Source organism: Candidatus Ruminimicrobiellum ovillum (genome assembly GCF_002392975.1).
Classification (GTDB): Bacteria; Elusimicrobiota; Endomicrobiia; order Endomicrobiales; family Endomicrobiaceae; genus Ruminimicrobiellum; species Ruminimicrobiellum ovillum.
This window is the reverse complement of record NZ_DGIC01000002.1, coordinates 1-115,343: the sequence shown is the minus strand read 5'-3', so window position 1 is coordinate 115,343 and position 115,343 is coordinate 1. Positions and strand designations below refer to the sequence as shown.

At 31.3% G+C, this 115,343-nt stretch carries 99 protein-coding genes and 5 tRNA genes (1 of these 104 running past the window's edge); 18 read left to right on the top strand and 86 right to left on the bottom strand.

Annotation, left to right across the window (positions count from 1 at the left end):
- The 33 genes from B2Y85_RS00620 to B2Y85_RS00460 all read right to left on the bottom strand — a co-directional run.
- Positions 1 to 2,513: the 5' portion of a tetratricopeptide repeat protein gene (locus B2Y85_RS00620; protein ID WP_372518532.1), read on the bottom strand. It extends 2,050 nt beyond the left edge of the window; the window shows 2,513 of its 4,563 coding nt (coding positions 1-2,513); it begins with the start codon at positions 2,511 to 2,513; the stop codon falls past the left edge of the window.
- A gap of 17 nt (positions 2,514 to 2,530) precedes the next feature.
- Positions 2,531 to 2,755, bottom strand: coding sequence for a hypothetical protein (locus B2Y85_RS00615; RefSeq protein ID WP_372518531.1), 225 nt, complete (start codon positions 2,753 to 2,755; stop codon positions 2,531 to 2,533).
- 42 nt (positions 2,756 to 2,797) lie between these two features.
- Positions 2,798 to 4,150 carry a CCA tRNA nucleotidyltransferase gene (locus tag B2Y85_RS00610; RefSeq protein ID WP_372518530.1) on the bottom strand — a complete coding sequence of 451 codons (1,353 nt, stop codon included), beginning with the start codon at positions 4,148 to 4,150 and terminating at the stop codon, positions 2,798 to 2,800.
- Between the two features lie 121 nt (positions 4,151 to 4,271).
- Positions 4,272 to 4,358, bottom strand: a tRNA-Ser gene (locus tag B2Y85_RS00605).
- Positions 4,359 to 4,392: 34 nt separating this feature from the next.
- Complete coding sequence (locus tag B2Y85_RS00600; protein ID WP_372518529.1) at positions 4,393 to 4,797, bottom strand: type IV pilin protein; 405 nt, start codon at positions 4,795 to 4,797, stop codon at positions 4,393 to 4,395.
- Between the two features lie 93 nt (positions 4,798 to 4,890).
- Positions 4,891 to 6,408, bottom strand: coding sequence for an O-antigen ligase family protein (locus B2Y85_RS00595; protein WP_372518528.1), 1,518 nt, complete (start codon positions 6,406 to 6,408; stop codon positions 4,891 to 4,893).
- Positions 6,409 to 6,527: 119 nt separating this feature from the next.
- Entirely contained in the window at positions 6,528 to 7,292 is a 765-nt protein-coding gene (locus tag B2Y85_RS00590) for a dihydroorotate dehydrogenase electron transfer subunit (protein WP_372518527.1), read from the bottom strand.
- Positions 7,262 to 8,548, bottom strand: a complete 1,287-nt coding sequence (locus B2Y85_RS00585; protein ID WP_372518526.1) for a dihydroorotase — start codon at positions 8,546 to 8,548, stop codon at positions 7,262 to 7,264. Before B2Y85_RS00585 ends, B2Y85_RS00590 begins: the two co-directional genes overlap by 31 nt.
- Complete coding sequence (locus tag B2Y85_RS00580; protein WP_372518525.1) at positions 8,542 to 9,489, bottom strand: aspartate carbamoyltransferase catalytic subunit; 948 nt, start codon at positions 9,487 to 9,489, stop codon at positions 8,542 to 8,544. Before B2Y85_RS00580 ends, B2Y85_RS00585 begins: the two co-directional genes overlap by 7 nt.
- A 12-nt stretch (positions 9,490 to 9,501) precedes the next feature.
- Positions 9,502 to 10,452 (bottom strand): tetratricopeptide repeat protein, encoded by a 951-nt coding sequence (locus B2Y85_RS00575; protein ID WP_372518524.1) that lies wholly within the window; start codon positions 10,450 to 10,452, stop codon positions 9,502 to 9,504.
- 25 nt (positions 10,453 to 10,477) lie between these two features.
- The gene (gene pyrR / locus B2Y85_RS00570) at positions 10,478 to 11,002 is read right to left on the bottom strand and encodes a bifunctional pyr operon transcriptional regulator/uracil phosphoribosyltransferase PyrR (RefSeq protein WP_372518523.1); all 525 of its coding nucleotides are present in this window, start codon (positions 11,000 to 11,002) and stop codon (positions 10,478 to 10,480) included.
- A gap of 114 nt (positions 11,003 to 11,116) precedes the next feature.
- Positions 11,117 to 12,364: a DNA recombination protein RmuC gene (locus B2Y85_RS00565; RefSeq protein ID WP_372518522.1), complete on the bottom strand. Its 1,248-nt coding sequence runs from the start codon at positions 12,362 to 12,364 to the stop codon at positions 11,117 to 11,119.
- Between the two features lie 43 nt (positions 12,365 to 12,407).
- Entirely contained in the window at positions 12,408 to 12,755 is a 348-nt protein-coding gene (locus B2Y85_RS00560) for a DUF2493 domain-containing protein (RefSeq protein WP_372518521.1), read from the bottom strand.
- A gap of 79 nt (positions 12,756 to 12,834) precedes the next feature.
- Positions 12,835 to 12,905, bottom strand: a tRNA-Gly gene (locus B2Y85_RS00555).
- A gap of 355 nt (positions 12,906 to 13,260) precedes the next feature.
- Positions 13,261 to 14,715, bottom strand: a complete 1,455-nt coding sequence (locus tag B2Y85_RS00550) for a CCA tRNA nucleotidyltransferase (protein ID WP_372518520.1) — start codon at positions 14,713 to 14,715, stop codon at positions 13,261 to 13,263.
- A 6-nt stretch (positions 14,716 to 14,721) separates the two neighbouring features.
- Positions 14,722 to 15,480, bottom strand: a complete 759-nt coding sequence (locus B2Y85_RS00545; protein WP_372518519.1) for a dipeptide/oligopeptide/nickel ABC transporter ATP-binding protein — start codon at positions 15,478 to 15,480, stop codon at positions 14,722 to 14,724.
- 18 nt (positions 15,481 to 15,498) lie between these two features.
- On the bottom strand, positions 15,499 to 17,826 hold the full coding sequence (locus B2Y85_RS00540) for an autotransporter outer membrane beta-barrel domain-containing protein (protein WP_372518518.1): 2,328 nt from the start codon (positions 17,824 to 17,826) through the stop codon (positions 15,499 to 15,501).
- Between the two features lie 37 nt (positions 17,827 to 17,863).
- A complete protein-coding gene (locus B2Y85_RS00535; protein ID WP_372518517.1) occupies positions 17,864 to 18,637 on the bottom strand; it encodes an ABC transporter ATP-binding protein in 774 nt (257 codons plus the stop codon).
- Between the two features lie 99 nt (positions 18,638 to 18,736).
- The gene (locus B2Y85_RS00530; protein WP_372518516.1) at positions 18,737 to 19,573 is read right to left on the bottom strand and encodes an ABC transporter permease; all 837 of its coding nucleotides are present in this window, start codon (positions 19,571 to 19,573) and stop codon (positions 18,737 to 18,739) included.
- 30 nt (positions 19,574 to 19,603) lie between these two features.
- Positions 19,604 to 20,572 carry an ABC transporter permease gene (locus B2Y85_RS00525; protein ID WP_372518515.1) on the bottom strand — a complete coding sequence of 323 codons (969 nt, stop codon included), beginning with the start codon at positions 20,570 to 20,572 and terminating at the stop codon, positions 19,604 to 19,606.
- Between the two features lie 108 nt (positions 20,573 to 20,680).
- Entirely contained in the window at positions 20,681 to 29,269 is an 8,589-nt protein-coding gene (locus B2Y85_RS00520; protein ID WP_372518514.1) for an autotransporter domain-containing protein, read from the bottom strand.
- Positions 29,270 to 29,417: 148 nt separating this feature from the next.
- Positions 29,418 to 29,912: a peptide deformylase gene (gene def, locus B2Y85_RS00515; RefSeq protein WP_372518513.1), complete on the bottom strand. Its 495-nt coding sequence runs from the start codon at positions 29,910 to 29,912 to the stop codon at positions 29,418 to 29,420.
- Positions 29,913 to 30,014: 102 nt separating this feature from the next.
- Positions 30,015 to 30,548, bottom strand: coding sequence for a glycine cleavage system protein R (locus B2Y85_RS00510; RefSeq protein ID WP_372518512.1), 534 nt, complete (start codon positions 30,546 to 30,548; stop codon positions 30,015 to 30,017).
- The gene (gene alaS / locus B2Y85_RS00505; RefSeq protein WP_372518511.1) at positions 30,548 to 33,172 is read right to left on the bottom strand and encodes an alanine--tRNA ligase; all 2,625 of its coding nucleotides are present in this window, start codon (positions 33,170 to 33,172) and stop codon (positions 30,548 to 30,550) included. Before alaS ends, B2Y85_RS00510 begins: the two co-directional genes overlap by 1 nt.
- A 404-nt stretch (positions 33,173 to 33,576) precedes the next feature.
- Positions 33,577 to 34,365 (bottom strand): phosphatidate cytidylyltransferase, encoded by a 789-nt coding sequence (locus tag B2Y85_RS00500; protein ID WP_372518510.1) that lies wholly within the window; start codon positions 34,363 to 34,365, stop codon positions 33,577 to 33,579.
- A gap of 169 nt (positions 34,366 to 34,534) precedes the next feature.
- On the bottom strand, positions 34,535 to 35,242 hold the full coding sequence (locus B2Y85_RS00495) for an isoprenyl transferase (protein WP_372518509.1): 708 nt from the start codon (positions 35,240 to 35,242) through the stop codon (positions 34,535 to 34,537).
- Between the two features lie 21 nt (positions 35,243 to 35,263).
- A complete protein-coding gene (locus B2Y85_RS00490; RefSeq protein WP_372518508.1) occupies positions 35,264 to 35,437 on the bottom strand; it encodes a 4Fe-4S binding protein in 174 nt (57 codons plus the stop codon).
- A gap of 25 nt (positions 35,438 to 35,462) precedes the next feature.
- Positions 35,463 to 36,023, bottom strand: a complete 561-nt coding sequence (frr, locus tag B2Y85_RS00485) for a ribosome recycling factor (RefSeq protein ID WP_372518507.1) — start codon at positions 36,021 to 36,023, stop codon at positions 35,463 to 35,465.
- Positions 36,024 to 36,033: 10 nt separating this feature from the next.
- Positions 36,034 to 36,732 (bottom strand): UMP kinase, encoded by a 699-nt coding sequence (gene pyrH, locus B2Y85_RS00480; RefSeq protein ID WP_372518506.1) that lies wholly within the window; start codon positions 36,730 to 36,732, stop codon positions 36,034 to 36,036.
- Between the two features lie 4 nt (positions 36,733 to 36,736).
- Positions 36,737 to 37,579 (bottom strand): translation elongation factor Ts, encoded by an 843-nt coding sequence (tsf, locus tag B2Y85_RS00475; protein ID WP_372518505.1) that lies wholly within the window; start codon positions 37,577 to 37,579, stop codon positions 36,737 to 36,739.
- A 2-nt stretch (positions 37,580 to 37,581) separates the two neighbouring features.
- On the bottom strand, positions 37,582 to 38,373 hold the full coding sequence (gene rpsB / locus B2Y85_RS00470; RefSeq protein ID WP_372518504.1) for a 30S ribosomal protein S2: 792 nt from the start codon (positions 38,371 to 38,373) through the stop codon (positions 37,582 to 37,584).
- Positions 38,374 to 38,522: 149 nt separating this feature from the next.
- Complete coding sequence (gene folK / locus B2Y85_RS00465; RefSeq protein WP_372518503.1) at positions 38,523 to 39,008, bottom strand: 2-amino-4-hydroxy-6-hydroxymethyldihydropteridine diphosphokinase; 486 nt, start codon at positions 39,006 to 39,008, stop codon at positions 38,523 to 38,525.
- Positions 39,009 to 39,091: 83 nt separating this feature from the next.
- Positions 39,092 to 39,610 carry a ferritin gene (locus B2Y85_RS00460; RefSeq protein ID WP_372518502.1) on the bottom strand — a complete coding sequence of 173 codons (519 nt, stop codon included), beginning with the start codon at positions 39,608 to 39,610 and terminating at the stop codon, positions 39,092 to 39,094.
- A gap of 134 nt (positions 39,611 to 39,744) precedes the next feature.
- On the opposite strand from B2Y85_RS00460, the gene B2Y85_RS00455 reads away from it, so the two are divergent.
- Both B2Y85_RS00455 and B2Y85_RS00450 read left to right on the top strand, forming a co-directional pair.
- Entirely contained in the window at positions 39,745 to 40,422 is a 678-nt protein-coding gene (locus tag B2Y85_RS00455) for an MIP family channel protein (protein ID WP_372518501.1), read from the top strand.
- Between the two features lie 422 nt (positions 40,423 to 40,844).
- Entirely contained in the window at positions 40,845 to 41,405 is a 561-nt protein-coding gene (locus B2Y85_RS00450) for an ORF6N domain-containing protein (protein ID WP_372518500.1), read from the top strand.
- 225 nt (positions 41,406 to 41,630) lie between these two features.
- Here the strand turns inward: B2Y85_RS00450 and B2Y85_RS00445 are convergent, their stop codons facing one another.
- The 3 genes from B2Y85_RS00445 to rpsT form a co-directional block, all read right to left on the bottom strand.
- A complete protein-coding gene (locus B2Y85_RS00445) occupies positions 41,631 to 42,929 on the bottom strand; it encodes an excinuclease ABC subunit UvrC (RefSeq protein WP_372518499.1) in 1,299 nt (432 codons plus the stop codon).
- Complete coding sequence (gene murJ / locus B2Y85_RS00440) at positions 42,913 to 44,472, bottom strand: murein biosynthesis integral membrane protein MurJ (RefSeq protein ID WP_372518498.1); 1,560 nt, start codon at positions 44,470 to 44,472, stop codon at positions 42,913 to 42,915. The genes B2Y85_RS00445 and murJ overlap by 17 nt, the downstream gene beginning before the upstream one ends.
- Before the next feature lie 64 nt (positions 44,473 to 44,536).
- Positions 44,537 to 44,818 (bottom strand): 30S ribosomal protein S20, encoded by a 282-nt coding sequence (rpsT, locus tag B2Y85_RS00435; protein WP_372518497.1) that lies wholly within the window; start codon positions 44,816 to 44,818, stop codon positions 44,537 to 44,539.
- 264 nt (positions 44,819 to 45,082) lie between these two features.
- Here rpsT and B2Y85_RS00430 point away from each other — a divergent pair, with 264 nt between their 5' ends.
- The 3 genes from B2Y85_RS00430 (at position 45,083) to B2Y85_RS00420 (ending at position 47,840) form a co-directional block, all read left to right on the top strand.
- A complete protein-coding gene (locus tag B2Y85_RS00430) occupies positions 45,083 to 46,168 on the top strand; it encodes an acyltransferase family protein (RefSeq protein WP_372518496.1) in 1,086 nt (361 codons plus the stop codon).
- A gap of 385 nt (positions 46,169 to 46,553) precedes the next feature.
- Positions 46,554 to 46,958, top strand: a complete 405-nt coding sequence (locus B2Y85_RS00425) for a hypothetical protein (protein WP_372518495.1) — start codon at positions 46,554 to 46,556, stop codon at positions 46,956 to 46,958.
- Positions 46,959 to 47,297: 339 nt separating this feature from the next.
- A complete protein-coding gene (locus tag B2Y85_RS00420; RefSeq protein ID WP_372518494.1) occupies positions 47,298 to 47,840 on the top strand; it encodes a hypothetical protein in 543 nt (180 codons plus the stop codon).
- A gap of 566 nt (positions 47,841 to 48,406) precedes the next feature.
- Here B2Y85_RS00420 and B2Y85_RS00415 read toward each other — a convergent pair.
- From B2Y85_RS00415 to B2Y85_RS00360, 12 genes are all read right to left on the bottom strand, one after another.
- On the bottom strand, positions 48,407 to 49,318 hold the full coding sequence (locus B2Y85_RS00415) for a putative phage abortive infection protein (protein ID WP_372518493.1): 912 nt from the start codon (positions 49,316 to 49,318) through the stop codon (positions 48,407 to 48,409).
- A gap of 36 nt (positions 49,319 to 49,354) precedes the next feature.
- The gene (locus tag B2Y85_RS00410) at positions 49,355 to 50,473 is read right to left on the bottom strand and encodes an HNH endonuclease (protein WP_372518492.1); all 1,119 of its coding nucleotides are present in this window, start codon (positions 50,471 to 50,473) and stop codon (positions 49,355 to 49,357) included.
- Positions 50,470 to 51,138: a hypothetical protein gene (locus B2Y85_RS00405; protein ID WP_372518491.1), complete on the bottom strand. Its 669-nt coding sequence runs from the start codon at positions 51,136 to 51,138 to the stop codon at positions 50,470 to 50,472. Before B2Y85_RS00405 ends, B2Y85_RS00410 begins: the two co-directional genes overlap by 4 nt.
- A complete protein-coding gene (locus B2Y85_RS00400; protein WP_372518490.1) occupies positions 51,138 to 52,232 on the bottom strand; it encodes a nucleotidyltransferase domain-containing protein in 1,095 nt (364 codons plus the stop codon). The genes B2Y85_RS00405 and B2Y85_RS00400 overlap by 1 nt, the downstream gene beginning before the upstream one ends.
- A gap of 544 nt (positions 52,233 to 52,776) precedes the next feature.
- Positions 52,777 to 55,983, bottom strand: a complete 3,207-nt coding sequence (locus B2Y85_RS00395) for an SIR2 family protein (RefSeq protein WP_372518489.1) — start codon at positions 55,981 to 55,983, stop codon at positions 52,777 to 52,779.
- A 98-nt stretch (positions 55,984 to 56,081) separates the two neighbouring features.
- The gene (locus B2Y85_RS00390; RefSeq protein ID WP_372518488.1) at positions 56,082 to 57,620 is read right to left on the bottom strand and encodes an oligosaccharide flippase family protein; all 1,539 of its coding nucleotides are present in this window, start codon (positions 57,618 to 57,620) and stop codon (positions 56,082 to 56,084) included.
- Between the two features lie 20 nt (positions 57,621 to 57,640).
- Positions 57,641 to 58,408: a glycosyltransferase family 32 protein gene (locus tag B2Y85_RS00385; RefSeq protein ID WP_372518487.1), complete on the bottom strand. Its 768-nt coding sequence runs from the start codon at positions 58,406 to 58,408 to the stop codon at positions 57,641 to 57,643.
- Between the two features lie 30 nt (positions 58,409 to 58,438).
- Positions 58,439 to 59,530, bottom strand: a complete 1,092-nt coding sequence (locus B2Y85_RS00380) for an EpsG family protein (RefSeq protein ID WP_372518486.1) — start codon at positions 59,528 to 59,530, stop codon at positions 58,439 to 58,441.
- Between the two features lie 20 nt (positions 59,531 to 59,550).
- A complete protein-coding gene (locus tag B2Y85_RS00375; protein ID WP_372518485.1) occupies positions 59,551 to 60,660 on the bottom strand; it encodes a glycosyltransferase family 4 protein in 1,110 nt (369 codons plus the stop codon).
- Positions 60,657 to 61,841 (bottom strand): Coenzyme F420 hydrogenase/dehydrogenase, beta subunit C-terminal domain, encoded by a 1,185-nt coding sequence (locus tag B2Y85_RS00370; protein WP_372518484.1) that lies wholly within the window; start codon positions 61,839 to 61,841, stop codon positions 60,657 to 60,659. Before B2Y85_RS00370 ends, B2Y85_RS00375 begins: the two co-directional genes overlap by 4 nt.
- Positions 61,834 to 62,928: a polysaccharide pyruvyl transferase family protein gene (locus tag B2Y85_RS00365; protein WP_372518483.1), complete on the bottom strand. Its 1,095-nt coding sequence runs from the start codon at positions 62,926 to 62,928 to the stop codon at positions 61,834 to 61,836. The genes B2Y85_RS00370 and B2Y85_RS00365 overlap by 8 nt, the downstream gene beginning before the upstream one ends.
- The gene (locus B2Y85_RS00360; RefSeq protein WP_372518481.1) at positions 62,925 to 63,728 is read right to left on the bottom strand and encodes a glycosyltransferase; all 804 of its coding nucleotides are present in this window, start codon (positions 63,726 to 63,728) and stop codon (positions 62,925 to 62,927) included. Before B2Y85_RS00360 ends, B2Y85_RS00365 begins: the two co-directional genes overlap by 4 nt.
- 507 nt (positions 63,729 to 64,235) lie before the next feature.
- Between B2Y85_RS00360 and B2Y85_RS00355 the strand changes: the two genes are divergently transcribed.
- The gene (locus B2Y85_RS00355) at positions 64,236 to 65,576 is read left to right on the top strand and encodes a sugar transferase (protein WP_372518480.1); all 1,341 of its coding nucleotides are present in this window, start codon (positions 64,236 to 64,238) and stop codon (positions 65,574 to 65,576) included.
- A 279-nt stretch (positions 65,577 to 65,855) separates the two neighbouring features.
- Here the strand turns inward: B2Y85_RS00355 and B2Y85_RS00350 are convergent, their stop codons facing one another.
- From B2Y85_RS00350 to B2Y85_RS00295, 12 genes are all read right to left on the bottom strand, one after another.
- Positions 65,856 to 67,172, bottom strand: a complete 1,317-nt coding sequence (locus tag B2Y85_RS00350) for an ATP-binding protein (protein WP_372518479.1) — start codon at positions 67,170 to 67,172, stop codon at positions 65,856 to 65,858.
- A 282-nt stretch (positions 67,173 to 67,454) separates the two neighbouring features.
- Positions 67,455 to 68,051 carry a type IV pilin protein gene (locus B2Y85_RS00345; RefSeq protein WP_372518478.1) on the bottom strand — a complete coding sequence of 199 codons (597 nt, stop codon included), beginning with the start codon at positions 68,049 to 68,051 and terminating at the stop codon, positions 67,455 to 67,457.
- A 5-nt stretch (positions 68,052 to 68,056) separates the two neighbouring features.
- Complete coding sequence (locus tag B2Y85_RS00340) at positions 68,057 to 68,653, bottom strand: type IV pilin protein (RefSeq protein ID WP_372518477.1); 597 nt, start codon at positions 68,651 to 68,653, stop codon at positions 68,057 to 68,059.
- Positions 68,654 to 68,731: 78 nt separating this feature from the next.
- Positions 68,732 to 69,310: a type II secretion system protein gene (locus B2Y85_RS00335; RefSeq protein WP_372518476.1), complete on the bottom strand. Its 579-nt coding sequence runs from the start codon at positions 69,308 to 69,310 to the stop codon at positions 68,732 to 68,734.
- 166 nt (positions 69,311 to 69,476) lie between these two features.
- Positions 69,477 to 70,016 (bottom strand): hypothetical protein, encoded by a 540-nt coding sequence (locus tag B2Y85_RS00330; RefSeq protein ID WP_372518475.1) that lies wholly within the window; start codon positions 70,014 to 70,016, stop codon positions 69,477 to 69,479.
- A gap of 144 nt (positions 70,017 to 70,160) precedes the next feature.
- A complete protein-coding gene (locus B2Y85_RS00325) occupies positions 70,161 to 70,718 on the bottom strand; it encodes a type IV pilin protein (RefSeq protein WP_372518474.1) in 558 nt (185 codons plus the stop codon).
- Positions 70,719 to 70,732: 14 nt separating this feature from the next.
- Positions 70,733 to 71,314 carry a type IV pilin protein gene (locus tag B2Y85_RS00320; protein ID WP_372518473.1) on the bottom strand — a complete coding sequence of 194 codons (582 nt, stop codon included), beginning with the start codon at positions 71,312 to 71,314 and terminating at the stop codon, positions 70,733 to 70,735.
- Between the two features lie 75 nt (positions 71,315 to 71,389).
- Entirely contained in the window at positions 71,390 to 71,851 is a 462-nt protein-coding gene (gene ribE / locus B2Y85_RS00315) for a 6,7-dimethyl-8-ribityllumazine synthase (protein ID WP_372518472.1), read from the bottom strand.
- A 16-nt stretch (positions 71,852 to 71,867) separates the two neighbouring features.
- Positions 71,868 to 73,088, bottom strand: a complete 1,221-nt coding sequence (locus B2Y85_RS00310) for a bifunctional 3,4-dihydroxy-2-butanone-4-phosphate synthase/GTP cyclohydrolase II (protein ID WP_372518471.1) — start codon at positions 73,086 to 73,088, stop codon at positions 71,868 to 71,870.
- A 23-nt stretch (positions 73,089 to 73,111) separates the two neighbouring features.
- Positions 73,112 to 73,735, bottom strand: coding sequence for a riboflavin synthase (locus B2Y85_RS00305; protein WP_372518470.1), 624 nt, complete (start codon positions 73,733 to 73,735; stop codon positions 73,112 to 73,114).
- Positions 73,736 to 73,871: 136 nt separating this feature from the next.
- Positions 73,872 to 74,960 (bottom strand): bifunctional diaminohydroxyphosphoribosylaminopyrimidine deaminase/5-amino-6-(5-phosphoribosylamino)uracil reductase RibD, encoded by a 1,089-nt coding sequence (gene ribD, locus B2Y85_RS00300; protein WP_372518469.1) that lies wholly within the window; start codon positions 74,958 to 74,960, stop codon positions 73,872 to 73,874.
- A 520-nt stretch (positions 74,961 to 75,480) separates the two neighbouring features.
- Entirely contained in the window at positions 75,481 to 75,972 is a 492-nt protein-coding gene (locus tag B2Y85_RS00295) for a deoxycytidylate deaminase (RefSeq protein WP_372518468.1), read from the bottom strand.
- A gap of 385 nt (positions 75,973 to 76,357) precedes the next feature.
- On the opposite strand from B2Y85_RS00295, the gene B2Y85_RS00290 reads away from it, so the two are divergent.
- The 4 genes from B2Y85_RS00290 (at position 76,358) to rfbD (ending at position 81,266) form a co-directional block, all read left to right on the top strand.
- A complete protein-coding gene (locus B2Y85_RS00290) occupies positions 76,358 to 79,024 on the top strand; it encodes a GH36-type glycosyl hydrolase domain-containing protein (RefSeq protein ID WP_372518467.1) in 2,667 nt (888 codons plus the stop codon).
- Positions 79,025 to 79,027: 3 nt separating this feature from the next.
- Positions 79,028 to 79,543, top strand: a complete 516-nt coding sequence (locus tag B2Y85_RS00285) for a hypothetical protein (RefSeq protein WP_372518466.1) — start codon at positions 79,028 to 79,030, stop codon at positions 79,541 to 79,543.
- Positions 79,533 to 80,093 carry a dTDP-4-dehydrorhamnose 3,5-epimerase gene (gene rfbC, locus B2Y85_RS00280; protein WP_372518465.1) on the top strand — a complete coding sequence of 187 codons (561 nt, stop codon included), beginning with the start codon at positions 79,533 to 79,535 and terminating at the stop codon, positions 80,091 to 80,093. The genes B2Y85_RS00285 and rfbC overlap by 11 nt, the downstream gene beginning before the upstream one ends.
- Positions 80,094 to 80,417: 324 nt before the next feature.
- A complete protein-coding gene (rfbD, locus tag B2Y85_RS00275) occupies positions 80,418 to 81,266 on the top strand; it encodes a dTDP-4-dehydrorhamnose reductase (protein ID WP_372518464.1) in 849 nt (282 codons plus the stop codon).
- A gap of 138 nt (positions 81,267 to 81,404) precedes the next feature.
- On the opposite strand, the gene B2Y85_RS00270 is transcribed toward rfbD, so the two are convergent.
- Together B2Y85_RS00270 and B2Y85_RS00265 are read right to left on the bottom strand one after the other, a co-directional pair.
- On the bottom strand, positions 81,405 to 82,103 hold the full coding sequence (locus tag B2Y85_RS00270; protein WP_372518463.1) for a glycosyltransferase: 699 nt from the start codon (positions 82,101 to 82,103) through the stop codon (positions 81,405 to 81,407).
- An 8-nt stretch (positions 82,104 to 82,111) separates the two neighbouring features.
- Positions 82,112 to 83,245, bottom strand: coding sequence for a glycosyltransferase family 9 protein (locus B2Y85_RS00265; protein ID WP_372518462.1), 1,134 nt, complete (start codon positions 83,243 to 83,245; stop codon positions 82,112 to 82,114).
- 229 nt (positions 83,246 to 83,474) lie between these two features.
- On the opposite strand from B2Y85_RS00265, the gene B2Y85_RS00260 reads away from it, so the two are divergent.
- Positions 83,475 to 83,551, top strand: a tRNA-Met gene (locus B2Y85_RS00260).
- Between the two features lie 274 nt (positions 83,552 to 83,825).
- Here B2Y85_RS00260 and B2Y85_RS00255 read toward each other — a convergent pair.
- The 20 genes from B2Y85_RS00255 to secA all read right to left on the bottom strand — a co-directional run bounded on the left by B2Y85_RS00255 (position 83,826) and on the right by secA (position 105,195).
- A complete protein-coding gene (locus B2Y85_RS00255; protein WP_372518461.1) occupies positions 83,826 to 84,278 on the bottom strand; it encodes a C-GCAxxG-C-C family protein in 453 nt (150 codons plus the stop codon).
- A gap of 134 nt (positions 84,279 to 84,412) precedes the next feature.
- Positions 84,413 to 84,498 (bottom strand) — tRNA-Leu (locus B2Y85_RS00250).
- 51 nt (positions 84,499 to 84,549) lie between these two features.
- Entirely contained in the window at positions 84,550 to 85,299 is a 750-nt protein-coding gene (gpmA, locus tag B2Y85_RS00245; RefSeq protein ID WP_372518460.1) for a 2,3-diphosphoglycerate-dependent phosphoglycerate mutase, read from the bottom strand.
- 66 nt (positions 85,300 to 85,365) lie between these two features.
- Positions 85,366 to 86,172, bottom strand: a complete 807-nt coding sequence (locus tag B2Y85_RS00240) for a metal ABC transporter permease (protein ID WP_372518459.1) — start codon at positions 86,170 to 86,172, stop codon at positions 85,366 to 85,368.
- A gap of 313 nt (positions 86,173 to 86,485) precedes the next feature.
- A complete protein-coding gene (locus B2Y85_RS00235; RefSeq protein WP_372518458.1) occupies positions 86,486 to 87,160 on the bottom strand; it encodes a metal ABC transporter ATP-binding protein in 675 nt (224 codons plus the stop codon).
- Positions 87,157 to 87,975, bottom strand: a complete 819-nt coding sequence (locus B2Y85_RS00230; protein WP_372518457.1) for a metal ABC transporter solute-binding protein, Zn/Mn family — start codon at positions 87,973 to 87,975, stop codon at positions 87,157 to 87,159. The genes B2Y85_RS00235 and B2Y85_RS00230 overlap by 4 nt, the downstream gene beginning before the upstream one ends.
- Positions 87,972 to 88,310, bottom strand: coding sequence for a septum formation initiator family protein (locus tag B2Y85_RS00225; protein ID WP_372518456.1), 339 nt, complete (start codon positions 88,308 to 88,310; stop codon positions 87,972 to 87,974). Before B2Y85_RS00225 ends, B2Y85_RS00230 begins: the two co-directional genes overlap by 4 nt.
- 14 nt (positions 88,311 to 88,324) lie before the next feature.
- Positions 88,325 to 89,362, bottom strand: coding sequence for a tRNA 2-thiouridine(34) synthase MnmA (gene mnmA / locus B2Y85_RS00220; protein WP_372518455.1), 1,038 nt, complete (start codon positions 89,360 to 89,362; stop codon positions 88,325 to 88,327).
- Positions 89,363 to 89,420: 58 nt separating this feature from the next.
- On the bottom strand, positions 89,421 to 89,954 hold the full coding sequence (purE, locus tag B2Y85_RS00215) for a 5-(carboxyamino)imidazole ribonucleotide mutase (RefSeq protein ID WP_372518454.1): 534 nt from the start codon (positions 89,952 to 89,954) through the stop codon (positions 89,421 to 89,423).
- Entirely contained in the window at positions 89,939 to 91,228 is a 1,290-nt protein-coding gene (gene purD / locus B2Y85_RS00210; protein ID WP_372518453.1) for a phosphoribosylamine--glycine ligase, read from the bottom strand. Before purD ends, purE begins: the two co-directional genes overlap by 16 nt.
- 12 nt (positions 91,229 to 91,240) lie before the next feature.
- Entirely contained in the window at positions 91,241 to 91,543 is a 303-nt protein-coding gene (locus B2Y85_RS00205) for a hypothetical protein (protein WP_372518452.1), read from the bottom strand.
- A 22-nt stretch (positions 91,544 to 91,565) separates the two neighbouring features.
- Complete coding sequence (purQ, locus tag B2Y85_RS00200) at positions 91,566 to 92,348, bottom strand: phosphoribosylformylglycinamidine synthase I (protein WP_372518451.1); 783 nt, start codon at positions 92,346 to 92,348, stop codon at positions 91,566 to 91,568.
- 6 nt (positions 92,349 to 92,354) lie between these two features.
- On the bottom strand, positions 92,355 to 94,754 hold the full coding sequence (purL, locus tag B2Y85_RS00195) for a phosphoribosylformylglycinamidine synthase subunit PurL (RefSeq protein WP_372518450.1): 2,400 nt from the start codon (positions 94,752 to 94,754) through the stop codon (positions 92,355 to 92,357).
- Positions 94,751 to 95,218 carry a phosphoribosylformylglycinamidine synthase subunit PurS gene (locus tag B2Y85_RS00190; protein WP_372518449.1) on the bottom strand — a complete coding sequence of 156 codons (468 nt, stop codon included), beginning with the start codon at positions 95,216 to 95,218 and terminating at the stop codon, positions 94,751 to 94,753. Before B2Y85_RS00190 ends, purL begins: the two co-directional genes overlap by 4 nt.
- Before the next feature lies 1 nt (position 95,219).
- Entirely contained in the window at positions 95,220 to 96,101 is an 882-nt protein-coding gene (locus B2Y85_RS00185) for a phosphoribosylaminoimidazolesuccinocarboxamide synthase (protein WP_372518448.1), read from the bottom strand.
- A 69-nt stretch (positions 96,102 to 96,170) separates the two neighbouring features.
- Complete coding sequence (locus tag B2Y85_RS00180; RefSeq protein WP_372518447.1) at positions 96,171 to 98,366, bottom strand: ATP-binding protein; 2,196 nt, start codon at positions 98,364 to 98,366, stop codon at positions 96,171 to 96,173.
- Positions 98,367 to 98,369: 3 nt separating this feature from the next.
- Positions 98,370 to 99,941 carry an aldehyde dehydrogenase family protein gene (locus B2Y85_RS00175; RefSeq protein ID WP_372518446.1) on the bottom strand — a complete coding sequence of 524 codons (1,572 nt, stop codon included), beginning with the start codon at positions 99,939 to 99,941 and terminating at the stop codon, positions 98,370 to 98,372.
- Between the two features lie 18 nt (positions 99,942 to 99,959).
- Positions 99,960 to 101,049, bottom strand: a protein-coding gene (gene prfB / locus B2Y85_RS00170; RefSeq protein ID WP_372518445.1) for a peptide chain release factor 2 whose coding sequence is annotated in 2 segments (ribosomal slippage) — positions 99,960 to 101,000 and positions 101,002 to 101,049 — 1,089 coding nt in all. Because the reading frame shifts where the segments join, the coding sequence is not laid out codon by codon here.
- 10 nt (positions 101,050 to 101,059) lie between these two features.
- A complete protein-coding gene (lnt, locus tag B2Y85_RS00165; RefSeq protein ID WP_372518444.1) occupies positions 101,060 to 102,547 on the bottom strand; it encodes an apolipoprotein N-acyltransferase in 1,488 nt (495 codons plus the stop codon).
- A gap of 20 nt (positions 102,548 to 102,567) precedes the next feature.
- The gene (secA, locus tag B2Y85_RS00160) at positions 102,568 to 105,195 is read right to left on the bottom strand and encodes a preprotein translocase subunit SecA (protein ID WP_372518443.1); all 2,628 of its coding nucleotides are present in this window, start codon (positions 105,193 to 105,195) and stop codon (positions 102,568 to 102,570) included.
- Positions 105,196 to 105,319: 124 nt separating this feature from the next.
- Between secA and rimI the strand changes: the two genes are divergently transcribed.
- The 7 genes from rimI (at position 105,320) to B2Y85_RS00125 (ending at position 111,429) form a co-directional block, all read left to right on the top strand.
- Entirely contained in the window at positions 105,320 to 105,766 is a 447-nt protein-coding gene (rimI, locus tag B2Y85_RS00155; protein ID WP_372518442.1) for a ribosomal protein S18-alanine N-acetyltransferase, read from the top strand.
- A gap of 224 nt (positions 105,767 to 105,990) precedes the next feature.
- Positions 105,991 to 106,062: transfer RNA gene (locus tag B2Y85_RS00150), tRNA-Met, on the top strand.
- A 26-nt stretch (positions 106,063 to 106,088) separates the two neighbouring features.
- Positions 106,089 to 107,063 (top strand): NAD-dependent epimerase/dehydratase family protein, encoded by a 975-nt coding sequence (locus B2Y85_RS00145; protein ID WP_372518441.1) that lies wholly within the window; start codon positions 106,089 to 106,091, stop codon positions 107,061 to 107,063.
- Between the two features lie 25 nt (positions 107,064 to 107,088).
- The gene (locus B2Y85_RS00140; protein ID WP_372518440.1) at positions 107,089 to 108,420 is read left to right on the top strand and encodes an aminotransferase class I/II-fold pyridoxal phosphate-dependent enzyme; all 1,332 of its coding nucleotides are present in this window, start codon (positions 107,089 to 107,091) and stop codon (positions 108,418 to 108,420) included.
- Position 108,421: 1 nt separating this feature from the next.
- Positions 108,422 to 109,531, top strand: coding sequence for a hypothetical protein (locus B2Y85_RS00135; protein WP_372518439.1), 1,110 nt, complete (start codon positions 108,422 to 108,424; stop codon positions 109,529 to 109,531).
- 4 nt (positions 109,532 to 109,535) lie between these two features.
- Complete coding sequence (gene rfbB, locus B2Y85_RS00130) at positions 109,536 to 110,513, top strand: dTDP-glucose 4,6-dehydratase (RefSeq protein ID WP_372518438.1); 978 nt, start codon at positions 109,536 to 109,538, stop codon at positions 110,511 to 110,513.
- Positions 110,514 to 110,643: 130 nt separating this feature from the next.
- Positions 110,644 to 111,429: a prohibitin family protein gene (locus B2Y85_RS00125; RefSeq protein ID WP_372518437.1), complete on the top strand. Its 786-nt coding sequence runs from the start codon at positions 110,644 to 110,646 to the stop codon at positions 111,427 to 111,429.
- Here the strand turns inward: B2Y85_RS00125 and B2Y85_RS00120 are convergent.
- The 4 genes from B2Y85_RS00120 to B2Y85_RS00105 form a co-directional block, all read right to left on the bottom strand.
- Positions 111,426 to 112,481, bottom strand: coding sequence for a beta-1,6-galactofuranosyltransferase (locus B2Y85_RS00120; RefSeq protein WP_372518436.1), 1,056 nt, complete (start codon positions 112,479 to 112,481; stop codon positions 111,426 to 111,428). The two genes, B2Y85_RS00125 and B2Y85_RS00120, sit on opposite strands and share 4 nt — an antisense overlap.
- Positions 112,482 to 112,504: 23 nt before the next feature.
- Positions 112,505 to 113,530 (bottom strand): glycosyltransferase family 2 protein, encoded by a 1,026-nt coding sequence (locus B2Y85_RS00115; RefSeq protein ID WP_372518435.1) that lies wholly within the window; start codon positions 113,528 to 113,530, stop codon positions 112,505 to 112,507.
- Positions 113,527 to 114,537 carry a glycosyltransferase family 2 protein gene (locus B2Y85_RS00110; RefSeq protein WP_372518434.1) on the bottom strand — a complete coding sequence of 337 codons (1,011 nt, stop codon included), beginning with the start codon at positions 114,535 to 114,537 and terminating at the stop codon, positions 113,527 to 113,529. The genes B2Y85_RS00115 and B2Y85_RS00110 overlap by 4 nt, the downstream gene beginning before the upstream one ends.
- A 2-nt stretch (positions 114,538 to 114,539) precedes the next feature.
- The coding region (locus B2Y85_RS00105) for a glycosyltransferase family 2 protein (RefSeq protein WP_372518433.1) at positions 114,540 to 115,343 on the bottom strand (804 nt) is incomplete at its 5' end.

The following is a 115,343-nucleotide window of genomic DNA, read 5'->3' as shown; positions in this document are numbered from 1 at the left end:
TTATTATTAAAATTAATGCCATTATTAGCTTCTTCTTCTTTAATAGCAGCCGGTTCCTGCGGTTTTTCTTCGGGTATTACTTCTTCAACCGTTTTTTCTTCCGGCACAGACGGTTGTTTTTTAAAATTTTCCGTCTCTTTTCTTTCCGCGGTAAAATCTTGAACTATCGTTACTGTTTTTCCGATTTCTTCAATTTCTTTTTCAAGAATTTCTTTAGGTTCTTCGGTTTCAATATTTTCTTCAACGATTTTTGTACGTTTCGCGGAACCTTTTGCATTCTTTCTTCCTGCAGAAACGACAGATATCTTATTCTTTTTTTCTTTTGTTTTTTTCTTTTCTGAATAGAAATATCTTTTTGTATCCAATATTTCTCTGTCTAAATCCAAAACATTATTTTCACTCAGCATTTTCAACGCAATGTCATAATTTTTTATTGCGTCGATTATTTCACCTTTGTTTCTGTTTATTATTCCTTTATAAAAATAAACATTAGGATTAACATCTTCCGTATTCAATAAAAATTCTATATCCGCCAATGCTTCGGGATAAGCTTTCATCTTAATATATACTTTTATCCTTTTTAAATAAAATTCTTCTTTTTCGGGATTTAATGTTATTATTCTCGTATAATCCATAAGAGCTTTAGGATAATCACCGAGCTTAAAATAAGAATCCGCTCTTAAAATTAAAACGTGTATATTATCTTGCCTTTCATCTAAAAAGACTGTTGCAAAATTAATACAAGATTCATATTCTTCTTTTAAAAATTTAATTTGGATATTCAATAATTCGGCATCTTGATTTTTATTGTCGATTTCCAACACACTGACAATATCACTTTCGGCCTCATCATACATTTTTTTATTTACAAATATTTTTGCTCTTCGAATATAAGACTCAACATCGTTTTGGTTCTGTTCCAAAATTTTGTTTAAATCGTCCAAAGCTTCGTCGTCATAACCGGATTTCACCAAAGCAACCGCTCTTTTTTTATAAACCGCAACATCGGCATATCCCAAAGAAACGGCCTTATCGAAATATTCAAGTGCCGTGGTGTTTTCCATTGTATTAAGATAACATACACCCAAATAGAAATTAGTTTCCTTCAACAAATATTGTGCTTTAAGTGTTTGTTTAAAATCATCTATGGCAATTTTATAATCTCTGCTTTTAACATAAGAAATTCCTCTCCAATAATACGCTTCTATTATCGTAGGGTCTTTCTCTATTACATCCGTAAAATATTTTATTGCCGCATCATATTTTTCCAATTTGAACAATGTTAATGCATAAGCAAAAAGCATTTCCGACAAATCGTATGAAAGCTCTATCGCTTTGAAGAAATATTTTTCCGCGGCAAGATAATCTTCCGTAAAAAAGTAACACAAACCGCAACAATACAACAATTCAGGTGTTTTGCTTCCGTCGATTTCTATTGCCTTTTTGAAATTATCTATAGCACTATTATAATCTTCGTTTAAAACACTCATATATCCTAAAAAGGCAAAACTTATGAAATTTTTATCCATAAATTCTACAGCTTGCAAAATTTCTTCATATGCTTTCTGGGTTTTATCTTGCGATAAGAGAATGCTTGCTTTTTCAATATAAGCCGGACCGAAAGAATAATCCAAATCTATCGACTCGGAATAATCTTTCAAAGCTTTATCATCCAACCCTTGTTCTTTATGTAAATTTCCTAAATTGTAATATGCATAACAATCTTCAGGCATTTTTTCTATAGCTTCTTTGAAACATGCCTCTGCTTCATCTTCTTCCAATTTTTTTCTGTGGGCAAGCCCCTTATTATTCAAAATATAAACATCTTCCGGTTTTAATTTTAAAGCAACTTCAAAATCTTTTATTGCATCATCCAAAGATTCTATATTCGTGTAAGTTATACCTCTGTTACAAAAAGCATAAGCATCCGTAGGATTTAATTCTATAGCCTTAGTAAAATCTTTTATTGCTTCCTGATATTGAAACAAACCTCTGTGCGCCATTGCTCTGCCGTAAAATGCGGATTCTATGTAAGAATTTAATTCTATTGCCTTATCGAAATATTTTATGGCTTCATCAAATAAATTTTGAAATACTCTTATACTCCCCAATGTCGTATATACACTCGGATTTTGCGGATTAAGCTCTATTGCGGTTTTAAAATCTTGTTCCGAAAGATCAAACTCTTTCAAGAAAACATAAGTTTCTCCTCTTGCTATAAAAGCAAAAGTAAAGTTTTTATCCAATTCTATGGCTTTTGAAAAATCTTCTATGGCGTTTTTGTAATCCGTCTTCTTGTGATATGCTAAACCTCTGTTATAATATACTGAGGCATCTGTGGGATTGTAAGCTATTTTCGATGTGTATAAATGTATTTGGTTGTCCAAATCTTTTTTTTGTTGCGAAGTTAAAATTTTGTTAATACTGATTTTATATTTTTCAGGATAAAACTCCATATCTTCTATAAGCTTTTTTATAAAAGAATTTATACTTTTCTTATAATCAACCGTCATTCATATTCTCCCATAACTTATTTCTTTTTGATAAATGTGCCTACTACCAATCCTATAAACATTCCGGTAATAATACCCATCAAAATATCGGTAATACCTATTACGGCAATAAAAATTCCAAATACCGCACCGGCCAATAAACCGACAACATCATATGTCTTTTGTTTGGGCTCTGATTCAGCTTCCCGAATCAAATCATCATTACTCATTTCTTCTTGATTTATTTCTTCGTTATTTTCCATACTTTACACTCGTAAACTTTTCTTTATATTATACCATTATACCTATTGTATTTTCAACAAGTTTTTCACTTTTTCCAAAACTTCTTCTTTCGTTATTTTCGGATCTTCAAACTGTAAGTTTTTTATATATTTTTTTACATCATTTATCCACTTTCCGGCCGGTTTGTTAAAAATTTCAATTAATTCATTCCCGTTAAACAATTCTTCTTTGGGCAACAGCATATTTTTTTGTTCCAAAGTTTTAACCCTGTCAAAAAGTTCACCGTCGAAATTTTTTGTATCGGCAACGGTTAACAATCTTATGTTATCTATATCTTCTCCTAATTTATTGGCAAATCTTCTTACCGAAGAATCTTTCCAACTTGTATCATACATTTTAGGATACATGTGATTTTCTATCAGGAAACACACTTTTTTTATAAAATCCGCAGAATATTTTAATCTGGCTAAAATATCTTTTGCCAGCTTTGAGCTTATCGACTCATGATTTATAAATGAAATTTTGCCGTCCTTTTCGGATTTTGTTTTTACCTTTCCTATATCGTGAAGCAAAGCTGTCATTCTCAAAAGTAAATCGGGTTTTATATTATCCAAAACATCCATGGTATGCCCGTAAACATCCTTATCATGATAAGGTTTCGGCTGTTCAACATTTTGATTTTGTTTAAGTTCCGGGAATAAAATATTAAGTAAACCCGTATCGTCTAACATATTAAACGCTCTCGAAGGTTTTTCGAGCAATAATATTTTGTTTATTTCTTCCGCTATTCTTTCACCGGAAACAATTTTTATTCTTTCAACATTATTCTTCATACTTTGATATGTTTTGGGTTCTATTGTAAAATTCAACTGGAAGGATTGCCTTACGGCTCTTAATATTCTCAACGGATCCTGCTCGAAAATTATATCGGATGCCGTTTCATCGGTTACTCTTATAATTTTATCTTTTATATCTTCCAAACCTTTTTTTGTTAAATCCAGCAATTGAAAATCATTTAATCTTAAAAACAAAGCATTAACGGTAAAATCTCGCCTTAATGCATCTTGTTCCAATGTCCCTATTTCCGTTTTTGGATTTCTTGAATTTTTATCATAATACTCTTTTCTGGGCATTATAAACTCTATTTCTTTATTTTCTATAAGAAGCTTTGATGTTGCAAACTTTTCAAATGTAACAGGAGGATGTATTTTTAATTTTTCTGCAACCACTTTGGAAAATTCTATACCGGCATTTTCCCCTTCAACCATAATATCCAAATCGTTCGGTTGTCTGTTTAAAATAATATCCCTCACGAAACCACCCACAGCATAAATAATAAAATTGTTATCTTTTGCTATTTCGATAAGTTTTTCAACAACAGATTGATAGGTTTGAGGTATTCTCAAAGAGTTCATTTTTATATTCTGAATTTAACCGAAAAAAATATTTTTTTACACAAAAAAAAAAGAAACTAATTCCATAATTTCTAATCACAGGAAAAAGTAACTTCTTCAATTTAAACATATTGAAAGGATACGGAGAGAGAGGGATTCGAACCCTCGATAGAGTTCCCCCTATAGCAGTTTTCGAGACTACCGCCTTCAACCACTCGGCCATCTCTCCCCATAAGAGAGCTAAAAAATTTTCAAATAAACATTTATTCCTTGTTAGAAAAATTATCTATTATCTTCGGTTCGTCCGCAAGAGAACCGTTTAATGTCAAGCTCTTATCCGCTCCACCGCTTTCTATTACAGCCGTAAATTTATCATCATCGGCCGTAGTAATTTTATAAGCAGTAAAATATTTATTACTTCTTGCATCAATACCTAATACCGTGGTATTTCCTTCACCGTTAGCATTCGAGGTTGCATAAAAATGACCGTTTCTTGAATAATAAACTTGCTCTGCAGCATTAATTTCGGCTAATAATGCTTTACCTTCAGTTGCCATACTTTTTCTTACATATCCTCTGTAAACCGGAACTGCGGCCAAAGCTAAAATACCCACTATAGCTATTGTTATCACCACTTCCGGCAAAGTAAAACCTTTTATTTTTATCATATAACAACCTCTCTGCAAAACAAATATCACATTAAACTCACACAATATTATAATACAAACTACCTTTTTTTTCAATATCTTTTAACACAATACTCATGAGTTTAAATCGTTCATTTTTAAAAAGATTTTTGATATTTTTCTGTTATAAGGATAGTTCTCAATATACTTATAAACGATTGAATACAAATATCCGTTTTTTGCAAAAACATCTTGCTTATTTGTTTTGGCATTGTTATATACGGTTATTATATAATTTTCGATATATTTCGGATTACCTGACAGTTTGACGGCTTTATCCAAATATTCTATTTCCTGATCTTTAGGCATATTTTTAGAAAAAGTATAATATCTCCAAGCCATAACATTTCTGCAAGAAATAAATATTACACAAATTATCAATAAACAAAATACTATCTTAGATAATATCCCGTTTCTTAAATTAAAAGTTTTTTTATCCTTATAAAAAGAAACCGAACACAATGTTGCCAAACAAATAAGGAATAACATTGCATTTGCCGGAATATGAAAATGAAAATCGACAAAACTTCCGATACAAATTGAACAACAGGCCGAAAATGAACCTATAAACAAAATCTTTTTCTTATACGATAAAAATTTTATTCTCCTTAAGAAAATAAATATAAGAACAAAAATAAGTAATAAAAATATTGCATAAGCCGGATATCCGACATCCAACAACAATTCCAACCAATCATTATGTAAATATTCGGGATATGCTTTTAAATCTTCTTTCAAATATTTATCTATGAGTATAGGAAAAGAAGCAAAACCTATTCCGGTAACAGGATAATCTTTCAAAATATCAAAAGACATATCATAAAGTTTTAATCTTGTTGCTTCAGACATTCCCGTAGTTCTTTGACTGTAAGCATTGATTGCATCTATATTTTTGTATATGGCAAAAGAAGATACCGCCAATATAGCAAGCACAAATAAAATTTTATAAAGTTTCTGCTTAATGTTGCCCGAAAAATGATAAACATATAAAAGCATAAATATAAATACAGAAACAAATGTTGCTAACATCGCTCCTCTGGAGCGAGTCAAAATAACGCTTATTAACAGCATCAACGATACTGTTATCAGCACAATTTGTTTAATTACAAAATCATTTTTTTTATTTTCAATTAAATATTTTTGATATCTTAAGAAATTATAAATTAACAAAGCTAAGGATACAAAAAACGACATTGACAAAAATATTCCGGCATTGTTTCTGTTTGTAAACGGTCCGAAATTACCCAGGCTTTCCGTTCCTAAAAAGAATTTGATATATTCGCCCTTCGGGAAACAAAGCCCTATCATCATCACAACAGCCGAAACCGTTAATGTTAAATATAAAAGTTTTTTTATTTTTGCAGAATCATGAAAAATTTGATTAACAATTATAAAAAACATCATATAGGTAAATATGGAATTCAGTTCTTTAAGTGTGTGAAAAGGTGAAACCGTAAACGGTATAAAATCTTTTTGTTGTAATATTGTATGATGATTTAATATCTGAACAACTGCTAACAAAATAAATATTACAAAGATAATGTTTACCGATAATGCCGGAAAAGTAAAAGAAAGGTTTCTTTTAGTAAACAAAAGATATACGAATATAAAGGAAACTACCGATTGAAAAATAAAAAATGCCCAAGGTTCCGTTCCCGCAAAACTCAAAGGCACAAAAAAAATTAGTATTGAAAGAAGCAATTTAACAAACATTATTCAAATAAAATATCCGCTATTGAAAATACAGGTCCGTCTTTACAAGCCATTTTATAAGCATTTTTTATTTTAACGGCACACCCCTGACAATTACCGACACCGCAAGCCATTTTTTGTTCCAAAGATGCATATCCGGGAATATTTTTATCTTTTGCGATTTCCGCAACTTTTTTCATCATCGGGGTAGGTCCGCAAACGTAAATAGCACTGTTTTGTTGAACTTGTTTTGCCAACAAATCCGTAACAAAGCCTTTGTATCCGTAAGAGCCGTCCTCGGTGGAAATATTTATTTTCCAACCCATTTTTTCAAACTCGGTTAAACACATCAATTCTTCTTTTTTTCTTACACCGTAATACAAACTACCGGATTTATTTAAACAACTTGCCAAAAAGTGAATTGATGCCACTCCCGTTCCGCCGGCAACAAGTACGGGTTCGACATTATCTTTTATATCTAACGGATATCCCTGACCTAACGGTCCCAAAACATTTACCTTACTGCCTATAGGCAATTTTGCCAAAATATCGGTTCCTTTACCTACAACTTTATACAAGAAAGAAACCGTTCCCGTATTTTCATCAACGGAATATATACTCAACGGTCTTCTTAAAAAAACTTTTTCCAAGCCTATCATACAAAATTGTCCTGCACAAGCTGCAGATGCTATTTCTTTTGATACGATGGAAAATTTATAAAAATTCAAACAAATATTTTTATTCTCGGTTATTTCTAATTGATAATCCCATCTTTTAATGTCCAAACTATTTTTCCTCCTACTATAGTCATTACGGCACAACCTTTAAACTTTCTTCCGATAAAAGGAGAATTTTTGCTCTTAGACAAAATATCTTCTTTTTTAAATTCGTATTTTTGTTCCAAATCTATAATTGTTATATCGGCAACGGAACCCGGTTTCAAAGTTCCTCTTCCCGACAATGAAAATATTTTTGCGGGATTTGTTGTCATTTTTGCAATTGCCTGTTCAAATGTTAAAACTTTTTTATCTACAAGTTCATTTAAAACCAAACATAATGCAGTTTCAAAACCTATAATTCCGAACGGTGCATTATCGAATTCTCTGTTTTTTTCTTCTTGAGTATGCGGAGCATGATCGGTTGCAATACAATCGATAGTTCCGTCTTTTAATCCTTCTTTAATTGCTTCCACATCTTTGTGTGTTCTTAACGGAGGATTCATTTTAAAATTTGTGTCGTAATTTTGAACATAATCATCGGTTAACGAAAAATAATGCGGGCAAGTTTCGCAAGTAACATTTAAACCTTTTTTCTTTGCTTGTCTTACAAGTTCTACGGAACCTGCAGTTGAAACATGTGCTATATGAAGTTTTCCGCCGGTAAGTTCGCAAAGCATTATATCTCTTGAAACCATTATTTCTTCACTTTGGTTGGGAATACCTCTGAGTCCGAATATCATGGAATTTTTGCCTGCATTCATAACACCGTTTTTAGACAATTCTTTATCTTCACAATGAGATATTACAGCCAAATTAAACATCTTTGTATAATCCAATGCTCTTCTCATGACTTGAGAATTTGCAACGGGTACTCCGTCATCGCTTACGGCTACAATTCCGGCTTTTTTTAATATTCCTATTTCGGCTAACTCTTCACCCTGTGAACCTTTTGTAATACATCCTATCGGGAAAACATTTACTTTTCCTTCTTTTTGAGCTTTCATAAGAATATATTCTACCGACGGAGCATTATCGGTAACCGGCTTTGTGTTAGGCATACAAAATACGGTTGTAATACCGCCTTTTGCCGCTGCCATTGTTCCCGTTTTAATAGTTTCTTTTTCTTCTTGTCCCGGTTCTCTTAAATGAGAATGAACATCAATTAATCCGGGAACAGCAACTTTATTTTTACCGTCGATTACTTTTTCCGGTTTAGCGGAAAGTTTATCAACTATCTTGCCGTTTTCAATAAATATATCACCGACTTTATCAACTTTACAGGTAGGATCAACTATTCTTATATTTTTGATTTGAATTAACATGTATGTTTCCTCCCTTGTTTGTTTCTTGCCAGTGCCAACAAATGCAATACCGCCATTCTGATTGCAATACCGTTCGTTACCTGCTCGTTAATAACCGATGCCGGGCTGTCCGCAACTTCGTCATCAATTTCCGTTCCTCTGTTCATCGGTCCGGGATGCATAATCAAAACATCCGGTTTGGCATTTTTAAGTCTTTTTTCCGTAACCTGATAAAGTTCATTATATTCATGTTTGGACGGGAAAAAAGCGCCCTGTTGTCGTTCCATTTGTATTCTTAAAATATTTACGACATCAACATCTTTCATAGCTTCATCCAAATCGTAAAACACTTCCACACCTAAAGAGGATATACTTTTCGGTATCAATGTCGGCGGTCCGACAACTCTGACTTTTGCACCGAATTTTGTTAATGCCCAGATATTTGATCTTGCAACTCTGCTGTGTAAAATATCTCCTACCAACAAAACTTTTAAGCCTTCGATTTTTTTCTTTTTATCGTACATTGTATAAAGATCCAAAAGGCCTTGTGTCGGATGTTCATGAAAACCGTCTCCCGCATTTATAATCGAAGCATTTAAATTTTTCGCGAGAAGTTCTGGCGCTCCTGCACAAGTATGTCTTATTATTATAATATCGGCTTTCATTGCTTCGAGAGTTTTAGCGGTATCTACCAAACTTTCACCTTTAACAAAACTTGATGTTTTCGGTGCAATACTTATAACATCGGCAGATAATCTTTTTGCAGCAACCTCAAATGATGTTCTTGTTCTCGTAGAAGGTTCACAAAACAAAGTTACAACGGTTTTTCCGATAAGTGCCGGAGCCTTTTTGATTGACCTGGTAAACATATTTTTGAAAGGCTTTGCCGCATCAAGAATTGTTTGAATTTCTTTTTTGTCCAAATGTTCCAAACCGAGAAGATCTTTTCTGTTAAAAGACATTTTAGCCTCTTTTTATTCTTTATTATTAAGTTTATTTTCTAAAAATTTTATTTTATTTTGAAAAAAAGTTTTAAGTTCGGTCAATTTTTCCGCTGCCTTATACGATTCTAATGCTTTGGCATATTCTTCTTTTGTTTCCAAAAACTGTCCTTTAATTGTATGTGCCCAATATTTATTATTATCGTTATATTTTTCTTTTTCTATTACGGTATCTAAGTCTTTTACAGCTTCTTCTTCTTTTATTCCCAATTCAAGTCTTAATTCCGCTCTGGTCCTTATGTACAAATAGTAATTCAAAGTTTTATCTCCGAATTCAATCGCTTTTTCAATATCTTTTAAAGCCTCTTGTTTTTTCCCTACCTCTTTTTCATAAAATGCCTTGGTATAATAATATTCAGGTTTTTTGGTGATTTCCAAGGCTGCAGATACATCTTTAAGAGCATCATCATATTTCTTCATATAAAAATTGTATTGTGCTCTCTCATAAATATAGTCTGAATTTTTTGAATCTAACTTTATTGCTTCATCACAACATTTTACGGCATTATAAAAATCTCTGACAGAAGCAAAAACAGAAGCTTTTTGAGAATAGTATTTTGCTTGAGTATTATCTAAAGATATCGCCTTATCGATATCATCCTTTGCACCTTGCAAATCGAGACTCTCCGCATAAGATTTATACTCTCCCTTAAGAGGTGTATGTTGCTTTATTTGAGACATTAAAAAATAAAGTTCCGCTTTACTGGATTTTCTATTACATAAACTTATTGCTTTTTCCAAATAATCAAAACTTTCTTCTCTAAGCGGATTTTCTCTCACCTGCACCAATAATTGTCTGATTTTAATATATTCTTTTTCGGAAGGATCTATTCCGGCAGCATCTACATCTATAACAGCATATACTTGAGCAAACGCCATCAAAAAAAACATAAACACTAACAAACTTGTCATAAGTTTTTTCATATAATATTCCCCTTTTCTTGGTATATTATTTATCGTCCGCTACAACTTTATCATCAACAGATACCTCATCATCCATATCAACGCAAATCCTGTTTTTTGTATGATGCACAAGACCTACAAAGTCCGGCTGTATGGGAAGTTCTCTGTATCCTCTGTCAACCAAAACCGCCAACTTAATTGATTTCGGTCTTCCGAAATCTTTTAACACATCCAATGCGGAACGAATTGTTCTGCCGGTATATAAAACATCGTCAACTAAAATTATATTTTTATTATTTATGTCGCACGGGATATTCGTATCTTTTATTGTAGGAATATCCGCACCTGCTTCCTGTAAATCATCCCTGTAAAGAGTTATATCCAATATTCCGAAAGGTATTTGTTCTTTCATATTTTTTATATTTTCTATTTTTCTTGATAATCTCTTGGCAACGGTAACACCTTTTGTTTGAATACCTATAACGATAATATCGTCTATTTTCTGTTTTATAATTTCGTTAGCTAATTTTTCGATTGTAGAATCTATCTGTTTTGAATTTAAAATTTCCATGATAACTTTCCCTTAATATATATTGTCATATATTATATAAAAAAAATAATGATTTATAAATAACATTTTCGGCTACTTATAAATCATTATAATTTAATAAAAAAGATAAACAGTTTAAATATTTTCCAAAAGCTTTTCCGCTTGCTGTTCCGGTAAAGATTCCACATCTCTTAACTTTCTTTCTATTGCTCTTGTTCTGACACCTGCATTATCTATTTCTTTACTTGCACTTTCCAATTTTCTCTTGGTAGCATCCAAAACATCTCCGAACTTACCGAATTCGGTTCTAACGGCCCTTAAAATGTTCCAAACATTGTCTGTTTGTTCTTGTATAGCAAGTGTTCTGAAACCCATTTGCAAACTGTTTAAAAATGCTCCCAAAGTTGTAGGTCCTGAAATTGTTATTGAAAAATCGTTTTGAATTTGTTGTATAAGTCCCGGAATTCTTAATATTTCCAAATAAAGTCCTTCAAAAGGTAAAAACATTACGGCAAAATCTGTCGTATAAGGAACCGATATATATTTATCTTTAATATCTTTTGCAAAATTTCTTATATCCGTTACCAACTTTTTCTTATCGGACTCAATAGCATTTTTATCTGCCGACTCATAATCCTGCAACAATTTTTCGTATGCTGTCGTGGGAAATTTTGAGTCTATAGGTAAATATATAAACTTTTCTTCACTTTCTTTAGACGGAAGTTTCACCGCAAATTCTACCACTCCCGAAGGATTGGACGGATTAGGGTGAGCATTTTTTTCATATTGAGAGGCAGTTAAAATTTGTGAAAGTAATGCTTCAAGTTGAACTTCTCCCATAGTTCCTGCAACTTTTACGGAAGTTAATGCTCTTTTTAATCCTCCGACATCGTTTGCTATTGACTGCATTTCACCCAAACCTTTTTGAACTGATTCCAATTGTTTACTTACAAGTTCAAAAGAAGAGTTTAATCTTTTTTCCAATGTAGATTGCAATTTTTCATCAACGGTAAGTCTCATTTGTTCCAACTTCTTCTCGTTGCTGTCTTGAATATTTTTCAAACTTGTTTGAACAGTTTCTTTTTGTTTATCCAAAGATTCTTGCGTGTTTTTTGAAAGGGTATCGAACTTGGCATTTATGGAATTTTGAAAATTCATCAATGTATCCTGATTTTCTTTTCTTGATGCTCTTTCGTTTTCCGTTGATTCTCTTCTGCTTCTCTCAAACTCATCTTTAAAACCTTTCTCATAAGAATCTAACTTTTTTTCGTAATCGTCAAATTTTTTATTTATAACATCTTGATTTGAATTTTTATTTTTTAATAAGACTAATAAGATTAAAATTAAGTTTATTGAAACTAAAATAATCAATGCTGTTAACATATTTTACTCCTTGTCAGTATGTTTTTTATATTATAATAAATTTTTATATTTTATATTCAAAAAAATCTTTTTTGAACTTAATCAAATTTCTTATCATATTCATACTGCCCCTGCTGCCGTTATGTATAACAATTCCCATATCACAATATTTTGCCATTTCGTAGTTTCTTATAACTCCGGCCGAGTTTCCGTATTTATTCCAATCCGGTTTAAATACCGTTACGGGAATATTATTGTTCTTGGCATAAATTTCGGCTAATGTATCAACACCCTTGGCACCGCCGGAAACTATTTCGTCATCCTGTGTTATTTTATAACCGGATAACTTTATTGCTTCAAACAAAATATTTATATCGGTTATTGTTCTGCTGCCTGCAATTACTATTTTCATGATTATATTTTACAACCTCACAACGACAATAGTATGTCGCGATTTTTTTAGAAATTTATAAAAAAAAGACAAAAAAAACAGCGGGCAACGGGAATCGAACCCGCATCACGAGCTTGGGAAGCTCGGGTTTTACCACTAGACTATGCCCGCAATAACGACAATTTATAATTTACAATTTATAATTAATCACTAACTACGAGATCCCGCATCAAGTGCGGGATGACAGAACGACAATACGACAATTTATAATTTACAATTTACAATGTATAATTGACGACTAAAACTTTTAAATTTTTCATTTGAAAAGCATGATTAAAGCCGTCTATGAGTGCAGAAAAATTTAGAGCAAAAATTATAAATCTAAAAAATTTTTAAACCGCTGATGTTTGAGCTTTTTTCGTTTCATTAGTCTGTTAGAAAAAAGCGAGTTCTGCGGTTGGCTTTAAATTTTTCAAACGAATGGCTTTTGTGCTTGAAAATGAGAAATTTTAAAAGAACCTACTACTTATGTAATTTTATGTTTTTTCTTCAGTACTGTCAATTGAGATTTAGCATATTTCAATGCTTGTTTTTTATCTTTTATTCTGCCTTCTTCGTAAGCATTGTTTATATACTTTAACAACTCACCTATAATCTTGCCCGGTTTAAGATGAAATTCTTTCATTAAAACATTGCCGTCTAAAATTTTATCTTTGGGTTTCTTGTTAATAAAATCAAAATAACCGAATATCAATTTGGCAACGGATTTTTCCTGTTGCTGTAACACTTTTTTCGGATACACTTTTTTCTTTAATGTTTTATATGAATGCCAATCCGACATTGCCATTATTAAAAGGTCCGGAGTGTTTTCTTTTATATCTCTGAACAATCTCATCTGTGCTCTGTTTGTTATGACTTCCGATTTTGCCAAATTCGAAGGCCTCATATGTTCGGATATTATAGCTTTTGCAAAATCTATTTCTTTGTTGCTCATTTTCAATTCTTTCATTATTTGTGCGGTTTTTTTCGCGCCCAATTCTTCGTGACCCAAAAATCTCATTTTGTTGTCCATTCTTTTAGCACATTCGGGTTTTGCACAATCATGAAATATTGCAATAAACTTTAACAGATTTTTTTTATTTACATTCTCGGAAAACGGTTCGTTCAAATGTTTTTCCAAAACATCTTTTGATTTCGGAAAATATTTGTCTAATTTTATAAATATGTTTTCCAATGCTTCATATGTTTGGAAACAATGTTGAAAAAGACCTTTCGGATGATAATAAAAATTCTTTGCGGATTTTTTCATTTTGGTTATTACGGGAAACATCTTTTCCAAAAGTCCGCACTCATCCATCATAGCAATATATTGCGCGGATTTTTCATTGTTTAATATTCTGAACAACTCGTTCTTTATTCTTTCACCGGCAACCGTAGTAATTTTCGAAGAAGATTTTTTTATTAATGTTAAAGTTTCTTTTGAAATTTTAAATTTATATTCACCGGAAAATCTGAATGCTCTTAACATTCTTAAAGGATCATCATTAAAAACGGTTTTTGAAACTGCTTTTATTTCTTTCTTTTTTAAATCTTGTAATCCGCCGAAACAATCTGTTATATTTTTCTTAATATCGTCAAAATCTTCTATTTTTACGGCTAAAGCATTTATTGTAAAATCTCTTCTTGATAAATCTTCTTTAATATTTTTCCCCTGCATAACGGAAACATCTATATATTCCAAATCCGGATTATTAAATACCGCAACTCTGTATGTTTGTAAATCGTCATGCAATTTAAAACATTTACCGTTTATTTTTTTTGCCAACTTTTTTGCAAAGTTTTCAGATTTTTCCGAAACGGCCAAATCTATATCCAAAGATTTTTTCTTTAACAAAAAATCTCTTAAATATCCGCCGACAACATAAACATCGGTTTTAGTTTCTTGTGCAAGTTTTATAACTTCGTTTATTTCTTTAAGCACTTTAAATTACTCCATTAAGTATGTTGCATTGATAAGTTCGTTTATATAACTGTTAGTGTTATCACTTTTTATTTCTTCAATGTTTCCATATTTTACCATATTTCCATTTTGCAGTATCAAAATTTTATCCGATATTTTAAAAGCAGCGGAAATATCGTGTGTAATAAAAATAATATTTGTTTTTTGTTCCTTTTTTATTTTATAAAAAATATCCATTATTAAAGATTGGTTTATAACATCAAGCGAAGCAAAAGGTTCGTCGGCAATCAAAATTTTAGGATTTTTCAACAATGCTCTTGCAATTGCAATTCTTTGTCTTTGACCGCCGGAAAACTGGTGCGGATATTTATCGAATATATCATCTTCTTTCATATCAACAAGTGCAAGCTTTTCATTTATAAAATCTTTTTTATTTTTTATTTCTTCATCAACAGCTTCATATAAAGAATACCCTATCGTAAGTTTCGGATTAAACGAAGCATACGGATTTTGAAATATCATTTGAACGGTATTTGAAAGTTCCTGCTTTGTATAATCTGAAATATTTTTGCCGTCTATTTTTACCGTACCGCCGTCAAACGGCAACAAAGAACAAATTATTTTTGCAAGAGTTGTTTTTCCCGAACCGCTTTCACCGATAACAGAAAGAACTTTATCTTTTTCCAATTCAAAAGAAATATTGTTCAATGCAACAAAATCTTTCTCTTTCTGAAAAAGAGAAGAATTCTTTTTATAAATTTTAGTTACATTTTCTACTTTTAACATTTTTATATTTAAACCATATTAAAAAGCATATTTTACACCAAGGTTAAGTCCGGCACCTTGTCTTGATCCAAGTTTTCCGTTTACTTCGGCATAGAAACTCCATGGAGTTGATGAAAATTCCTTTCCTATACCTATTCCACATTCATAGTAAGGATCAATTGTCAATGCTTTTACTGATTTACCGTTTACTTCCGTTGCAGCTTCTCCGGTATTAAAACATGCACTTATTAAACCGTATGGTATCCAACCGTTGTTCAATTCCAAACTTGCTTTCACTCCGGGTTCTATATGCACATTATTTATATCTTCAGCACTTACTTTGTTTCCCTGTGCATTTGTAAATTCTTTTGTGTTTATTCCTACATATGCAACCATCAAGTTAGGTTCTATTATCCAATCACTCCCGACTTCAAAATTGTATCCCGCTTTTACGGCTGCAGCATAGCTTGTCATATCCGTATTGTCACTTCCGAAATCGGTATCCGTTGTTGCTTTTGCCAATTCCGCATTTATCGTTGCACCGATATAATAACTTTCTCTTATCAACATTCCGGTTGCTCCGATACAATAACCTGTATTATTAACTTTGATAGTATCCAGTTTTTGATTTGATCCGTTATATCCGAAATATACTGCCACCATCTTATTTTCATCTACCGGCAAATCTATTCCTGCTATCGTTCCGTATATTGTTGTGTCTATATCTTTATCAAGCCCCGCTAATTTCATTGTTTCATTTTCGGCATATGGTCTTACCCATGCACCTCTTTGTATTTTGTTATCACTTTCAAAAACTTGGTTTGTAGTCGATGCATATAATTTAGAAGTTTGAGCACTATTTTGTTTTTTACTTTTTGTTCTGGTATCCATACCGACAAAAGCTTGATTTATTGTTGCCATCTTCGAGAAAGAGCCGCCTACTAAACCTAAAATATCTGCTGCATGCGCCAACGGATTTCCTATTGATGTTTTTGTGAATGTTATATTTCCGGTAGATTCATCGTACTTAATATTGTACTTATACAAATCCGAAGATGCAGAACCTATCGTTTCTACCTCGTTTTTTATTTCATGTGTTTTAATGAACTCCAAGTCTACTTTATCCTTTTCTGTATCGGATATTATATTTATTGCATTTACTTTTATCCTTTTTTGATCATCATTATAATAGCCATCAGTTGATATTGTATCCATTTCTTCATTTTCTAAATCTGCATCTACGGAAATATTCATCTTTCCGTTTATTTGCAAATTTTTAAAAGCCATTTCTTCTACAACATTGTTTGCAATATTCATTGTTAAATTGTCTATTGTTGTTGAACCGGAAAACCATTTTCCGTTTTCTCCTATAATGATTGTTCCTGCATAAATATTTACATCCCCGGAAAAACCGGACATATCTTCATTTAATATTATCGTACCTGACGCATCCGACAATGTTCCTGACTTATTGACATTCAATTCGGAAGTTGCAAAAACAGATCTTATTTTATCGTTAAATGTTATCTTAGCATCCTTACTTGCAAATAAATTTATTTTTCCTGCCCCAATTCCATCATCGTCCGCACAAATTGCACAAGAACCGTTATCATCCGTGTTTCCGTCAAAAAGGATATCGTTTGTGCTTGCTATCAAATTAACTGTTCCTTTAGTATATATTGCTCCGCCACTTCTTGCCGAATTATTTTTAAACAGTGCTCCATCTTTTATTGTTAAGGTAGAATCGCTTCCGTTTGATATCGCCCCGCCATAAGCATTACTTACATTGCCTTCGAATATAACATTTGCTCCTATCTCAATATTCCCTTTTATCTCATGATTAAAGGCATCTCTTCTATTACTTATCGCCCCGCCATAATAATTGTCATCATTGGATACAATTTTGTTATATGTAAATTTTGCATTATCTCCTATCTTTAAAGTCCCGTAATTACATATTGCACCGCCGTCATTTTTTGCTGTATTAGAAGAGAATTCAACATTGTTACCTATTTCAATCGTAAGTTCAGAATCACCTGCCTCGGAATATATAGCACCACCGGCAGAACCGGATGTATTTGATATAAAACTCACGTTATCCCCAATAACTATTTTACCTTCTTCGTTGAACATTGCTCCACCTATTCCGGTAGCCGAATTGTTTTCAAATTTTGTTTCATTTATTGTGAGTGTACCTGAAGACAAAACGACAAAAACTCCACCATAACCGGATTGTTCATAATTTGAATAAATTTGTCCTGCTACGGTACTGCTTCCGTTTATTTCATAATGATCCGTCGCAAAAGCATAACCGTAAGCAAAACAAATCAATGTTAAAGCATAAAAAAATGATTTTAATTTAAACATAGAAAAATTCTCCTGTTTTTTCTAAAACTTCATTATATCAAATATTATCCAACAACTTTTTTGTGTATTCGTGCACGGGGTTTTCAAAAATCTCTTTTTTACTTTTTTGTTCTGCTATTTCCCCTTTATACATTACGGCAACATAATCGGAATATTTTTTTGCTATTAATATATTGTGAGTAATCATTATCATCGTTAAATTTAATTCTTTTTTAAGTTCGGCAAACAATTCCAAAATTTGTTTTTGAACCGTTAAATCAAGTCCGGATGTCGGCTCGTCCGCAATAAGAAGTTTAGGATTGTTTATTATTGCCATAGCAATTAAAACTCTTTGTTTTTGTCCGCCGGAAAGTTGGTGCGGATACGAATTATAAATTCTTTCAAAATCGTCGAGTTTTACTTTTTCGAAAACTTCTTTTACTCTTTTTATTTTTTCTTCTTTATTTAAATTTTTGTTATATACTTCCAAAGCTTCCAGAACCTGTTTTCCAACCGTTATTACAGGATTTAAGTAAGAGTGCGGATCCTGTAAAACTATTGAAATATCTTTTCCTCTTATTTTAGTTATATTTGAAATTAAATCATTACCGCAAAAAGATATATTTCCTTTTTCTATTTTACCGTTATCTATGGAAATAAGTCCCATTAAACCAAGGGCCAGTGTGCTTTTACCGGAACCTGATTGTCCGACTATGGCATAAGTTTTTCCCTCTTCAATATCAAGATTCACATTTTTCAAAACTTGTTGATATTTCGAATTTACATAATAACCTGCATATAGATTTTTAACAGATAAAATTATTTTATTCAAATTTTTTCCTTCTATTATTAAATATTTTTAAAATTTTTATTTACAAGCATGATTAAAGCCGTCTTGGAAATAAGAAATTTTAAAAAAACTAACAACAACTTATTTAACATTTTCTTCCTTAGGATCAAAAATATCTCTTATAGCTTCACCTACCAAATTAAATGCCAACACCGTTACAAGTATCGCAATACCGGGAAAGAGAGAAAGCCACCAAGCCATATAAATATAATCTTTACCGGATGTAAGAATCTGTCCCCACGACGGCATCGGAGGTTGAACGCCAAGCCCCAAAAACGAAAGTGCGGATTCGGTAAGTATCGCTCCGCCTATCGCAAGTGACGAATATACCATTAACGGTGAAATAATGTTCGGCAATATATGAACGAAAAATATTTTTATGTTGCTTATTGCCATCATTTTAGAAACCAAAATAAATTCCCTTTCTTTTAACGATAACACTTCAGCCCTTACAAGCCTTGCAAGTCCCGGCCAGGAAGTGACACCGATAACTATCATAACATTGTAAATGTTAGGTTCTATAAAAGCGATTACAAGTATAATAAGGAAAAACGTAGGAAAACATAAAACTATATCGGTAAATCTCATTATTATATAATCTATTTTGCCGCCGTAATATCCTGAAACTATTCCTAAAAAAGTTCCTATAACAAGAATTATAAATACCGAAATAAAACCTACTGCTAGTGAAATTCTTGCACCGAAAATCATTCTTGTAAAAACATCCCTGCCTAAATCGTCCGTTCCGAAAAAATGAGTTAATGACGGAGCCTGTAATCTTTCGAACACATTTTGTTCCGACGGAGTATACGGAGAAATAACGGGAGCAAATAAAGCAACAACTATTAACAAAGTTATTACTGTTAACCCCGTTAAAGCAAACTTGTTTTTTAATAATTTAATCAAAACTGTTTTCATTTTTATTATTCGTTAATTACTAATTGTCGTCTACTTGTACTTAATTCTCGGATCGGCATAAGTGTATAAAACATCCGCAATAATATTTCCGAGCAATGTAAGTATTGCCGTTAATGTTGCTATCCCCATAACTATCGGATAATCTCTTGCCATTACGGCTTCGTATCCCAATCTGCCTATACCGGGATAAGAAAATATCGTTTCAAAAATAAAACTTCCGCCGATAAGTCCCGGAATAGAAAGTCCTATTATCGTTATCATCGGTAAAAGTGTATTTTTTAATGCATGTTTAAATATTACTTGTTTTTCGGTTAGTCCTTTAGCATAAGCGGTTTTAATATAATCTTGCTTTAATACTTCGAGCATTCCCGACCTTGTATATCTTGAAAGTGTTGCAAGAGAAACAATGACGGAAACTGCCACCGGCAATATTAAATGTTTGGAGATATCAAAAACTTTTTCAAAAATATTCATCGTATCAAAATCAAAAGATACCAATCCCGATATCGGCAGCCACCCTAACTGAACCCCAAACAAAATCATAAACATTAATGCTAACCAAAACGACGGCACGGAATAAGATATGAACAGCAGAATAGTTATCGATTTATCCGCAAAAGAATCCTTTTTTATGGCACAATATATTCCTAAAGGTATAGAAAGAAGGCAAATAAAAAACAGCGACAAAACATTAAGTAAAATCGTTGCAGGTAATCTTTCGAAAATTTTATCTCTGGCAGGTCTTGAATCTTTAAAAGAATTACCGAAATCAAAAACTACCAATCTTTTAAGCCAATCTACATACTGAACATAAAAAGGTTTGTCTAACCCGTACAATTGCTGTAATCTTTCTTTAGCTTCGGCAGTAACCTTCATATTCATATCGGTTATCGAATCGGTAGGTTTGCCTGGAGTAATATGCATAATAAAGAAAGTTATTATGGTTATTCCTATAAGTATCGGTATTGATGATATTATTCTTTTAATAAAGTAGTACATATATGCTTGATATTATAAATAATTATTACCAAAATTTAAAATAAAAAAAATAAAGGAGATAATTTTCATTATCTCCTTTATTTATATTTGCTTTTCCGCAATTTCGAATTAGTCTGCAGTAGTAATAGTTATTTCTACTCTTCTGTTTTGAGCTCTTCCTTCTGCTGTATCATTTGAAGCTATAGGCTCATTTTTACCTTTACCGATTACGGCAATATTGTTTCTTACACCGTAATCTTTCTTCAATGATGTTGCAACGGAAGATGCTCTCTTTTCAGATATAACTTGGTTAACTTCATCGCTTCCTACGTTATCGGTATGTCCTTCAACCAAAACTTCCGCATCAGGATAATTTTCCAATTCTGTTGCTACTTGTTTCAAGCTTGTTTTTCCGTTATTGTTCAACTGATCGGTTCCGAATACGAATGTAGGTTTTTCGCCTAATTTAAATGTTTTAATTTTTTTGTTTTTCATTTTTTCCGCTTCTTGTTCGCTTACAACATTTGCTTCATATTTCTGTATTCTGTTCTGTAATTCTTTTTCTCTTTCTTTAGCATCATTCAATTCTTTATCTTTTTCATCTATCTCTTTTTTCAATGCTTCTTCTTCGGTTATCTTATCGTTCAACATTGCAGTTATCTTTTCTACATCTTCATCGGTAACTTTTTTATTGTTTATGCATCCGAATTTGTACATCAATCCGACATTTGCATAGTAGTTAGTTGCAACATTTGCAAAGTTTCCTAATCCGTTTGCAAATATGTTCCAGTTTTCGGATAAATCATAATCTACTCCGATTCCGCCGGTTATTGTTGTTTGTGCATTTTCAGCACTCCATATCTTCATCTTTGTTTCATCTTTGAAATCCAACAATGATGATTCTATTTCATTTTGTTTGTCGGTCAACAACTGTCTTGCTCCGGCTTTTGCATACCAACCGAATTTTTTTACTCTACCGTTTAATTCAAGTCCTGCTCTTGCTTCTGCTGTCATTGCGCTGTAATCTTCTATCTTCAAGTTCAATGAATCAGCATTCTTTTCTTCGTAACCTTCATTGTTAATATAGCTGCCGACTGCTCCGATAAACGGTTTCAAGTATATTTTATGTTTAGACTGACTGTCTTTCTTATTCAAGCTTATCTTGTATCCTACTTCCAAGTCTAATGCTGCACTGTAACCGTTATGTTCGCTGTTTGCCGTTCTGTCCATAAATGCGATTGTTCTGTCTATTGAGTATTGTTCATATCCGCCCAATAACAATCCTTTCAACAACCATTTATCTGTTTCATATCCGCCGTAGAAACCTAAGTTAATATCATTCATTCTGGCTTTATCGTTTGTTTGTTTCAATTCGCTTGTTCCGTAACCTGCCGTAACACCCAATGTTAAGTTCTTTGCGGATATCATATCGTATCCTACCAAGAATCCGTTAACCGAAGTTTCGTGTTTAGGTGAATTTTTGTCATTGTCTACACTGTAGTTGTTGTAATAATATTCTCCCCAAACTTTGCTGTGAGCTTTTTTGCAAGGTAATATATCTTGTGTTCTTTCTTTTACCTTATCATAAACATGTTCGGCTTTTGTATTGAAGAATGTTAAGTTAGTTGCATTTGAATGTATTACACCGCCGATATCATTCAATGCTGCTTTCAAACCATCTATATCGTATGTAGATTCATAATAGTATAATTGTTCCATTGCATCCAACGGATTTGTTATATCTCCTCCGTTTCCTGTCGATATAGCATCTATAGCATTTGCAACTTCCTGTTCGTTATGGCTTCTGTCAAATTCCGTTGCTTCGGAATATTCACTTTGTTTTCTTTGTAACTCTATCTTCAATGCATTACCTTCCGTGTATACTCTTGTCGATATTCTTGTTTCGTATCCTTCTCTTAAATCTCTTGCATCATTATCGTTAAATGTTACATTTGCTTCATCGTATTCAAATCCGTCTGCCAATGAACTTGCATTTATTAAATCTATTGTTTCGGCAACATAATATTTACCTTCCAAGTTATTCAATGTTATTTTTGCATTCGGATCGATTGTCGTTGTTCCGGACACTTGTGTATTATCATTGTAGTGACCTTCTGTATCCATATCGAATTGTCCGAATTCCACATCATATTCTCCGTCATTTTCAAATATCAAGTTACCGTTTACTTTAAATGTCGTTGTTGAATTTCCGGGTGCGAATGTTGCTCCGGTTCCGATTATTAAATCTCCTGCAGTTATATCTCCGTATCCTTGCAACGATGCATTTTCCACTCTCATTTCGTTTGTAACTTCAAATGTGTTTCCGCTTCCGCCCATTTCACTGTCATTATTTATTATAAATGTTCCTGCCGTTATATTTGCATCTAATGCTTTGAAGTTTTCCGTTACAGTCATTGTTGCTTCGCCGGTCTTGCTGAACGATCCCATATCGGCAATTTCGTTCAATGTAACTTCACCTTCCGCATCGTAGAACTCAACTGCTGAATCTTCCGCTCCGCTTCCGGTTACTTTTCCGTTAATATTTTTCGTTGTTCCTATTACCGTTCCGCTGCTTATTATGGTATCTCCGGCATATCCGTTTGTTTCCATCTGTAAATCTAATACACCTTCTCCCGTCTTTACCAAATCTTTGTTGCCGTATATTGTGCCGGTCAAGGTTGTTGTGCTTCCTGCTACTTCTATATTTACATCATTGTGATCTGTTCCCATTATCTCGTTTGCTAACTCTACTTCACCGTCACTGTTTATTATCAATTTTCCGCCGTCCATATAAACCGTATTTTCACTTATTCCGTTTGCTGCCGTTATTTCTATTGCTCCACCTGTTATTGTCGTTGTTCCGGTATATGCATTATCTCCGCTCAATGTTACTGTTCCTTCACCTTCTTTTACTATCTTTCCCGCACCGGTTATTGCTGCAGCTATTTCTGCCTCACTGTCATCTTTCAAGTTCAATACTGTTTCTTCACCTGTTATTGTTATACTGTCACTTATATTCAAATCTGCCGCATCTGTTATTAATGTTGAACCGTCTGCTACGGTTATTGCTTCTGCCGTTATTGAACTTGTTCTTACATTTTCAAAGTCGCCACCGGTTATATTTATCTCTTTCTGTTCAATGTTTGCTTGGTTAACTAAATCGTTTTCTACTACCAATATTCCTTCACCGTCTTCTGCCATTGTTATTTCGTTGTTATTTGTTCCGCCTATAAATGTCAATGTTCCGTTATTTTCTATTCCTTCCGTTGTCGTTATATCATCTGCTATTGTCTTAAATCCGCTACCGTTCGTTATAGCAATCGCATTTTGGCTTATTGCCGTTCCGGTCGAATTTTCTATCGTTCCGTCTATCGTTAATTTTCCTGTTCCATCTATTACATTCTTGTTTGTTCCTTCTCCTGTGTATATGAACAAACCTTCGTTTGTTATTCCGTCTGAAATGGTTAAGTTTGCAATATCCGTTTCAAATCCGGAATCTGAATCTTCTATCTTTAACGTTTTTTGTGATATTGTTCCGCCATCATTTGTATAAACTGTAGAGGATATTACTAAATCTCCTTTACCGATTATATTGTTTGAACTGGAAATTTCATCTGCTCCACCGCCATCTTCTGCAGGTTTCAATACATTTATCTTTAATGTTCCGTCATTGGTTATTTGCTCACTTGCAACTACTTGACTGTGAGTTATCAATGTTGCACCGGAACTTATAGTTATATTTGATGCGGTGATTGTTGCCATTTCATCGCCTTCACCAACATTATGTTCAACCGTTCCGCTCAATATATCTATATTTGTTTGGGTTATGTTCTGATCGTTCTCTAAATCACCGTCTATAGTCAAGTTTCCGGTTCCGGTAATTGTACTTGTATTTACCATATTGCTGCCAACAAATACTAAGTCGCCTGCATTTGCTATTCCGTTATCGGTTGTTAAGTCACTTGCATTTGCTTGTAAACTTGCACCGTCATTAATAGTTATTGATCCTTGATCTATTGTTGTTTCTTCTTCATTTATAACATTTCCGGATATTATTACGTTTCCGTTTCCAGGTACAGCACCATCGCCGCGGCCTATAATATTTTTGTTTGTTCCGCCGGTAATTTCCAAATCTCCGTTATTTTGTATTCCTTTAATATCTCCGTCAGTTGCCGTTTCTATATCATCTGCATTCATTACAAACTTAGCATCTTCTTTAACTTCTATAAATTGTTGTGATACTTTTGTTCCTGTTGAATTTGCAACTTCTCCGGAAATAAACAATATTCCGGTTTCTCCCTCTATTACATTTTTGTTTGTTCCGCCGGTAAATGTTATTTCACCTGCATTTGCTATTTTACCGTCGGTTGTTGTAATAATATTATCTGCGTTTGCCGTTAATGTTGCATCCGCATTAACTGTTATTGTTGATGCTTTTATGCTTGCTGAATCATTTATGGTTATTTCTGCCTGTTCGGAGATATTTATATTTTCTTGAGATATATTGCTTGCAACATCAATTTTGTTCGATAATGTTGTATCTCCTATACCTTTTATTTCACTATTTAATTCTGCAGCTTCATCTTCTCCGCCAACCAAAATTAATTCACCGTTATTCATAATTAATGTAACTTCGGTATTTGCAACACTTGCCGTTAAACTGCTACCTTCAACATCACTTATTTCTACTCTGGCTTGCTGTAATGTTGCTTCACCCATATCTATACCAACACCTTTAATGGTTGTTGTTCCTTCTCCTGAAATACCTTTATTAAATGTTGTGGCATTTCCTATTAATACAAGTTCACCGTTGTTTGCAACATCAATTGAAGCTTCATTTTGAGGATCTAAATCTTCACTGTCAAATTCTGCAAAAGTTACTCCGTTAAGTGTTGTTGTTCCGTTATTTGTTATTACTGCATCACCTGTATTATTTTTGAATGTAACACCTTTTACTCTGAGCTCACCGTCTTCATTGTCTACGGTTATTGCATTGTCGAATCCCGAGAATTCTGCCAATTCTTGTACCGTTAACATTTTTGACCTTGTTTCAAGTCCTTTTACGTTAGTGGTACTTGTTAAAATGTTGTTGTTACCGTTTATTGTTAAATCTTCTTTTAAATAGTTAACATCTTCACCATTATCATCTCCCAACCATTTTGTTACCTGATCCGTAACACCTTCCCCTACTATACTGTAAGATGCAGCTCCATCAAATACTGCATTAGGTAATCCGCCGTAACCTAAAGTTTTTATCTTTAACCAAGTGGAATCTTCTCTGTTGTCTACCGTAATTTCATATTCGTTATTCTGTGTAGCAAATATTGCACCTTCCGGTATTTCGGCTTTTATATTTCCTTCCGATATTTGAATGTCCGGTGTTTCATATGCATCATCGGACAACAATTTTATGTTCTTTATTACGGCTTTTCCGTTTGATTCTACATTAGTTAACTTATCTCCTGAAGCAGCAGATAAATCCAAATCTAAATTCCAATTCCATGTTATACCATCTTCTATGGTTACACCATCAACTAGAATATCGTCTGTTTTTTCGTTTTGGGTATCTAATGTTGCACCGTTTTTAATATTTAATACTGATGTTTTTAAGCTTGATTCTTCTTGTAAAATAAGTGTGGCATCTTCTTTTATATTTATTTCGTTTTGGCTTATGAAGTTTTCTGCTGATACGGTAACTACATCATTAATATTTACTACAGAACCTCCGGATGCCGCTCCGCTTACATTATAAGAAATGGTTCCGCCCATAACATCGTATACACCTGTTTCGGTGTTAGATACTAATGCTTTAACTCCGCTTGCATTGGATATTAATGTTCCGGAATTTGTTATTTCGGTTGCTTCTATCGTTCCGCCCTCGTAAGTTCCATCTTCCGTTTCTTCACCATAATTTTCTATTATTCCGTCTTCTTCATTAACTATATTGGTTGCCGTAATAGAACCCGAACTTGCAATCGTGCCGCCATTGGTTAATGTATCGCTTACAGATATTGTTCCTGTGCTGTTTATTGTACCGCCATAATAGTTGTAAACTATTTCAGCATCTATTGCAGCATCTTCTGCGTTTTCTATTAAACCGTTACTGATTATTTCTTTTGCAGTTATTGTTCCGGATGAATTTGTTATTGTGGCAACATTAGCATTAGCTAATGTTCTATATGCCGTAATAGAACCTGAACTTACTATCGTTCCGTTATTAACTAAACTTGTAGATACTATTACTCCGTATTCTCCATTGTATAAACTTGCGCCTTCATTGTTGTTGAAAATATTTGCACCTATTGTTCCTTGTTTTTCACCGGTACCATCATTTTTTACTTGTCCGTCATTTACCAAATACAATGCTTCAACAACTCCTGCATTTTCCAAGATAGCACTTTCTTGTACCGTTACGGAACTTTTTGCTATTACCGTTGCATCATTGTTTGTAAACTCTACATTCTCTTTTATTGTTATATCGTTCTGTTCTATATTTGCATTGTTTGCTAATTTAGATTCAATACTTAAGTTTCCGTAAGTTGTATTTTCTTCTTCATCTGTTAAACCTGTTATTTCATTATTGTTTGTCATATCGTCGGTTCCGATAAACACCAACTCACCTGCATTTGCTATTGTACTATCCGTAATGTCACTTGCATTTGCCGTAAATGTGCTCGTTTGTAAAACTTCTATATTTTGTTTTGAAATTCCAATTGCTTCATCATTTTTAACATTACCGTTTATTCTTAATGTACCTTCGTTGGAAGCTGTTATTGCATTTTTGTTTAATACATAATCAACGTCTCCGCCGTAAAATTCTACTATTCCGTCATTGGTTACAGAAGCTGTTAAATCTACCAAATTCTCGGGATTTACTGATAACAAGCCGTCTGCTTCAACTGTTATTGAAGAATTTGTAATCGAACCGTCTGCTACATCGTTTCCAACCATATTATTCATTATCAAACTTCCGCTTGATACTGTTATTGTTTGATAAGATATCGTTGTTGAAGAATTTACTACTGCAGCATTTTCTGCATCACCGATATTTAATATGTTTTCATCTATTGCCTGATTTTCGCTTGTTATTCCATTTTCAACTACAAAACCGCTTGAAACAATATTTAATGTTCCGCCGTTATTTATTATTTGTCCCGATACTGATGAATTCTCTTCAAAATATGCTACCGCATCGGTATTGTTTACAAAATCGCCTTCTTGTCTTACATCTTTCAAGTGAAGGCTGTCACCTTTCATATAGTTATATATGTCTGCTTCTATTGTTGTTTGAATTGCTGCACGAGTATTTGTGCTGCCGTCAAGTCTTAATGTTTTATCTCCATAGAATTCCAATCTGTCCTGCTGTATTGTTGCACCGAATATACCTATTGTTGTTTCATCTTGTGCATCAGCCGTTACTGTTATTGAAGATACACCCACACCTGTTAAACTGTCTAAACCGTAACCTGCTGCTTCAGACAAGTTCAAAACCAATTTTCCGTCATTTTGTAGTTTTGAGCCTGTAATGTAATTTGTTTCTATTGTGTTATCTTCCAAGTTTATATATGTTATCTTATTTCCTATAGTAATTGTAGATTGTTTTATATCTTGTCTTGAGGTTGCTGCCGCTTCTCCGGATACTCCATCACTTATTTCAAAAACCAAGACACCGTCTTTATCTTCATCGCTTACAATATTTAAATCAAAATATCTATCAGAATCGAGCACAAGCGTTATTGTTCCGTTATTTGTAATTGTACCTGCTGTTGTCGTAGGTGTTTCTCCGGAATTATCCGTACTTTGTATTTTTAAGTTTTGTATTTCTGCCGTTAAAGAAGAATCTTCGTCTACGATTAATTTGGATTGTTCTATTGAATTGCTGCCCATATTTACATTTGCACCTAAATTAATAGTTGTTGCACCTGTTCCTGTTATATTACTTGAAAATCTTTCTACTGTTCCGGTAGAAAGAGTTAATGATCCGTTGTTTTTTATTTCCGGATTTGTATCTTGTGCTGTAATACTAATACTTGAAACATTTATTGCAAAAGAAGAACCCTCACCTATTTCCAAATAAGATTGTTCTAATACTGCTTCTTCACCAAGTACTAATGTTCCGCCGTTGATTACAGTTCTTCCTGTTCCTGTTACACCGCCGTCCATCGTTGTTGTTCCGTTTAAGAAAGAAAGTTCCCCGTCGTTATAAACATCATTTGCTACTTCACTTGCCGTATTACCGCTGAATTCGGAATTGTTTATTGTCATTGTTCCCGTATTATATATTGCTCCGCCTTTACCGCTTGCACTGTTTGCCGTAAATTTGGAATTTTCTATCAACAATTTTCCATTGGTATTACTTATTACCGAACCATCTCCGGTTTTAGTAAACTTTTCGAATGTTGTATCAACTACGGTTGCAGATTGTCCTTCACCTATTTCAAAACCGGAAGCAGAACCTGCACCGGATACAGCTTTATTATCACCTTTAATAGTTAATTCCGCTGCACCTTGTGTACCTAATGTTGTATCTGTTGTTTCAGCCTCAATATTACTTTCAAGTCCTATAACTTGCGATGTTACCGCTCCATCAGAGATTAAAGCACCTAATTCCGCAAAAGTTGTCGGTGCTGCAGCATAACTCAAAGGAGTAAATGCCAATGTTGCAGTAAGCAACACAGCAAAAAACTTACTTGACTTCTTAACAAACTTGTTAAACATCTTTTTCTCCTAAACTAAAATTTTTTTATTTTTTTACTTATTTTAAAAACAAAAAAATCCGTTACATAAAATTAAATTTGGACTTTTATGTATTTATTTTTCAAGATTATACAAAAATTTTTTTTATTTTTTAAAGAGCCCTACAAAATTAAAATCTTTTAAAAACATCTGTTTTAAGTGACGATACCTTATCCAAGAAGATAAAACCGTCTAAATGATCTATTTCATGTTGAATTGTTATTGACTCAAAACCGTGAGTTTTTAATAATTGTTTTTTACCTTCTATATCCAAATACTCAACTTCTATTTTATTTTTTCTTACAACATTTCCGGTAAAATCCGGAACACTTAAACAACCTTCTCTCGATTTTAACTTTCCCGAACTGTAAGTTATTTTAGGATTTATCATTATTAAAAAACCGTTATTATGATGCGGTTTCGGATTTAAAGAAATATCTACCAATACTATTCTTAATAATACTCCTACTTGAACCGCAGCAATACCGACACAATGACTGGAAGAAAGCATGGTTTCTCTCATATTACCTATGAGAGTTTTTATTTTGTAATCTATTTTTTCTACCGGTAAACTAACTTGTTTTAGTATCGGATTTGGAATTGTTACTATATCTAATATCGGCACTTTTATTTCCTGTTTTATAAGCTTAATGCTTACAGTTTAAGACAACTACTTTTAACAACGAGATCCCGCATCAAGTGCGGGATGACATTTTTTTCTATTCTTCTAAATTTTCTGTGAATCCGCTTGATTTACAAAAATTTCAACATTAAGTTCTTGTGCCAAATGTTTTAAATGATGTTTAAAATCGTCCATCTTAACCGTTTTGGGAATATTTACTTCCAACAACATTATGTACACTTTATCTTTTTTACCCGAAATTTTTGTTTGAACATCGGTTATATTTATCTTTTTGTCGGCTAAGAATTTACTTACATTATAAACGATACCTACTCTGTCCGAACCGTAAACGGCAATAATGTAGTCACCGAAATTCTTTTTATTTGTTTTAGGTTTATCCACTTCCGTTACCGAATAAGATAATCCCAACTTTTTCATGGAAGAATTTAAACTTCTTTTTATTTTGGAAACATCCGAATTTTTAGGACAAGCGAGCAACAATATAACCGCAAACTGCCCCGATAACAATGTCATTGTGGAATCTTCAATGTTGCAACCTAACTTAAAAAGAATTTCCGATATTGAACTTACAATACCTGTTCTGTCTTTTCCTATTGCCGACAAAGATAACATTTTCATTATTTTAATATTTCCCCTATATTTTCTATAACAGATTTTAAATTATCTGTTTTTTTACCGCCGCCTTGTGCAAAGTCCGGTTTTCCGCCGCCCGAACCATCGATCTTTGAAGCAAATTGTTTTGCTATTTTTCCCGCAGCATAACCTTGTTTAACTATATCTTGGCTTACGGATATAACAAAAGATATTTTGTCTTGAAGTTTCGATGCTATAACTATAATTGCCGATGCTTTTTTTTCTTTAACTTTATCTACCATCTCTCTTAAAGTTTTAACATCAACACCTTCAACAGCAAATGCAATTACATTAATACCGTTTATATCTTTCGCGGATTTTATATATTCGTCTATCTCGCCCGCAATAACTTTACTTTTTAAAGAAGATATTTCGGTTTCAAGATTTTTGTTATCTTGCAACATTTTTTCAATTGCCGGAACAACCATAACTTTTGAAGTTTTTAATAATGCTGCAATTTCGTCTATCTTGTTTTCCAAACCGTCAACATATTTCTCGCATGCACTGCCGCAAACAGCTTCTATTCTTCTTATTCCGCTGCCTACCGAACTTTCGGAAACGATTTTAAACATTCCGATATCGCCGGTTTTTTGAACATGTGTTCCGCCGCAAAGTTCCATTGAATAATATTTGTCGTCGGTTTCTATAACTTTAACTGTTCTTACAACATCACCGTACTTTTCACCAAACAAAGCCATAGCACCTTCTTTTCTTGCTTGTTCTATAGGCATTTCGGTAATAGATACGGGATAATTCTGTCTTATGGCTTTATTTACATCTTTTTCTATTTTTTTAAGTTCTTCTTTTGTTACCGCTTTAAAGTGGTTAAAGTCAAACCTTAAATTGTCCGGACAAACCAAAGAACCCGCCTGAGCAACATGGTTACCTAAAACGGATCTCAACACTTTTTGTAACAAATGTGTTGCGGTATGATGTCTTGCGGTTTGATTTCTTTTATCGGTATTTATCGATGCAGTTAGAACATCACCTGCTTTTACTTTCCCTTTTTCAACTACAACTTTATGAACAAAAAGTTTTCCGATAGGTTTTGTTACGTCGGTAACTTCTATATTTACAGACTCGTTAAACATTATTCCGGTATCTGCAACTTGTCCTCCGGATTCGGCATAAAAAGGAGAATTAGATAAAATCATTTCGCCTTTCTCACCTTTAGATAACGATTCAACTTTTTTACCGTCTTTTACGAGTGCAATAACTTTTACGGAAGAACTGTTTTGTGTGTATCCTTCGAAAGTTGTATCTCCACACTCTTTATGTAATACCGAATAAAATGTTATATCTTGTTCTCCTGAACCGCTCCATGCTCCTCTGGATTTTTCCTGAGCAAGTTTCTTTTCCTGCTCAAAACCTTTTTCGTCTATTGTTAAACCCTGTTCAAGTGCAATTTCTTTTGTAAGTTCGTGAGGAAATCCGTAAGTATCGTAAAGTTTAAATACATCTTCACCTTTCAACACAGAAACATTTTTCGCTTTATATTGTGATATAAGATTATTCAATAAATCCGTTCCGGTATTTAATGTTTCAAGGAATTTTTCCTCTTCAACTTTCGCCATAGACTTTATGTTATCAAGTCTTGCGGTAAGTTCCGGATATGCGGGTTTCATAACATCATGAACAACATCTACGAGTTTGTACAAGAAAGGTTCGTTCATACCGAAAACTTTTCCTTGTCTAACGGCTCTTCTTAAAATTCTTCTTAAAACATAACCTCTGCCTTCATTTGAAGGATGAATACCGTCGGAAATTAAGAATGTTATTGCTCTTGCATGGTCTGCAATCATTCTTAATTTAGGTATATTATCGTTAAACGAAACTTTCAATAATTCCGATGCTGCATTCATCATAGGTAAAAACAAATCAGTATCAAAAACATTATTTTTACCGTTAGCCGCAGCAACTATTCTTTCAAGTCCCATACCGGTATCTATATTTTTTCTTCCCAACGGTTTTAACGAACCGTCTTCTTGTCTGTCGAACTGTGTGAAAACAAGATTCCATATTTCAAGATATCTGTTACAATCGCACCACGGACCGCATGTAGGTTTATGACAACCCATATCTTCGCCCAAATCTATCAATATTTCCGAGCACGGACCGCAAGGGCCTGTAGGTCCCATTGTCCAAAAGTTTGTTTCGTCGCCCATCTTTATAATTCTTGATTCGGGAACAAATTTTTTCCACATTTGTCCGGCTTCATCGTCGTCTTTATAAATTGTTGCATAAAGTTTTTCTTTGGGCAACTGCATATAGTTGGTAAGAAAATCCCATGCCCATGCAATAGCTTCTTCTTTAAAATAATCACCGAAAGAAAAGTTACCTAACATTTCAAAAAATGTTAAGTGTCTGTTAGTTACTCCCACTTGATCTATATCTGAAGTTCTAAAACATTTTTGCGAGGATGTTGCTCTTGTAAAAGTATCCTTACTTTGACCTAAAAAATGTTTCTTAAATTGAACCATTCCCGCGGAAGTAAACAATAATGTTTTATCTCCCGAAGGTACTAATGAATCCGACGGTACAACTTTGCAACCTTTTTCACTAAAAAAGTCCAAAAAAGTTTTCCTGATATACGCTGATTGTTTATTCATAATAGATAATTTTAGCAAACTAAAAAGGTATTGTAAACGGCAAGAAGGCAGAGGATTTGGAGGATTTGGAAAGGCAATGTACAATGTATAATATAAATTTCGGAGTGTCTATGGCACAAATTTTTATAGATTCTGAATCAAGTTCAGAATGACAACGACAAACGACGAGATCCCGCATCAAGTGCGGGATGACAGACTTAACGACAATGTATAATGTATAATTTACAATTTACAATGTATAATTAACTACAAACTACCAACTACAAACGACAAACTACTAACGACGGGATTCCGCATCAAGTGCTGGATGACAACCTAATTTCCTATTTTTCTGTCATTAAACTTTTCAACCTTTCACCAACGAATTGTAAAACAATTCGTGTTCACCCGTTCATCTGTCGTTATCAGTATTTCATCAATTGAATAAGATAGTAAAATATCGGAGCACAGAATAAATAAGAATCGAATCTGTCGAGCATTCCCCCGTGCCCCGGAAGAATGTTACCGGAATCTTTTATGTTGCAATCTCTCTTGAACAAAGATTCGGCAAGATCCGAAAATTGACCTACAAAAGAAATAACAAGAGCAAATATTATTGCTTCGTTATTTGTTATTATATTCTGCATAAAGAAATGTCTGTATACCAAAGAAACAAGCACTGCCGTAACAACACCTGCAATTGCTCCTTCTATTGTTTTTTTTGGACTTATAAGTGAAGCAAGTTTATGTTTACCGAACTTTTTACCGATAAAATATGCTCCCGTATCCAACATCCAAATATTAACAAACAAAAATATAATGTAATGAATACCGTATTTAGGAATATCTCTTATTAAAACCATATGAAAAAGTGCCCAGGTAATAAAAAATGTTCCCAAAGCCGTAACCGCCAAAGAAGCAGAAACATTTTCTATCGATTTTCTGAACATCGCAAAAAAGAATATTAAAAACACGGATACTATAACCGTTTCCTGAACATAAGTTCCCGTGCATAAAGCAAGATAAAAAACGATTGCCGCCAAAGTTCCGAAAAATCTCAAAGGATTATACTTTTTGCAAATCGAAAAGAATTCCATAACGGAAAAAAGTATAACTGCAAAAAACATAATATAAAATGCAAGTCCGCCGTAATATATACATGCAATAACTACAGGTATTCCTACTAATGCGGTCAATATTCTTGGTATCAACATTTTTTTATCCTTTTATTTAGCTTATAGCTTACAGCTTATTAAAAAATTGCAGAGCAATTTTCAGCTTACAGTTTAACTGCGAGATCCCGTATCAAGTACGGGATGACAAACTAAAAAAATTTTCTTTCTTAAATTACTAATTACTAATTGCTAATTACTAATTGTCGTTCTAAATTTTCCCGAATCTTCTGTCCCTTTTTTGGTAGTCGATAATTGCTTTACAAAATTCATCTTCGTTAAAATCAGGCCACAAAACATCGGTTACATAAATTTCGGTATAAGCAATTTGCCACAACAAAAAATTCGAAATTCTCATTTCACCGGAAGTTCTTATCAACAAATCGGGATCCGGCAACCCTTTCGTATACAAACAATCTGAAAAATCTTGCTCGGTAGGATTTGTTATTCCTTTACTCATCAAATCCCTGCAAGCCATTAAAATTTCTTGTCTGGAACCATAATTTAATGCAAGGTTCAAAACAAGACTTTTCATATCTTTTGTTTTATCTACAGCTTCTTTAAGTTCCGCCTGAATATCTTCCGACATTCTTGAAATATCACCGCTTACTCTAAACGAAATTTGGTTTTCAATCATATTCTCCAATTCGCTTTTCAAATATGTTTTCAACAATGTCATTATTCCGGATACTTCGTCTTTCGGTCTTTGCCAATTCTCCGTAGAAAAAGCATATAGGGTCAAAACCTGTATATTGAGTTTTCTTACAAACTCAACTATCTTTTTAACAGTCTTGACCCCATTAGTATGACCGATTATTCTGGGCAACATTCTTTTCTTTGCCCATCTTCCGTTACCGTCCATGATTATTGCAACATGTTTCGGTAACTTTGTTAAATCTATTTGTTCTTTCAAAGACACTTTTTTACTACTTTATAAAAATTACTTTTGAGATATTGCGTTTACAGGGCAATTTGCTGCACATGCACCACATTCAACACATGCATCACCAATTGCATACTTGCCGTCATCACCTGCTTTTATTGCTTCTACAGGACAATTTGCTGCACAAGAACCGCAACCTACACAAGTTTCCTTATCTATTGAATAAGCCATTTTACAACCTCCCCTTTTTTATTGATTATATTTTCATTAATTCTTCTTCTTTTTGTTTTACCAATTCTTCTATTTTACCTACATAAGTATCCGTCAATTTTTGAACATCAACTTCATATTTCTTTCTGTCGTCTTCAGTAATTGTTTTTTCTTTTTCCAATTTCTTTATTTCATCAACAATATGTCTTCTTTCATTTCTTATTGCAACTTTATAATCTTCAGACATTTTGTTAACAACTTTAACGATTTCTTTTCTTCTTTCTTCCGTAAGTGCAGGTATTGAAATTCTTACGATTTTACCGTCATTTACAGGTGTAAGTCCCAAATCGGATTTCAATATAGCTTTTTCTATTGCACCGAGCTGAGTTAAATCCCAAGGTCTTATTTCCAATGTTCTTCCGTCGGGAACACTAACTCCGGCAACCTGATTTAAAGCCAATAATGAACCGTAACTTTCAACTTTTATTCCGTCCAAAAGAGCTGCATTTGCTCTGCCAGTTCTAACTGTAGAAAAATCATGTTTTGTTTTTTCTATTGTTTTTTTCATAGCATCTTCGCCGGATGCCAAAAGTTCTTTAGGTAACATTACTCCTCCGTTATTTGGATACTATAGTTCCGATTTTTTGTTTATTCAACACTTTTTTTAAGTTGCCTTTTTTATGGAAATCGAAAACATAAATATCAATATCGTTTTCCATGCACAACAAAAAAGCGGAAATGTCCATTATTTTTAAATTTTTATTTATTGCTTCGCTGTAGGTTATTTTATCATATTTCTTTGCTTTAGGGTCTTTTTTCGGATCTGCGGAATAAACACCGTCAACTTGTGTAGCTTTCAACAAAATGTCGGCTTTTATTTCACAAGCTCTTAATGCAGCCGTGGTATCCGTCGTGAAAAAAGGACTTCCCGTTCCGCCGCCGAATACAACCACATAACCTTCTTTTAAATATTTATCCGCCTTTGCCTGAGAAAATGTTTCGCAGAAATTTGAAACACCGCTTGCGGCAAGTGCAACAGATTTTATACCGTTGGATTTTAAACCTTCGGATATTGCTATCGCATTCATCACGGTAGCAAGCATACCCATTTTATCCGCTGATACTCTGTCTATTTCTTTTCCGGCACCTCTCCAAATATTTCCTGCGCCTACAACAATAGAGAGTTCTACTTTTTTCGATAAAACAGATTTTATTTCATCTACAACTTTTTGAAGACTTTCGGAACAAATGGATTTACCGTTTCCCGATAAAGTTTCTCCTGAAAGTTTAAGTAAAACTCTCTTATTATTTTTCATTTAATTATTCACCTATTTTAAATCTTGCAAAATTTTTAACAACTATATCCTTGCTGACTTTTGCTATAACATTTTTAATAGATTCTTTTTCTTCTCTCATATAAGGTTGTTCCATCAAACATATTTGAGAATAGAATTTGTTCAATTTTCCCAAAACGATTTTATCTATTATGTTAGCAGGTTTTCCTTCTTCCTGAAGTTGTTTAACATAAATTTCTTTTTCTTTTGCAATTTCATCAGCCGTAACCTGATCTCTTGTTATATAAAGAGGACTTACAGCAGCTATTTGCATTGCAATTTCTTTTTCAAGATTTTTGAAAGCATCACTTGCTATAACATCTGCAGGAGCTTCGAAATCAACCAAAACTCCCAAAGAATTGTTCATATGAATATATGAAGCAATTTCACCGGTTGTTGTATATTTTGCCGTTCTTTTTAAAACAATATTTTCACCTATTGTTCCGATAGCTTCTTTTATAACTTCTTGAACTGTTCTTGTATCATCGAATTTTTGATCCAATATATTATCTTGTGAAGATGATTTCATAACGAAAGAAGCCAAACTGTTTGCAAGCTCTTTAAATTTATCTGTTCTTGCAACGAAATCCGTTTCGCAGTTTAATTCAACAAGTACACCTTGTTTTTTATCATCACTGAGTTGAGCAACAACAACACCTTGTTTTGCGGATCTGTCTGCTCTTTTAACAGCAGATGCGATACCTTTTTCTCTTAATATTTTTACTGCTTCTTCTATATTGTTATTTGCTTCTTTAAGAGCATTGTTACAATCTTTTATTCCTGCTCCTGTCATTTCTCTTAATTTTGTTATAAGTTCAATAGCTGACATAATTACTCTCCTTTAACTTCTTCTGCTTTTTCTGCTTCTGCTTCCGCTGCGGCAACTTCTTCTTCTTTTACTTCAGCTTGAGCTTCTGTTGTTCCGTCAGCTTGTTTATTTTCTATTCCTTTACCTTCGAGAATTGCATCTGCAATAACCGAGCAGAAAAGTTTTACGGCTCTTATTGCATCATCGTTTCCCGGTATAGGATGATCTATTAAATCAGGATCACAGTTTGTATCACAAACTGCAACTACGGGAATATTTAATTTTCTTGCTTCTGCTAAAGCTGTAGCTTCTTCAACAGGATCTATAATGAACATAACTTCAGGAAGCTTGTTCATTTGTTTTAAACCTTCAAGAGATTTTTCAAGTTTAATTCTTTCTTTTTCTTTTTGAGATTGTTCTTTTTTTGAGAGAACTTGAAATATTCCGTTTTCTTTCATAGCTTCAAGTTCTTTTAATCTTGCGATAGATTTTTTTAATGTTTCGAAATTTGTAAGAGTTCCACCCAACCATCTTTCACAAACAAAATAAGAACCGCATCTTAAAGCTTCTTCTTTGATAGGTCCTTGAGCTTGTTTTTTTGTTCCTACGAAAAGAACATCTTTTCCTTCTGCAGCATAATCTCTTACAACTTTGTAAACTTTTTTAAGTTCTTTTAAAGTTTTTTGAAGATCAATGATGTGAATTTTGTTTCTGCTTCCAAAAATGAATTTTCCCATTTTTGGGTTCCATCTTCTTGTCTGATGTCCGAAATGAACACCGGATTCCAACAACGACTTCATTGTTACGTTTGCCATTTTACTTCTCTCCTTTAGTTTTTTTTCATCTTTTGAGATGACCTCCACAAGTTTCAGAACTCAAACCCTTTTTACAGGGACTTTTGATTAATCCGCTTGTGTGTGTATTTTAGCCTACTGACTAAATTTTAAAGATTGTACCAAAATTATTATATTTTTTCAATACATTTTATATATGTATCTTTTTGTAAAACATTATTTAAAGTTTTTATTGTTTTATGTTGTGTCGGATGAACAAAATTCGAAGCAACTTCTTTCATCGGTACAAGAACAAAAGCTCTGTTTATTATTTCTTTGTGCGGTATTATAAGATTTTTACTTTTTATCACCTGTTTACCGTAAAATAATATATCAATATCTATAACTCTCGGCCCCCACCGGTAAGTTTTTGTTCTTCCCAACTTTTGTTCCGTTTGCTTTAAAACTTTTAACAATTCCTGCGGATTTAAATTTGTTTTAAATTTTCCGGCAATATTATAAAAGTTTCTTTGTTTGGGGCCCACAGGTTCTGTTTCATATAAAGAAGATATCTTTATTTCTTTTATATTATTCTTATTTAACTCGGCAACAGCTTTTTCTAATTTTTTTTTCCTGTTACCGATATTTGAACCTAATGATAAATATATTGTTGTCATGTTTTATATTATACATTATCTTTAAAATAAAAATCTGCACACAATAATTATTGTATGCAGATTTAATATTCATTTATAAAGATTTATTTACTTGGACCTGTTGTTGATGGTGTATATACTCTTGCTGCAAGTTCGGAATTTAACATATACAACGTTTTTGCATCAACTGCAAACATTTTCATCTTTTTTACCAAATCACCTGCGTTTTTTTCTTCTTCTGTTTGTTCTTTTATGAACCAATCAAGAAATTGCATTGTTTTAAAATCTTTAATTTCAAATGCTGCCGAATAAATGTTGTTAATTAAAGATGTAACATATTGTTCATGTTCAAAACCTGCTTCTAAAGGCTCTTTTGTATTTTTAAAAGTTTTGTTTGGCTTTTCTATCGTATCTAATTTAACCGATACTCCATTATCCAACAAATATCTTCTCATCATCATTGCATGGTCCATTTCTTCCTGTGCTTGAATAACATACCAATTTGCAAATCCGTCAAGGCCTTCATCTTCATAATAATCGGCAAAAGACAAATATAAATATGCCGAATAAAACTCTTTATTAACTTGTTCGTTAATAAGGTTTGCCACTTTTTTGTTTAACATTGTTTTCCTCCTGTAAATTAATTTTATTTTTAAGTTATTTTATTCTTAAAAATATTAATTGTCAAGAAATAATCTTTGATAATTTTTAATAAAAAATTATATAATTTATGAAAATTTATTTAAGGAGAAAGTAAATGAAAAAGTATGTTGCAGAATTTACCGGAACATTTTTCTTAGTGTTCATCGCTTGCGGAGTTGCAGCAGTATCAGGTTGCAAATTTCCGGAAGCAGGTTACATTGCCACAGCTTTGGCATTCGGTTTAACAATCGTTGCTATGGCTTATTCTATAGGTAATGTTTCGGGTTGTCATGTAAACCCTGCCGTTTCTATCGGAGTATGTGTTGCAGGTAAAATGAGTGTCGGAGAATGTGTAAAGTACATCATTTCACAATTCTTAGGTGCAATTTGCGGTGCAATAGTATTGGGTGTTTGCTTAGGCAGTTTTGCCGCTTTAGGTGCTAACGGTTTCGGCGGAACATTATCCAACGGAGTAACCGTTACGGCTGTTATGGCTATAGTAATGGAAATAATTCTTACCTTTGCTTTCGTTTTGGCTATTCTCGGTGTTACCGACAAAGCATCAAACGGAGCTGTTGCAGGTTTGGTTATAGGTTTAACACTTGTTGTTATTCATTTAATCGGTATTCCTTTCACGGGAACATCTGTAAACCCTGCAAGATCTTTCGGTCCTGCATTGTTCCAAGGCGGAAAAGCTTTAGCACAAGTTTGGGTATTTATAATTGCTCCCGCTATCGGCGGAGCTTTAGCCGGTGTATTTTATAACTTGGTTTTGAAAGAAAAACAAAACTAATTTCTTACAACAAAAAAGACACCTGATGATTTATTTCATCAGGTGTTTTTTTGTTTTGAGCGAAACGGATTTTTCTTTTAAATTCTAACTTCGTATTTGTCTCAATCGAGTACCAATCGCTACCGCTTTCTTTTACGTACACTTCATTTGCCAAATACTTCGTTATAATTTAAAATCTGCAAATCCTTTGAGAGCAAACAACGGCAAAAATCTTTGTCATCCCGCACTTGATGCGGGATCTCGTCGTTATCGCAGTCGACAAATGCTTCATTATAAGTAAAAACTCAGAAACTCTTGAATTGCCAAGAACTACAAATTCTCAACTAGCATTTAATATTTATCCCTCTTAAAAAAGTTGACACACTTACATTTGTTTTATATAATACATTTATATTAAAAAACTAATTTTAATGGAGTATCTTATGAAAAATTTAACCACTACCGAAAATAATATTGAAAATAAAATTTTTGTAATAAGGAATCAACGAGTAATGATAGATTCTGATTTAGCAAAATTATATGGAGTTGAAACAAAGAAACTAAATCAAGCTGTTAAAAGAAACATTAAAAGGTTTCCAGAAGATTTTATGTTTCAATTAACAGACGAAGAACAAAAAGAACTGGTCACAAATTGTGACCACCTTAAAAAATTAAAATATAGTTATCAAAATGCTTACGCTTTCACCGAGCATGGTGTAACAATGTTAGCCAGTGTTCTTAATAGTGAAAGAGCTATTGAAATTAATATACAGATAGTAAGAACTTTTATCAAATTAAGGCAATATGCAATCAGTAAAGATTTGAATAAAAAAGAATTGGATGAATTAAAGCAAGTACTTTTACTTCATATAGAGAATTCTAATAATAGATTTGCAAAACATGATGAAGCAATAAGAAGAATAGTATCTGTGTTAAATAATTTTATAAAACAACCCAAGAAAGCAAGAAGTAAAAAAATTGGATTTGATTTAGCAAAAAAATAAAGATTAAGAATTTCAAGATTTTAAATTATAACGAAGTATTTGACGACTGAAGTGTTGTCATTTCCATTCAGCCTTTGATGCGGGATCCCGTCGTTCTGCCGTTAAAGACCTTAAGATTTTCGGTTAGAATGAAGAAACACAGAATCGATGTGTACTCTTTGCGGTACTCAAGATTCTGTGTTGCAAAATTATAACCAAAATATTAAGGTCGCTATAATAAGGCTTTTATTTTATAAAAGCCTTTGCCCTCAACTGCTTGTGAAAGGTAATCGCAAACCTGTGCGCCTCATCTCTTATCGCCTGTAAAAGTCTCAACCCTAACGAATTTCTCGGTAACATTAATGATTTCGGTTTGCCCACCATAAAAACTTCTTCTTCTTGTTTTGCCAAAGAAATCATAGGTATGTAAATGCCTATTTCATCCAGTGCGGACTGTGCATAGGCAAGTTGAATTTTTCCCCCGTCGATAACAATCAAGTCGGGAAATTGTTCGTTTCTTCTGATAATGCCGGAATATCTTCTGAAAACAGCTTCTTTTATCATTGCAAAATCGTTTATTTGATGAACTGTTTTTATTTTAAATTTTCTGTAACCGGACTTGTTCGGTTTTCCGTTTACAAATTGAACCATCGATGCAACGGGGTTTGTTCCCGAAGTATTTGAAATATCGAAACATTCCATAACGGCAGGAAGTTTATGAAGTTTTAAAACTTGTCTTAATTCTTGTAAAGCATCCGTTTTGGAAACATATTGATTAATATCTTCTATACTTATTTCTCTTATCGCTACTCTTTGACTTATTGATTGTATTGCAAAAAGTCTGTCTCTTATTTCTTTTGCTTTTTCGTATTCTTGTTTATTGCTTAACTCCAACATTTCTTTTTGCCAGGTATCTGCCAACTTTTTTAATTTACCGTTAAAGAAAGTTTCTACTTCTTTCAAATTGTTTTTATAATCTGCGGAAGATATTTTCCCCATGCACGGTCCGAAACATAAGCCGGTATGATAATATAAGCAGGATTTCACTTTATCCAATTTCGGTAATTCTTTCTCGGAAAAATTTATTTTGCACGGTCTTATTTTAAAAATTTTGTTTAACCAAAGTATAAGTTTTTTTATATAAGTAAGTTGCGGGTAAGGTCCGAAATATAATGCCCCGTCTTTTATTACTTTTCTCGTCATAACAAGTCGCGGGAAATCTTCCGCAACGGTCAACTTTATATACGGATAAGTTTTGTCGTCTTTCCACATTGCATTGAAGTAAGGTTGTATTTTTTTTATTAGTTGTCTTTCGACAAGAAAAGCTTCTCTTTCGGATGCGCACAAAATATAGTTTATTGTTTTCATTGCACTTATTATCGAAAAGGCTTTGCTGTCCGTATCGGAATGAAAATAAGATGATATTCTGTTTTTTAAATCTTTAGCTTTACCTATGTATATAATGTTTGCTGCGGAATCTCTCATTATATACACGCCGGGAAGATGCGGAATATTTACGGTATAATCGTTAACTGGTTTTTGCATTTTTCTTTTTATTTATTCCCAACAATATTTGGTCCATCTCTTGAGATTTTAATATTTTTAAGAAAATAATAAAAGAGATTATCGAACAAATTATGGAAATCATCAATGCAACTATCATAGGCAACACTTTTATTTGCATTATTTCGTATGCTATTACACCCATAAGTGTAGATGCTGTCAATGCTTTTATCGAAGATACTAAAATTTTTCTTGCACCTATTTTACCTATTCTTTGTTTAAGTTTATAAAACAACATAAATACATTCATATATGCACAAGCCGAAGTTGCAAGAGCAAGACCTCCCACACCTAACGGTTTCATTAAAGCAACACACAATATCACATGAACAAACATAACCACAAATGCTATCTTAACGGGTGTTTTTGTATCTTGAAACGAAAAAAACGTGTTGGCGAAAATTTTTGTAATAGCAAAAGCGGGAAGTCCCAACACATAATAAAAAAGAGCTTTATTTGTAAGAAGTGATGCAAAAGTATCAAACTTTCCTCTTTCAAACAAAACTTGTATTATCGGTAACCCTATGGCCATAAGCCCAACCGTTGCCGGAAGCAAAGCTATTATGGAAATTCTTATGGAAAAGTTTAATGTTTCTTTTAATTCTTCTATGTTTTTTGTAGCAACAGACTTTGACATCATCGGTAACGAAACGGTTGCCATCGCAAGCCCGAATATTGCAAGAGGAAGTTGCATCAATCTGTTTGAATAATACAAAGCTGTTATCGCACCGTTACCTAAAAACGAAGCACATATCGTATCTACAAAAGTGTTTATTTGGTCTACCGAAATACCGATAATGGAAGGTATCATTAAAAATATTATTTTTTTTATACCCGGATGATTAAAATGAAAATCAAAGTGCAGGTGCCAACCCAAATTTCTTAAAGTAGGATACTGCATAAGGAAATGTCCCAACCCGCCGAAAATAACACTTATCGCAAGACCTTTAATTTGGTTACCGGGCGACAATAACGGTGCTAAAGCCAATATATAAATAATTTCGGCAAAACTTAAATTTGCAGGTGCTATTGCAGGAATAAAAAAAGAATTCAATGTGTTTAACAATGCCAAAAGCATAGCAGCCAAACAAATAAATAAAAGGAACGGAAACATCAATCTTGTAAGTTCTATGGTAAGAGCTAACTTTTCAGGATCGGAAGTAAAACCGTAAGCGATTATTTTTACAAGCAACGGTGAAAAAAACATTCCAAGTATTGTTATAACCAACAATACCAAGAACAATAATGTAAAAACAACATTTATTAACTTTTGTGTTTCCGGTTTTGTTTTTGTGTGAAGATATTCCGAAAATACAGGTATAAATGCTGCCGAAAACGAACCTTCACCCAACATTCTTCTTATAAGGTTAGGAATTCTGAATGCCGCATAAAAAGCATCCGCAAACATTCCGGCACCGAACATATAAGCAACAAGCATATCTCTAATGTATCCGAACACTCTCGATACTGTTGTTCCGGCACTTACACTGCCCGCATATTTGATGATTTTTTTTATTTCAATCATTTTGGCCCGTAAAATAAAAAAAGCCGATACTTTTTAAATATCGGCTTTAAAATTCATTTTAAAATTACTTCTTAAGTGATGCAACTTTTTTAGACAATCTTGCTTTTTGGTTAGCTGCTGCATTTTTATGAATAACATTTTTCTTCTTTGCTTTATCCCATTCCGAGAAAGCTGCTTTAAGAGCTGCTACTGCTGCATCAAAATCTTTAGCTTTTACTGCAGCTTCAACTTTCTTTGATAATGTTCTTATTTTACTTTTCATTGCTGCATTTCTTGCTGTTCTTTTTTCTGCTTTTCTTGCTTCTTTAAGAGCAGATGTGTGTCTTCCTGTTTTTAACTTTGCCATTATATTTCCTCCAAAAATCATTACAAAATTATATTTAAGATGACATATTTTACATTTTTATTTTAGCATCGTCAAGCAGCTGAAAAAGCAGCTTAAAGCTTATAGCTTATAGCTAATAGTTTGCTGTTTGGTATTCAATGTACATTATAAATTGTACATTGCCGTTTACCGGTTTTTCGTTGAGAAAGGTTGGATTTCGTTCTATTAACATTTGCTAATCATCAAATTGTTATTGTATTCAAATTTTGATATTATGTTGAAACTATGAATAAACAACAACAAATATCAACGGCAACAAAGCCCCCGAGAGATACCAATTTAGAATTGTTTAGAATATTTGCAATGCTTGCGATACTTGCACATCATTATGTAGTAAATTCGGGATTAATGGAATATTCGCCTTTAATTCAAAATCAGTTTAGTTTAAAGTCCCTTTTTTATATTTTAATCGGTGCATGGGGCAAAACAGGAATCAATTGTTTTGTTTTCATTACCGGTTATTACATGTGTAAATCATCAATAACATTAAGAAAATTCTTAAAACTTCTGCTTGAAGTTATGTTTTATAAAATTTCAATTTATTTAATATTTTTATTTTCCGGCTATGAATCATTTAATTTGAAAAATTGTTTAACAGCATTTTTCCCCGTTTATCATATCGAAGATAATTTTGTTGGTTGCTATTTAATATTTTTCCTTTTTATTCCTTTTTTGAATATATTGATAAAAAATATGAACGAAAAAACTCATCGAATTTTGTTATACCTGTTATTATTTGTTTTTGTTTTATTGGATTCAATTCCATATTTTGAACTAAGATTTAACTATGTATCATGGTTTTCTGTTATTTATGTAATTGCGTCTTATATTCGTTTATATCCAAAAGATATTTATAAGAGCATAAAATTTTGGTTATTAACATTTATTTCTTCCGGAGCACTTGCAGTAGCAAGTATATTATTTATGGCTTTCGTAGGAGAAAAAGCAGGTTTTTTCCGTCCGCTGTTTTTTGTAGAAGATTGTAATAAAATATTTGCAGTTCCGTTAGGAATAAGTTCTTTTATGTTATTCAAAAATTTGAAAATAAAATATTCTCCATTTATAAATACCGTTGCAGCAACAACTTTCGGTATCCTTTTAATTCATGCAACTATTGATACTATGCGAAATTGGTTATGGAAAGACATTTGCAAAAATGTTTATGTTTTTAATTTAGATTTGTTTTGGCTATATACAATACTAACCATATTGGCAGTATTTATAATTTGTTCAATTATCGACTACCTAAGAATAAAATTCATAGAAACCCCGTTGTTTAATTTCCTGTATAAAAGAAAAATCATTAATTGATGCATGAATGGTTTGTGGTTTATGGTTTATGGTTTATGGTTTATGGTTTATGGTTTGTTGTTTGTGGTTGGTAGTTGGTGGTTGCCAATCTTCTAATCTTCCAATCTTCCGCCGTTTTGCTTGTCATCCCGCACTCGATGCGGGATCTCGTTGTTCTGTCATTCCGTGCTACGACACGGAATCCGGTCTTTTCTGTTTGTCATCCCGCACTCGATGCGGGATCTCTCTGTTTGTCATTCTGAACTTGATTCAGAATCTATAGAAATTAGTCCGCAGAACACTTTAAGTTATAAACTATCAACAAAAAATCGCATTGCGACTTTTATTGGCATACTTACATTTGTTTTATATAATACATTTATATTGAAAAACAATAAGGATATTTATGAGTACTGATAATACAGAGAAAGTTTTTGGAAAAACTATTATTCCTTTTGGTGTATTTGTTGAACAACATGAATTGGATGTTGCAAAAGTTTTAAATAAATTAGGCAAAGATGTAGAATTTATTTTGCCAAGCCGTGTGAAATTTTCAAGAACACCGGATATAAAAATGGATGGTTTACTTTGGGAAATAAAAAGTCCTAAAGGTAGCAGTAGCAGAACGATTGAAAATAATTTAAGAACAGCATTGAAACAATCTAAAAATATTATTATTGATTTAAGAAGAATAAAAATAGATGAGACAAAAGCTATTTCTCAAATAGCAAAACAATTTAAATATTCTAAACTCATAAGGGAAATAATTATTATAAAACAAAACAAAGAAATTCTTGACATTAGTAGATAAAAGTATTAGAATTATTACACGGGCATTGTATGTCGCCACTGCTGGATAGCGGAGGCCACATACAGTGTCTTTCTCTTTAAGAGATTAATTTTTGCAGGACACGGGATGTCGCCACTGCTGAATAGCGGAGGCCGCATCCCGTTTAATTTTTGCCATAATTTGACATCAAAAGGTAAAAAACATGGGCATTATATGTCGCCACTGACGGATGTCGGAGGCCACATACAGTGTCTTTTTTTTGTCTTTTCCCTCTGTCATCCCGCACTTGATGCGGGATCTCTCTTTTCGTCATTCTGAACTTGATTCAGAATCTATAAAAATAATAAAATACCAGCTATTATGAATAACGAAAGAATAATATTTTTAGGAATAATTAACAGCATAGAAGAATTTTATGAACTAACAGGAAAAAATCTTGCTGACTTAGAACTTTCCGAAGAACAAGAAATATACAATGATAAACAAATAATAATAACGGAAGAAGAAATAAAACATTATTTCGGTGAATACAAAGACATAAAAGAGTTAAGAGAAAAAGCCATAAAATATTTTGCGGAAAATATTCAAGGAAAAACTTTTGATATCGGTAAATTCAAAAATATTAGAATATCAAGAAATGCAAGAGATAGATATCAAAAATATAGCTTTGATGAAAGAAAATTATTAATAATTCCAAAACTACTAGAAATACTGAAAACCGCAAAATATAAAATATCTTCAGATCCTTATAAAGCGAGAAAGGATAAAATATCAAAATTTCATTACTTCACAAATAAAATAACATTGAAAAAAGAAATTTATGAGATTTATATAACAATTGGCGAAGATGAGAATGGAAATCTTTTTTACGACTTAGACAAAAACAAAGCCCTTGAAGAGTAAACACTTTTAAGAGTAGTGTCCTCCTCAAGAGCAAGGATAGTATAATACAAATTCATAAAAATTTCAAGATATAACAATAGGTGAAGATATTAAGGGAAATTTATTCTACGATTTAGACGAAAATAAAGAACCCTAAGGAGGAACATCGGTACAAGTGATGTTTCCTTAGGGCACCAGTAGTATAACTTAAAAATCTAAAATAGTCAATGAAATAACTCTCTTTTTCCTCTGTCATTCCGTGCTTGACACGGAATCCGGTCTTTTCTGTTTGTCATCCCGCACTTGATGCGGGATCACTCTGTTCGTCATTCTAAACTTGATTCAGAATCTATCTAATATTCGTCCAAAGGACACCTTAAGCTATAAACTATAAACCAAAAACTATAAACTGTCGTTAATGTCGTTAAACTATAAACCATAAGCAAAAAATCCGCAGGATTTTTTAATAAGCTATAAGCTAAAATTTGCTTTGCAAATTTTCAAGGAGTTTTCTAAAGATTTTGAGGACTAAAGGTTTTTTGTTGAGAAGAGTTGGTATTAGTTTGTTTAGGTTTTCTTGAGTATTGTTACTGTTCTCTCTTTGAACATAATTTACCATTTATTTTTTCAAATATTTTAGATTTTTCTTCATAATAGGCATACAAATCTTCACTATATGAATTCTTATCATAAAACAATAAATGATTTATATTAGCCAACAAATCAACCTTTAAATTATTTAAAAATTTATATTTTTCAATAATTTTTTTTATTTTATCATTACATAATCCATCGTAAAACAGCAAAATTAACTCATACTGAGATAAAGTGGCTCTTAAGATATTCATATAATTAGATTTATCTTCTGAATTCAAAAATTTATTCATATCAATAAAATTCATAATTTCATGAATATACTGAAAATAACTTTCTAATAGTCTAACATCTACATGTTTTTTATAAACATCAAAAATTTTATCAACGGATAATATACTATTTAATGCATTTTTTATAGATCTACTGTGATTAGTAGAATATATTTTCTCTAAAAGTTGTTTACCTTTTTTGTAATCAAAAGTATTTGGTATTCCTTGCTCAATATTATTAATTATATTTTCTAAAAGTGTTAACATATTGAAAAAAGTATTTTCAAATCTTTGTCTTTTTAAAGTATCATTTTGAGTTTTAAATTCTTCCTTTTGTTTTTCGAGTTCTTCCCTTGTTTGTTTTAGTTCTTTTCTTTGCAAAGATAATTCTTCTTTTTGCATACTTGCAGTATAAATAAGCAATAAAAATGCCAATCCTGAAAAGATGGTATTTAATAAAGCACTACTATCTCCTATTATTCCTGCAGGAGAATCTTTACTAAATGCAAAGAATATATTTAAAATTGCAAGTGTAGAAAAAACTATTACCATTATAGAAAAAAGTTTGTTTTTCTTACAAAATTCTTTTAAAAAATTAAATATATCTATATTTTTATTATCTTCTTCTTGCATGTTCACTTCCTTATTATAATTTTAAATATAGTTTTTTTATTGAATCGTAATCGCTTTGACAAATTTTCCCTTATTTTTATCGTATATTATTAACGGCAAATCTACTTTTGGCATTCTAACTCTACCCAACTCCACAGCTAATGATATTGGCATCGCCGGAAATATATTAATTTGAGAATCGTTCCCATGTTTTGCTTTAATTTCATTAAACAAACATCTAATTCTTTTTCTAAAAGCAGCAATCTGTTTGCTATTTCTTATACAATCATTATTCGGTTCTTTTATCGTGACTGTCCAAATAGAAACTTCATCACAAGCTAAATCTTCTTTTATCTCTGAATTACAAATATTACCACTTATAGAAAAATTTATGGCAACTTTTTTATGTATTTTATTAGGTCTTTTTATTATAAAATTAAATTTACTATCAAAATCATCTAAATCACACCAAGTTTTAGGCTCTCTTTTTAACTGAAAAACCTCAACTGTATATTTATCAGACAATAATGTACCTAAATATATAAGCAACGGTTGTGGTGCAATAGCAAACAATGAAATATGTTCACTTAATTTATTTTCAAGTTTATCTTTAAAATTTTCTCTTAATATATTTTTTTGTATTTTCCAATATTCATTTTGCCCTCTATCAACTATCGGATCATTACTTATACCTAATTCTATTGAATTAGAATTTATTGGATTAAGTGCTTTGTTTATTACTGCTCTAAATATTTGTTCATCATTTACACATATTTTTTGCTGTCCAATATTGGCTGTGTATTTAACTATATAACTTTTTTTACATTCTTTATGAAGAAGTAAATTTCTAATATTTTCTTCAGAAAGTTGTTTAATTTTTCTTAATTTTTCAACAGAATGTCCTTCTACATCTGTATCTATTAACTTATGATGATTAAAACACAAAACCATCAAATTACTAATATCATTTTTCAACTTTTTAGATAATTGAATATCTCCTCTAGGTCCATTGGGACTATCTGCAATTATATGTGCAATTTGACCATACTTAGCTTTTTTATTCTTTGTGAGAGGTTCTTCAAATACAAATACATTACATCCTGGATATTGACAAAATCCAGCCGTCTTAGCATACAGCAATTCTTTTTTTGATTGAGATATCGTTGTTTTACTCATAAACAGTATCCTTTTGCAAAATCCTCTTTATTAATATATTTATAAATTTGCATAATTTCTGAAAGTAAATGTTGTCGAGGTATTGAATTTTTTATACTTAATATTATTGAACCATGACACTTTCTTAGCCGTTTTTTAGAACCACAAGCACATAAATGATGTCCTCTATAAACATTTTTCGCTTGCATAAGTAATTTAACAACTAAACATTCAGACTGAATATTAAATAATTCTTTATAGAAATCTATTATACCTTGCATACCATGCCTTAATTCTCCAAATGGCATTTTTCCATATTTTTTATTATATTGATAAGAGTATAAATAAGGAAGAATAAAATTTTCAAAAAAAACTATAAAATTAGGATTTTTTTTAATAGATGAAAATAGCAGATAAGGTGCTGCTAAACAAAAACTTCCATCATTTAATTTATGAAAAGTTTTCGGAATTTTTTCATCAACTTCTCTAACTGATGGTATAGTATTTGGATAATCTTTATTGATATAAATCTCTAAATCGAATATTAATACTAAGTTACCTTTATTATTTATATTTACTTCTCTATTTATTTCCCCATAAATAAAAAAACCACTATCCGTCTCCCTCTTTTTGAATTCATCGTATTTAGAAAGAAATTCTTCAATATTGTCTACCAAAGATATCATTATCCATTACCCCATGGTTTATTTGGTTTTATATTTATATTAATTGAAGAATGAGACGCTGTTGAAATTTTATTCGCAACTTTATTTATGACAGAAAGTCCAAACAAGTTTGACAGAAATTTTTCTTCTGAATTAAAATTAATTTCAGAATCTAATCTAATAAAATCTTGATTTAATTTATCAATCCACGCAAACAAATCTGCTTGAGCATTGTTTAAATTGCATCTATCAGCAAAATTTTCATATTCATTAATAGGATTATTTATTACTATATTACCATTTTCTCTAACTTGTATTAGTTCTTTCATTTTATAAACTATATTTTTAAGAGCAATTAATAAATTTCCATCACCATTATATGCTTTTGCAGCTAAAGTTGTCACTATTATAGATGCAGGCTTTTTATCATCATTATCTTTAAACATTATATCCCTATGCCTTTTTAATAATTTAACTACTTGCCTAAGAGGTGTTTTCATATTATATGTTTGAATGCTTGGAACATTTTCAACTGAAGAATCAATTGAGTATGCATATTTTTTAATATATTCATCTAATATTTTTCTTTGTCTATTCTCAAACCAACTTGCAAATCCTTTTGGATTAGATTCAAACCAATAACCTGGCTTTGTTTTATCGGTTATATTAATCGATTGAAAATAACGTTCTCCGTTTTGAATAGAATTTGTTATTGCGGGTAATACATCTATATGAAAATTTTCCTGTTCCGAATATTCTAAAGTCCAACATCTTTTTCCTTCTTCCTGCAACATATTTTTATATTTTTCATTCTCTTTCAATCTATTTCCTACTATTCTTTTTACATCTTGAGGATACAAATTTTCAATATTATTATTTAAACAACATACCAAATCTATATCATAATCATCTTTATCAGAAATCGGTTTAACAACAGTTCCTAATCTAAAAGAACCTTGAGGATAAATATCTATTCCATATTTTTTTAATGAAGAATTATCACTATTTAACCAATTTGAAACTGCTGTATATTTATCTACGGCTTTTTTATATAATGTATCCGATATATCTATTTCTTCAAGAATTTTAGTTAAAACTTTTGATGTATCTATCATATTTTATATACTCCTTTTTATTTTTTATACTTGCTTTAAAAACAAATTAACATCATAACAATTAGCACTCATCGCTTACCGTTGCTAATTATACTGCAAAAACAAAACATTGTCAAATGTATGTATAAACAGGATCCAAACCGACGATAACAAATAACATTTTCTAACTTATAAAAATCAAATTTTGATATGTGTTATAAATAACGATTTATACCAATAATATTGGTATAAGTGGTAGAGGATTTTTAGTTTCTTTTTCAAAATTCAAGGGAGGTTTGCTATTTGAAATTTACTATTTAAAAATCTTTTTAAATATCTTTCTAAATACTTTAACGACTAAAGGTTGTTCGTTGAGGAGTTTGGGGATTAGTTTGTTTAATTTTTCGGAGAGAATATTGATGTAAAAAAAGCAAAACAAAGAATAACTTGTTTTGCTTTTTCTTGATAGTGATAATATTTAATTATTTATTATTGTTTTTTACAAAATTTAGAATTCTTTCGTAGTATTCAATATAATCAACTAAGGATTTAAAAAATCGATTTATTAGCTTAATAAATCGATAATAATTTGATTTGTCCTACTGATATAATCTTCATCTACTATTTTATCATTTGTTATATTTTTATATTCTGATAATAAATGTTTAATAAATATAGTTTTGTCTTGAGTATTATTAAAAAAGTGTTCCTTTATTGCACTTATTTTGTCTTTTTTTATATAGATTAAATCTTTAATATTTAAAGTATTATAATCTATCTCTGCATATCCGTAGTTTATTTTTATTAAATTATAAAACATATCAAAGTATTTTTTGAACGAATTATCTTTAATAATATCAAAATAATCTTTTTTATATTTTTGTAATTTCATAGTTAAATCTTTTACAAACAGTTCATCTGTAATAAGATTTTTTATAATACAATAATTTACAACATTTAATAATTCTAATAATTCATCATTAAATCTATACGAAAAATTTATCCTCTTTTTATCTAATTGCAATTTTATATTAATTAGGTCCAATAATTCTTCTTCTATAACTTCCACGATTTTTAATTCTATTATTTTAAGAAGAAAATGAATATAAACATCAATATTTTGTTTTATCGTATCAATTATTCTTATCAAAACTTCATAAATATCTCTATTGTTTTGTAAAAATCTATATATGCTTAAAATAAACAACAATTTTATATATTTATCTTCTATTTTATTAATTTTATCTAATAAAAGATTTTCATATTTGAGCTTATAAGTAATATTAGATTCCATCATTAACAAATTTATATTATTAATAAAGCCTTCTATCAAATAATGTTCACTTTTTGAATATTTAAAAGTCTGGCTATTATCAACAATTAAAGAAAATAATTGTTCCAAAATTTCACAATCAAATTTATAATGACTTTTGTTAAAACTATTCACCATAAAATATCTTATTTGTTCATATAGATAAATATTGTTATAAAATCCCAAATATTCAACAATTTTTTTCAATATAAAATTTGCCATATTAGTATCAATATTTATTTTTGAAAATAATATTAAAAATTTATTTATTTTTTCAGTAAAAATATCATTATCAATACTGCTTTTATTTTCAATACAATAATTAATTATATTATTGAAAGAATCTATGAACTTTTGTTGATTTTTTATTTTTAAAGTATTATAGAAATCTCTTATAGCATTAATATTACAATTTTCAATTATATAGAAAAAATCTTTATATATAAAAGAATCTATACTACAAGATGAATAATTATCTTTACATTCCTCATATTGTTTCTTTTTCTCTATGGATGTCAAATAACTAATCATTAAACCATTTATTGTTTTCTCATATATCTGTTTAACATTTAAATAAAAATCAAAAATAAAAAAATTATCGAAAATAAAATGATGGAGATCTTCATTTATGTTTATTAATTTAGAAATGAAATCAACTGAGGATCCGCCAAGATATCTTTTTTGAGTATGTGTATATATTTTTTGAATTTCATCTGTACATTTATAAATTTTATTATCAATGTTTCTTAAGAAATCAAAGTTTACTATATTCCAAACAATATCTTTTATATCCGGAGAAAGGAGATTATCTACTAACTCATTAATATTAGTTTTTTTATAAGAAAATTTATTATCCATTAAAAGACTTAAATTATTTTTACTAAATTCAGCTAATATATAAATAATATAATTCCCTTTATTGAAAGCTTCTGTAGAAATTCTTTTTAATTCTTCAAAAGATTCCTTAAAATTTCCAAGTTTAAAATATAAAAAAGATTTTTTAAAAACAGAAACACTGTTAGAATATTCAGCATTTAAATTATGTATCTCTTTATTTATTTCATTATAATTATAAAATTCAAGTAAAGAATTAATTTTTTCGTTAGATTCATCTATTTTTAATCTTTCGAATATGTATTTTACTTTATTTGTTTCATTCTCTAACAATTTAGTTCTTTGTATTAAATTTGCTCTTACTTCTCCTATATCCTTTTTGGAATCTTCTAACAAACAATTATTTTTATATAAATTTTTATAATTTTCATAAGGCAAATCATCATAAACTAATGATATTTTTAAGCGAAAATCATCCACTTGTTTTTTTATATCATCTTTCAAATATAATGACGGTTCTTTTAAATATTCTCTTATTTCACATTTAAAAATTTTTTCTAAAATAAAATCAGGAAGAAATTTAAAACATTCTAATTCCTTTAATTTTTTATACCAAGTATCAATATAAACATTATTATTACTTGAAATTTCTTTATGTAAAATATAATACAATGTTTTATATAAGTTATCTCCTATAAGACTTAAAGACATAGTTTGATTTATTAAATTTTCTGCTCTATTTTTATTATGCTCATAATTACTATCATTTTTTATAAGAGCATCTATATCTCTTGCTATTTCTTTGTAATAAATAGTATTTATTCCCATTTTTTTTAAATAATCAAATCTCATTCTTTGCTTTTGTTTGTCAACTAGGGAATAATCATCAACATTTATTAAATACGCTGGTTGCTGATTATTACCTAAAATATCTTTTATCCACTGAAATATTTTTCTCACATTCATATCGTCAGCAGAAAAGCCAACAAAAAGTATAGTATTAGTAGCTATCAAACCTTTAACATAAGTTTCTATTAATTTAAAATTTCTTGAATAGTTATCATAATCTTCTTCTTTTAAAACTATATTTTTATTTAAAAATTCACCATGCATTTTAATAATAAAATTATTATTTGGTGCATTTGATAGATCTTCATTGCAAGAAATTTTGCAATAAGATTTTTTTAATTTCTTACATGTTTTTTCAAGTAAATCATCATAATTTGTAGTTATTATATGTTTAGGATTTAATTGTAATATCAGATAATCTATTATATTCGGATTTATTTCTTTTGAAAAGACATCTTTTATTTTATCAAAATATTCCTTTAATCCTCTCTCATTGAAATAATATTGAGGAATTTTTAAATATTCATCTGCTGAAAAATTTAGACTATTGTTTAATTCATTTATTTCATTCTCTGAAAGTTTAGATTTTAAATTCTCTGGAATATTAATATTTTTTTCCATACCAATTTCTTTAGCAAGAATTTTAACTAATTCACTCCAACTTGGCAACCCTGAATTTTGAGAAACACCTGCACCAACAAAAATTATCAATTTGTTATGTTCAATTGATTCTTGTATTTTTTTTATACTTGTTAATGTAAAATCTTTTAAATTCATATTTATTATTTTATCAAATTCACAGGAGATTTACTATTTGGATATTTTCAAAATAAAATTTTTGAGAAGGGTTGGGATTAGTTTTTCCCCATCGAAAGTTAATCTATTTTTTTTATATTCAACATTTTTATATACAAATTATTCAAAGGTATTCTAATCAAATCTTTCTCATAAGAATTTAGAGCTAACATCCAAGAAAAACAGCTATATATTGAAACAAAAATAATGCCATGCGCCAAGAAACTTATCCATGTATTTGTTAATGGATATATTTTCCATAATAAAATTGCAACAATGAATGATACTATAGCTGAACCAAATATATTTATTAAATTTTTCCAAAAGAATTTAATATTCAAACCTATCTTATTATAATACCAGTTAATTATAACTCCAGGCCCTAATAAAAGGCAAAACATCGTCGAAAAAGCACAACCTATCTCTCCATATTTTTTAGCAAGAACAATAGATAATAAAATGTTTAATATAGCCATAACAACATACACATAAGCCCTAAAGGGATGTTTGTTTAATGCTTGTAATATAGAATTTCCAACAGATTGAGTAACATCGACGATATATCCAAATATAATTAATAAACTGACAAAGTAACAAACTTCATACCCACCATCATTTCCAATCCACAATATAAAAAACACTTTTCCCAACAAAACAAAGCCTAAAAAGAAAAGTAAAACTATATTAAACTGCAATCTTCCTAATTTACAAAAAATTTTATCTATTTCAGTTAAATCTTTATTACTTGCTATTATTGCTGATATTTTCGGCAAAAAGACACTACCTACTGTTACTGGTAAAGTATTTGTAAATATTGCAACTTGCATTGCTATAGCATAATTTGCAACAGCTAAACTCCCAGATACTGCACCCAAAATCAAATGGCCAACCCTCCAATAAACTTGATCCATTATAGAATGTAAAAAGATAAAAAAAGAAAATTTCGTTAGAGATTTTACTAATTGTTTATTCTTCAAATTTATATAAAATCTTATTTTTAATTTATATCGGCAATAAAGATAATTTATAATAACTACTGTTACAATAAAGAAACTTTGAACCAAAACTACATTTAAAGCTGAAGCTTCATATGATAAAATAGCCCATACAACAAAGGGTTGAAAAACTACCTTTATTAAATTTATACTCTTTATAAAAATAAATCTCTCATAGGAATTTATTACTGCAATAAAAATATTTGCAGGAATAATTATTGTAAAATTAAACAACATCACAACAAATATTTTTTTAGCTAGAACAAGATCTTCCACAGTAAGGGTATTAGAATATACTGGAGAAATACAGAAATAAAATATTGTACCTATAACTAATATAATACAAGCTATTATTAGATATAATGTGTAAGATGTAGATATAATATCATTGGATTTTTTTGTATCACCTATTGCCATTGCCTGCGAAAGGTATCTGGTAGTTGTTCCTGCAAGGCCAAAATCCATAATTGAAAGATATGCAACAATAGATCCCATTAATTGATATATTCCATATTGTCCTTTAGTTAAAAAATGTAGCAACATTGGAATATAAATTAACATTACAATGCTATTTGCTAATATAGATAAATAAGATAGTATAACACCTGCTTTTCGTTGATTCATAATAGAAACGATTAATATATTTATTTTTTATATATTTTGTATAAAAATGTAAAAACTTTTTTACCTAAAAATTTTATTAATAAAGCTCTAATTATAATTTTGATTTTTTGTTTTTTTGAAACCCAAGATGCCATATACCAATGAACACTAAAAGCTTGTTTCGTAATTATAGGAAAATTAACTTCATTTCTTGGACAAAAAAAATCTGTTGGAAAAATTTCAATATTCTCTAAATTTTGTCTTGTATTATTTTGCTTTAACCTATAATTGTTTCTCAAAAACTGTGTTTGGATTATAGGAGATGGTATAAATATTTTATTTTGTTCAAATTCTTTTATTTTATCAACATCAAAATATTTTTTAGTTTCTTCATCTAAATCAAAAGTTAAAGTCTCATATTGATCTAACATTTCTTTTATTAAATTATTCCCTTTTTCCGCACCAAAGCCCAAACCAAATGCAACAAAATATTTTGATTCAAATCCGCAAAAGGCTGGATATTTAAGAAACTCATCAAAAGGTTTTAATACTTCAACATCAGTATCTAAATATATTCCTCCGTGATTATATATAATATCTAGTCTCGCATAATCTGTAACAAAAGCCCATTTTTTTTGTGTATAAGCATCTTTCATGAATTCATTTTTTTTAAAATCATAATTATCTTCATTCCATAATTTTATTTCATAATCTGGCATTATTTTTTCCCAACTTGCAATACATTTTTGAGCAAGTTTAGGTAAAGATTTATTTCCTATCCAACAGTAATGTATTATTTTGGGTATCATTTCTTAACCTCTATCTAACGATATTTCTTTTTAACAAAAAACAGGTTTGTATTTACCTATCAAGAAACTAGATGGTAAAAAAAACATTCCACTAACCACACCACAAAGACAAAGGAAAAAGAATATAGACAAAATAATCTTTATGGCTTTGTCGTTAGATACTAATTTCAGAGACATTGGAATTATAAAAACATATACAGAAACAAAATAAAGAGCAACTCTATTAGTACCATTTTTTGATGATATAGCATAGAATAAAATTCCTAAAAGTAAAATATACAAATAAAAAGTCAGTTCTTTAAATTGCTGCACTGATAATTTATATGCATTTTTTTTATATATAAACAGAGAAAATCCAAAAATAAGAGATGTTACTATCGTATAAATATAACTACCAAGTACATTTTGTCTTAAATCTGTTAAATAACTATAGTAAGAATTAACTGTGTTGTCTAATAAAAAAATAAAAATACTATCACTAAAAATAAAAATCAATATAAAAATTGGTAAAAATAACATCAAATTACGAATAGACAATCTTATTTTTGTTGAAACAAAATATAAAAGAAATATAATTAACAAAAATATTGCAGATAAATGAAATGTAGATGATAACAATATTAAAATGGAAGCAAATATAAATTTTTTATTTGCTATAAAATAATATGATAACAATATAATTCCAATTGCTATTGATTGTCTTATATTACCAACAGCAGTATTCATTCCATTAAAAACACACCAAACAATAACAGATAATAGTTTGTTTGTATCATGTTGTTTGATAAAGATAAATATTGGTAGACAGGATAAAAAAGCACAAGAAGATAGGAATAAAATTCTATTGTCACCAAATAACATATATATAAATTTATTGAATAAAAAATATCCTATTTCAAAATCAAACATATTAAAATATTCAGTTCCAATTATTTTATATGCCATTACATAGGTATATGTATCTGGAGAAGTAACATCTGCTCTAAAACCTATAAATAGAACACACAAAATAAAAGATACTAACAAAAAAACATTATCTTTCTTATTTTTAGAGATATTACATAAAGAAATAAAAAAATATGCTAAACAAATTAAAACCAACAAACAAATAAAATAAAACATTATTATTCCTAAATAAAAAGTTAATTAGTCCCTATATATAAACTTTGATACTTTTTACTCATTAATTTCGCTGAAAATTTATTTTGTATTAAATTAACTGCATTTTTTGAATATAAATTATACTCTACATTTAAGATTTCGCTGATTTTGTTTTTCAAATCTTCAACATCTTGAGTTTTAAAAAAAATTCCATTGTCTTTTGTTTTTTCTAATATATATTTATGTTGAGAAATATCCGACAATATGCAGGGTAATCCGCATGAAAGAGCTTCCAAGACTCCATTTGGAAGTCCTTCCGACAATGAGGTTGTTATATAATAATCACTTGCTTGCAAATACTCTTTCATATTATTAACATATCCTGTAAATAAAACATTGCTATAATCTGCAAGTTTTTCTTTACATATTTCAAACAAATTACCTCTTGCTCCACAACAAACAAAAAACAGATTTTTGTTTTTTATTTGTTTGATAACTTCAATTAATGTTATTGGAGATTTAACATCTATAAAAGAAGCACCCCAAATAAATATTTTTTTATCAATTGGCAAATTTAATTTCAATCTTAGTTCTGTTTTGTTGTCTATAGGTTTAAAATAATCAGTATCAATACCATTATCTATAAAATCAAAATTAATTTTTGAATATTTTTTGTTTAGTTTTTTTGATAATAATTCAGATACTGTTATTCTCTTGTTAAACTTCCTAATTATATATTTTTGCAAAACAACCATTATCTTACCAACAATAAATTTATATCTTAAAATATACTCAACAGGAAAATCGCAATGAATAGTGGCTATTTTTTTATATTTCTTCTTTATAAAAAAACCCACCAATAACATATCTCTAAAACTACTACAATGTATTACGTTTGGATTTATCTTTTCTATTATTTTTTTTAATTGAAAACCGCCAAACAAAAAACCTTTTATTCTATTTAAATTTAATTGAATAATCTCAATATTTAGATTTTGAAAATCTTTTATCATTGTATCTTGCGGTTCTTTGGATAATGTTATGATTATCGGTTTGTATTTTGTTAAATCTAAATTTTTAACTATATTATATAAAACAACAACCGGTCCGGATTTCCTTAATGTTGATATGGAATAAACTATTGTTTTCATCTTGCAACCCTGTGATACACAAATCTTAATTTTTGTTTTAAATTATTCGGTAAAATTTGTTTTATTTTAAAAATAACTTTCTTTTTTAAAGATAAAGAGTTTATATATGCTTTCACAATATCACTTATATTCTTGCCTTGTTTTACTAAATTAAAAAGTTTAGTTCTTATATTTTTATTTATTGAATATTGTTTAAATGCCGATTGAGCTTTAAAACAAATATTATGTTTCTGTTCTAATAAAGATATTTTGTTGCTTTGCTTTAATGACTCTATAATTTCTTTACCTTTATTTGTTATTTGTATTAGAGTTGATATTCCATCTTCTCTATTATCAAAAGTTGAGCCCCAAAAATCACCTATTCTTATGTCTGCAAAATCAAAAGAACCTTTTGCATTACAGCTATAACAACTATCGTTTAATAATAAATTACTAAAAAACAATGTATAAAACGGATTTTTACTTTCTTTTATAAATAAGTTGTTTAACTTCATTGTATAACTATGCCAACCATACTTTTTGTTCCTAAAGTTTATACTGTTTATTATTTCTATATTCCCTTCTTTTTTTATATACTCTAAAAACTTATTCCACATTAAATACGTAGGAACACCATGGCAAAAAAAATCTATCAGTATTAATCTATCTCTACAATTGTTTTGTTTGGCAACTAAATTTAAACCTGCTATTTGGCAAGGTGTTCCAAATACAATAAAATTATCTTTACTATTTATTATTTCATCAAAAGTTTTTGAACAATCACTTTGTAAATATTTTGAACCTTTTAATAATTCCAAATCATTAAAGTTATCAGCTATAACTGTTTTTACTTTTTGTTCTGCACAATCGTAAACAACACCTGCTATTTTATAACCATTGTTTAAACCATATTTTGCAATTTCAAAAGCTATTCCACCAGAACTGCAACTTTGTTGTGTAGAAATATCTAAACTCCAACTTGCATATAAAGGTAAATCTTCAAATTTATTTATGGAAGGATTATCAATAAATTTAGGGCAAACTTTTAAACATTTACCGCAATCAATACATTTTTGTTTATCTAATGTTGCATTATAAAAACCATCTTTTGATAATTCTATTTTTATCGCATTTACAGGACATATAGTATAACAAGCTGAACAGCCGGAACATGGCAAATTATTTTCTATACAATTAGCCATTTTGTAAAACCTTCCGTAAATATTCTGTTGCTTTTTGTCTTTCTTGTTCTATTAAAGAATTTACATTTGTCCAATCAAAGTTTTGTGTTAATATATTTTGTAAATTATTCCAGTTATCAAGTTTTGCTTGTGAAACATTAAATTGATTTAAAAGAAAAGATATTTTATTTACATTTGAACTTCTAACAAAACAAGCAAACGATTTGTTGGTTAATATTGATAATACACTACCATGAAAAGTATCTGTTACAACTGCTTGTGCATTTTTAAATAAACTTATCAATTCTATAGGATTAACATTTATGTTTTCATCTACCCAATCGTGATAAAAGCCCGGAGAAACTATTTTTAAATTATTTTCTTTTGCATACTTTTTAATACATTCATATTCTTTTTCGTCATTTAATCTGTTATCATAAGCATATACAAGTAAATATTTCTCTTTAGGAATTTTGTTACAATTTAATTTTTGTTCTTCTTTATAACCATATAAAAAAACAGGATCACATAAGACAGGAATATTTTTATTTAAAATTTGTTTAACTGTTTGTGCAGAAGATAAATCTCTTGTTGAAAGATAATTAAATTTTCTCAAACCTGATTTTATGAGTTCATAACAGCCATGCTTTTTTATTTCGTCAACATTTGTTTGTCCAAATACCGGAGCATAAGCAAAAATCAAAGGTGTGGTAATCGTATGGGAATACATCATTATATTTATTCCGGTTTCCAATGACCAAACTTCGTCACTACCGATACAAACGGCATCTAATTCTTTTTGGTTAGGATATAGTGGCAAAAAATTATAATTTGATTTTTTAAAATTATTTAATATTTTATGTTTTTTTACATTGAATTTTGTTTTTTTTACTCCTTGTTTCTTTAAATATTTCAAATAAAAAGGTATAGATTTAAAAGATATGTTATATTTATTTGAAAGTTGTTTATCTATAAAATCAAAATTTTTATTGTATGTAAGAATATAAGGAGTATGCCCTAAACTTTTTAAAGTGTTATATAGCCCGTGCATCTGTAAAATCGCACCATGATTATGTACTTGATAATGAGTTAATATTCCTATTTTCATCTCAAAACCTTCTTATAAAATAATGTTCTTATATTGTTCGGCATTAAAACTTGTGTAATAAACCTAACAGAAATATTAAACAAATAATACGGATAACTGATTATTTTCATTTTTAACATTTGCTTTGAAACTTCTTTGTTACTTTTAAAATATTTATAACTTCCTCTTCTGGCAAACATATTTTTATCCGTTCTAAAATTCAATAATATTTCCGGAATATTTTTCATTTGATAATTTGCTTTAACAAGTCTTGCCCAAAGGTAATAATCTTCCATTTGATAAAAAGTTTGATAATTCCCCACTTTTAAAATATCTTCTTTTTTAAACATTACCGTAGGATGATTAAAAGGTGACCTTGTTTTAATATATTGTTTTATTTTATTGTCGAGTAAAGGAACTTTTCTCATTGATGTTTTTTCGTTAGTTTGAGAATCAAATTCTTGTATATACCCACCAACTATTGTTAAATTCGGATTATTTTCAAATTCTTTTAGTTGTATTTCAAACCTGTTAGGCAAACTTATATCATCACTATCCATTCTTGCAACTAACGGATACTTACATTTTAAAAGACCTTGTTGTAATGCTATTCCAAGACCTGAATTTTTCTCAAGTCTTAATATATCTAAACTATCTTTGTATTCGGTTAAAACCTGTTCCAATTCGTTAGATATTTGTCCATCAACAACCAACACTATTTGATTAGGTTTTATGGTATTATTCAAGACACTATCAATAGCTTGTTTAAGCCATTGAGGATTATCTTTATGGTAAACGGACATTAAGACGGAAAAAGGCATTTAAATTTTTCTCCGAAAATTTTAGCTTAAAGCTTATAGCTTATGGCTTATAGTTTAACTACGAGATCCCGTATCAAGTACGGGATGACAGACAAAACAACAATGTATAATTTACAATGTACAATTAACTACAAACTACCAACAACTAAAACGACCTTTTCAACAACAAAAATTATCGTTATATTATACTAAATACGGCAGAAGATTGGAACAACAGTTTAGAGCTTATTAAAAAATTGCAGAGCAATTTTTGCTTATGGCTTAGAGCTGAGAGTTTAACTACGAGATCCCGTATCAAGTACGGGATGACAAACTGAACGACGGAAGATTAGAAGATTGGAAGAGTTGAGGATTGGAGGAAAATAGGAATTTTTATTTTCTATAGATTCTGAATCAAGTTCAGAATGACATGGCAAAACTATAAACTTTAAGCTATCAGCTATAAGCCAGTTTCTTTCTCGTTTTTTTATTGCTATAATATAGCACTTAAAAAAAGAGAAAGAACTTATGAGATTTTTATTTTTATTATTAGATTTTATAATTTTCTTTGTAACCGCAGCATTTATTACTACCATCCGTTCTTCAAGCGGTTCTTGGGATTTAATATATTTTTTAAGTAACTGTAAAGTTTTGATTCCGGTATTTATAGTGAATGTGATATTGTTATTGATTTTTTCTTTTTACGATTTAAGAAGATCTTACAAAAGACATTCAAATCGTTTTGTAGAACTTTCAACGGCATTTATAGTTTCTTTTGTAGTATCCTCAGCAGGTATATATTTCGGTTTAAACTTGTTTCATATACCAACACCCAAAACAAATTTATTATTGATTTTATTAATTTTTTGTTGTTATATTTTCTTATCGAGAAACTTATACAAACTTCTTCACTTTTCGCAAATAAAAGTAGTTTGTTTGGGTACAAGCAGAACTTTAAACAGACTTAGAGAAGTTTGGAAAAAAGTTCCAAACTTCAAAGTTGTTTATGATTTTAAAAAAGTTGAAGAAATTCCGCAAAGTTTGGATGTGAACGATATTGATTTTTTTGTAGTCTCCAACAACGTTTTAGAACAAGATAACAATACAGCAAAAATTATTTTTGACAATTTTGTTTCTAAAGGTATTATCTGTTTAACGGATTTGGCTTTATTTGAATATATATTTTCAAGGTTACCTAAAGAAACATTAAGAAATGCAAGTTGGCTTATAAAAGATATTGCCAACAAGCAAAAAAATTCGGTTTATCCTATTATAAAAAGAATTTTTGATATTTTGTTCGCTCTTTGTTTGTTACCTGTATTTTTGCCTTTAGGTGTAATTATTTATTTCTTAATTCTTTTTATAGATAAACAAAATCCGATATTCTTCCAGGAAAGAGTCGGTATTGGCGGTAAAGCTATACAGATATGTAAATTCAGGACAATGATTATCGGAACGGAAACACCTACGAAAGTAGGTAAAGTTTTAAGAAAGTTCAGGTTGGACGAAATTCCGCAACTTATAAACATTTTAGACGGTAACATTTCCGTTGTTGGACCAAGACCTATATGGATGAAAGAGTATGAATTTTTAAAAGAATATATTCCTGCACATTCTTTAAGAAATGTTGTAAAGCCGGGACTAACCGGATGGTCGCAACTAAATTTTAAAGCCCCTCCTGTATATGTTGTATTAGACACTCCGAAATTTGAAAATGATTTTCAAAAAAATGTGTATTTCAGAGATGCTTTCGTTAGACTTGCCTACGATGTTTGGTATGTAAAGAATGCTTCGTTTATGCTCGATTTGGAAATTATGTTAAAGACGGCAAAGAGAGCGTTTATTAGGGATAAAAAACTTTCAGAATAAAAATTTTTAAATTTGAGCGAAACGGATTTTTCTTTTAAGTTATAACTTCATATTTGTCTCCTTCGAGTACCAGCCACTTCGTTTTTCCTTCAGTACACTTCAGTCGTTAGTTGCTTCATTCTAACTAAAAATTTTAAGGTCTTTAACGGCAACGACGAGATCCCGTATCAAGTACGGGATGACAATTGGTGATATGCGGGATAACAATTGGTGATATGCGGGATGGCAGACGGGAACGGCGGAAGATTGGATGATTGGAGGTTTAGAGGGAAATTTGTATTAATTATTATCTTCTTTTATTATTGAATCAATATTATTTATTGCATACAACGGAATATCGTATAACTTACTATCATTTATTTTATAATCGGCTAATGATGTTCTAATAGATTTGTTTGGTAAATAATCTTTTATATATTGTTGTAAACTTTTTGCTTTAAGATTCTTCGTTGCTTTTACTTCAATAGGAACTATATAATCTTCAATTTGAACAATAAAATCTATTTCTGCAACATAAGATTTACTGGTCCAATAATATATTTCAGAAAAATTATTTTTCAATTGTTGTAAAACATATTGTTCGGTTAATGAACCTTTAAATTCCGTAAAAATATTGTTTCCGTCAATTATTGTTTTTGCACTTAAATTAGCTAATGCTCCTAAAATACCAACATCTAACACATAAAGTTTAAATACATCTATATCCTCATAAGCTTTTACAGGCAAATTAGGTTTTGATATTCTTGTAACCTTATATACTAATCCGCTGTCTCTAAGCCAGGCTAAAGCAATTTCAAAATCTTTTGCTCTTGCTCCGGATTTTATTGCATTATATATAAACTTTTTATTCTCTTTTGCTAATTGCGAAGAAATAGAATTCCACACCATTTTTATTCTTTCTGCCATATTTGAATCCGTATGTTTTGAAAAATCACTATTATAAGAAAGTATGATTTCATTTTGAATTTCTCTCACTTCTTTAAAATCTCTATTATTGATAAAAGCTTGAACTACTTCCGGCATTCCTCCCACATAATAATAATATTTCAAATAATCTATTAATTTTGAAGAAAATGTATTTGCTGTTTTTATATTACCTTCTATAAGAGTTTTTGCCAATAATTCTTCACCGTTTGCATTAAGAAATTCCATAAAATTTAATGGATATAAAGTCATAAAATTAACTTTACCTACAGGAAAACCTGTTCCTGAATGATGAGCTAAACCTAAAAGACTTCCTGCCACGATTATATGAAGTTCAGGTGCTTTTTCATAAAAATATTTTAAAGATGTAATCGCATCCGGACATTCCTGTATTTCATCAAAAATTATAAGAGTATCTTCTGACGTAATTTTAAGTTGAGCATCAATTTCTATTTTTGTTATAAGCTCCTTTATATTTGTATAATCTTTAAAAGCATTTTTAAGATTTTCATTTCTATCAAAAGTTATATAAACAGTTTTTTTATACTCTAATCTGCCAAACTCTTTCATTAACCAAGTTTTACCAACTTGCCTTGCTCCCTGCAATATTAAAGGTTTTCTTCTCTTGCTATTTTTCCATTGTATAAGTTTTTTTAATAAATATCTTTGCATTACTACCACCTGTTTACATTTTTTCTAACGAATATACACAGATATTATACACTTTTTCTAACGAAAATCAATACTTTTATTACATTTTTTGTAACAAGGAACGGCGGGACGGCAATCAGTAATTAGTAATTTAGGGTGTCTGCGGCACAGATTTTTAATGGATTCAGGATCAAGTACGGGATGACAATTGGTGACGTGCGGGATACGACAAATCTATTATAACGGCAAGATCCCGCATCAAGTACGGGATGACAACTACTAACTACGAGATAAAGGAATGCGTTAAGATTCTTTACCCAATAATTGCTTTAACACCACTTTTCTAAAAACATAAGTTCTCACTTTGTAAAATCCATCATTCCAAGAATATATAAACCTATGTTCTATTGGCTTAGTTGGATCTTCAAATTTAAAAGTTCCACCATAGTTTTTTTTGTAATCCGGTTCGCCATTTTTATCTAACTTGCTATATCTGTAAGCATGTACACAGGGATAACTTTCCATTTTTCCATTAATAGGTTCTGTATATACACCTGTTGCATATATAAAATATTTTGTGCGGATTGCAAGTCCGTCTCCTAAAAAGGTATCGCCTTCTCTTCCGTGTATTTGAAACAGTTTATAGGGATGAAAGTTATACATTTTCTCCCCTACCATATCTAATCCCAAATCAAAAATATTGTTAGCATATTTTCGATGTTCATTATAATAAGCAAACTGAGCATTTGCTATAGTTGTAATCGTAGGAATCATTTCTGAAGCTACCGCCTTTTCTACGGATATATCGTACGATAATTTTCCTACAATAGAAAGAATTGATACTATCGTAATCACAACCAACATTTCAAGAAGTGTAAAACCTTTATTATATTTTTTCATAAACATTAATCATCCATATGACTGTGCCAATTGCTTATAAGTGATTTTAGTGCCTTTTTAAAAACATAAATCTTTACTCTGTCACCAACAAAACGAACAGACCTATAATCCATTTTTTTAGTAGGATCTTCTATATTATATAAAGACACCCCAGGATTATACATATAATCGAGTACTCCGGTTGATTTAAATCTTTTGGTATATCTATAAGCATGAATATAAGGTTTATATTCTATTTCACCATTTCCGGTATTATCTTTTCTTTCTTCGAAAAGATAAGTCCCGTATATAAAATATTTTGTACGAATTCCATGCCCGTTACCCTTAAATCCGGTATTACTTGTTAACGGATGAAAATCATATTCTTTTACACCTTCCAAATCTAAATCTAAATCGAAAATACTGTCTGCATATCTACGATGCTCAACATAATAAGCAAGTTGAGCATTTTGTATAGCTATAACAGTAGGAACGAATTCCGAACATATTGCTTTTTCAACGGATATATCATACGATAACTTTCCCACTATAGAAAGGACTGATACTATTACGATTATAACCAACATTTCAAGAAGTGTAAAACCTCTATTATATCGCTTCATTTTTCCTCCTTAAGTTCTTCAGCGATATTATAAAAATTGAAATCAGATTTTTATAATATCAGAACTTCATTAAAATATTTATGCTTTCTTTATTTTAAACCTTTTTTCTAAATATTTACATACTGAAGAATTCAATCTATATATACTACTACCACTCATTTGTCCTACAGAAAAACTTACATCTAAGGTATCATAATTTATTCTATAACTAAAAGCATACCCGCCATTTCTATATGAGTCATCATTAAAACTAAAAGGATCACCTTCAATACATCTGGTAGCTCTTATCTCCAATTCCGTATTATCATTATCGCGATATTTACATTTTAGAGTATATACAAAATTTTTGGTTCTTACAGCAGATTTAAAAGTTGAAGAAAAATTTACATCGGAATCCGGGGTTATAGAGGAACCGGACAATGGTTCACCATCTATTTTCATAGGTAATTCCGCAAAAGAAAGACACCACTTTCTGTTTTCCAAACGATATGCTATCTCAGCATCAACTATTTGTCTTGACAACATAACTCCATCGGTTGCTATAGCCTTTTCTGATTGGTATGCCTGTATTCTTATGCTGAGAAGGCCAATAATAGCTACAATTACAAGTGTAATAAGAACTTCTACAAAAGAAATACCTTTTTTGTTCTTTAACATAAAAGCCTCTAATTAATTTATGAATTAGAATATATTTAGAATATACATTAATATCATACCACATCGAGTTTGTAACCGCAAGGTGTTTGCAGAAGATTAGAAACGACAGAAAGATAGTTTAATGGTTTAACGGCAACAGCAAAAACGACAATGTTATCATTATAATTTATTTAGAAAATCTGTTTATTAAATAATTAACAACTGCCTTTTCTAATATTGCATATACATTATACGATTTAGCTGTAAATGTATATAATTTAACTTTGTTGTTATTATTGTTACTGTTTTTTTCATATTCATAATCTACTTTTAAACACATACTATAACCATCTTCTTTACTTTGATCTATTTCATATTTATCAAAATAGTTTCGCACAGCATTTATTGATAGATATCTACCATCAGTACCACTTTCCTCTAATGAATAAATAAAATCTTTTGTTTTTATAATATCAGCTGAACCTTCTTTAAGTTCGCCTTCCAATGTAATAGGTAATTCCGCAAAAGAAAGGCACCACTTTCTGTTTTCCAAACGATATGCTATCTCGGCATCTATAATTTTTCTCATTAAATTAACACCGTCAACGGCAACAGCTTTTTCGGTATTGTAAGCATGAATTTTAAAAGAAACTACTGATAGAATAATAACAACAACAACGGTAATCAACAATTCCAAATAAGTTACACCTTTTTTGTTTTTTAACATAAAAACCTCATGTTATTTGGCAAATTAAACATCAGTATATAAATATCCTAATATATTGAATGCGTAAACCGCAAGGTGTTTTTGATTGAGAGCCGGAAAGGACAAAGACATCACTGCCAACAGCAAATTGAAAGAATCTGTTTCTTATACATACTCCGGATTGGATACAAGAGTCTTTAATATTTTTTTGAAAGTATAAATTTGACCTTTGCTACCGGAATACCTAGCTGTCCTCTTCTCCATTTTTTTAGTAGAATAATCAATATTATATAAAGATACTCCTGACAGATATTTAATTTCTCCATCTGAAGAATACTCGTATCTGTAAGCATTTATATAAGGTATAAATATTGCCCTTCTATTATCTCTATCATATTTTTTAGTAGAAAGCTCTGTTCCATATATAAAATATTTTGTACGAATTCCCTCTCCGTTACTAAAGAAAGATCTATTTAAATCATGCTCTTCTTCACCTCGGATATCTAACCCCAAATCAAAAATACTACTTGCATATCTCTGATTTTCAACATAATACGCAAGCTGTGCATTTTGTATGGCCGTAATGGTAGAAGAAAATTCGGAATATCTTGATTTTTCAACAGACATATCATACGAAAACTTTCCTACAATAGAAAGAATTGATACTACCGTAATCACAACTACCATTTCAAGGAGAGTAAAACCTTTATTATATTTTTTCATAAAAAGTATTTCCCTTATGTATATTTATAATTTTGACCATACTTCCTTTCTAAAAATTTATATATGGCTAAAGCTAACCACTTATGTGTACCTGTAGCATTACCGGTACCCAAGTCAAAGTGGAACCGTTTTCTAAACTCCGTATTCATATCCCAATACAATGTATATCCGCGATCCGCCTCTTCATCATATTTTTCACCCGGATAACATCTCTTAACTATTACTGCCATATTTGGATGTGTAGAACTTTCCGGTTGCACTACTGCATTATCTGCACCGGAAGAAGCCAATATAAACACAAAATCTTCTGTTCTTCTTGCTGTTTCCTTTGTTCGTCCATAACCCAATTCCGAATTATCCAGTTCAACACCTATTTCCATGGGCAACTCGTCAAAAGAAAAGCACCAATGTTTGTTTTCCAAACGATATGCTATCTCGGCATCAAGTATTTTTCTCATTAAATCAACAGCATGTATTACTCTCGATTTTTCTGCTTGATATGACTGTATCTGTATACTAAGAACGCCTAAAATAATTATAACCACACAAGCAATAAGAATTTCTACCAAGGAAAAACCTTTTTTGTTCTTTAACATAAAATCCTCAAATTATTTGGTAAATACCATACTAATATAATAATACATCAAGTATATAAATCGCAAGGTTTTTTATTATATCTGCTCGTATAAGCTTACCATTTCTATTGCGGTTAATGCAGCATCGGAACCTTTGTTTCCCGCTTTTGTTCCTGCTCTTTCTATTGCCTGTTCTATTGAATCCGTAGTTAATACTCCGAAAGATACGGGAACTTTGCTCGACATTCCAACCATAGCAACACCTTTAGATACTTCAGCGGATACATAATCAAAGTGCGGAGTTGCTCCTCTTATAACACAACCCAAGCAAATGATTGCATCGTATTTGCCCGAATCCGCCAATTTTTTTGCCACAGCGGAAATTTCAAATGCTCCGGGAACCCAAACCATAGTAATATCTTCGTCTTTTGTTCCGTGTCTTTTCAAAATGTCTACTGCTCCGGAAATAAGTTTGTTTGTTATAAACTCGTTAAATCTTGATACAACGATAGCAAACTTTTTACCTTCAGAATTTAATTGACCATTTATTGTTTTCATTTTTTCCTCCGAAAACTTATATAAGTTTTAATTTGTGACCCATTTTTTCTTTTTTTGTTTTCAAATATCTTTTGTTTACCGCATTCGGTTTCATTTCTATAGGAACTCTTTTTGTTATTTTTAACCCGTAACCGTCAAGACCTATAATTTTTTTAGGGTTGTTTGTCATAAGTTTTATGCTCGATATTCCAAGCTCACACAAAATTTGTGCACCTATACCGTAATCTCTTAAGTCGGGAGCAAAGCCTAAAGCAACATTTGCTTCAACAGTATCAAGTCCTTGTTCCTGCAACTTGTATGCTTTCAGTTTGTTTGCAAGTCCTATCCCCCTGCCTTCCTGATGCATATACAAAACTACACCTGTTCCTTCTTTTTCTATCATTTGCAATGCTGTTTCCAACTGTTCTCCGCAATCACATTTTAAGGAGTGAAAAATATCTCCTGTTTCGCAGGAAGAATGAACTCTTACCAAAACATTTTTTTTGCCTTTAACATCACCTTTTATTATTGCAAGATGAGTTTCTTTTGTTATCGTATCTTCAAACAAAGAAAGTTTAAATGTACCGAACTTTGTAGGAAAATTTACGGTAACAACTTCTTTTATTAATTTTTCGGTTTCTCTTCTGTACTTAATTAAATCTTGAACGGTAATAATCTTTAACTTATGTTTTTTTGCAAAGGATAAAAGATCTTTCATTCTTGCCATTGTACCGTCGTCTTTCATTATTTCACATATAACCGCACTGCCGTCAAGACCGGCAAGCAAGGACAAATCTACCGATGCTTCGGTATGACCTGCTCTAACCAAGACACCGCCTTCTTTATATCTTAAAGGAAATATATGTCCAGGATGAACAAAATCGGAAGCAACAGATTTTTTATCTGATAATGCTTTGATTGTTTTTGCTCTGTCGTATGCGGAAATACCTGTTGTTGTTCCTTTTTTGTAGTCGACGGATTCCGTAAAAGAACACGAATATTTATTGCTTACTACATTTTTTCTTTCCATAACATTTATTTCAAGTCTGTCCAAAGTTTTACCGTTAACCGGAGCACAAATTAAGCCTCTGGCATTTTTTGCCATAAAGTTTATTATTTGCGGTGTAACTTTTTGTGCGGCACAAACCAAATCCCCTTCATTTTCTCTTGAAGGATCGTCAACAACAATTACCATTTTCCCCGCTCTTATATCTTTTATCGCCGCTTCAACCGATGCAAAATTTTTATTTGTTTTCATTTTTATTACACTCCCAAAATATTCTAAATAAAGCCGTTTTCTTTAAGTAAATCTATTGTTATTTCTTTTTTATCGTCTTTCTTGCCAAATAACTTTTCTACATATTTTGCGAAAATATCTATTTCTATATTTACAATATCCCCTATTTTTCTTGTATGAAATATTGTTTTATTAAATGTTTCCGGTATCATTGTAACAGAAAAAACAGTTTCGTTATTTTCCGCTACGGTTAAACTTATACCGTCTATGGCAATAAATCCTTTATTTACGACATACTTTTTTATTTTTTCGTTAACCGCAAACGAAATAAAATAAAAGTTACCGCTCTTTTTTATATCAACTATTTTTGCAGATGTATCTATGTGTCCCGAAACAATGTGACCGCCGAGTCTTGTTTGTAATGTTAATGCTCTTTCCAAATTAACAACGGAATTCTTTTTAAGCAACGAAATATTTGTAATATCACTTGTTGTAGGACTGTAATCAAAAGAAAGATTTTTGTCGTTAATTTTTGTTACTGTTAAACATGCTCCATTAACGGCAATACTGTCACCTGTTTTAATATCGTCCAAACAAGTTTCTATTTCTATTTGTGAGTCTGTAATATTTGTTACTTTACCAATATCTTCTATTATTCCGGTAAACACGTTAAACTCCTAGCTTAGAAAAATGCTTCGCATTTTTGCTTATAGCTTATAGTTTATGGTTTATAGTTTAACAACAACGGCGAGATCCCGCATCAAGTGCGGGATGACAACTACAAACTACCAACTACAAGCTTAGTTATTTTCGCTTTGCGGAAATAACGACATCCGTACCAAATTTTTTAACTTCTACTTTCTTAAATTTCAAGGAATCTTTTATATATTTTACTCCGTCGCCTTCAACGAAAGTTTTTGCCGTTCTTCCTCCTACTATTATAGGAGCAACAAACAATAAAATTTCATCCGCTTTACCTGTTTTTAAAACGGATGCATTTATTTCCCCGCCACCTTCAATCATAATTCTTTTTAAAGCCATCTTGTTTAATTTTTCTATTACTACATTAAAATCTTTTTTTGCTTTCTTAAAATTTATTGCAACCAATTTTATGCAATCTTTATTAAAATGTTTCGGAATTTTTTTTATATTTTCGTCGTACAAAATAATTGTAGGTATTGTTCCGTCAACAACATTGTAGTTTGAAGGAATTTTTAATTTTTCATCCAAAACCACTCTTATAGGATTTTTACCGTAACCTCTTGCAGATAACATCGGATTATCTTTTAATACTGTATTTGTACCAACTAATATTGCATCAAACTGCGTTCTTAACTTATGTGAAAATTTTCTTGATTGTTCGTTGGATATCCATTTCGAATCGCCGGTAGACGCTGCAATTTTTCCGTCCAACGAAACCGCTGATTTTACAAGGATATACGGTTTAGCTTTTCTTATACGATTGATATATTCTTTATTTAATTGTATTGCTTGTTTTTCCAACACACCGTTAATTACAGTTATTCCCGCGGATTTTAATTTCTTAAAACTTTTCCCGCCGGTTAAGGGATTCGGATCTTTCATGGCACAAACAACTGTTTTTATTTTTGATTTTATTATTAAATCTACACAAGGAGGACATTTCCCCCAATTGTTGCACGGTTCCAAGTTAACATATAATGCAGCACCTTCAACATTTACAGGTGAAGTTTTTATTGCTTGTGCTTCGGCATGATCCGCACCGAAATATTTATGATAACCTTTTGAAATTATTTTGCCGTCTTTAACAAGTATTGCTCCCACCATAGGATTGGGAAACACATATCCGTCTCCTTTTTTTGCCAAGGACAATACCAATTGCATATATTTTTTATGTTCTTGTAATTTGTTCATAAAATAAAAAACCCCGAAAATATAAAATAATTTTTCGGGAACGGCTAAAAAGCATATTGCATCTTCTCTCATCCGGACTACATGAAACAATGATTTTAACTGCGAGATCCCGCATCAAGTGCGGGATGACAAACTTATTTTTCAAAGTTTCATTCACCGTCGGCATCCGAATTACACGGATTCAGTTCACCTGTTATGGCGAAGTCGTAGGCTTACTGTTTTTAAGAGATCCCGCATCAAGTGCGGGATGACAACAGATCACTACCGGTAAGGAATTTCACCTTCCCCCGAAGAATTATTTAGTTTTATTTATTCTACTACTTTTAATAAAAAATTGCAAAGCAATTTTTTAGTTTATAGCTTAAAGCTGAAAGCTTAAAGTTTAGAACGACAACACCGAGACGTTGCGCGGAATGTTTGCCCACCTTACAAGGGCAAATCATCCGAAGATCCCGTATCAAGTGCGGGATGACAACAACGACAAACGGCAACGACAGCTATAAATTATAAGCTATCGTTATTATTTTTTTTGAGTTATTGCAAGATCCGGTATCGGCATAGAAACATATTCTATTCCGGCTTCTTTAAACAATTTTTGAAAAGTTTCGTCCGGATATTCTATACTCATAACAACTCTTTTAATTTTTGCATTTGCTATCATTTTCGCACATAATATGCACGGTGAATGTGTGCAATACAATGTTCCTCCGTTTATGTTTATGCCATGAGTTCCTGCTTGAATTATTGCATTTTGTTCAGCATGAATAGCTCTGCAAATTTCGTGTCTTGTTCCGGACGGAATATTTAGTTCATTTCTTAAACAACCGAGTTCCAAACAATCTTTTGTGCCTGCTGCAGCACCATTGTAACCGGTAGTTAAAATTCTTTTATCTCTTACGATAACCGCTCCTACATGGTGTCTTACACAAGTTGACCTTTCGGCAACAAGCCATGCAAGTTTCATAAAATATTCGTCCCAAGACGGTCTTGATATTTTTTCTATGTTTTCCATAATTAAAGATTAAACAAAAATTTTAATATTATTGTCAAACCGGAACGGCAGAGGGATAGAGGGATGGAAAAGGCAACGACAAGCTTAGAGTTTAACGACAACGACGAGATCCCGCATCAAGTGCGGGATGACAGAACGGCAGCTTAGGGCTTATTAAAAATCGCAAAGCGTTTTTGGAAGATTGGAGGATTAGTAACTACTAACGGCAACGGCGGAACGGCGATAACGGCGAGATCCCGCATCGAGTGCGGGATGACAGACGGAAACGACAGAGGATTGGAGGATTGAAAACTACCAACGGCGAGCATAGACAAAATATTCTTATTTAGGTAAAATATTTAAGATATATGTTATTTATATATATATTTCTTTTACGGAGATAAAAATGAAAAATTTATGGTCTTACGATAAGCAAGGACAATGTGTAGTAAAAGATGCAAGAAGTTTAAAACAACCTTTAATTCACATGATAGCAAACTGCCCGAAATATTTTTCTATATGTGATAATTTTTTAAGAGGTTTTTCGGGTTTTGATTATACGAGAATGTTCGGTGAATTCGACGGTCCGAACTTTCCTAAAGGACAAGCAAGATTTATTTGGATAAGAGAAGGAAAACAAACCTGGCTTGTTAACAATTATGATTTAACAGACAAACAAACATCCAACCCGAAATACGAAATGGGGTTGGGTTACGTAAACTTTTACGGTTCATCCAAGAAATTAAATTTAGATGTTAAAACTACAATATTTGTTCCGTTGGAAGAAATGGCGGAATTGTGGCTCGTAGATATTACAAACAATTCTAAAAAAGATAAAGTTATAGATTTTATCCCCACGGTACCTATTTACGGCGGAAGCAGAGCTTATGTTGAATATCACAGAGATGTTGTAAGACTTTATAATAAAAGCGAAGTAAAAAACAGTATAAAAATTCTTCCCGGACTTGAATGGATAGAAGGTTCAACCGATTCAAGTGATATTTGTTACTTTATGAGTGCGGAAACTCAAACAGGTAAAAAAGGTAACAGATTTTATTCCGACAGAGAAACTTTCCTCGGACCTAACAATATGTGGTTAAAGCCGGATTCAATATTAAATGACATTGCTCCGCAAAAACAATGTTACGGTAAAGAAGCGGTAGGTGCGATAGAATTTAAAAAGATAAAAATTCCTGCAGGAAAAACAGTAAGCTTTGTTGTAATAAACGGTATAACATTTACGGGCAGCAAAGATGCAGACAAATTAATAAAAAAATATTCTTATAAGAATGCAGTTAAAGCATTTGATGATTTAAATAAATACTGGCAGGAAAGAGCATCGAGAGTACAAATAACAACAGCAAACAAAGAGTTTGATAATTTGTGGAACAATTGGTGGTGCTACCAATTATCTATGAGATATTGGTTCGGAAACACCGCACATCCTCAAACGGATTACGGTTCAGACTTTGCAGGTTGGAGAGATTTTTGGCAAGACATGATGGCGGCAACAGTAATAGATCCGAAAGGTCTTGAAGAAAGAACAATGAAAACTCTTGAAGGTATAAGACTTGACGGAACAAACGCTACGAGATTTTTCGCAAGAACAAAAGAATTCGGCAGCGACGAAGTTAACGGTTTGTGGTGCGATCATCCTTATTGGACGGCACAAACGGTTATGATACTTGCAAACTTTTTAGGTGACAAAAAATTCTTGTTCAGAGACGGAATAGGTTACTTTAAAGATTGTTATCAAAACAGAGGCGAATCAAAAAACGATAAATGGAAAAAAGGTTATATCGAAAATCAAAAAACAACATCCGGCAAAAAATATACCGGAACGGTTATTGAACATATGCTTGTTCAAATAGAAACAATGTTTTATGATGTAGGAAACAACAATCTTTTAAAACAAAAAAGAGCCGATTGGAACGATGCAGTCGATCAAGTTAAAGGTGAAAATGTAACGTTCTCTTTCGCACTTGCACAAAATTGTAACGAAATTGCAGACTTGTTGGAAAAGACAGCTAACGATTTAAATATTAAAGAAATAGAAGTTTTTGCGGAATTGGCAGACCTTATCCAAAACTTTGACGACAAAGCAAAAGATATTCCGGCAAAACAAAGACAAGCTGTTTTGGCAAAATATTTAAGTAAAGTTAACGATGCAATTTCCGGTAAAAAGGTTAAAGTTAAAATTTCTAAAATATTGAAAGATTTAAGAACAAAAGCTCAGTTTGTTATAGATAATGCAAACAAAAAAGCTTTCAACGGATATTATTACAGCGGATACATTTTCGCAGACGGAAAACCTGTAGATACAATTTGGAATAAATCTGCATTAAACAAAAAGAATCCTACATCAAACGATTTTGAAATGATGTTAATGCCGCAAACTTGGTCACTTGTTTCCGGCGGTGCAAAGAAAATCGGTGCGGAACAAACCGTTATAGATTCAGTATTTAAATATTTGTTCGATACAACAACCGGTGCATTAAAATTAAATTATCCCGCTTATACGAAATTCAATAAAGCCATAGGAAGAATAACAGGATTTGCTCCGGGAACAAAAGAAAACAATGCTTTATTTTCTCATGCAAACTTGTTCTTTGTTTGGGCTTTAATAAAACAAGGAATGCCCGATTTAGCTTATAAAGTATTTTCCGGAATAAATCCTTTAAATCACGAACACGAAATAATAAGAACAGGTCCGTGGATACCGGAATATTATATTTCCAACGATAATCCGAACATTGCAGGAAGAGGTGAATATCCTGTTCTTACAGGATCTTGTGCTTGGACGAGATATGCTTTCCAAAACTTTTTCTTCGGTGTAAAGGGCGTTTTTGAAGGGTTATCTATAGATCCGCATTTACCTGCAAATAAAGATTTTCAAAAATGTAAATTATTTATAAAATTCAGAAATGCAAACTATGATATAAGTTTTGAAAATCCGAAATTAAAGAAAAATTCAACAGCAAAAGAAATAATTGTTGACGGTAAAAAAATTGAAGGTAATATTATAAAACCGTTTAAATCAGGAACTCATAAAGTTACCGTAATATTGGGATAGAATATGAAAAAGTTTTTAATTTTATTTTTATTGTTATGTATTGCTTGTATAGGTTATTCGGACACATTAAATGTGAGAGTAATTGTTAATTCCATGGATATTGTTTCCCCTGACGGAGATGTAAAAACTTACACAGTAGCCGAAGATGTTCCGGATATACCGTATTCTTCAAAAATTATTGCAAACGGAATGTTAATTTTAAATTATCATTCTGCGGGTATAGTTTTAAAGAACAGGCAAGGTCTTTTTGTTTCGAAACATCCTATAACAAATGTGTTAATGTTTTCTAAGATAGAAAATTCAAGATCGGGACCGATTTTGATATATTTTAATTCTACTACGATAGCACAAATGAGTGCAGATACGGTATTTTCTTTAAAACACGACGAAAAGGATAATTCGGTAACATTAGAAATTGTTGACGGAAATGCAATAATGAAAATTAACGAAGAAGAAATAGAGTTTGTAACCGGAGAAACATTTAAACATCAATTTAAAGGTGAATATCATGCCATTTAAATTTTTCAATTTAAAAATTAAAGATGTTGTGTTAATCGAGTCGGTAAAATTTAAAGACGACAGAGGTTTTTTTGAGGAAGTATTTAAAGTACCCGACTTTAAAAATTCGGGAATAGATTTAAATGTAAAACAAATAAATTTCTCACACTCTACAAAAGGCGTCTTAAGAGGATTACATTATCAACTTGCACCATTTGCTCAAGCAAAGTTGGTTAGAGTAATACACGGAAGAATATTTGATGTTGCCGTAGATTTAAGAGTCGGCTCTTCCACTTTCGGTAAATGGGTAGGTGCGGAACTTTCACCGGAAGGACAAAATATGCTTTTTATTCCGGAAGGATTTGCTCACGGGTTTGAGGTTTTATCCGATGAGGTTGATTTTGAATATTATTGTTCAAACATTTATTCCCCCGAACACGAAAGAGGAATTTTGTATAACGATCCTTTTTTGAAAATTGATTGGCATACAATAAATCCGAAACTTTCAAAGAAAGATTTGGTTTATCCTACATTTGAATTTGCAGAACACAATTTTGAGTACAAACTTTAAAAATTGCGGAGCAATTTTTAGCTTATAGAAAAATCCTGTGGATTTTTCGCTTAAAGCTTATAGTTTATAACGGCAACGGCGAGACGTTGCGCGGAATGTTTGCCCACCTTACAAGGGCAAATCATCCGAAGATCCCGCATCAAGTGCGGGATGACAGATGGGAACGGCGAAACGGCAGAGGTATAGAGGGATGGAAGTATAGAGGGATGGAAAAGGCAACGACAAGCTTAGAGCTTATAGCTTAAAGCTTATAGTTTAACAACAACGGCGGGATCCCGCATCAAGTGCGGGATGACAGACAAAAACTACAAACAAGGTTTTGATATGAAATATATAATTACCGGAAGTTCCGGACAGTTAGCAAAAGCATTTATTAAAAAATTTACGGAATCAAACATTGATTTTATTGCACCGACAGAACAAGACCTTGATATAACAAACAAAGAAAAAATATCCAATATCTTTTCCCAATATAATCCCGATGTGGTTATAAATTGTGCCGCATATAACAATGTGGAAGCCGCTCAACAAAACAACACAAAAGCTTTTTTAATAAACAAAACTGCCGTAACTAATTTGGTTGATGAAGCCAAGAAATATAATGCAAAATTTGTTCATTTCGGAACAGATTATGTTTTCGACGGAACAAAAAATGATTTATATGTTGAAACCGATAAAACAAACCCTTTAAACGAATACGGAAAAAGTAAACTTGCAGGTGAACAAGAAGCACTCAAATACAGTAATAGTTTAGTTTGCAGGTTAAGTTGGGTTATAGGTGAAGGACAACAAAATTTCTTATTTAAATTATCCGGATGGTTAAAAAACAATAAAACAGTTAAAGTTTCAAGTGATGAAGTTTCCGTGCCGTGTTTTAGTTTTGATATAGCAGATACAATAATGAAAGCATTAGACAACAATTTGTCCGGTTTATTTCATCTTACAAATTCCGGAAAATGTTCAAGATATGAATTAGCTAAAGAATTTGTAAAACTCAATAACTTCGATAATGAAATAGTGCCTGTTCCCATGGCAAGTTTCAATTCCAAAGTTCAAAGGCCGCTATTTACGGCAATGTCTAATAAAAAGATATCAAAAGAGTTAAATATAACAATTCCCGAATGGAACATTTCTTTAAAAAAATTGTTACAAAACAATTTTTTCAGTTTATAGTTTGTAGTTGTCATCCCGCACTTGATGCGGGATCTTCGGATGATTTGCCCTTGTAAGGTGGGCAAACATTCCGCGCAACGTCTCGCCGTTGCCGTTCTAAACTATAAGCAAAAAATTCGTAGAATTTTTTAATAGGCTTTAAGCTAAAATTCTTAATTTTATTACTTTAAAAAGATATTTTATTAAAGTGAATGTTTTTAATTTGGATGTTCCGGAAGCTCTTTCCAAAAATGCTATAGGATATTCCTTAATATTTGCTTTTGTTTTCTTTGCATAGTAGAGCATTTCCGTTACAATAAACGGATCGGAAGCTTTTAATTTATCTATATATTGTTCTACAATTTCTTTCTTAAACATTCTATATCCGGATGTAGCATCCGCAACTTTTACTCCTATACAAAACTGTAAATATCTTCTTGAAAGATGACTTACTATTTGTCTTAAGAAACCTCTTTGTGTATCGGAACCGCCTTTAACATATCTTGAACCGATAACAACATCACAACTGTTTATAAGTTCTCTGAAATCTTTAATATATTTAGGATTGTGTGAACCGTCACCGTCTAATTCGACAATATATTTGTAACCTTTTTGTATCCCCCACTTGAAAGCATCTATTCCGGCATATCCTCTGCCTCTTTTTTCTTTTCTTAACAACAAATGTACTTTAGGATTTTCTTTTGCCATTTCTTCTACAATTTTGTATGTTCCGTCGGGTGAAACATCATCTGCAACAAGAACTTCTATATCTTCAACTCCGCAATTCAATATATCGTTTACAACTGTTTTTATATTTGTTGCTTCATTATAAGTACAAACAACTGCCAAAGTATCCATGTTATCCTCTAATAAATATAAGTTTGTATAGCATCCAAAACATTTTCTACAGAAACTTTATCCATACATTTTACTTTTTTGTTGCAATCCGGTTTGTAACAGCAATTACATTCCATTGATACAATTTTTATTCCCCTGCCATACATTTCAATTTCGTTGTATGATGTAGGTCCGAAAATAGCAACAACATTCTTTTTCAAGCCTAAAGCCGCATGCATTGCCATTGTATCTCCGCAAACGACCAAATCGCACAAATCCACCATCGCAAAAAATTCTTGAACGGAATTATCCGTTCCGGTAGAATATACATTTTTAATTTTCTGTTTAAGTATTAATTTTATTTCTTCTTCATCATCTTTACCGCCGAGCAATAAAATATTGTAATCTTTAGACGATAAAATTTTTATAAGTTTTATATATTTTTCTATTCTCCATTTTTTCATAACCCATCTTTTTCCCGCACTCGGGTTAATACCTATAACTTTGTTCTTGTTTAATTTCAATGAAGATTTTAATTTTTTTGCTTTTTGTTCGGCTTCTTTTGATATAGGAACAACAATTTCATAATTATCTTTTTTAAGTTCACAAATATTTGCCATCCAATATTGGTAAGTGTGTTCGTTTTCTTTCTTTAAATTGTCGTAAGCACTTGCAGGCAACCATTTTTTTGCATATTCGTTTGAACCGACTATTTTTCTTGATTTATCGAGATAGTATCCGATTATTTTATCCGCAAAAACAAGTTTGGTAAAAGATAAACTTTCAGGCGATAAGTCCAAGTTTATAACTATATCGTATTTTGTTGAAGACAAGAATTCAAAAACTTTGTTATCGTTGGGAATAATAATGTCTATATATTTGTTTCCGACTAAGACATCAACATTTTTTTTGTCTACCAACCAATCTATTGTGGAATTTTTATACTTTTCTTTTAATCCTTCCAATATAAAAGTTGTTCTTAAAACATCGCCCATTGCACCTAATTTAACAATCAAAATTTTTGTTTGTTTTGATTTTTTGTTTACGGAAACATACTTTTTACATGAAGAACAGACAGCACCGTTTTCTTTTTGATATTTGCACGGCCTGTCCAAAGGAAAATTTATACAGTCTGAATATAACTTATAATTTAGTTTTTTCATAATTTTTGATTTTAGCATATTAAATTTTGCTTTGCAAAATTGAGGGATTGGAGGATTGGAGGATTGGAGGATTGGAAGATTGGAAGATTAGAGGATTGGAAACGGCGGAACGGCGATAACGGCGAGATCCCGCATCAAGTGCGGGATGACAACAACTACAAACAGCCGTTGTGATGTTGACAAAAAAGATTTAAAAATATAAAATAATTGGATATTAGTTGTAAGGAATCGCGGGGTGGAGCAGCCCGGTAGCTCGTCAGGCTCATAACCTGAAGGTCGTAGGTTCAAATCCTGCCCCCGCAACCATTTAAAAAAAAGGCTTATGCTAAAAGCATAAGTTTTTTTTTACTTACAAGTACTTATTTTTAAAATTTCTCATTTTCAAGTACAAAAGCTATTCATTTAAAATTTTTAAAGCCGTACTCCAACTTGATTTTTCCTAACGACCTAATGTAACGGAAAAATCTTCAATCATGTTCGCACTAAAAAACTTTTTAAATTTATAGTTTTTTACTTTAAAAATTTTTGCATTCATGGACAGCTTTTATCGTACTTTTCAAATGAAAATTTTAAAAGATATTTATCTGCTGTTCAGCATTTTTTCTGTCAGTTCCGCGGCATAAACGACAAATCTTTCGCATGGTCTTACTTTATAATATTCCGGAGTTCTTTTTTCCGGCATGGAAACATCTTTTTTGATATTGGCAAGTGACATTAACAACTCTTTACAAATTACAGTTCCGAATTTATCGGTAAATTGTTTTGCCAAATTTTGTATCAACTTATAATGTTGATTCTTCAAATTCATATCTTGGCTGTCTATATAACCGTATTTTAACCCTGCAATCATAAACATTGCCGTTACAGCACCACAAACTTGTCTTAATCCCCCCATACCGCCGCCGAAAGAAGAAGATAGTTTTAAACCGGTTTCCAAATCCATACCTAAATCTTGACAAAATGCAGCAAATACGGACTGTGAGCAATTATATCCTTTTCTGAAATATTCTTGTGCTTGTTCCTGCTTTGTCATATTAAAACCCCGTTAAACTTAATTTAAGTTAAGTTTACATTATTTTTAACTTTTTATCTATATAACAAGAAACAGCAACTCGGATATGAGTTGCTGTTTCTTTATATAACTTTTAATTGAACATTTTTCGGAAGTGCCGAGGGCGGGACTTGAACCCGCACGCCGCCTAAGCAACTTGAGATTTTGAGTCTCACGTGTCTGCCAATTCCACCACCTCGGCAATGTCCAATTATTTTACATTATAATTTTTTTTTAGTCAATAAAACAAAAACTACTTCTGTACTTTTCCCTGATTTGCAACAGCTTCCATAGCTTTTTTAACTGCTTCAGGATCACCTACATAATAACTCTTAATAGGTTTTAAGTTTTCGTCCAATTCATAAACCAAAGGCATTGCTGTAGGAATATTTAAATTAACGATATTTTCATCGCTGATATTGTCCAAATATTTTACCAATGCTCTTAAGCTGTTACCGTGAGCAGCTATAATTATTTTCTTACCTTCTTTTATTTTAGGAGCAATTTCACTGTTCCAAAAAGGTATAACTCTTGCAACCGTATCTTTTAAACATTCCGTTAAAGGAATATCTTTTTTATCAACGTTTTTATATCTCGGATCGTTACCTGCATATCTTTCATCACTTGTTGAAAGAGGTTCAGGCGGAGTATCATAACTTCTTCTCCAAATTTTTACTTGTGCTTCACCAAACTTTGCGGCTGTTTCTGCTTTATTCAAACCTTGTAAAGAACCGTAATGTCTTTCGTTCAATCTCCAAGATTTTTCTACAGGTATCCATAACAAATCCATTTGTTCCAAAACATTATTTAAAGTTTTTATAGCTCTTTTCAAAACGGAAGTATATGCTAAATCAAAAGAAAAACCTTCTTTCTTTAAATCTTGACCTGCTTTTATTGCTTCCTGAGTTCCTTTTTCGGATAAATCAACATCTGTCCATCCGGTAAATTTGTTTTCTTTGTTCCAAACACTTTCGCCATGTCTAATCAAAACTAATTTGTACATCTTTACATCCTCCCGTATATTCTTAATTTATTATTAATAATGTATCTTAATTATTATAGCATTTTATTATCTTTTTTTATAAAGTAAAGATATAATAAAAATTATGCAGGAAACCAATATTATCGTTGCTCCGACCGGTATAGAAAAAAATGTGGAAATAAACAAACCCGTAACACAAGCCGATACGGCAAAAAATACCGATAACAAATACATTTTTGTTAAACTGTAAGTAAGTTGGTATGCCGTAGCCGCCGGCAACGATATTAAGCTGTATATTAAAAGTCCGCCGATGGATTTTAAGTTTATACTTATCGTAGAACATAACAATAATACCATCAAAGTAAAAATTAAATTTTCCGGTATTCCGCATGATTTTGAAATTTCTCTGCTGAAAAACAGTGCAATTATTCCCCTGTGAAAGAAAATTGCAAACAATATTAATATTATTGTGATAACGGTATTTACAAATACATCGCTTAATGTGGATATTAATAAGTTTCCCCAAAATAAGCTGAATAAATCGGTTATATGTTCTTTGAATAAACCCGCAAAAATGAAAGCTACAGCAATACTGAAAGAAAACAATAAATTTATTGAAATGTTATTTTGGCTTTTTATTCTCCTGGATATAGGATTTATCATAAATGCCGCCAATATACAAAACACAAATCCGGACAAAACAGGATTAATTCCGAGAAACAAACCTACTATTGCACCGGCAAATGCACAATGTGCAATGGTAACACCGATAAACGGAATATTTAACAATAATATCCACACACCGATAATTCCGCAGGACAAGCCCGCTAAAATCGATAATATTATTGCTCTGTTAAAAAAAGAATAATTAAAAAAGTCTAAAAGTTCGAACATGAAAAAATTACTCCGTAATTTTAGCTTATGGCTTATTAAAAAATCCTGCGGATTTTTTGCTTAAAGCTTAAAACTTAAAGTTTAGAACGACAACAACGAGATCCCGCATCAAGTGCGGGATGACAGACTTAACGACAAACGACCAACTATAAACTACCAACGGCAGCTTAGAGCTTATTAAAAAATCCTGCGGATTTTTTGCTTAAAGCTTATAGTTTAGAACGACAAACAGCGAGACGTTGCGCGGAATGTTTGCCCACCTTACAAGGGCAAATCATCCGAAGATCCCGCATCAAGTGCGGGATGACAGACATTATGACAATTTATAATTTACGATTTCGCCTTTTTCAAGAACGATTTCCCTGTTACAACATTTCGGTTTTTGTTCTAAATTATGCAATACAATTAAAAGAGTATGCTCTTTATCAGAATGTATATCTTCTATAATTTCAATAATATTTTTTTGAGATTTTATATCAAGATTGGATAACGGTTCATCCAACAAGATAATATCGGCCTGTTGTGCCAAAACTCTTGCTATCGATACTTTTTGCATTTCCCCGCCGGACAGTTTTCCTACAGGGGTATTCAACAATTTATGTATATCAAGTTTTGCGGCAATATTTTCAACAAGCAAGTTGTCTTGTTTCGATAATTTTTTAAATATCCCTTTCCTTGCCGTTATTCCTATTTCTATAACCTGCTTAACCGTTATAGGAACATTTTCTTCAAATTTATTTATCTGCGGAATATAGCCGATTCTTTTTTTTATTTCGTTATCCGAATTATTATTAAATATTTTGATTGTTCCGCTCGTGGGTTTTACTAAACCGTTGATTATTTTAAACAATGTGGTTTTCCCCGCACCGTTATGACCGGATATACTTACACAATCACCTTTATTTATATTCAGATTTATGTTTTTGAGTATATATTTATCGGAATATATAAGATTTACATTTGATAGAGATATAGCGGAAGGAATCATTTTTGTTCCAGTGCCTTATTTATTTTATCGATATTGTTTTTTAAAGTATTTATATAAGATCTGCCGAGAACAAAATTGCTTATAATGATATGATTCATTTTTAAATCTTCTGCCAGTGTTCTGCCGACATCGGTTCCCGCCTGCAAATTATCCACGACATATTTAACTTTTTCTTTTTTTATTTTTTTCGTAAGCATTAACATTTCCGCTGACGACATATTGCTTGATTTACCGTACGACATAACAATATCAAAGCCCAACCATTCCATGAAAGTTGATATCTGCGAGTTGCACACAATTTTTTCGTTATATTTGTTGTAACCGTTTTTTGCTATTTCTTCCGCTAAAAAATTTACTCTGAAAGAATAATCCAAAAAGTTCTGTTCATAAAAATCTTTATTATCGCTATCCCAAATAGATAACAAGTCTAACAATTCCCGTGCGGCTCTTAAATTTATATAAGGAATCATATAATTTCCTCTTGTTTTTAATTCTCTGTAGACCATACCCAATCTGGTTATTTTGTATTTTAAATCTTTAATCCACGGTTGCCAATGATGATATAAAACTATATTACACTTATTGATTTCTTTTATTGTTTTGGCATCGATATCGTAACTTCCTGGACATATCGAGGTAGGAATAATGGTAAAAACTTCTATTTTATCTTTACATATTTCATCTAAAAGATCAGCCAAATTTGAAGTTGTAACGGCTATTTTTATTTTTTTATCAATAGCCGGATTCGAATAAGCAAAAATGATATTGGGAAGAAGAAAAAGAGCCGATATTAAAACTAATATTTTCAATTTCATTGTTTTGCCTCTTTATTTGTTTCTTTTTCCGGTTCTTCTTTTTGAGAATCTTCTTCAAAAACAAATTCCATTTCGTTTTCCGCAACGACATCAAAAACAATTTTTGCTTCTTTTTCTATTTCTTTCGGTTTCGTTTTTAAATAATTTAGTCTCTTTTCGTATTTTTCGTTTTCATTTATAAGTTTTTCCGTATTTGTTTTAAGCTTATGAATTTCAATTAACCTTGAAATAAATTGGGATGTGGAAGAATTAAAAATAATACATAAAAATGTAATAAAGATTATTCCTATCACAATATATTTAAAAACAGCTTTACTTCTTTCTTCTTTTTTCATATTTTTTCTCTTAATTAAATTATAATTCCACCACCGATAACATAAGGACCGTCATAAAATACCGCGGATTGTCCCGGTGTAACGGAAGCTTGTTCATTATTGAACAATATTATATCTTTGGAAATAAGTGCCGATGCCGGTTCATGCATTCTTCTTATTTTAACATCGGCTTTAAAATTATTACCGTCGAATTTATTCGATACAAATGTTATATCTTTGATTTTTGCAACTCTTGAAAAAACATCTTTTTTTGTTCCCACAATAAGTGTATTTGTTGCTTTATCCATTTTAAGAACATATACAGGTTCGGGAGTCGTTATACCGAGCCCGCTTCTTTGCCCGATTGTATAAAAAATCAATCCCTTATGTTTACCGAGTTTTTTACCGTTAACATCGACGATAAGTCCCGGTAACACTTTTTTATTAAAATCTTTTATATTTTTTTGCAAGAACTCGTGATAAGTTTTTTCTATAAAACAAATTTCCTGACTATCCGGTTTATTGGCAACAGGAAGATTTGCGGAAGTCGCTATGTTTCTTATTTCTTCTTTCGTATAATCCGCCAAAGGAAACATTAAGTTTTTAAGTTCATTTTGTGTTAATCTGTAAAGAAAATATGTTTGATCTTTAGATTTATCTTTACCGATTTTCAATTTATATTCATCGTCCGTTTTTTCTATCTTTGCATAATGGCCTGTAGCCAAATAATCGAATCCTTCTTTTTTTGCATAGTCGAGCAAAAGCCCGAACTTTATTTTTTCGTTACAAAGTATACACGGATTCGGTGTTGTTGCAGACAAATAAGACGTTATAAAATTATTTATGATAGTATCTTGAAATTCTTTTTGTAAGTCGAGCACATAATGTTTGATATTTAAAAAATCGCAAACTTTCTTGGCATCTTCTATTGCCTGTAAAGATACGGATGCTCTCGAGTGAGAATCGTATAACTTCAATGTAAGGGCGGAAACATCAAATCCTTGTTGTTTTAACAAATAAGCAGTTGTGGAAGAATCTACTCCGCCGGATAATGCTACTAAAACTTTTTTCATTTTAAACCATAATATTGACAAGATCCCGCATCGAGTGCGGGATGACAGATGATATGTGTTATTTTTTTGTTTCTTCCAAGTATTTTTGATAACCGATTTTATTTAATTTTTCGTCTTTACTTAGAATTTGTTCTTTCATTTCTTTTCTGTATTGTAACAGTTTTTCCGAAACAGCTTTATTGCTTACAGCAATAATTTCTAAAGCAAATATCGCTGCATTTTTTGCACCCGCTTTACCTATAGACATACATGCTACCGGTATTGAAGGCGGCATTTGTGCTATGGAAAAAAGAGCATCCATTCCGGAAAGAGCTTTCCCTTCCATAGGAACACCTATTACGGGAAGAATTGTTTCCGAAGCTACAACCCCCGGAAGAGCCGCAGACATTCCCGCAACAGCTATAAAAGCCTTTGCACCGTTTGTAACGGCATTATTTACACACTGTTTAACAAATTCAGCCGTTCTGTGTGCGGAAGCAATATTTACGGAATATTTAATACCGAACTTATCGAATATTTTTAAAGTTTCGGCAACTACCGGTAAATCGGAATCCGAACCCATTATAACTGCAACATCTATTTGTTTATCCATTTTAATGCCCTCTGTGCAATATCTTTTCTATAATGCATTTTATCGAAAGTAACTTTAGGTATTACCGCATAAACTTTATCTATTGCCGATTTTATATCGTCTGCAATAGCTGTTAATACCAAAACTCTTCCGCCGGATGTTAAAACATTACCCTGTTCATCTTTTTTTGTTCCGGCATGAAATACTATTGCTTCATCTTCTTTAACGGTATCCAATCCGAAAATCTTAATGTTTTTTTCATATTTTTCAGGATATCCGCCGGAAGCAAGAACAACACATACAGCCGATTTTTTTGACCATTTTATATCTATTTCGTTTAATGTTCCGTTAATGGTATGTTCAACGATATCTACCAAATCCGTTTCAAGTAACGGTAATATAACTTGTGTTTCGGGATCTCCGAACCTGCAATTAAATTCCAAAACATAAGGTTTACCGTTATCTACCATGAAACCTATATATAAAATACCTTTATAATCTATATTTTCTTTTTGTAAGCCGTTCATAATGTTGGGCATTACCTGTTCTTTAACTTGTTTTAAAAGTTCCGGTGTTGCTATCGGGGCAGGTGCATAAGCTCCCATACCGCCGGTATTTAAACCTTTATCTCCGTCGTAAACTCTTTTATGATCCTGTGCCGCAGGCATTATTGAAAAATGTTTGCCGTCTACAAAAACCAAAACCGATGTTTCCTGCCCTTCCAACCATTGTTCAAAAATTATTTTATCACCTGCGGAGCCGAAAGATTTATCTTGCATCATATTCTTTATTGCAGCAAGAGCTTCCTGCCTGTTTTGGCACATTACAACGCCTTTACCTGCCGCAAGTCCGTCCGCTTTTACAACAACTTTTTTATTTTCTTCCCACTCGGTTTCAAGAAATTGTTTTGCTGAATTATAGTCGGTAAACGTATGATAAGCAGCGGTAGGCACATTATATTTTTGCATAAAATCTTTTGCAAAACTTTTGCTTGCTTCAAGCAATGCACCCTTTTTCGAAGGTCCGAATATTTTTAAACCTTTGGAAGTAAAATAGTCTACAACTCCCAATGCCAAAGGAACTTCCGGTCCGACGAATGTATAGTCTATTTTATTTTCCGTTGCAAATTTTGCAAGAGATTCAAAATCGTCGACTTTAATATTTATTATTTCCGCCTGCTTTGAAATTCCCGCATTGCCCAATGTACAATAAATTTTATCTACTTTCGGGCTCTGTGCAAGTTTCCAAATAATGGCATGTTCTCTTCCGCCGTTACCTATAACTAAAAATTTCATTTTTGCCCCACACTAAAAGATATACTTATCAAAGAATTTAACCACAACCAAAAATGTTAAAAAAGCAATTATAAAAGTCGCTATCATTATGTACCAATTCGACTTTATAAGTGTCGAGATATTATTATTCTTACCGCTTTTTTGCATTGCGTATTTACATCTTAATTCTTTACTCAAATCTGCATACTCGGTAAAGTTTGAACAAGAATCTTGTTCCTTTTTCCATTTGCAGTCAACCATACAAAAAACTTTTCCGTTCCCTTCAACATCGACATTGTTGTCGCCTTGAAAAAGACAAGTAATACAGCTTTTCATTTTATTACCCCTTTCCCCTGTTTTATTTTAAATAATCTATTGCATTTTGGAATATTTTCTTTCCCCAACCGTAAACACCGTCGTAACCTTCTCTTGACGGATGTTGTAAAGCATAAATATATCTTTCCGGATGAGGCATAAGTCCGAAAACATTACCTTTTTTATTGCAAATACCTGCTATTGCATTTAATGAACCGTTCGGATCTTGCGGATAAACGGTATCTTTTCCGTTTTTATCGCAATATCTAAATACTACCTGATTATTTTTTTCTATTTCATCAAGTATCTTTTTATCAGCAACAAATTTCCCTTCACCGTGTGCTACCGGAAGAGAAATAACATCGGGCAAATCTCTCGTCCACAAACATAATGTTCTGTCGTTAGCTTTTTTTTCCGTTTTTAAATGAACCCATCTGCATTCGAATTTATTTGAATCGTTGTAAGATAATGTTGAAATCTGTTCGAATTTTTCCGGTTTAGGTAAAAGTCCCATTTTTACAAGAATTTGGAAACCGTTACAAATACCGATTATCGGTTTACCCGACAATGCAAACTTTTTAACATTGTCGCCTAACTTATATTTTATTTCGTTTGATAAGATTTTACCCGAAGCGATATCGTCTCCGTAGGAAAAGCCTCCCGGAACCGCTAAAATATCGTAAGATAAAATTTTACTTTTACTTGATATCAATTCGTTTATATGAACTCTGTCGACTGTTGCTCCGCAAAGTTCAAATGCCGATTTCAATTCATAATCACAATTTGTTCCTGCCGTTCTTATAATAATTACTTTTATTTTTTTCATTTTAGTTTACCATTGCAAAGTTTTTTGCCATGCCTTTTGTAAATTTTTTATATTTTCTTTAACGGAAATTTTTGATTTTTTAGATTCCAATTTTAAAAACTTATCGTCTGAAACTTCACCGATTTTAGATACTGCAATACCTTTAAACAACTTTTCGAATTTTGCAATATTTTCAGGTGAAACTTCAACTAAAAATCTTGTATTACTTTCTGAAAATAAAGTTTCGGCTATTGTCATTTTTTCGGATGTTTTTATTGCATCCGCATTTATATTTACACCTTTATCTCCGGCGAAAGCCATTTCCGATATTGCGGTAATAACACCGCCTTCGGAACAATCGTGACAAGATTCCAACAAACCTTCGTTTATCGCATTGAAAATTGTTTTCATTGTTTTTTTGGAAACATTAACATCCAAGTCGGGAACTATTCCGTTTTTAAAGTTTTTAATTTTCGAATAAACGGATGCACCCAATTCGTTTTTGGTTACACCTATCAAATAAATACTGTTACCTGCATTTTTCAAATCCATTGTAATGGTTTTGTTTACATCTTCGATAACAGACATCGAAGATACCAAAAATGCCGGAGGTATAGAATATGTTTTGCCGTCTATTGTATATTCGTTGTATAAACTGTCTTTACCGGAAATAAACGGAACACTGTAACCCAACGATAAATCGTAAGCAGCCTGTGCGGCTCTTACAAGACTTCCCAAAATTTCAGGTTTATTGGGATTTCCCCAACAGAAGTTGTCGAGCAACGAAATCTTTTCCGGATTTGCACCGACACAAACCGCGTTTCTCATTGCTTCTTCTATTGATGATGCCGTCATTTTATAAGTATCGATTTTACCGTATTCCGGATTTATACCGTTGGATAAAACAACTCCTTTTTTTGTACCTTTAACAACCGTATAAGGCCAAATTACCGCGGCATCTTGAGGTCCGGAATTTTCTATTGAACTTCCCTGTAAAGGTTTTACTACCGTTTGTCCCTGAACTTCGTGGTCGTATTGTCTTATTATCCAATCTCTCGAACAAACATTTATGTCAGCCAAAACTTTTTTAATATCTTCCTGCAAAGTTTTTGCCGATACTTTTACGGGAGATTGTTTTTTTATTTGTTTTTGTTTCCATACGGCTTTTCTTGTCGGTTTCGGAACTCCTCCGTGCAAGAAAGACATTTCCATATCCGCAACAATTTCTTTACCGTATTTCAACAAAAGTTTACCGTCGTTTGTAAACTTTCCTATAAATGTAGCTTCAACATTTTCTTTTTTAAACAAATTCAAAATTTTGTTTTTGTTTTTCGGAGGAACGGCAAAAACCATTCTTTCCTGAGCTTCGGAAATCCATATTTCCCAAGGGGCAAGCCCTTTATATTTTAAAGGAACGGTTTGAAGATCTATAACAAGACCTGTTTTTTCTCCGAGCTCACCGGCAGCACTTGAAAGACCTCCGGCTCCGCAATCCGTAACCGCTCTGTATAGGTTAAGATCTCTTGCTTTAAGCATGGTATCCAAAACTTTCTTTTCAACAATAGGATTGCCGATTTGAACAGCACTGACATCGGATTCTTTGTCGAGTTCAACGGAAGAAAATGTTGCTCCGTGAATTCCGTCTCTGCCTGTTCTGCCGCCGACAACCAAAACCAAATCGCCGGGCTTAACTTCTTTTTCGGATTTATTCTTGGGAATTATTCCCATCGTTCCGCAATATACCAACGGATTTGCCATATATCCTTTATCAAAAAACACTCCGCCGTTAACGGTAGGTATTCCCATTCTGTTACCATAATCTCTGACACCGGAAACAACACCTTTTGCTATTCTTTTGGGATGATGCATTCCTTCCGGAACTTCACTTGCTTTTGTGTCGGGAAGGCCGAAACAAAAAACATCGGTATTTGCCAACGGTTTTGCACCGAGACCTACACCTAAAATATCTCTTATAACTCCGCCTATACCCGTTGCAGAACCTCCGTAAGGTTCAAGAGCGGAAGGATGATTGTGTGTTTCAACTTTAAAAGCAACACCGTTTGTTTTATCGAAATCTATAACACCGGCATTATCTTTAAATACGGAAATACACCAATCTTTGTTCAATTTCATAGTCGCATTGAAAATCGTTTCTTTCAAAAGATTTTTGTATTTTGTTACTTTTTTCTTACCGCCTTTTTCTTCGGTGTATTCGATGTTACCGGTAAGAGTTTTGTGTTTGCAATGTTCACTCCATGTTTGAGCTATTGTTTCAAGCTCGACATCGGTAGGATTTCTCTTTATGTTACGGAAATATTTTTGAACTTCTTTCATTTCCACGAGCGAAAGAGAAAGGACACTTTTTCTGCTTAATTCCACCAACTGTTTGTCATTTAAATTTAAAATTTCTATTGTGTTTACTTTCATTTTGTTAAATATTCCTGAATTAAAGTATTTGCCAACAATCCTGTAGCAATTTTTTTCAATTTTTTATCGTCTATATTTTTGCCTTTAAGACAATATTTTTTACCTGTTTTTACAACCAAATCTTCTTTTATACCCAAATCTTTTATTGCTTTTACAACACTTTCGCTAACCGTGTCGGTTACACCGTGTTTATACCAAACTTCTATGGAATTTTTTTCCAACTTTTTATCTTCCAAAGATTTGTACTGTTTAACGGTATAATCTTCAGTTATTTTGTCGCTCAACAATTCTTTTGCAATGGTATCGGCTTGTTTATTTGTGATATTTCCCGAAATTCTGTAAACGGCGACATAAGAAACATCGGTAATATCTTTTATACCGATTCCCGATATATCGGAAACGGTATGAAGTCCCTGAGGATCAACAAAACCTTTTTTCGTTTTAATTTCAATTTCAAATATCATTTTAAAAATTCCTACCTGTTATTTTTTCATAAGCTTCTATATATTTTGCTTTTGTTTTATTTACAACTTCTTCCGGAAGTACCGGAACAGGAGGTTGTTTATTCCACTTAATTTGTTCGAGGTAATCTCTTACAAACTGTTTGTCCAAACTGTCTTGAGATTTTCCCAAAACATATTTATCTTTTTCCCAAAATCTTGAAGAATCCGGTGTAAAAATTTCATCTATTAAAATAAGTTTTCCGTCGTATATACCGAATTCCAATTTTGTATCCGCTAAAATTATTCCTCTTGCCAAGCAATAATCACTTACTTTTTTATAAAGTGTTATGGACATTTCACTTATTTGTGCGGCTAAATCGTCTCCGATTAATTTTGCAGTTTGTTCGAAAGAAATATTTTCATCATGTTCACCGTCATCTGCTTTTGTTGACGGAGTAAATATCGGTTCCGGTAATTGTTGAGATTGCTGCAAGCCTGCCGGAAGTTTTATTCCGCATACTGTTTGACTTTTTTGATATTCTTTCCAACCGGAACCGGCAAGATAGCCTCTGACAATACATTCAATATCTATTCTTTTTGCTTTTTTTACTATCATGGCTCTGTCTCTTAAGAACTCGTATTGTTTAAGTTCTTCCGGGAATTCATCAAAATTTCCCGTAATAATGTGGTTAGGAATTATATTTTGAACGAAATCAAACCAAAACATCGATATTTTGTGTAAGATTTTCCCTTTGTCGGTAACTAAAGGTGACAATATGTAATCAAAAGCAGATATTCTGTCCGTAGCAACTATTAACAATTTATCTTCCTGATATTGATAAACATCTCTTACTTTACCCGAATGTAACAATTTACAACCTGAAAGTTCCGGTGCCGTAATCATTTGTAATATCTCCCTAATAAATATATATTTTTTTATTTTATCTTTTTTATATTACAAATTCAATCTTTTTTACTCTTGAACAGCTTTATCTTTTTTAGAAGACAGCGGTAAAGTAATGGTAAAAGTTGTTCCTGTTCCGTATTTTGATTCAAAAGAGATGTCCCCGTCATGCGCTTCAACTATCATTCTTCTTGCAACATAAGAACCTATACCCGAACCCGATTTACTCGATGGTTTGGTCGTAAAAAATGCGGAAAAAATCTTAGGTTTATTTTCCTGCTTTATACCTATACCGTTATCTTCTATTATTATTTGATACTTGTTTCTTTCAATAAAATATTTTAATGAAACTTTTATTTCCGGAACAAAAGGTTCTCTCTTATCAATATCATCGAATAACGGATTTTGTATATGTTGTTCTTTTTCCATAACAGCTTCAAAAGCATTATCTATACAGTTAAAGCATACTTCTTGTATTTGATATTTTATACCGTATATTTTATCATCATTCGGTATATCAAGGACTATAGGAACTTTTTCTCTGTGATGTTTTACCTGAACCAACATTACAGACGGTTCAATAATTTCTCTTAATGAAAATGTTTCTTTTTCGGTAACGGAACCTTTAGGTTTTGCAAAATTTAAAATTCCCGTTAAAATTGTATTTGTTTTCTTCACATTTTCGTTAATTGAATGAATAAGTTCGTTCATATTTTTTACCATTATATTTATATCGGAATGTTGCGTTATAAAATCTTTATGACCTTCGGAAAAATCTTGAACATCATAACTTAAAAGTTCCGCCGCCAAACCGAAACTGTTTAATCTGTTTCGTATTTGATGCGCCATACCGTCCGCCATACCACCGATTGAAGCAAGTTTATCGGCTTCGAATAATCTTTTCTGTTGCTTTTGAGATTTTTCCAAGAACATACAATTTTCTACGGCAAGTGCAGCCTGGTTCGACAATGTTCCGAAAATTTCAAGGTCTTTTTTCGAATATACGGTTTTGTTTTCTTTGTCACCCAAAATTAAAAAGCCGATTACTTCATCTCTGAAAATAGAGGGAACTATTACGGTTATATTTTTGGCTATTTTTAAGAATTCTCCCTTAAAATCATCCTGCAATTCCGAAAAGAAAAAAGGTTTTTTATAACTTTCCATAAAAGCAATTATTTTGTTGTCTTTACGGATTTCTTTTAAAACTTTACCGGTATTACTTTCTCCTCTAAAAGCCAAATTTTTGTAAATACCTTGTTCTTCATTAATTATAAACAAGCCCACAAATTTTATTTTTACGGATCTTTTTATTATTCTCACAATAAGTTGAGACAATTTTGATATATCGTATTCTTTTTCTATCATTCCTTTTGAAGCTTGCATTAACAACTGCTGATATTTTTCCTGTTCGGCAAGCAAAATAAGTTCCGCTTTTCTCTGCAAAAATCTAAAAGTAAGCGGTGCCAATGTTGAAAGGACAAACAGCAGGATGAAAGATATAAACCATTGTTTAGTATATAATCCGATGTATATAGGAATACCCAAAACAAAAATGTATAAAAAAACTAATATCGTTCCGTTTGTAATTACAAGTCTTATATCCATTAAATTATTTTTTATTGCATTCAATGCCATTATAAAGCTAAAGAAAATAACGACGATGTAACCGAAAGGATAAAAATTAATGGCAGGATATTTTATTATATAATCTCCGGAAGCAAATAAAGCTATGACAAAAGCCATCATTAAATATTTTATTTGTTCTCTTTTTACGATGTTGGTACTTTTCTTACGGAAATGTCTGAACAGAGTAAAAGTAGCAGCTAAAAATATTCCCACAAATTCAAGTAAAGCAATAAAATAAAATTTACCCGCAATAGGGTAATATCCCCAGAAATTAGTGCTTAATCCGCTGTACATATGCGGAGATGAAAAATTAATAAATATTACGGGAAGTGTTAACAAATAAAAAAACGGTGTGTATCTTTTTAAACCGCTGTTCAAAAACTCTACGGTAAAATGCAAAATACAGACCGGTGTGAGAATTACTCCTATAAAGCCTAACTTTGCAAAAAAGTAGGCTTGATCATAGTTTCCGACATTCCAATACATCAACGAAAAATTTATAAGCCATATAAACAACGATATGGACAAATAAAAATATACAAGATTAAGCTTATTTTTTCTGTTCTTAAAAAGAACAAACAAGCCCAATATTAAAATGAAAGCTGCAACAATTGTCGGACCTAATGCATAATAATTCATAAATTACCTTGTTAAACTTATTCCCTGTAAATGCGTAGTTTTTTGAACCAAATAACTTGCTTCGCCGTACGGACCGCCGGTTTTACCGACTCCGCCCTGTCCCGGTAAATATAAAGAAAACGCAACATGTCTTGAATTTATTCTAAACAATGCGCAATTATCGATATGTTTCATAAATTGTCTTGTATAGTATGCTGATTTTACCCATGCGGATGCTCTTAAACCATACTCGTTTTTCTGTGCTATTTCCAACATTTTGTCGAATATTTCTTTATCGGCTTCTTTTTTTGTTTTTTTAGATGATTTTACTTTTATTATCGGTATTACCGGGAAAAAATTTTCTTCTCTTACAAGTTTCATATTAAACATTTCCGGATTATCCGTTTCTATTTCGACGAGTGTAGGTTGAAAATACAGTCCTCTGTCGTTAGGTGTTCCGGTATGATCAACTTTTTTACCGCCGCACAACAATCTTCCGCCTTTATATAAAGCATCTTCAAGAAATTCCTGACATTCCTTCATTTTAACTACGGGAGTAAAATAAGTTTTTTCACTTGACGGAAGTCCGAATTCAAGTTCGGAAATTTTTTTCAAATATAAATTTTTAAAATCGTCATAAACTCTTTCATGAACTATAATATTTTTCGGCAACATACAAATTTGTGTAGAACCCAAAAAAGCATCCAATGCGGAATTTGCAGCTCCTTCAATATCGCAACCGTCCCAAACGAACATATTGTCATTTCCGGACAATTCAAGAATTGCCTTTTTATTGTAATTGTGAGCTCTTTTGGATATCTCAAGACCGTTTTCACTTTCACCGAAGAAAAATATATCGTTAACTTTAGGATTTTCAAGCCATTCATCCATAATTATTTTTGAATTTCCTATAACTATATTCATTAACCCATCCGGAGCACCGTTATCTTTTAATGCCTTTCCCACAATATTTTTCCAAACAAATATAGTCGCTACCGGAGCTTTCAACGGTGCTTTTACGATTATTGCATTTCCCGCCAAAAAACAATATGCTGCGGAAAGAGAATTACTTGCGGCAGCATTTTTCGGAGGAACAAGAACAACAACACCATCCGCCTTTCTAACCAAATAAACTTTTTCCCTTCCTATTGTTCCTGCTTCTTCCCATACACTATGTTTAAACATATCCAAAGTGGTTTTACAAAAAGCTCTTTCCATGGCTTCATATTCCCACTGAGAAAGTTTCTTAGGATGACCTTCTATAGCCAACAACTTAATAATTTTATCTTTATTTGTCACCAAATTTTTATGAACATCACACAAAATTTTTCTTCTTTTCGCTACGGGCATATCTCTCATTATTTTGCTTGCTTTGTATGCGGCTTCTATTGCTTTTTTATTTAACTCATTATCTCCCACACAATATTTTGCATAAACATATTTATCGGCATCTTCGGGGGTTTCGCCTTTCTTTAATTTAGTAATAACCTGATAAGTTTTTTTAAAATCTAAAATAGTTTGATCGGAATAAGGAAAATATTCGTATTTCCCGGTATCTACATCTTTTCCGTCAACAAATAAAGAAAATTGTTCCATAAAACTTTTTCCCCCATTTTATTTATTTTTTGATTTTAATTTCCAATTAAGATATGCCGAAATAAAAGAATCTATATCTCCATCCATAACCTTATCTACCTGAGAAGTTTCGTAGTCGGTTCTATGATCTTTTACAAGTTGATACGGCATCAACACATAAGACCTTATTTGGCTGCCCCATGCAATAAGACCTTTTTCGTCGTAATGTTTTTCATAAGATTCTCTTAATTTTTCCTGTTCGAATTCATAAAGTTTTGCTTTTAACAATTTCATAGCTGTTGCTTTATTTTTTATTTGAGATCTTTCTGTTTGAGATTGAACAACAATATTAGTGGGTAAATGTGTAATTCTAACTGCGGAGTCGGTAGTATTGACATGTTGTCCGCCCGCTCCCGTAGAACGATAAGTATCTATTCTTAAATCTTTTTCGTCAATAACAATATCTATATCGTCATCAACTTCCGGTATAACATCTACACTTGCAAAAGAAGTATGTCTTCTTTTGTTTGCATCAAACGGTGAAATTCTTACCAATCTGTGAACACCTATTTCAGCCTGCAACAAACCGTAAGCATATTTGCCGCCTACGATAAATGTTATACTTTTTATACCTGCTTCATCTCCGTCTAAAATATCTATTGTATCGAAAGAAAAGCCTTTGTTTTCCGCCCATCTGGAATACATTCTTACAAGCATTTGTGCCCAATCGCAAGATTCCGTTCCGCCGGCACCGGCATGAATTGAAACAATGGCATTGTTCATATCGTGTTTACCGGAAAGTTTTGTTTTTATTTCTACAGCTTCAAAATCTTTTACAAGTTTTTCCTTATCTTGTTCAAGCTCTTTTGATAAAGATTCGTCTTGTTCCTGCTGTAAAAGCTCATCTATCTCGAGCAAATTATTTATTCTTGAATTTAAATCCTGCCAAGAATTTACGGTTTCTTTCAAACCGTCGAGTTTTGACATTGTTTTTTTCGCATTGTTTTGGTCATTCCAAAAATCGGCTGCGGAAATTTGTTTATCGAGTTTTTCTATCTCTTTGATTTTGCTGTCTATATCAAAGAGACCTCCTTAAATTTACTATTTTGTCTTTTAATTCGTTTAACATAAGCTTTCCTTTATATTATAAAAACTATAACTATTATAAACATTGTAAAAAACATACACATATAACAAAAAATGTTACCTATTTTATCATAAACGGTTATAACATTGTTTTGATATGCATCGGTAATAAAAGTTTCCGCTTTGTTTATAGATGTAATTTTCGTTATATTACCCGCAGAATCTATAACGGAAGAAATTCCCGTATTTGCGGATACTATAACATTTTTTCTGTTTTCTATTGCCCTGAAAACATTCATTACAAAATGTTGATAAGGTGCATAGGAATCCAAAAACCATGCATCATTAGTATGATTTGTTAAAATTTTTGCTCCGTTTAAAACAACTTTTCTTGATAAGTCCGGGAAAAAGTTTTCGGAACAAATTGTTGCACCTATATTCATACCTTTATATTTTAGTACATTCATATATTTTCCTTTAGAAAAATCTCCCAAAGTGTTTAATATACCGAAATATTTTGACAAAAGAGATTTAAACGGAATATATTCACCAAAGATAACCAAATGGTTTTTGTCGTGTTTACTCAAATTTTTATTTTTCCCCGTTATTGCAAAAACGGAATTATATATTCTGTCTTCGGCATCATAACTTGCTCCGCCGAACAAATTCAGTTTCGAATATTTTGAAACCGCTTCCACAAAATCAATAATCTCGCCTTCGTATTGTAAATAACCGGGAAGAACGGTTTCCGGATAAACAGCTAAATCCAAATCTTGATTCTCAAAATTTGCTGCAAGTTTTTCGATGGATGCAAGATTTTCTTTTACAAATTTTTCATCCCATTTTTTGTACTGGTCTATATTAGGTTGAACAACACCGACTTTTAACTTGTCACCGAAAGGATTGGAATAAGAATGTATTTTTATATGCCCGTATGTTCCCGCGACGATAAAAATACCTATTGCATATAAGAAAAATAATTTTCCTCTCGAATCTTGAAGCCAATAATAAAGTAACATATTGATAAAAACTATAACAAAAGAAAGTCCGTAAACACCGAATATATCCGCAAACTGAATTATGTGAGAGAAAGAAGTTTGACTATATCCCAATAAATTCCAACCGAAACCCGTAAGTAAATAAGTTCTTACATATTCCAAAACAACCCACGAACTTGCAGCATACAAAGACGAAACTATCGGATGAAAATGTCTTCTTGAAAAGCTTAACATTCCCATCCAAACCGCAAAATATAATGATAAATATGCCCACAATAAAGAAGAAGCTATTAAAGCTTGTGTAATGTTTGTATTGAATTTAAGGAAAGGGAACATCCAAAACAAAGAAATTGCATAACAAGTAAAACCGAAAATAAAACCATAGACCAAAGAATTTTTAACACAATTTCTTAATGCCGTATATACAGCCGGGATAAACGCTATCCATGCCAAATAAAAAGCATTTATCTTAGGAAAAGATATTGCTAAAAGACAACCAGATAATATAGCCAAGAAAAAATATTTTGCTTTAAACTTTTTCACCTATAATCCGATTACTTATTTTATTTATTTGCTCCGCAACATTTTTTATATTTTTTACCGCTGCCGCAAGGACAAGGATCGTTTCTTCCTATCTTTTTTATGTCCTTTGCGGAAACTTGTTTCTTATCGTTTTTGTTATTGCTGTTACCGGCATTATTTTTTGTAGGATCAACATTTCTGTTTTCTTGTCCGGACGGCATAGGTCTTGCCGTAACATTAACTTGAACTTTGAAAACATATTCGATAGTCGTTTCTCTTATTCTTTTCATCATATTATCAAAAAGCATAAACGATTCTTTTTGATATTCTATTTTAGGATCTTTTTGAGCATAAGCTCTGTATCCTATACCTTTTTTAAGTTGGTCGAGTTCATATAAATTATCTTTCCAGGCAACATCTATCATTTGCAAAAGAACCATTCTTTCTATACGGCTTAAAAGTTCTTTACCTAAAGTTTCTTTCCTTTTTTCGTAAGCTTCCTGTATTTTATCGAGCAAGATTGTTTTTAATGCATCTCTGGTAAGATAACTTAACTCTTCTTTATTTGCAACTTCAAAATTTATTCCGAAAGATCTCGACATCCAAGCATGAAAATGAGGCCATTCCCATTGTTCCGGATAAGTTTTTGCAGGAGCCCATTGTTCTATTTTTTCTTCTACGGATTCAAGCCACATATCTTGTATAGTTGCAGAAACATCTTCTCCTTCGAGAATTTCGTTTCTCAAACGATAAACCGCTTCTCTTTGTTTATTCATAACATTATCGTAATCGATAAGTTGTTTTCTTATATCGAAATCTCTGCCTTCAACTTTTCTTTGCGCATTTTCAACGGCTTTTGATATCCAAGGATGTTCTATCGCTTCACCTTCTTTAAGACCGAGTTTTTGCATAACAATTGCCATTCTGTCTGAACCGAATAATCTCATAAGTTCATCTTGCATGGATAAATAAAATCTTGATGCACCGGGATCTCCCTGACGGCCGGCTCTACCTCTTAACTGGTTATCGATTCTTCTTGATTCGTGTCTTTCCGTACCTATAATATAAAGACCGCCGACCTCTCTAACAAATTTTCCGTTTTCTTCATCACCCGCACCAAGCACGATATCGGTACCTCTACCGGCCATGTTGGTTGCAATTGTTACCGCACTTTTTGCACCGGCTTGAGCAATGATTTGAGCTTCCAATTCATGATATTTTGCATTCAAAACATTGTGAGGAATACCTTTTTTTCTTAACATATCGGAAATCAATTCCGATTTTTCGATTGATCTTGTACCTACGAGAACAGGTTGACCTTTTCTCCAACATTGTTCAATATCCTGTATAATCGCATTGTATTTTTCTTTTTCCGTTCTGTAAATTACATCAGGATAATCTTTTCTTATCATCGGATTGTTTGTAGGAACTTCAACAACATCGAGTTTATATATTTCCCAAAATTCGCTTGCTTCGGTAAGTGCCGTACCTGTCATACCTGCTATTTTGTTATACATTCTGAAAAAGTTCTGGAAAGTTATTGTTGCAAGTGTTTGGTTTTCCTGTTCGATTTTTAAATTTTCTTTTGCTTCGATTGCCTGATGAAGACCATCCGACCATCTTCTTCCCGGCATAAGTCTTCCCGTAAATTCATCAACGATAATAACTTCACCGTCTTTTACCACATAAGCAACATCTCTTTTATAAAGTTCATGAGCTCTTATTGCTTGTGTTATATGGTGAACCCATTCCGCCTGCATATCATCATAAATATTTTTTACACCTAAAAATCTTTCCGCTTTTTGCACACCTTGTTCGGTTAAAACCACCGTATGATTTTTTTCATCAACTAAATAATCGTATCCTTTAGATAAATCTATACCTTCATATTTTGCTTTTATTTCTTCATTTTCGGTTATGTGTCTTCCTTTAAGCATAGGAACGATTCTGTTTGCCACATAATATTTATCTGTAGACTCTTCACCCGGACCTGAAATAATCAACGGAGTTCTTGCTTCATCTATTAAAATCGAATCGACCTCATCCACGATGGCATAGTTTAATTCTCTTAATACTCTTTGTTCCTTGGAAATTTTCATATTATCTCTAAGATAATCGAAACCAAGCTCGTTGTTTGTTACATAAGTAATATCGCAAGCATAAGCTTTTCTTCTTTCTTCATCCGTTGTATCGTGACAAATGTTTCCAACCGTCATACCGAGCGCATTATAAACAGGCTCCATCCATTCTTTATCTCTTTTTGCAAGATAATCGTTAACCGTAACAACATGAACACCTTTTCCCGTTAAAGAATTTAAGTATACCGGCAATGTTGCAACAAGTGTTTTACCTTCACCGGTTTTCATTTCGGCTATTTTACCTTGATGTAAAATGTAACCACCTATCATTTGAACATCAAAATGTCTAAGCCCGATAGTTCTTTTTGATGCTTCTCTTACACAAGCAAAAGCTTCGGGTAAAATGCTGTCCAGTTTTTCCCCGTTGTTAAGTCTTTCTTTAAATTCCAATGATTTTGCTTTTAATTCTTCATCGGATAACTTTTGTATTTCAGGTTCCAATGCATTTATTTTGTTTACGACAGGTCTTATTTTTTTGATATCTCTTTCATTTTGTGAGCCGAATATTGCGGCAAATATTTCTTTAATCATGGTAATTCCTTTTAAAAATTTATTGATATATCCCTTAGATTTTATCTTTTTTATACCTAAATTTCAATATAAAATCCATATTGTTTTTATTGTATTTGTTATTTCAAAAATATATCATATAAATATGAATAATAAATTAATTGTTGATTGTGTTAAAGAAAATATAGATACCATTTGTGAAATAGATAAAACCGGTTCCAACTACAATTGGACTAAAAATATGTTTTTGGAAGAACTTGAAAACAAGAATTCTTTCTTTAAAGTTTTATATGCGGATAACAAAATTGTAGGATACATTATATACCATATTATTATTGATGAAGCAGAAATATTAAATATAGTAATTGATAACAATTTTAAAAGACAAAATTTAGGGAAATATCTTCTGGAACAAACATTGGAAGATATTTCCAAACAAAATGTAAAAAAGATTTTTCTTGAAGTCGGTGAAAAAAACATTCCGGCAATAAACTTGTATTTAAAATGCGGTTTTGAACAATATAATAAGAGAAACAATTATTATAAGAACGGTGAAAATGCGATACTGATGAAAAAACAGCTTATAGGGTGAACACGAATTGTTTTACAATTCGTTGGTGAAAGGCTTAAAGGTTTAAACGGCAATTAGTAATGTTTTAAAAACAAACAATTTATAGCTATATCGTCAATTATTTCTTTAAACTCTTCACCCATTCACCTTTTCACCAAGTTTTGCAAAGCAAAATTTATAGGATTGACTTTTGGTATTAAAAATAATACAATACTCAAATATTATTTATAGTTTGTTTTTGTAATGGCAACGTAGCTCAGGGGTAGAGCAGAGGACTCATAAGCCTTTGGTCGGTGGTTCAATTCCACCCGTTGCCAGTTATTTTTTTGTATAAGGAATTTATATGAAAGTTTTGCTTACAGGGGCTACGGGGTTTGTAGGAAGCCATATAGTAGAAGAACTTATTTCCAACAATCATACGATTATTGCATTAGCAAGAAAAAGTTCAAACTTAAAATGGATTAAAGATTATCCTATTCAATATGAATATTGTTCATTAAACGATGAAGAGCAATTATCAAAATTGCTATCTGCGGTTGATGTTGTCGTTCATTGCGCCGGCGTTGTAAGGGCATTAAATTGGGACGGTTATTATAACACAAATGTCACAGGAACAAAAAACATTGTTCAAGCTGCAATAAAAAATAAAAGCAATATCAAAAAATTTGTTTATATATCGTCTCAAGCGGCAATGGGACCAAGTAATGATGAAAAGCCTAAGCTTTTAACGGAAAAGGAAAATCCGGTATCAAACTACGGCAAAAGTAAACTATTGGCAGAACAAGAAGTGAAGAAATTGGAAGGAATTGTTCCTTACACTATTATAAGACCGGCATCCGTTTACGGACCGAGAGACAAAGATATTTTTATTTTCTTTAATTTGGTTAAACATCATTTAAAACCAAATACCCACACAAAAAGATTTATTCAGTTGGTTTTTGTAAAAGATATAGCAAAAGTGATTTCTATTACATTAAACAACGAAAACACCAACAACAAAACATATTACTTATGTGACGGTAATATTTATACATGGAAAGATGTTGCAACAACCATTGCAAAAGCAAACAACATAAAAACAATGCCTATTATATTATTTGATTTCATTTTTAAAACCGTTGCAAGTTTTTATGAAGCGGTTGCAAAAATCACAAAAAAACCGCAAGTTTTAAGTAAAGAAAAAATTGTTGAAATGCTTCAAACTTATTGGACAGCGGATAATTCAAATATATTAAAAGATACGGATTTTGAGTTTACAAAGCTTGAAAATGGTGCAAAAATAACATACAATTGGTATTTAAGTAACAGATATTTTTAATATAAATTCTACTGTGGAGTGTTTTATGTCTAACGATATTTTTGAAAAATGTATTAAGTTTACTGCAGCAAGAGATTTACAAGCGGCAGGAATGTATCCATATTTTAAAAGAGTTGAAACCGTTCAAAGCCCTGTAGTTAAAATTGACGGTAAAGAAAAAATCGTTTTATGTTCCAACAACTATTTGGGACTTGCAGATCATCCGAAAGTTATAGAAGGTGCCGTTGCAGCGGCAAAACAATACGGAACATCCTGCACAGGTTCAAGATTTGTAAACGGAACAAACGATTTGCATGAAAAAGTTGAAAGAAAATTCGCAAAGTTCGTAGGAAAAGAAGCGGCAATACTTTTTACAACAGGACACCATTCAAATTTAGGTGCGATTTCTTCTTTAGTGGGTAAAGGTGAATTTGTTATTACGGATAAGTTGGATCATGCTTCAATTATAGACGGTTGCAGACTTTCTTTCGGCGGTGAAATGTTAAGATTCAGACACAATGATATGGCTGATTTGGAAAGACAGTTGGCAAAAGTTCAATCAAAAGGAACTTCCGCTTTAATAGTTGTTGACGGAATATTCAGTATGGAAGGAGACATAGCAAAGTTTCCGGAAATATCCGCACTTGCAAAAAAATACGGTGCAAGAGTTTATGTAGATGAAGCACATTCTCTCGGAGTTCTCGGTAAAAACGGTAAAGGAACCGGAGAACATTTTAATATGGAACCTGAAGTTGATGTTTTAATGGCAACAGCTTCAAAATCTCTTGCTTCAATCGGCGGATTTATTGCAAGCAGAAGCGAAGTTATTAATTATATTAAACATACCGCAAGATCATTAATATTTACTGCAGCATTACCGCCGGCTTGTGTAGGTGCAATAGATGTTGCTTTGGATATTTTACAAGATGAACCTGAAAGAAGAGCAAAACTTTGGGAAAACACAAATAAAATGAAAGAAGGTTTCCAATCTTTAGGATTTGATACAAGAACATCCGAATCTCCGATTATTCCTATAACCGTAGGTGAAGATATGAAAGCTTTCCAAATGTGTGCAATGTTATTTGAAGAAGGTATTTTTGCATCACCTATAGTCAGCCCTGCAGTTCCGGAAGGTCAAGCCATAATAAGAACAAGTTATATGGCAACACATACCGACGAACAACTTGAAATTATTCTTGATAAATTCGAAAAAGTTTCCAAGCAACTCGGTATAATTCCGGGCGGAAATACAAGAAGCAGATCTAAAAAGAAATCTTCATATAATATAAACAATAACAGATGGAATTTTTCTTTTTCAAACAACAAATTTGCTGCCGCAACAAAAAGATGGTTTAAAAATTTGTGGTCTAACAAGTAAAATGTTTACCGTAAAGAAAATAGATTTTAAGCAAATTAATGACTTTATAAAATTACCTTATAAAATTTATAAAGGTAATCCTTATTGGATACCGCAATTGGATTCGGAAAACAAAAAATTGTTGTCCGAAAAAAATCCTTATTGGAAACATGCAAAAAAGCAACTGTTTTTAGCTTACGACGATAAAAATAATATTGTAGGAAGAATTGCCGGTATTATTGATTATAACTATATAGAATTTCAAGAAACGGAAATAGGATATTTCGGTTTCTTTGAATGTATAGATAATGTTGAGGTTGCAAAACTATTATTTGATTCCGTTAAACAATGGTTAGCGGAAAACAAATTGAATAAAATGATGGGACCGATGAACCCATCGACAAATGATGAAGTGGGCTTTTTATATGAAGGCTTTGACAGTGATCCTAAAATATTGATGCCTTACACCCATAAATATTATTTAGATTTGGCAGAAAAATGCGGCCTAAAAAAAATAAAAGAACTTTATGCCTATAACATCCCGGTAGCTTTAGACGACAGAATGCCAAGACTTAACAAAGCATTGAGAATAGTTCAAAAAAGAAATCCGAACATAACAATAAAAACTTTTGACAAAAATAATTTCAAAAAAACACTTGAAGATATTATCGAAGTATATAATTCCGCCTGGGAAAAGAATTGGGGTTTTGTTCCTTGGACAAGAGAAGAGTTTGAATCTATAGCAGACGATATTGTAAATTTGGCAGATCCAAACATTGTGATGCTTGCCTGTGACGGAGATAAAACCATAGGAATGCTTATAGCTATTCCCGATTACAACTATGTATTTAAAAAAATGTACGGAAAATTGTTCCCGTTCGGAATTTTTAAATTTTTATATTATAAGAGAAAAGTTAAAGATTTAAGACTTATGATTATGGGTGTAAAAAAAGAATACAGACATAAAGGTATTGAAGCTTATATGTCGTTGGAAGCTCTTATAAATTCCGTTAAAGGCGGATACCAAGAATGTGAACTTTCCTGGATTTTGGAAGATAATGTGATGACACAAAGAACCGCGGAAATGATGGGCGGATCCATATACAAAAAATATGCAGTTTACGGAAATTAAAACAATGAAAAAGATTTTGGTGACGGGCGGTGCGGGGTTTATCGGAAGTAATTTCGTAAGATACATGTTAAATAAATATCAAGATTATAAAATAGTTAATCTTGATTTGTTAACTTATGCAGGAAACATAAAAAGTTTGGATGATGTAAAAGATAATCCGAATTATTTGTTTGTAAAAGGCGATATTGCCGATAATAAATTAGTTGATAAAATTGTTTCCGATAACAAAATAGATGTAATAATAAATTTTGCTGCGGAATCTCATGTTGACAGAAGTATAACCAATCCTGATATATTCGTAAAAACGAATGTTTTGGGAACACAAAATCTTTTGGAAGTTGCAAAAAAATATAAAATAGAAAAATTTTTCCAAATATCTACCGATGAAGTTTACGGTTCACTCGGTAAAACGGGATTTTTTACGGAAAAGACTCCCCTCTCTCCGAACAGTCCGTATTCGGCAAGTAAAGCAAGTGCCGATTTGTTGGTTATGGCTTATCATCATACTTTCGGACTTAATGTTAACATTACAAGATGTTCAAACAACTACGGTCCTTATCAGTTCCCGGAAAAATTAATTCCGTTATTTATTACAAATGCTCTCGATAATAAACAAGTACCGTTATACGGTGACGGATTAAACATTAGAGATTGGCTTTTTGTAGAAGATCACTGTTCCGCTATAGATACCGTGTTGCATAAAGGTAAAAACGGTGAAATTTATAATGTCGGCGGAAATAACGAAAAAACCAACAAATATATTACGGATACAATTTTAAAATATTTAGGAAAAGATAACTCTTTAATAAAATATGTTGCCGACAGATTAGGGCACGACAGAAGGTATGCTATCGATGCAACAAAGATAAAAGAAGAATTAGGTTGGCAACCTCAATATAAGTTTGAACAAGCAATAGAAAAGACAATAGAGTGGTATTTGAACAATAAAGATTGGTGGGAAAAATTGCGAAAGCAAATTTGAGGTATGGATGTATAGAAGTATGGATGCATAGGAACGTCGAACTGAAACGACGAGATCCCGTATCAAGTGCGGGATGACAAATAATGCGGCTTATAGTTTATGGTTTAACAATTTTATACAGGAGAAGGAAATGAAAAAAGATACGGGGATGATATTAGGTATAGCAGCAATCATAATAATAGCTTTTATAGCTATGTCGAGTTTTTTTATAGTTGAAGTGGGTTTTGTGGGAGTAAGAATAAATGTTCTCACCGGTGAAACAAAAAGTTTTTCTCAAGGAACATACCCGAAATTACCTTTTGTTCATCAAGTAGTGAACTATGATGTAAAAACACAAAAACAAGAAATAGAAGCGGATTCCGCATCAAAAGATTTACAGACTGTCAGAGCAAGAATAGTTGTAAATTTCAGACCTGTTTACGAAAAAGTTAACGACATTCATATAAAAATCGGTAAAGACTATTTTGTAAAAGTTATATATCCTGCAATACAGGAAGTTTCAAAAACCGCAATTTCAAAATTGCCTGTTGAAAACATTATCGTGGAAAGAGAAAATTTAAGAGCAGCTATTGAAGAAAACTTAAGAAAGAAAATTGAAGAATATAACATAATAATAGAAAACGTAAATATCGTTGATATACAATTTACCGCGGAATTTAACAGAGTTGTTGAAGAAAAACAGATAGAAGAGCAAAAAGTTAAAAAGATACAATATCAAAGAATGCAGGCTGAAGAAGAAAAGAAAAGAGTTATTTTACTTGCTGAAGCCGAAGCTCAAAAACAAAAATTACTCAGGGATTCTTCAAACCAAACAGTTATCAATTTGAAATGGATAGAAAAATGGGACGGTCATTTACCTAAATATATGTTGGGCGACAAATCCAACTCAATGATAATGTTGAGTGATAAAGACTAATTTTTATTTAATAAATCCAAGGCTTGTTTTATTGCTTTAGTCGCAAAATATCCGGAGCATAAAAGAGGTTTTATTTTCTTTACATTCTCTGTAAGGATATTATAATCATCTGCATTCATATTATTTATAATATCTTCTGCTTCTTGTAAATTTTCAACACATATACCGACATTATATTTTTTTACAAATTCCGCTTGTGCGGCAGATTTCCAAATAATTACGGGAATACCGCAAGATAAATATAAAGAAAGTTTATGCGGATTGTTATATTTTAAGTATTGTCCGAAATATCCGGAACAAGAATCTATACTATCTCCGTCCCAAACTAACCAAAAACCTCTGTCTAACTTTTTGGAAATTTCATCCGATTTAAAAGAACCGTGATATTTAATATTTTCGGAATTTAATAATCCGTTGTTAAAGTTAGCTCCGTATAAATTTATTTTTATATTTTTTAATCTATTCAATTGAGCTACAAATCCGCTTTTGATAGCATCCAAATTTCCCGCAAAAGATATTGATCTTTCAAATTTAACCGCATTATCATTTTTTTGCAAATAATCAAATGACTCAATATTTATAAGTTTCTTTTCCGGTATTCCTTTATCAACAAAATACTTAAACATTATATTATTATGAACTATTAAAATATCGGATATTTCCAACATTGTTTCAAATTCTTGTTTATAGTAAAAAAAATCATTATTATAATAGTAATGTCTAAGTTCTTCTATATCTATAATAACACTTATAAATTTAACATTTTTTTTATATTTTAATTTTCTTAAAATTCTATTATTTGTAACATGTAACGGATGTTGTAACAAAACAACAGAATTATTTTTTATTTTATTATAACTTTTATACCAATCGTATTGATATTTTAATCTTTTTTTTAAACTTTCGAATTTATTTTTAGTCGAAGTTATCCATGTAATATATATAGGCTCAAACTTAAGTCCTTTTGCCAAATAATATATATCATATATAACTTTACCGAGTGCATAATTATAGGAAACCCCAGTTCTCTCTACAATTTGAAATAAATCCATTTTCCCGTCCATTTGTTTATAAATTATTTGTTGTATATTAATTTAAAATTTCTACACAATTTGCCGATTATAGCATAATTTATATTTAACCTTAAACAAATACAAAACAGCAATAATCTTATTTTAAGAATTATATTTAAATTTTTTGCAGAACAATTTTTCTTAAAATCCGTATTGTAATATGCAGTTCTGAATTTATTGAAATAAAATTTTAGTTCCGATAATTTTAAATTTAATACTTCCAATTTTGATGCCGTTAATATGGAAATATATTGATAATATATTCTCTTACACTCATTATATCTGTTTTCAAAAATTAATCTTTCTTTTAATTTTTCAAACAATTTAAAATAATTGAATTTTTTATTTATTGCCTGCATTAAAGAATATTCCCTGTTAATTCTATAATAATAAATTTTATCATCAATAAACTTTATATTTTCCGTTTTTAAAAGTACATAGAAAAAAAACAAATTATCCTCACTTTCTTTCAGTTCAAAAAATATATTGTTATCAAGCAAAAAAGATTTTTTATAAATTTTTAGCCATACGGGTATAATAAAACAGTTTCTTTTTGGAATTAAGAGACAATCTTTGTTCTTTATTTTTTGTCTATTTAATTTATCAGCTGAAACGAATTTATGATCTATTATTTTTTTTTGAATATTATTATAAATGTAAGCCGCGGCACAAACAACATCCAAACTATTACTTTCAATCTCATTATATAAAACTTCAACATAGTTATTTGCTATCCAATCATCCGAATCTACAAAAGTTATATATTTACCTTTTGCGACTTTCATTCCTTCGTTTCTTGCAAAACCAAGACCGACATTTTGTTTTAAATCAACCAAAACTATTCTTTCGTCTTTTCGTTGATATTCTTTTATTATTTCCAAAGAATTATCAGGTGAACAATCGTTAACGATAATTATTTCAATATCTTTAAATGTTTGATTACAAACACTATCAAGGCACTGCCTTAAATACTGTTCTACATTATATACCGGAATGATTATTGATACTTTTGGATTATTTTGTTTCATCTTTTTGTAAAAAGTCTTATCGGATTGAATTTACTGTGTATCAGACCTATATAACAATAATTAAAATTACATTTTAGACAAATTTTAAAAACAAACAATCTTATTTTATTACGAATTTTTAAATTAGAAAAACTGACAACATATTTTTTATCATAAAACATCTCTCTGAATTTAAAAAAGCCTCTTGTTAAATCCTTAAAAGGCAATTTAGGATTGTCTAATATTATAGCCATATCCAATGATATAAATGTATAAAATTCAGGGATGTACTCCTTAAAAATATTATTATCATTTAACTTTTTAATTTTACCATAGCTTAGTATTTTGTTATCAATTATATAATTGTTTGTTATGCTGTTTCCCCTGTTAACTCTATAATAATAAAGTCTGTCTTTAATAAATAATACGCCCGAAGACTTTACAATTAACTCATACAAAAACAATGTATCTTCAAATTTAGTAACTTTAAAATATATATCATTAGAAAATAAAAAATCTTTTTCATAAATAGTAGTCCATGCTCTGCAAAATGATAAATTTTGAATTAATTGTTTTTTATAAGATATACTGTTTATTACAGTATCATACACATTGCTATATGCTATCCCTTTTGTAACTTCACGTGATATATTGTTGTAATACCAGTATTCAGAACACACAAAAACACTATTACTTTTTCTTATTGTATTATATAAAACTTCAACATAGTTATTTGCTATCCAATCATCCGAATCTACAAAAGTTATATATTTACCTTTTGCGACTTTCATTCCTTCGTTTCTTGCAAATCCAAGACCGACATTTTGTTTTAAATCAACCAAAACTATTCTTTCGTCTTTTCGTTGATATTCTTTTATTATTTCCAAAGAATTATCAGGTGAACAATCGTTAACGATAATTATTTCAATATCTTTAAATGTTTGATTAATGACACTGTCAAGGCACTGCCTTAAATACTGTTCTACATTATATACAGGAATAATTACCGATACTTGAATCTTGTTCATTTTTATCTTCCAATTAAACTCTTTAATATTTTTTTTGTTTTTTTATAATATGTGATAAAAAACGATATAGTTACTATGTTAATATTAAATCTTAAAACATATTGAAATATTTTCACTTTAATAAAGTTTTTTAAAGTATTCGGATAATAAAATTCTATTTTTTTATCATTTAAATATTGCTCTTTAAATTTCGTATATAAACTGTTAAAAAATTTTGAATTTCTCCATGCAAAATCTAAAAATCTGTTCATAATAAAAAAATCTAAAACAGAATCAAAATATTTTTTATTATTATCATCATTGTAAATTAAATCTTTTAAAGCATAAAACAAATTCATATTATTTAGAAACTCACTATGTTGATTTGTCATAATAGAACCTTTTCTATTTACTCTATAATAATATATTTTGTTGTTTATAAACATAAATTTATTTGTTTTCAATATAATTTCCCACACAAAAAGAGTATCTTCAAATTTATTTATCTTAAAAGTAATATCATTATCATTTAAGAATTGCAATTTATATATTTTTCTTGCATAATGTATATGTTCACAACATAATAACTTTTGTTTTATATCTATTGTAGAAATGTTAATATTATAAAAATCTTTCGGATGTTTGCTTTTAAAAATTTTTTGTTTAATATCATCATATTCATAGAAATCCGGAGATATCACATCATACTTATATTTTTCTATTGTCTTATACAACACTTCCACATAATCTTCTGTTATCCAATCATCCGAATCCACAAAAGTTATATATTTACCTTTTGCGACTTTCATTCCTTCGTTTCTTGCAAA

Coding starts and splice junctions, on each gene's coding strand:
- B2Y85_RS00615 (WP_372518531.1), bottom strand. CDS start 2,755: ATGGAAAATAACGAAGAAATAAATCAAGAAGAAATGAGTAATGATGAT.
- B2Y85_RS00610 (WP_372518530.1), bottom strand. CDS start 4,150: ATGAACTCTTTGAGAATACCTCAAACCTATCAATCTGTTGTTGAAAAA.
- B2Y85_RS00600 (WP_372518529.1), bottom strand. CDS start 4,797: ATGATAAAAATAAAAGGTTTTACTTTGCCGGAAGTGGTGATAACAATA.
- B2Y85_RS00585 (WP_372518526.1), bottom strand. CDS start 8,548: ATGTTAATTCAAATCAAAAATATAAGAATAGTTGATCCTACCTGTAAA.
- B2Y85_RS00580 (WP_372518525.1), bottom strand. CDS start 9,489: ATGTCTTTTAACAGAAAAGATCTTCTCGGTTTGGAACATTTGGACAAA.
- B2Y85_RS00575 (WP_372518524.1), bottom strand. CDS start 10,452: ATGAAAAAACTTATGACAAGTTTGTTAGTGTTTATGTTTTTTTTGATG.
- pyrR (WP_372518523.1), bottom strand. CDS start 11,002: ATGGAAATTTTAAATTCAAAACAGATAGATTCTACAATCGAAAAATTA.
- B2Y85_RS00565 (WP_372518522.1), bottom strand. CDS start 12,364: ATGTTAACAGCATTGATTATTTTAGTTTCAATAAACTTAATTTTAATC.
- B2Y85_RS00560 (WP_372518521.1), bottom strand. CDS start 12,755: ATGAAAATAGTAATTGCAGGCAGCAGAACAATAACCGATATAAATATT.
- B2Y85_RS00545 (WP_372518519.1), bottom strand. CDS start 15,480: ATGTTAAAAGTAGAAAATGTAACTAAAATTTATAAAAAGAATTCTTCT.
- B2Y85_RS00540 (WP_372518518.1), bottom strand. CDS start 17,826: ATGTTTAAATTAAAATCATTTTTTTATGCTTTAACATTGATTTGTTTT.
- B2Y85_RS00530 (WP_372518516.1), bottom strand. CDS start 19,573: ATGAAAACAGTTTTGATTAAATTATTAAAAAACAAGTTTGCTTTAACG.
- B2Y85_RS00525 (WP_372518515.1), bottom strand. CDS start 20,572: ATGTACTACTTTATTAAAAGAATAATATCATCAATACCGATACTTATA.
- B2Y85_RS00520 (WP_372518514.1), bottom strand. CDS start 29,269: ATGTTTAACAAGTTTGTTAAGAAGTCAAGTAAGTTTTTTGCTGTGTTG.
- B2Y85_RS00510 (WP_372518512.1), bottom strand. CDS start 30,548: ATGAAAATGTTATCTTTGTCGGCAATAGGAAAAGACAGAACAGGTATT.
- alaS (WP_372518511.1), bottom strand. CDS start 33,172: ATGAATAAACAATCAGCGTATATCAGGAAAACTTTTTTGGACTTTTTT.
- B2Y85_RS00500 (WP_372518510.1), bottom strand. CDS start 34,365: ATGTTGATACCAAGAATATTGACCGCATTAGTAGGAATACCTGTAGTT.
- B2Y85_RS00490 (WP_372518508.1), bottom strand. CDS start 35,437: ATGGCTTATTCAATAGATAAGGAAACTTGTGTAGGTTGCGGTTCTTGT.
- frr (WP_372518507.1), bottom strand. CDS start 36,023: ATGTTACCTAAAGAACTTTTGGCATCCGGCGAAGATGCTATGAAAAAA.
- pyrH (WP_372518506.1), bottom strand. CDS start 36,732: ATGAAAAATAATAAGAGAGTTTTACTTAAACTTTCAGGAGAAACTTTA.
- tsf (WP_372518505.1), bottom strand. CDS start 37,579: ATGTCAGCTATTGAACTTATAACAAAATTAAGAGAAATGACAGGAGCA.
- rpsB (WP_372518504.1), bottom strand. CDS start 38,373: ATGGCAAACGTAACAATGAAGTCGTTGTTGGAATCCGGTGTTCATTTC.
- folK (WP_372518503.1), bottom strand. CDS start 39,008: ATGACAACAATATATTTATCATTAGGTTCAAATATCGGTAACAGGAAA.
- B2Y85_RS00460 (WP_372518502.1), bottom strand. CDS start 39,610: ATGTTAAACAAAAAAGTGGCAAACCTTATTAACGAACAAGTTAATAAA.
- B2Y85_RS00455 (WP_372518501.1), top strand. CDS start 39,745: ATGAAAAAGTATGTTGCAGAATTTACCGGAACATTTTTCTTAGTGTTC.
- B2Y85_RS00450 (WP_372518500.1), top strand. CDS start 40,845: ATGAAAAATTTAACCACTACCGAAAATAATATTGAAAATAAAATTTTT.
- B2Y85_RS00445 (WP_372518499.1), bottom strand. CDS start 42,929: ATGCAAAAACCAGTTAACGATTATACCGTAAATATTCCGCATCTTCCC.
- murJ (WP_372518498.1), bottom strand. CDS start 44,472: ATGATTGAAATAAAAAAAATCATCAAATATGCGGGCAGTGTAAGTGCC.
- rpsT (WP_372518497.1), bottom strand. CDS start 44,818: ATGGCAAAGTTAAAAACAGGAAGACACACATCTGCTCTTAAAGAAGCA.
- B2Y85_RS00430 (WP_372518496.1), top strand. CDS start 45,083: ATGAATAAACAACAACAAATATCAACGGCAACAAAGCCCCCGAGAGAT.
- B2Y85_RS00425 (WP_372518495.1), top strand. CDS start 46,554: ATGAGTACTGATAATACAGAGAAAGTTTTTGGAAAAACTATTATTCCT.
- B2Y85_RS00420 (WP_372518494.1), top strand. CDS start 47,298: ATGAATAACGAAAGAATAATATTTTTAGGAATAATTAACAGCATAGAA.
- B2Y85_RS00415 (WP_372518493.1), bottom strand. CDS start 49,318: ATGCAAGAAGAAGATAATAAAAATATAGATATATTTAATTTTTTAAAA.
- B2Y85_RS00410 (WP_372518492.1), bottom strand. CDS start 50,473: ATGAGTAAAACAACGATATCTCAATCAAAAAAAGAATTGCTGTATGCT.
- B2Y85_RS00405 (WP_372518491.1), bottom strand. CDS start 51,138: ATGATATCTTTGGTAGACAATATTGAAGAATTTCTTTCTAAATACGAT.
- B2Y85_RS00400 (WP_372518490.1), bottom strand. CDS start 52,232: ATGATAGATACATCAAAAGTTTTAACTAAAATTCTTGAAGAAATAGAT.
- B2Y85_RS00395 (WP_372518489.1), bottom strand. CDS start 55,983: ATGAATTTAAAAGATTTTACATTAACAAGTATAAAAAAAATACAAGAA.
- B2Y85_RS00390 (WP_372518488.1), bottom strand. CDS start 57,620: ATGAATCAACGAAAAGCAGGTGTTATACTATCTTATTTATCTATATTA.
- B2Y85_RS00385 (WP_372518487.1), bottom strand. CDS start 58,408: ATGATACCCAAAATAATACATTACTGTTGGATAGGAAATAAATCTTTA.
- B2Y85_RS00380 (WP_372518486.1), bottom strand. CDS start 59,530: ATGTTTTATTTTATTTGTTTGTTGGTTTTAATTTGTTTAGCATATTTT.
- B2Y85_RS00375 (WP_372518485.1), bottom strand. CDS start 60,660: ATGAAAACAATAGTTTATTCCATATCAACATTAAGGAAATCCGGACCG.
- B2Y85_RS00370 (WP_372518484.1), bottom strand. CDS start 61,841: ATGGCTAATTGTATAGAAAATAATTTGCCATGTTCCGGCTGTTCAGCT.
- B2Y85_RS00365 (WP_372518483.1), bottom strand. CDS start 62,928: ATGAAAATAGGAATATTAACTCATTATCAAGTACATAATCATGGTGCG.
- B2Y85_RS00360 (WP_372518481.1), bottom strand. CDS start 63,728: ATGCCTTTTTCCGTCTTAATGTCCGTTTACCATAAAGATAATCCTCAA.
- B2Y85_RS00355 (WP_372518480.1), top strand. CDS start 64,236: ATGAGATTTTTATTTTTATTATTAGATTTTATAATTTTCTTTGTAACC.
- B2Y85_RS00350 (WP_372518479.1), bottom strand. CDS start 67,172: ATGCAAAGATATTTATTAAAAAAACTTATACAATGGAAAAATAGCAAG.
- B2Y85_RS00345 (WP_372518478.1), bottom strand. CDS start 68,051: ATGAAAAAATATAATAAAGGTTTTACACTTCTTGAAATGTTGGTTGTG.
- B2Y85_RS00340 (WP_372518477.1), bottom strand. CDS start 68,653: ATGAAGCGATATAATAGAGGTTTTACACTTCTTGAAATGTTGGTTATA.
- B2Y85_RS00335 (WP_372518476.1), bottom strand. CDS start 69,310: ATGTTAAAGAACAAAAAAGGTATTTCTTTTGTAGAAGTTCTTATTACA.
- B2Y85_RS00330 (WP_372518475.1), bottom strand. CDS start 70,016: ATGTTAAAAAACAAAAAAGGTGTAACTTATTTGGAATTGTTGATTACC.
- B2Y85_RS00325 (WP_372518474.1), bottom strand. CDS start 70,718: ATGAAAAAATATAATAAAGGTTTTACTCTCCTTGAAATGGTAGTTGTG.
- B2Y85_RS00320 (WP_372518473.1), bottom strand. CDS start 71,314: ATGTTAAAGAACAAAAAAGGTTTTTCCTTGGTAGAAATTCTTATTGCT.
- ribE (WP_372518472.1), bottom strand. CDS start 71,851: ATGAAAACAATAAATGGTCAATTAAATTCTGAAGGTAAAAAGTTTGCT.
- B2Y85_RS00310 (WP_372518471.1), bottom strand. CDS start 73,088: ATGAAAACAAATAAAAATTTTGCATCGGTTGAAGCGGCGATAAAAGAT.
- ribD (WP_372518469.1), bottom strand. CDS start 74,960: ATGAACAAATTACAAGAACATAAAAAATATATGCAATTGGTATTGTCC.
- B2Y85_RS00295 (WP_372518468.1), bottom strand. CDS start 75,972: ATGGAAAACATAGAAAAAATATCAAGACCGTCTTGGGACGAATATTTT.
- B2Y85_RS00290 (WP_372518467.1), top strand. CDS start 76,358: ATGAAAAATTTATGGTCTTACGATAAGCAAGGACAATGTGTAGTAAAA.
- B2Y85_RS00285 (WP_372518466.1), top strand. CDS start 79,028: ATGAAAAAGTTTTTAATTTTATTTTTATTGTTATGTATTGCTTGTATA.
- rfbC (WP_372518465.1), top strand. CDS start 79,533: ATGCCATTTAAATTTTTCAATTTAAAAATTAAAGATGTTGTGTTAATC.
- rfbD (WP_372518464.1), top strand. CDS start 80,418: ATGAAATATATAATTACCGGAAGTTCCGGACAGTTAGCAAAAGCATTT.
- B2Y85_RS00270 (WP_372518463.1), bottom strand. CDS start 82,103: ATGGATACTTTGGCAGTTGTTTGTACTTATAATGAAGCAACAAATATA.
- B2Y85_RS00265 (WP_372518462.1), bottom strand. CDS start 83,245: ATGAAAAAACTAAATTATAAGTTATATTCAGACTGTATAAATTTTCCT.
- B2Y85_RS00255 (WP_372518461.1), bottom strand. CDS start 84,278: ATGACAAAGCAGGAACAAGCACAAGAATATTTCAGAAAAGGATATAAT.
- gpmA (WP_372518460.1), bottom strand. CDS start 85,299: ATGTACAAATTAGTTTTGATTAGACATGGCGAAAGTGTTTGGAACAAA.
- B2Y85_RS00240 (WP_372518459.1), bottom strand. CDS start 86,172: ATGTTCGAACTTTTAGACTTTTTTAATTATTCTTTTTTTAACAGAGCA.
- B2Y85_RS00235 (WP_372518458.1), bottom strand. CDS start 87,160: ATGATTCCTTCCGCTATATCTCTATCAAATGTAAATCTTATATATTCC.
- B2Y85_RS00230 (WP_372518457.1), bottom strand. CDS start 87,975: ATGAAATTGAAAATATTAGTTTTAATATCGGCTCTTTTTCTTCTTCCC.
- B2Y85_RS00225 (WP_372518456.1), bottom strand. CDS start 88,310: ATGAAAAAAGAAGAAAGAAGTAAAGCTGTTTTTAAATATATTGTGATA.
- mnmA (WP_372518455.1), bottom strand. CDS start 89,362: ATGAAAAAAGTTTTAGTAGCATTATCCGGCGGAGTAGATTCTTCCACA.
- purE (WP_372518454.1), bottom strand. CDS start 89,954: ATGGATAAACAAATAGATGTTGCAGTTATAATGGGTTCGGATTCCGAT.
- purD (WP_372518453.1), bottom strand. CDS start 91,228: ATGAAATTTTTAGTTATAGGTAACGGCGGAAGAGAACATGCCATTATT.
- B2Y85_RS00205 (WP_372518452.1), bottom strand. CDS start 91,543: ATGAAAAGCTGTATTACTTGTCTTTTTCAAGGCGACAACAATGTCGAT.
- purQ (WP_372518451.1), bottom strand. CDS start 92,348: ATGAAAAAAATAAAAGTAATTATTATAAGAACGGCAGGAACAAATTGT.
- purL (WP_372518450.1), bottom strand. CDS start 94,754: ATGAAAGTAAACACAATAGAAATTTTAAATTTAAATGACAAACAGTTG.
- B2Y85_RS00190 (WP_372518449.1), bottom strand. CDS start 95,218: ATGATATTTGAAATTGAAATTAAAACGAAAAAAGGTTTTGTTGATCCT.
- B2Y85_RS00185 (WP_372518448.1), bottom strand. CDS start 96,101: ATGATTACGGCACCGGAACTTTCAGGTTGTAAATTGTTACATTCGGGT.
- B2Y85_RS00180 (WP_372518447.1), bottom strand. CDS start 98,366: ATGAATTATTATGCATTAGGTCCGACAATTGTTGCAGCTTTCATTTTA.
- B2Y85_RS00175 (WP_372518446.1), bottom strand. CDS start 99,941: ATGGAACAATTTTCTTTATTTGTTGACGGAAAAGATGTAGATACCGGG.
- secA (WP_372518443.1), bottom strand. CDS start 105,195: ATGATTAAAGAAATATTTGCCGCAATATTCGGCTCACAAAATGAAAGA.
- rimI (WP_372518442.1), top strand. CDS start 105,320: ATGAATAATAAATTAATTGTTGATTGTGTTAAAGAAAATATAGATACC.
- B2Y85_RS00145 (WP_372518441.1), top strand. CDS start 106,089: ATGAAAGTTTTGCTTACAGGGGCTACGGGGTTTGTAGGAAGCCATATA.
- B2Y85_RS00140 (WP_372518440.1), top strand. CDS start 107,089: ATGTCTAACGATATTTTTGAAAAATGTATTAAGTTTACTGCAGCAAGA.
- B2Y85_RS00135 (WP_372518439.1), top strand. CDS start 108,422: ATGTTTACCGTAAAGAAAATAGATTTTAAGCAAATTAATGACTTTATA.
- rfbB (WP_372518438.1), top strand. CDS start 109,536: ATGAAAAAGATTTTGGTGACGGGCGGTGCGGGGTTTATCGGAAGTAAT.
- B2Y85_RS00125 (WP_372518437.1), top strand. CDS start 110,644: ATGAAAAAAGATACGGGGATGATATTAGGTATAGCAGCAATCATAATA.
- B2Y85_RS00120 (WP_372518436.1), bottom strand. CDS start 112,481: ATGGATTTATTTCAAATTGTAGAGAGAACTGGGGTTTCCTATAATTAT.
- B2Y85_RS00115 (WP_372518435.1), bottom strand. CDS start 113,530: ATGAAACAAAATAATCCAAAAGTATCAATAATCATTCCGGTATATAAT.
- B2Y85_RS00110 (WP_372518434.1), bottom strand. CDS start 114,537: ATGAACAAGATTCAAGTATCGGTAATTATTCCTGTATATAATGTAGAA.